This window comes from Variovorax sp. Soil_C_39, assembly GCF_057656815.1.
This window is the reverse complement of sequence record NZ_JBDGJQ010000004.1, coordinates 359,131-473,391: the sequence shown is the minus strand read 5'-3', so window position 1 is coordinate 473,391 and position 114,261 is coordinate 359,131. Positions and strand designations below refer to the sequence as shown.

At 69.4% G+C, this 114,261-nt stretch carries 94 protein-coding genes and 2 pseudogenes (2 of these 96 cut by a window edge); 38 read left to right on the top strand and 58 right to left on the bottom strand.

Annotation, left to right across the window (positions count from 1 at the left end; translation table 11 throughout):
- The 3 genes and pseudogenes from AC3A6J_RS13655 to rrtA all read left to right on the top strand — a co-directional run.
- Nucleotides 1-1,004 carry the 3' end of a nitric-oxide reductase large subunit gene (locus AC3A6J_RS13655; RefSeq protein ID WP_487860484.1) on the top strand. It extends 1,333 nt beyond the left edge of the window, so 1,004 of the gene's 2,337 nt are visible here — the last part of the coding sequence; its start codon lies beyond the left edge, outside the window; the stop codon is at nt 1,002-1,004.
- 37 nt (nt 1,005-1,041) lie between these two features.
- Nucleotides 1,042-1,143: pseudogene (locus tag AC3A6J_RS13650) on the top strand (YdeI/OmpD-associated family protein); the annotation flags it as partial.
- A 36-nt stretch (nt 1,144-1,179) separates the two neighbouring features.
- Nucleotides 1,180-1,791: a rhombosortase gene (gene rrtA / locus AC3A6J_RS13645; protein ID WP_487860483.1), complete on the top strand. Its 612-nt coding sequence runs from the start codon at nt 1,180-1,182 to the stop codon at nt 1,789-1,791.
- Nucleotides 1,792-1,821: 30 nt separating this feature from the next.
- Here the strand turns inward: rrtA and AC3A6J_RS13640 are convergent, their stop codons facing one another.
- Both AC3A6J_RS13640 and AC3A6J_RS13635 read right to left on the bottom strand, forming a co-directional pair.
- Nucleotides 1,822-4,602, bottom strand: coding sequence for an endo-1,4-beta-xylanase (locus AC3A6J_RS13640; RefSeq protein ID WP_487860482.1), 2,781 nt, complete (start codon nt 4,600-4,602; stop codon nt 1,822-1,824).
- Between the two features lie 59 nt (nt 4,603-4,661).
- Entirely contained in the window at nt 4,662-5,879 is a 1,218-nt protein-coding gene (locus AC3A6J_RS13635) for a fumarylacetoacetate hydrolase family protein (RefSeq protein WP_487860481.1), read from the bottom strand.
- Nucleotides 5,880-6,020: 141 nt separating this feature from the next.
- Between AC3A6J_RS13635 and AC3A6J_RS13630 the strand changes: the two genes are divergently transcribed.
- The gene (locus AC3A6J_RS13630) at nt 6,021-6,983 is read left to right on the top strand and encodes a LysR family transcriptional regulator (protein ID WP_487860480.1); all 963 of its coding nucleotides are present in this window, start codon (nt 6,021-6,023) and stop codon (nt 6,981-6,983) included.
- Between the two features lie 23 nt (nt 6,984-7,006).
- Here the strand turns inward: AC3A6J_RS13630 and AC3A6J_RS13625 are convergent, their stop codons facing one another.
- Nucleotides 7,007-7,708: a TetR/AcrR family transcriptional regulator gene (locus AC3A6J_RS13625; protein WP_487860479.1), complete on the bottom strand. Its 702-nt coding sequence runs from the start codon at nt 7,706-7,708 to the stop codon at nt 7,007-7,009.
- 136 nt (nt 7,709-7,844) lie between these two features.
- Here AC3A6J_RS13625 and AC3A6J_RS13620 point away from each other — a divergent pair, with 136 nt between their 5' ends.
- On the top strand, nt 7,845-9,908 hold the full coding sequence (locus AC3A6J_RS13620; protein WP_487860478.1) for a carboxylesterase/lipase family protein: 2,064 nt from the start codon (nt 7,845-7,847) through the stop codon (nt 9,906-9,908).
- 518 nt (nt 9,909-10,426) lie between these two features.
- On the opposite strand, the gene AC3A6J_RS13615 is transcribed toward AC3A6J_RS13620, so the two are convergent.
- The gene (locus AC3A6J_RS13615) at nt 10,427-11,170 is read right to left on the bottom strand and encodes an SDR family NAD(P)-dependent oxidoreductase (protein WP_487860477.1); all 744 of its coding nucleotides are present in this window, start codon (nt 11,168-11,170) and stop codon (nt 10,427-10,429) included.
- 182 nt (nt 11,171-11,352) lie between these two features.
- Here AC3A6J_RS13615 and AC3A6J_RS13610 point away from each other — a divergent pair, with 182 nt between their 5' ends.
- Complete coding sequence (locus tag AC3A6J_RS13610; protein ID WP_487860476.1) at nt 11,353-11,976, top strand: TetR/AcrR family transcriptional regulator; 624 nt, start codon at nt 11,353-11,355, stop codon at nt 11,974-11,976.
- Nucleotides 11,977-11,994: 18 nt separating this feature from the next.
- The gene (locus tag AC3A6J_RS13605) at nt 11,995-12,390 is read left to right on the top strand and encodes a VOC family protein (protein ID WP_487860475.1); all 396 of its coding nucleotides are present in this window, start codon (nt 11,995-11,997) and stop codon (nt 12,388-12,390) included.
- 190 nt (nt 12,391-12,580) lie between these two features.
- On the opposite strand, the gene AC3A6J_RS13600 is transcribed toward AC3A6J_RS13605, so the two are convergent.
- The gene (locus tag AC3A6J_RS13600; RefSeq protein ID WP_487860474.1) at nt 12,581-13,462 is read right to left on the bottom strand and encodes an AraC family transcriptional regulator; all 882 of its coding nucleotides are present in this window, start codon (nt 13,460-13,462) and stop codon (nt 12,581-12,583) included.
- A gap of 134 nt (nt 13,463-13,596) precedes the next feature.
- Between AC3A6J_RS13600 and AC3A6J_RS13595 the strand changes: the two genes are divergently transcribed.
- From AC3A6J_RS13595 to AC3A6J_RS13580, 4 genes are all read left to right on the top strand, one after another.
- The gene (locus AC3A6J_RS13595; RefSeq protein ID WP_487860473.1) at nt 13,597-14,340 is read left to right on the top strand and encodes an SDR family NAD(P)-dependent oxidoreductase; all 744 of its coding nucleotides are present in this window, start codon (nt 13,597-13,599) and stop codon (nt 14,338-14,340) included.
- A gap of 10 nt (nt 14,341-14,350) precedes the next feature.
- Entirely contained in the window at nt 14,351-14,752 is a 402-nt protein-coding gene (locus AC3A6J_RS13590; RefSeq protein ID WP_487860472.1) for a VOC family protein, read from the top strand.
- Nucleotides 14,753-14,755: 3 nt separating this feature from the next.
- Nucleotides 14,756-15,115, top strand: coding sequence for a YybH family protein (locus AC3A6J_RS13585; RefSeq protein ID WP_487860471.1), 360 nt, complete (start codon nt 14,756-14,758; stop codon nt 15,113-15,115).
- Between the two features lie 89 nt (nt 15,116-15,204).
- Complete coding sequence (locus tag AC3A6J_RS13580; RefSeq protein WP_487860470.1) at nt 15,205-15,864, top strand: saccharopine dehydrogenase family protein; 660 nt, start codon at nt 15,205-15,207, stop codon at nt 15,862-15,864.
- A gap of 354 nt (nt 15,865-16,218) precedes the next feature.
- Here AC3A6J_RS13580 and AC3A6J_RS13575 read toward each other — a convergent pair whose 3' ends face one another.
- Both AC3A6J_RS13575 and AC3A6J_RS13570 read right to left on the bottom strand, forming a co-directional pair.
- Nucleotides 16,219-16,926 carry an SDR family oxidoreductase gene (locus tag AC3A6J_RS13575; protein WP_487860469.1) on the bottom strand — a complete coding sequence of 236 codons (708 nt, stop codon included), beginning with the start codon at nt 16,924-16,926 and terminating at the stop codon, nt 16,219-16,221.
- Between the two features lie 26 nt (nt 16,927-16,952).
- On the bottom strand, nt 16,953-17,249 hold the full coding sequence (locus tag AC3A6J_RS13570) for a YciI family protein (RefSeq protein ID WP_487860468.1): 297 nt from the start codon (nt 17,247-17,249) through the stop codon (nt 16,953-16,955).
- A 228-nt stretch (nt 17,250-17,477) separates the two neighbouring features.
- Between AC3A6J_RS13570 and AC3A6J_RS13565 the strand changes: the two genes are divergently transcribed.
- Nucleotides 17,478-17,915, top strand: coding sequence for a winged helix-turn-helix transcriptional regulator (locus AC3A6J_RS13565; RefSeq protein WP_436316789.1), 438 nt, complete (start codon nt 17,478-17,480; stop codon nt 17,913-17,915).
- Entirely contained in the window at nt 17,869-18,432 is a 564-nt protein-coding gene (locus AC3A6J_RS13560) for a PaaI family thioesterase (RefSeq protein WP_487860467.1), read from the top strand. The genes AC3A6J_RS13565 and AC3A6J_RS13560 overlap by 47 nt, the downstream gene beginning before the upstream one ends.
- A 47-nt stretch (nt 18,433-18,479) precedes the next feature.
- On the opposite strand, the gene AC3A6J_RS13555 is transcribed toward AC3A6J_RS13560, so the two are convergent.
- The 6 genes from AC3A6J_RS13555 to AC3A6J_RS13530 all read right to left on the bottom strand — a co-directional run bounded on the left by AC3A6J_RS13555 (nt 18,480) and on the right by AC3A6J_RS13530 (nt 37,101).
- Nucleotides 18,480-18,884: a VOC family protein gene (locus AC3A6J_RS13555; protein WP_487860466.1), complete on the bottom strand. Its 405-nt coding sequence runs from the start codon at nt 18,882-18,884 to the stop codon at nt 18,480-18,482.
- A gap of 158 nt (nt 18,885-19,042) precedes the next feature.
- Nucleotides 19,043-32,821: a filamentous haemagglutinin family protein gene (locus AC3A6J_RS13550; RefSeq protein ID WP_487860465.1), complete on the bottom strand. Its 13,779-nt coding sequence runs from the start codon at nt 32,819-32,821 to the stop codon at nt 19,043-19,045.
- Between the two features lie 124 nt (nt 32,822-32,945).
- Complete coding sequence (locus AC3A6J_RS13545) at nt 32,946-33,935, bottom strand: FecR family protein (protein WP_487860464.1); 990 nt, start codon at nt 33,933-33,935, stop codon at nt 32,946-32,948.
- A 34-nt stretch (nt 33,936-33,969) separates the two neighbouring features.
- A complete protein-coding gene (locus AC3A6J_RS13540) occupies nt 33,970-34,530 on the bottom strand; it encodes an RNA polymerase sigma factor (RefSeq protein ID WP_487860463.1) in 561 nt (186 codons plus the stop codon).
- Between the two features lie 27 nt (nt 34,531-34,557).
- The gene (locus tag AC3A6J_RS13535) at nt 34,558-35,295 is read right to left on the bottom strand and encodes a TonB family protein (protein WP_487860462.1); all 738 of its coding nucleotides are present in this window, start codon (nt 35,293-35,295) and stop codon (nt 34,558-34,560) included.
- Nucleotides 35,296-35,415: 120 nt separating this feature from the next.
- Entirely contained in the window at nt 35,416-37,101 is a 1,686-nt protein-coding gene (locus AC3A6J_RS13530; protein ID WP_487860461.1) for an InlB B-repeat-containing protein, read from the bottom strand.
- A gap of 280 nt (nt 37,102-37,381) precedes the next feature.
- On the opposite strand from AC3A6J_RS13530, the gene AC3A6J_RS13525 reads away from it, so the two are divergent.
- Together AC3A6J_RS13525 and AC3A6J_RS13520 are read left to right on the top strand one after the other, a co-directional pair.
- Nucleotides 37,382-37,990, top strand: a complete 609-nt coding sequence (locus AC3A6J_RS13525; protein WP_487860460.1) for a response regulator transcription factor — start codon at nt 37,382-37,384, stop codon at nt 37,988-37,990.
- A complete protein-coding gene (locus AC3A6J_RS13520; RefSeq protein WP_487860459.1) occupies nt 37,987-39,846 on the top strand; it encodes an ATP-binding response regulator in 1,860 nt (619 codons plus the stop codon). The genes AC3A6J_RS13525 and AC3A6J_RS13520 overlap by 4 nt, the downstream gene beginning before the upstream one ends.
- 20 nt (nt 39,847-39,866) lie before the next feature.
- On the opposite strand, the gene AC3A6J_RS13515 is transcribed toward AC3A6J_RS13520, so the two are convergent.
- From AC3A6J_RS13515 to AC3A6J_RS13460, 12 genes and pseudogenes are all read right to left on the bottom strand, one after another.
- Nucleotides 39,867-40,850 carry a fumarylacetoacetate hydrolase family protein gene (locus AC3A6J_RS13515; protein WP_487860458.1) on the bottom strand — a complete coding sequence of 328 codons (984 nt, stop codon included), beginning with the start codon at nt 40,848-40,850 and terminating at the stop codon, nt 39,867-39,869.
- 40 nt (nt 40,851-40,890) lie between these two features.
- Entirely contained in the window at nt 40,891-41,553 is a 663-nt protein-coding gene (locus tag AC3A6J_RS13510) for a Crp/Fnr family transcriptional regulator (RefSeq protein WP_487860457.1), read from the bottom strand.
- Between the two features lie 9 nt (nt 41,554-41,562).
- Nucleotides 41,563-41,889 carry a ferredoxin FdxA gene (fdxA, locus tag AC3A6J_RS13505; RefSeq protein ID WP_487860456.1) on the bottom strand — a complete coding sequence of 109 codons (327 nt, stop codon included), beginning with the start codon at nt 41,887-41,889 and terminating at the stop codon, nt 41,563-41,565.
- On the bottom strand, nt 41,886-42,662 hold the full coding sequence (locus AC3A6J_RS13500) for a ferredoxin--NADP reductase (RefSeq protein WP_487860455.1): 777 nt from the start codon (nt 42,660-42,662) through the stop codon (nt 41,886-41,888). The genes fdxA and AC3A6J_RS13500 overlap by 4 nt, the downstream gene beginning before the upstream one ends.
- 7 nt (nt 42,663-42,669) lie before the next feature.
- Nucleotides 42,670-43,638, bottom strand: a complete 969-nt coding sequence (locus AC3A6J_RS13495; protein ID WP_487860454.1) for a tripartite tricarboxylate transporter substrate binding protein — start codon at nt 43,636-43,638, stop codon at nt 42,670-42,672.
- Nucleotides 43,635-45,008, bottom strand: a complete 1,374-nt coding sequence (locus tag AC3A6J_RS13490; RefSeq protein WP_487860453.1) for a (Fe-S)-binding protein — start codon at nt 45,006-45,008, stop codon at nt 43,635-43,637. Before AC3A6J_RS13490 ends, AC3A6J_RS13495 begins: the two co-directional genes overlap by 4 nt.
- Nucleotides 45,005-45,406 carry a RidA family protein gene (locus tag AC3A6J_RS13485; protein ID WP_487860452.1) on the bottom strand — a complete coding sequence of 134 codons (402 nt, stop codon included), beginning with the start codon at nt 45,404-45,406 and terminating at the stop codon, nt 45,005-45,007. Before AC3A6J_RS13485 ends, AC3A6J_RS13490 begins: the two co-directional genes overlap by 4 nt.
- Entirely contained in the window at nt 45,403-45,696 is a 294-nt protein-coding gene (locus AC3A6J_RS13480; protein WP_487860451.1) for a DUF1330 domain-containing protein, read from the bottom strand. Before AC3A6J_RS13480 ends, AC3A6J_RS13485 begins: the two co-directional genes overlap by 4 nt.
- 144 nt (nt 45,697-45,840) lie before the next feature.
- Nucleotides 45,841-45,960 (bottom strand): annotated as a pseudogene (locus AC3A6J_RS13475) (peptidoglycan-binding protein); the annotation flags it as partial.
- A gap of 82 nt (nt 45,961-46,042) precedes the next feature.
- A complete protein-coding gene (locus tag AC3A6J_RS13470; protein ID WP_487860450.1) occupies nt 46,043-47,035 on the bottom strand; it encodes a hypothetical protein in 993 nt (330 codons plus the stop codon).
- Between the two features lie 82 nt (nt 47,036-47,117).
- Nucleotides 47,118-48,875 carry an ATP-binding response regulator gene (locus AC3A6J_RS13465; protein WP_487860449.1) on the bottom strand — a complete coding sequence of 586 codons (1,758 nt, stop codon included), beginning with the start codon at nt 48,873-48,875 and terminating at the stop codon, nt 47,118-47,120.
- An 11-nt stretch (nt 48,876-48,886) separates the two neighbouring features.
- The gene (locus AC3A6J_RS13460; protein WP_487860448.1) at nt 48,887-49,597 is read right to left on the bottom strand and encodes a response regulator transcription factor; all 711 of its coding nucleotides are present in this window, start codon (nt 49,595-49,597) and stop codon (nt 48,887-48,889) included.
- Between the two features lie 171 nt (nt 49,598-49,768).
- Here AC3A6J_RS13460 and AC3A6J_RS13455 point away from each other — a divergent pair, with 171 nt between their 5' ends.
- Nucleotides 49,769-50,140 (top strand): hypothetical protein, encoded by a 372-nt coding sequence (locus AC3A6J_RS13455; RefSeq protein ID WP_487860447.1) that lies wholly within the window; start codon nt 49,769-49,771, stop codon nt 50,138-50,140.
- 25 nt (nt 50,141-50,165) lie between these two features.
- On the opposite strand, the gene AC3A6J_RS13450 is transcribed toward AC3A6J_RS13455, so the two are convergent.
- From AC3A6J_RS13450 to AC3A6J_RS13410, 9 genes are all read right to left on the bottom strand, one after another.
- A complete protein-coding gene (locus AC3A6J_RS13450) occupies nt 50,166-50,639 on the bottom strand; it encodes a YbaB/EbfC family DNA-binding protein (protein ID WP_487860446.1) in 474 nt (157 codons plus the stop codon).
- Nucleotides 50,640-50,758: 119 nt separating this feature from the next.
- Complete coding sequence (locus tag AC3A6J_RS13445) at nt 50,759-51,400, bottom strand: RNA polymerase sigma factor (protein WP_487860445.1); 642 nt, start codon at nt 51,398-51,400, stop codon at nt 50,759-50,761.
- Nucleotides 51,401-51,411: 11 nt separating this feature from the next.
- Nucleotides 51,412-62,850 carry a filamentous haemagglutinin family protein gene (locus AC3A6J_RS13440; RefSeq protein WP_487860444.1) on the bottom strand — a complete coding sequence of 3,813 codons (11,439 nt, stop codon included), beginning with the start codon at nt 62,848-62,850 and terminating at the stop codon, nt 51,412-51,414.
- Between the two features lie 89 nt (nt 62,851-62,939).
- On the bottom strand, nt 62,940-63,935 hold the full coding sequence (locus AC3A6J_RS13435; RefSeq protein WP_487860443.1) for a FecR family protein: 996 nt from the start codon (nt 63,933-63,935) through the stop codon (nt 62,940-62,942).
- 110 nt (nt 63,936-64,045) lie between these two features.
- A complete protein-coding gene (locus AC3A6J_RS13430) occupies nt 64,046-64,564 on the bottom strand; it encodes an RNA polymerase sigma factor (RefSeq protein WP_487860442.1) in 519 nt (172 codons plus the stop codon).
- Between the two features lie 4 nt (nt 64,565-64,568).
- Nucleotides 64,569-65,303: a secretin and TonB N-terminal domain-containing protein gene (locus AC3A6J_RS13425; protein ID WP_487860441.1), complete on the bottom strand. Its 735-nt coding sequence runs from the start codon at nt 65,301-65,303 to the stop codon at nt 64,569-64,571.
- A 239-nt stretch (nt 65,304-65,542) separates the two neighbouring features.
- On the bottom strand, nt 65,543-66,004 hold the full coding sequence (locus tag AC3A6J_RS13420; RefSeq protein ID WP_487860440.1) for a hypothetical protein: 462 nt from the start codon (nt 66,002-66,004) through the stop codon (nt 65,543-65,545).
- Nucleotides 66,005-66,081: 77 nt separating this feature from the next.
- On the bottom strand, nt 66,082-67,569 hold the full coding sequence (locus AC3A6J_RS13415) for a Fic family protein (protein ID WP_487860439.1): 1,488 nt from the start codon (nt 67,567-67,569) through the stop codon (nt 66,082-66,084).
- Nucleotides 67,570-67,776: 207 nt separating this feature from the next.
- Complete coding sequence (locus tag AC3A6J_RS13410; RefSeq protein WP_487860438.1) at nt 67,777-68,577, bottom strand: IclR family transcriptional regulator; 801 nt, start codon at nt 68,575-68,577, stop codon at nt 67,777-67,779.
- Nucleotides 68,578-68,668: 91 nt separating this feature from the next.
- On the opposite strand from AC3A6J_RS13410, the gene AC3A6J_RS13405 reads away from it, so the two are divergent.
- The 8 genes from AC3A6J_RS13405 (at nt 68,669) to AC3A6J_RS13370 (ending at nt 75,419) form a co-directional block, all read left to right on the top strand.
- Nucleotides 68,669-69,655 carry a tripartite tricarboxylate transporter substrate binding protein gene (locus AC3A6J_RS13405; RefSeq protein ID WP_487860437.1) on the top strand — a complete coding sequence of 329 codons (987 nt, stop codon included), beginning with the start codon at nt 68,669-68,671 and terminating at the stop codon, nt 69,653-69,655.
- Between the two features lie 32 nt (nt 69,656-69,687).
- Nucleotides 69,688-70,566, top strand: a complete 879-nt coding sequence (locus AC3A6J_RS13400; RefSeq protein ID WP_487860436.1) for a TauD/TfdA dioxygenase family protein — start codon at nt 69,688-69,690, stop codon at nt 70,564-70,566.
- 194 nt (nt 70,567-70,760) lie between these two features.
- Nucleotides 70,761-71,825, top strand: coding sequence for a LacI family DNA-binding transcriptional regulator (locus AC3A6J_RS13395; RefSeq protein WP_487860435.1), 1,065 nt, complete (start codon nt 70,761-70,763; stop codon nt 71,823-71,825).
- Nucleotides 71,822-72,610, top strand: a complete 789-nt coding sequence (locus AC3A6J_RS13390; protein WP_487860434.1) for an SDR family NAD(P)-dependent oxidoreductase — start codon at nt 71,822-71,824, stop codon at nt 72,608-72,610. The genes AC3A6J_RS13395 and AC3A6J_RS13390 overlap by 4 nt, the downstream gene beginning before the upstream one ends.
- Before the next feature lie 33 nt (nt 72,611-72,643).
- On the top strand, nt 72,644-73,618 hold the full coding sequence (locus tag AC3A6J_RS13385; RefSeq protein ID WP_487860433.1) for a Bug family tripartite tricarboxylate transporter substrate binding protein: 975 nt from the start codon (nt 72,644-72,646) through the stop codon (nt 73,616-73,618).
- Nucleotides 73,611-74,381 (top strand): SDR family NAD(P)-dependent oxidoreductase, encoded by a 771-nt coding sequence (locus tag AC3A6J_RS13380; RefSeq protein ID WP_487860432.1) that lies wholly within the window; start codon nt 73,611-73,613, stop codon nt 74,379-74,381. Before AC3A6J_RS13385 ends, AC3A6J_RS13380 begins: the two co-directional genes overlap by 8 nt.
- A 33-nt stretch (nt 74,382-74,414) precedes the next feature.
- On the top strand, nt 74,415-74,966 hold the full coding sequence (locus AC3A6J_RS13375) for a VOC family protein (protein WP_487860431.1): 552 nt from the start codon (nt 74,415-74,417) through the stop codon (nt 74,964-74,966).
- Nucleotides 74,967-74,978: 12 nt separating this feature from the next.
- Nucleotides 74,979-75,419, top strand: coding sequence for an ester cyclase (locus tag AC3A6J_RS13370; RefSeq protein WP_487860430.1), 441 nt, complete (start codon nt 74,979-74,981; stop codon nt 75,417-75,419).
- A gap of 15 nt (nt 75,420-75,434) precedes the next feature.
- Here the strand turns inward: AC3A6J_RS13370 and AC3A6J_RS13365 are convergent, their stop codons facing one another.
- From AC3A6J_RS13365 to AC3A6J_RS13295, 15 genes are all read right to left on the bottom strand, one after another.
- Nucleotides 75,435-75,854, bottom strand: a complete 420-nt coding sequence (locus AC3A6J_RS13365) for a BLUF domain-containing protein (protein WP_487860429.1) — start codon at nt 75,852-75,854, stop codon at nt 75,435-75,437.
- 17 nt (nt 75,855-75,871) lie between these two features.
- Nucleotides 75,872-76,834 (bottom strand): hypothetical protein, encoded by a 963-nt coding sequence (locus AC3A6J_RS13360; RefSeq protein WP_487860428.1) that lies wholly within the window; start codon nt 76,832-76,834, stop codon nt 75,872-75,874.
- Nucleotides 76,831-78,168: a glycosyltransferase family 2 protein gene (locus AC3A6J_RS13355; RefSeq protein ID WP_487860427.1), complete on the bottom strand. Its 1,338-nt coding sequence runs from the start codon at nt 78,166-78,168 to the stop codon at nt 76,831-76,833. The genes AC3A6J_RS13360 and AC3A6J_RS13355 overlap by 4 nt, the downstream gene beginning before the upstream one ends.
- A gap of 103 nt (nt 78,169-78,271) precedes the next feature.
- A complete protein-coding gene (locus tag AC3A6J_RS13350) occupies nt 78,272-78,526 on the bottom strand; it encodes a hypothetical protein (protein ID WP_487860426.1) in 255 nt (84 codons plus the stop codon).
- A 47-nt stretch (nt 78,527-78,573) separates the two neighbouring features.
- On the bottom strand, nt 78,574-78,840 hold the full coding sequence (locus tag AC3A6J_RS13345) for a glyoxalase superfamily protein (protein ID WP_487860425.1): 267 nt from the start codon (nt 78,838-78,840) through the stop codon (nt 78,574-78,576).
- 42 nt (nt 78,841-78,882) lie between these two features.
- Nucleotides 78,883-79,692, bottom strand: a complete 810-nt coding sequence (gene blaOXA / locus AC3A6J_RS13340) for a class D beta-lactamase (protein WP_487860608.1) — start codon at nt 79,690-79,692, stop codon at nt 78,883-78,885.
- A gap of 297 nt (nt 79,693-79,989) precedes the next feature.
- Nucleotides 79,990-80,688 (bottom strand): EthD domain-containing protein, encoded by a 699-nt coding sequence (locus AC3A6J_RS13335; RefSeq protein WP_487860424.1) that lies wholly within the window; start codon nt 80,686-80,688, stop codon nt 79,990-79,992.
- A complete protein-coding gene (locus tag AC3A6J_RS13330) occupies nt 80,685-81,878 on the bottom strand; it encodes an NADH:flavin oxidoreductase/NADH oxidase (protein ID WP_487860423.1) in 1,194 nt (397 codons plus the stop codon). Before AC3A6J_RS13330 ends, AC3A6J_RS13335 begins: the two co-directional genes overlap by 4 nt.
- A complete protein-coding gene (locus AC3A6J_RS13325) occupies nt 81,875-82,840 on the bottom strand; it encodes an MBL fold metallo-hydrolase (RefSeq protein ID WP_487860422.1) in 966 nt (321 codons plus the stop codon). Before AC3A6J_RS13325 ends, AC3A6J_RS13330 begins: the two co-directional genes overlap by 4 nt.
- 36 nt (nt 82,841-82,876) lie before the next feature.
- Nucleotides 82,877-83,587 (bottom strand): ABC transporter ATP-binding protein, encoded by a 711-nt coding sequence (locus tag AC3A6J_RS13320; RefSeq protein ID WP_487860421.1) that lies wholly within the window; start codon nt 83,585-83,587, stop codon nt 82,877-82,879.
- A gap of 10 nt (nt 83,588-83,597) precedes the next feature.
- Nucleotides 83,598-85,391, bottom strand: a complete 1,794-nt coding sequence (locus AC3A6J_RS13315) for a branched-chain amino acid ABC transporter ATP-binding protein/permease (protein ID WP_487860420.1) — start codon at nt 85,389-85,391, stop codon at nt 83,598-83,600.
- Complete coding sequence (locus AC3A6J_RS13310) at nt 85,388-86,311, bottom strand: branched-chain amino acid ABC transporter permease (protein ID WP_487860419.1); 924 nt, start codon at nt 86,309-86,311, stop codon at nt 85,388-85,390. The genes AC3A6J_RS13315 and AC3A6J_RS13310 overlap by 4 nt, the downstream gene beginning before the upstream one ends.
- A gap of 60 nt (nt 86,312-86,371) precedes the next feature.
- Nucleotides 86,372-87,568: an ABC transporter substrate-binding protein gene (locus AC3A6J_RS13305; protein WP_487860418.1), complete on the bottom strand. Its 1,197-nt coding sequence runs from the start codon at nt 87,566-87,568 to the stop codon at nt 86,372-86,374.
- Nucleotides 87,569-87,596: 28 nt separating this feature from the next.
- Nucleotides 87,597-88,373: an SDR family NAD(P)-dependent oxidoreductase gene (locus AC3A6J_RS13300; RefSeq protein WP_487860417.1), complete on the bottom strand. Its 777-nt coding sequence runs from the start codon at nt 88,371-88,373 to the stop codon at nt 87,597-87,599.
- Nucleotides 88,370-90,097, bottom strand: a complete 1,728-nt coding sequence (locus AC3A6J_RS13295) for an FAD-dependent oxidoreductase (protein WP_487860416.1) — start codon at nt 90,095-90,097, stop codon at nt 88,370-88,372. Before AC3A6J_RS13295 ends, AC3A6J_RS13300 begins: the two co-directional genes overlap by 4 nt.
- A 135-nt stretch (nt 90,098-90,232) precedes the next feature.
- On the opposite strand from AC3A6J_RS13295, the gene AC3A6J_RS13290 reads away from it, so the two are divergent.
- A complete protein-coding gene (locus tag AC3A6J_RS13290; RefSeq protein WP_487860415.1) occupies nt 90,233-91,066 on the top strand; it encodes an IclR family transcriptional regulator in 834 nt (277 codons plus the stop codon).
- Between the two features lie 20 nt (nt 91,067-91,086).
- Here AC3A6J_RS13290 and AC3A6J_RS13285 read toward each other — a convergent pair whose 3' ends face one another.
- From AC3A6J_RS13285 to AC3A6J_RS13265, 5 genes are all read right to left on the bottom strand, one after another.
- A complete protein-coding gene (locus AC3A6J_RS13285) occupies nt 91,087-91,407 on the bottom strand; it encodes a DUF3325 family protein (RefSeq protein WP_487860414.1) in 321 nt (106 codons plus the stop codon).
- The gene (locus AC3A6J_RS13280) at nt 91,400-93,097 is read right to left on the bottom strand and encodes a PepSY-associated TM helix domain-containing protein (RefSeq protein WP_487860413.1); all 1,698 of its coding nucleotides are present in this window, start codon (nt 93,095-93,097) and stop codon (nt 91,400-91,402) included. The genes AC3A6J_RS13285 and AC3A6J_RS13280 overlap by 8 nt, the downstream gene beginning before the upstream one ends.
- 35 nt (nt 93,098-93,132) lie before the next feature.
- Complete coding sequence (locus tag AC3A6J_RS13275; protein ID WP_487860412.1) at nt 93,133-93,414, bottom strand: iron uptake protein; 282 nt, start codon at nt 93,412-93,414, stop codon at nt 93,133-93,135.
- 494 nt (nt 93,415-93,908) lie between these two features.
- On the bottom strand, nt 93,909-94,646 hold the full coding sequence (locus AC3A6J_RS13270) for a competence protein CoiA (RefSeq protein WP_487860411.1): 738 nt from the start codon (nt 94,644-94,646) through the stop codon (nt 93,909-93,911).
- 106 nt (nt 94,647-94,752) lie between these two features.
- A complete protein-coding gene (locus AC3A6J_RS13265; RefSeq protein ID WP_487860410.1) occupies nt 94,753-95,037 on the bottom strand; it encodes a YlcI/YnfO family protein in 285 nt (94 codons plus the stop codon).
- 156 nt (nt 95,038-95,193) lie between these two features.
- Here AC3A6J_RS13265 and AC3A6J_RS13260 point away from each other — a divergent pair, with 156 nt between their 5' ends.
- The 5 genes from AC3A6J_RS13260 to AC3A6J_RS13240 all read left to right on the top strand — a co-directional run bounded on the left by AC3A6J_RS13260 (nt 95,194) and on the right by AC3A6J_RS13240 (nt 101,182).
- Nucleotides 95,194-96,420 (top strand): SMP-30/gluconolactonase/LRE family protein, encoded by a 1,227-nt coding sequence (locus AC3A6J_RS13260; RefSeq protein WP_487860409.1) that lies wholly within the window; start codon nt 95,194-95,196, stop codon nt 96,418-96,420.
- Between the two features lie 89 nt (nt 96,421-96,509).
- Nucleotides 96,510-98,207: an FxLYD domain-containing protein gene (locus tag AC3A6J_RS13255; protein ID WP_487860408.1), complete on the top strand. Its 1,698-nt coding sequence runs from the start codon at nt 96,510-96,512 to the stop codon at nt 98,205-98,207.
- A gap of 49 nt (nt 98,208-98,256) precedes the next feature.
- Entirely contained in the window at nt 98,257-98,931 is a 675-nt protein-coding gene (locus AC3A6J_RS13250) for a response regulator (RefSeq protein ID WP_487860407.1), read from the top strand.
- The gene (locus tag AC3A6J_RS13245) at nt 98,918-100,327 is read left to right on the top strand and encodes a sensor histidine kinase (protein ID WP_487860406.1); all 1,410 of its coding nucleotides are present in this window, start codon (nt 98,918-98,920) and stop codon (nt 100,325-100,327) included. Before AC3A6J_RS13250 ends, AC3A6J_RS13245 begins: the two co-directional genes overlap by 14 nt.
- Before the next feature lie 120 nt (nt 100,328-100,447).
- Nucleotides 100,448-101,182 carry a TerC family protein gene (locus AC3A6J_RS13240; protein ID WP_487860607.1) on the top strand — a complete coding sequence of 245 codons (735 nt, stop codon included), beginning with the start codon at nt 100,448-100,450 and terminating at the stop codon, nt 101,180-101,182.
- A 6-nt stretch (nt 101,183-101,188) separates the two neighbouring features.
- On the opposite strand, the gene AC3A6J_RS13235 is transcribed toward AC3A6J_RS13240, so the two are convergent.
- Nucleotides 101,189-102,373, bottom strand: a complete 1,185-nt coding sequence (locus AC3A6J_RS13235; RefSeq protein ID WP_487860405.1) for an FAD-dependent monooxygenase — start codon at nt 102,371-102,373, stop codon at nt 101,189-101,191.
- Nucleotides 102,374-102,463: 90 nt separating this feature from the next.
- On the opposite strand from AC3A6J_RS13235, the gene AC3A6J_RS13230 reads away from it, so the two are divergent.
- The 5 genes from AC3A6J_RS13230 to AC3A6J_RS13210 all read left to right on the top strand — a co-directional run bounded on the left by AC3A6J_RS13230 (nt 102,464) and on the right by AC3A6J_RS13210 (nt 107,416).
- A complete protein-coding gene (locus AC3A6J_RS13230; protein ID WP_487860404.1) occupies nt 102,464-103,033 on the top strand; it encodes a TetR/AcrR family transcriptional regulator in 570 nt (189 codons plus the stop codon).
- A gap of 56 nt (nt 103,034-103,089) precedes the next feature.
- A complete protein-coding gene (locus AC3A6J_RS13225) occupies nt 103,090-103,857 on the top strand; it encodes an alpha/beta fold hydrolase (RefSeq protein WP_487860403.1) in 768 nt (255 codons plus the stop codon).
- Nucleotides 103,858-103,920: 63 nt separating this feature from the next.
- A complete protein-coding gene (locus tag AC3A6J_RS13220; protein ID WP_487860402.1) occupies nt 103,921-105,135 on the top strand; it encodes an ABC transporter substrate-binding protein in 1,215 nt (404 codons plus the stop codon).
- On the top strand, nt 105,114-106,778 hold the full coding sequence (locus AC3A6J_RS13215; RefSeq protein ID WP_487860401.1) for an ABC transporter permease: 1,665 nt from the start codon (nt 105,114-105,116) through the stop codon (nt 106,776-106,778). The genes AC3A6J_RS13220 and AC3A6J_RS13215 overlap by 22 nt, the downstream gene beginning before the upstream one ends.
- Nucleotides 106,775-107,416 (top strand): ATP-binding cassette domain-containing protein, encoded by a 642-nt coding sequence (locus AC3A6J_RS13210; RefSeq protein ID WP_487860400.1) that lies wholly within the window; start codon nt 106,775-106,777, stop codon nt 107,414-107,416. Before AC3A6J_RS13215 ends, AC3A6J_RS13210 begins: the two co-directional genes overlap by 4 nt.
- On the opposite strand, the gene AC3A6J_RS13205 is transcribed toward AC3A6J_RS13210, so the two are convergent.
- The 3 genes from AC3A6J_RS13205 to AC3A6J_RS13195 are packed head-to-tail and all read right to left on the bottom strand — an operon-like array spanning nt 107,388 to nt 110,762.
- The gene (locus AC3A6J_RS13205) at nt 107,388-108,380 is read right to left on the bottom strand and encodes a nucleoside hydrolase (protein ID WP_487860399.1); all 993 of its coding nucleotides are present in this window, start codon (nt 108,378-108,380) and stop codon (nt 107,388-107,390) included. The two genes, AC3A6J_RS13210 and AC3A6J_RS13205, sit on opposite strands and share 29 nt — an antisense overlap.
- Nucleotides 108,370-109,710: a TIGR04283 family arsenosugar biosynthesis glycosyltransferase gene (locus AC3A6J_RS13200; RefSeq protein ID WP_487860398.1), complete on the bottom strand. Its 1,341-nt coding sequence runs from the start codon at nt 109,708-109,710 to the stop codon at nt 108,370-108,372. The genes AC3A6J_RS13205 and AC3A6J_RS13200 overlap by 11 nt, the downstream gene beginning before the upstream one ends.
- Nucleotides 109,707-110,762, bottom strand: coding sequence for a hypothetical protein (locus tag AC3A6J_RS13195; protein WP_487860397.1), 1,056 nt, complete (start codon nt 110,760-110,762; stop codon nt 109,707-109,709). The genes AC3A6J_RS13200 and AC3A6J_RS13195 overlap by 4 nt, the downstream gene beginning before the upstream one ends.
- Nucleotides 110,763-110,888: 126 nt before the next feature.
- Here AC3A6J_RS13195 and AC3A6J_RS13190 point away from each other — a divergent pair, with 126 nt between their 5' ends.
- The 3 genes in view from AC3A6J_RS13190 to AC3A6J_RS13180 are tightly spaced (at most 17 nt apart) and all read left to right on the top strand, a layout consistent with a single transcriptional unit that may run on beyond the window.
- Nucleotides 110,889-113,054, top strand: coding sequence for a dihydrolipoyl dehydrogenase family protein (locus AC3A6J_RS13190; RefSeq protein WP_487860396.1), 2,166 nt, complete (start codon nt 110,889-110,891; stop codon nt 113,052-113,054).
- Between the two features lie 17 nt (nt 113,055-113,071).
- The gene (locus tag AC3A6J_RS13185) at nt 113,072-113,839 is read left to right on the top strand and encodes a DUF3047 domain-containing protein (protein WP_487860395.1); all 768 of its coding nucleotides are present in this window, start codon (nt 113,072-113,074) and stop codon (nt 113,837-113,839) included.
- Nucleotides 113,836-114,261, top strand: the beginning of a protein-coding gene (locus AC3A6J_RS13180; RefSeq protein ID WP_487860394.1) for an FAD-dependent oxidoreductase. It continues 684 nt past the right edge of the window; the window shows 426 of its 1,110 coding nt (coding positions 1-426); its start codon is at nt 113,836-113,838; its stop codon lies off the right edge, out of view. The genes AC3A6J_RS13185 and AC3A6J_RS13180 overlap by 4 nt, the downstream gene beginning before the upstream one ends.

Here is a 114,261-nt window from a genome sequence, read left to right as displayed (position 1 = left end):
TTGGACGGGCCTTGTGGCCGATCTTGAAAGGACCGTCCAGTCACTCCAAATCGATCGTGGGGCTGCTGTTCCTTTCGACGGTCGCCATCGGCCTCTTCTACGCATCGGCACTGATGTGGGGCGAGCACACCCACCTCTCCGAGGTGGAGTATTGGCGCTGGTGGTTGGTGCATTTGTGGGTCGAAGGATTCTTCGAAGTGTTTGCCACCGCGGTCATGGCGTTGATCTTCACTCGCCTGGGGCTGATCAGGACATCAAGCGCCAACATCGCGGTGCTGTTCGCGACGATCATCTTCATGTCGGGCGGTGTCCTGGGCACCCTCCACCACCTCTACTTCATCGGCACGCCGATTTCGGTGGTCGCACTGGGCGCCAGCTTCAGCGCACTCGAAGTCGTGCCGCTGGCCTATCTGGGCTTCGAGGCGTACCACACCTGGAAGATGGGGCAGGCAACGCCCTGGATGGCTCGCTACCGCTGGCCCGTGATGTTTTTCATCGCGGTGTCATTCTGGAACCTGGTGGGTGCGGGGCTGTTCGGCTTCCTGATCAACCCGCCTCTGTCCCTCTACTACATGCAGGGCCTCAACCTCACCCCGTTGCATGCCCACACTGCACTGTTCGGCGTCTACGGCATGCTGGGCATCGCACTGATCCTGTTCTGCCTGCGTGGCCTGCGCGGACACATGGTCTGGAACACCGGGATGTTGAAGCTTTCGTTCTGGTCGCTCAATCTCGGGCTGGCCCTGATGGGCGTGCTGACCCTGCTGCCGCTGGGCACGCTGCAGTTGCTGGCGGCGATTGAGCACGGTTATTGGTATGCGCGTTCAGCAGCGTTCATGCAGAAGCCGATCGTGGAAGCGCTGGTCTGGATGCGCACGCCAGGCGACATCCTCTTCAGTGTGGGTGCATTCGCTCTGGCCTGGTTCGTGCTGAGGCTATGGATCGCACCCCGACGAGAGCCTGGGCTGGCTGGTGAGGTGGAAGCGCCCGGCAGCCCATCTTGAATGGGCCCGGCGCTGCGGCAAGGATGGTGGCCACCAAGCCGTGAAGCCCGAGACGCGCGCCCGACGCATCGCCCAGTTGGTGGAGAAGCTCGCACGCGGCGAGACCATCCACATCTTCGAGCCCGCTGCCAAGGCGTGACGATCACCCGCAAGCTAACGGCACAATTCCGCCACCGTGCAACCTCTTCCACAGCGGTCCTTCGCCAATTGGCTCGTTCCCGTCGCGCTCGCCTGCCTCATGCTGGCCTTGCAGGCGGGCGGTGAGCCGGTGTACGAAGCGCTGCGCTACGAACGCGCGGCCGTGCTCGGCGGGCAGTACTGGCGCCTGCTTTCGGCGCATGCGGTGCATCTCGGCTGGGCGCACTGCCTGATGAACACTGGCGGGCTGGCGCTGTGCGCCGCGTTCGCGGCAGGCACTTGCAGCGGGCGTTCCTGGGCGGCCGCGATCGTGGTGCTGGCCTTGGGCGTGGGGATCCTGCTGATGGCTGCATCGCCCGAGGCCACGAACTACGCCGGCCTCTCCGGCGTGCTCTATGGGCTGTTCGTCTGGGTGCTGGCGCCGCGTGCCTGGCGCGGCGATCGCGTGGCCTGGATCGTCATGGTGGCCGTCATCGCACGCATCGGCTGGCAGATGTTCCATCCGCCTTCGGACGCGCAGCGTGCGCTGATGGGCGGCGAGGTGATGGTCGAGGCGCACCTGTACGGCGCGCTGTGCGCAGGCGCGCTCTGCCTCTGGCAGGGTGCGTGGCCGCACTTGCGGCGGGCAAAGGCCGGCGCCGAGGACTGACCTCGGCGCCCGCTTCACAGCTTCACAGCTTCAGGGCCGGCGGCGGCGGACGAGCGCAAGCGCCGCGAGGCCAGCCAGCGCGAGCGCGAGGTCGCCCGCGTCGAACGATCCGCCGCGCCTGGTGAATGGGAATGCGATCGCCATCCCCGGCGACGCAGGGGGCTGTGTCGTCGGCGGCGGCTCATTGTTCGGCGCCTGAGGCTCGATGTCGTAGGCATAGAGCTTGACGCTCGTTCCCTCCGCGGGACCCTCCGCCTGCATGGCGACGAACCCGCCAACCGATGCCTGCCGCTGGCTGATGGCGTTCCCGGCGTCCCTGTTCGGCGTCTCGCCATCGCCAACTTCCTTCAGGACATGGTGTTGTTTGACACCGTCCTTGTCGGAATACTGGAACATCTTCATCTCGCCGGTCTTCTGGTCGATGGGCGTGTTGAACCAGACCGCCTGATCGAGCGATCTCTCGGCGATCTGCGAGCCCTCCTGGCCGTTCGTCTGGCGCGTGATCAGCGAGTGCTGGTTCCCCACGACGGTGCCATTCGCGCCATTGCCTCTGAACATCACATGCGGGTAGACATTGGTGCCATGGATGAAGCTCTGCATCGTGTGCCCTTCCTCCGCGGCGTACGGCCCTGCTGCAGGGCTCTTTGCCTCTTCGAAGACGAACTTGAGGTTGTCCTGAGCCAGAGCGGGCTCGCTCGCGGGTGCATTCGAATTGGGCAAGGGCACAAGGATGTCGCCACGGACGATGACAGGCGTGCGCGACAGCGATTCAGGCGAGGCCGTGGTCGCGGGCTTGCTTCGATTGGTCAAAGCAGCGGCTTGTGTCTGTCCGTTGAGATCCGACGCCCCGGACACGACCATGTACGTCCTCCCGGGTTCGATTCTCGTGGCGAGCCGCCAGGCTTTTTCCGTCGCTGCATGCTTTTGCAACCGCAGTCCGACCGGATTGTTGATCGGGTCTCGTGAGGACAGGACGAGCGTGTTGTGGCCATGTTTCGGCACCGCCTTCATTTCCGTGACGCCGGTCGCTCTCGCCATGCCGTCGCTCCCGTAGGAGGTCTTGTACTGCTTGAACGGGGTCACACCGTCACTGAAGCGAACCTCCGCATACGAGAGGGGTGCCTCCAGTGCGTTGGCGGCATCCATCCAGCCGACGGTCATCTTGCCGAAGGACAGCACGAACGTCGCCGTGTTCTCCACGTGGGCAGCCGCCGGTGCGGGCCCCCTCGCGGTCACCGTCACGTGGCAGGGCTTGCCGGGAATCACAGCGCAGTCGGGCGGGTTGAACTTCATGCTCTCGACGGCAAACCCCGAGGGCAGGGAGACGTTGGCAGCGGTGAAGACGACGTTCTTCGTGTCGACCGGCACGTTGATGTCGAGCATCGCCTGAGCGTTCTTGCCGCCCCAGGTCCGGGCTTTGAAGGATTCGCCGCCATAGCTGAAAGTGGCGGTCACGCCGTTCGGCGGCAAGCCCGCATCGATGAGGTACTGCTCCGGGTTCGTCGTGGCCCAGTACGCCTCCTTGGGTTTGCCGACGCTGGACCACGGGTACCCGTTGGTGTGATAGCCCGGGTCCGTCATCCCCCACCAGGTAACCCGGTGCACGCCTCCCTTGTACTCAGGGTGACGACCTCCCGGGCCGGCGGCGTATTCCTTGAGCAGGCTGAAAAGTTTCGCGTACTGGATGCCCTGCTCCATGAACAGGGCCTCCATTTCGGGGCCATTCTGGATCCGCTGTCCTTTGTCCAGGCCCAGGTTCGGCGCGAGATCCAGCTCGGTCAGATCGACATTCGCGCCGGTTTCGAGATAGGTCTTGATGGTCCGCTCGAAAGCGTCCAGGTTGAGCCTCATGTCCCAATGCCCCTGCGTGCCGATGACGTCGATCAGCGGCCTGGGCTTGCCCTTGGCGTCCAGGAGGATCCGCCCCTTGCCGGCAGCCGATTCGGCCGCGTACCGTTCATTGAATTCCTTGACCATCGCAGCGATCGCCGTGGCCTTCGAGGCGCGCTCGTTGTCGTTGAAGTCGTTGTAGTTCAGGATGGCCGTCGTGTTCTGGCGCGCGTAATAGAAAGCGTCATACATGTATTCCCAGCTCTTCCCACCCTTGGCATAGGCTTGCGCCCATCGGGCCGGCCGCTCCTCGGGGCTGTAGCCCGTTCGCAGGGCGTTCCTCCAGTCGGCGGGGTTGTCGGGGTTGTCTTTGAACGCTTCGTTGACGACGTCCCATGAGTAGGCCTTGAAGGGTTCCCGATCGAAATGGCCGGCCGCGGTCCGCACGTAATGCTCCAGACCAGTCTTCGCCGTTGCGTAGTCCCACGGCGTTTCCCATCCACCATTCGAAGTCAGGACGTTGGGCGCGGGCCATTGGGCCGACTGGTTGTGCCAGAGCAGCACGTGCCCGGTGACCTTGACGCCGCGCGCATTGGCCGCGCTGATGTCGGCGTTGATGCCCGAGGTCAGATTGGTAAGGAAATTGGGGGTGAGATTGCTCATCCCTCCATTCCAGAAATCGGGCTTCATCGCGTTGCTGGGCGTCACCGCGTTGAAGTGTTTCAGGGTCATGGCGGCGACCGAGTTTTCACCCGGCACCACCTCGGCGCCGAAGTTGCGCGCGTCGAGATTGGTGCTGCCGATCAGGAAGTAGTTCTTGTACACGTCCTTCAGCGCCGGCCAGGCCGCAGGATCCGAAGGCCGATCAGCCGCCAGGGCAGCGCTCGCGATCACGAGTCCGGTTGGCAGCGAAATCAAAAGCCGCATGAAGCCAGGTCTGCTGCGCCCCCTCGCAGATCCACGTTCGATGGTCAGATGCATGCTTGTCTCCTTGGGTTGAAAGGACTCACTCCGGGCGGGTTCCAGGCGGTGGCCGGCCGTCACAGCCGTCCCCCCTGCAGCAGACCGCGCTCGGCCAGGTTGCCGATGAAGGCACGCAGGCCGAAGCGCCAGGGCGGCGCGGCCTCGCAATGCGTCACCCGATTCAGGAGGCAGCCCAGCCAGGGGCTGTGGATGCTGACCATGTCGCCCAGCTTGTGGGTGAACCCGCCGCCAGGCTCGTCCCGGTCTTCGGTGGGCGCGAACAGCGTGCCCAGGAACAGCATGAAGCCGTCGGGATACTGGTGGCAGGCCAGTGTCTGCGCCACCAGGTCGACCGGGTCGCGGCTGATGCTGGCCATGGTGTTGATGCCCCGCAGCGTGTAGCCGTCGTCGCCGGCCACCTGCAGGTGCACGGTCTCGTGGCGCAGCTGATCGAGGCCGAAGTGGCCATCGAACAGGCGGATGAAGGGGCCGATGGCGCAGGACGCGTTGTTGTCCTTGGCCTTGCCGAGCAGCAGCGCACTGCGGCCTTCGATGTCGCGCAGGTTGACGTCGTTGCCCAGCGCGGCGCCGACGATGTCACCACGGCTGTTGACGGCCAGCACCACCTCGGGCTCGGGGTTGTTCCAGGTCGATTCGGCGCGGATGCCGATGTCCTGGCCATGCCCCACCGATGCCAGCACGGGCGCCTTGGTGAAGACCTCGGCATCGAGGCCGATGCCGACCTCCAGGTATTGCGACCACAGCTTCTGCTGCTGCAGCAGGTTCTTCAACGCCAGTGCCTGGGCCGAGCCGGGGCGGATGTCGGACAGGCTGGTGCCGATCGACGCCGTGATCTGGCTGCGTAGCGCGAGCGCACGACTGGCGTCGCCGCCGGCCTGCTCCTCGATCACGCGTTCGATCATGCTGCCGGCAAAAGTCACGCCCGCGGCCTTGACAACCTGCAGGTCGCAGGGCGCCAGCAGCCAGGGAACGGCGGGGTCCTGGCCTTCCGCCTTGCTGTTGTCGAGCAGCGCATCGACGCTGCACAGGAACTCGCCGGCCACTGAACGCACAGCTTGCGCCGGATGGTCCGTCTCCAGCAGCGTACTCATGGTGGCGAAGTGCTTGCTCAGATCGAACACGCCCTCCGGGCGCAGCACCACCACGGCCGGGCCCGCGGGCGTGCCGGCACGCCAGACACGGCCGACGAGCGTTCCGGCCAGGCCGTCCTGCGGCAGCACCTGGTGCAGGCCATCGGTGCGCACCGGCGCCAGGTCCAGTGATCTGATTTTCATGATGTCTCCGGAATGGATACGCGGCGTGCGCCGACCTTGCCGCGACTCGCCGGCTCTCTGCGGGGCCGTGCTTGATCGACCCGAAGGCTAGGTCACGGCCCCCTGACGGTCCACTGACTTTTTCGGTAGCATCCATTCCAAATGGTTATGAGTTCAGGCAAGACTTCGGACAAACCCCTGCTGCTGGCGCAAGTCTCGAGACTGCGTTTCCGGCATCTGCAGTTTCTCGACATCCTGGGAAAGACGCGCAATCTGCGCCTGACTGCCGAGCAGATGTACATCACGCAGCCGGCGGCCACCAAGGTGTTGATGGACATCGAGGAGATGCTGGAAGCGCGCCTGTTCGATCGCCTGCCGCGCGGCATGCAACCCAATGAGCTGGGACTCTTCACCTTGCGCTATGCGCACTCGGCACTCGACAGCCACCGCAAGTTCGTGGACGAGTTCAGCAATCTGAAGCTCGGCGGGCACGGCCATTTGTCGATCGGCGCCATCTCGGGAGCGGCGGCGCATCTGCTGATCGCCGCAGTGGCCGAGCTGCAGCGCCTGCGGCCGCTGCTGGTGGTGAAGGTGCAGGAACAAAGCAGCGATCAGCTGATCGTGTGGCTGTCCGAGCGCAAGATCGACGTGATGATCGGCCGTTTCACCGATGAATCCCAGCGCGACCAGTTCCACTACGAAAACCTGACCGGTGAAAGGTTGCAGGTCACCGCAGGCGTGCACCATCCGCTGCGCGGACCGAGCACCACCGGACTGAGGGAGCTCTCGAACTGGCCCTGGATTCTCTATCCGACATCCACGGCGCTGCGCAAGGTGTCGGATGACATCTTCCACAGCCGAGGCCTGTCGCTCACCTCGGGCATCGTCGAGACGTCGTCATTTCTGATCGCACTGGAGCTGATGCAGAGCACGACCATGCTGTCGCTGCAGCCCGCCGCGCTGGTAGAAAAGTACGTGCGGCGCGGCCTGCTGACGCGCATTGCGGTCGAGCTCCCCAACCGCATACCCGACTTCGGCCTGATCACGCTGCAAGGCGAGCCCCCCAGCACGGCCGTGCAGGCGTTCATGGACGTGATCCGCAACATGGCGGACCAAGAGGCCTGACCAGTCGGTCGAAGCGAACCGCGCTATGCCGCGTTCGCAGGCACCGGAGACGGATGCCGGATGCCGGCCTCCAGGTAGTCCATGAACAGGGCGCGTTCCTGCGCTTCGTTGCCGCGGCGGCCGATGCTCAGCGGCCCGAACGGTGAGCGCTTCGCGTAGCTGCGGTACGAGATGCCGTAGTACAGCGAGTTCATGGTGAGCAGCAGGCGGAACTTCAGATGCTCCGTCTCGAGGTCGGGCATCAGCATGCCCAGGCGCTCGAGCGTGAGCGTGAGCAGGTCGCGGTGCAGGTCGGCCGAGATGCGCTGCCCCTCTTCGCCGAAGTCCCAACCCAGTCGGCCGATGAAACACACGGCGTCGCGCCCCAGTCCGGGCTCGGCCAGCATGTCGATCATCGGACCGAAGGCTGCCTCCAGCACCTCGCGCACGCCGTGGCCGCGCGCACTGTCCGCACTCAATGCGTTCAGGCGCTCCAGGCACCGCGGTTCGAGGATGCGCTTGAGCATCTGCGCCACTTCGCGCACCACGCTCTCGCGATTGCCGAAGTGATAGTGCAGCGCCGACAGGTTGCTGGCGCCCGCGGCGGCCACGATGCGCCGCAACGACACGGCATTCATGCCTTCGCGAGCGAACAGGCGCATGGCTTCCAGCAGCAGACGCTCCCGCGTGCCGGTGCATGCGACATCGCGGCGGGTGTCCTGGGCGGGCGTCGGAGGCTTGGGCATGGCGTCGCGATTGTGACGCGCACGGCGGGTCATCCCTAATTCAAGTGAATTAATTCAGTGGAATTATGGCTGCTGTGAAAAGCGCGCGCCATGCGCTGGCCGTGCCCGCAGACATCCCGATTTGAAGGAGACGAACATGACGAGAGACAGGAAGACCCTCGATGCGCGCGCATCGAAGCGATGGTGGCTGCCGGCCCTCGTGGGCAGCGCGCTCGTGCTGGGCTGCGGCGGCGGCAACGGCGGAGGCGGTGGCGGCTTCGCCTTCGTGCCGCCGCCCGCGCCCGACACGCAGCCGCGGCTGTCGGGCACCTTCGCCGGCGGGCCGGTGGTCGGGCTGAACTACAGCGGCTCCGTGTCTGGCGCGCGCACCACCGATGACGAGGGGCGCTTCCAGTACGCATCGGGCGAAACGGTCAGCTTCTCGATCGGTGCACTCGCGCTGGGCTCGGCCGCCGGCGCCGAATCGCTGTCGCCGCTGAGCCTCAGCGAAGGCGCCGCGTCGCCCGCCGATCCGCAGGTGAGCAACAAGCTGGTGCTGCTGCAGACCCTGGACGCCGATGGCGACCTGAACAACGGCATCCAGATCACGGACCCGATTCGCGACACGGTCTCCAGACACGCGGCGGCCATCGACTTCGCGCAGCCCTCGGCCGCCTTCCGCACCAGCCTGGCGACCGTGCTGGCTGAGCTGGAGCAGGCCAACGCCTTCTCCGATCTGGACCCGCGCCCCCGCACGGCGCGCACGGCAACCGCGGCGCAGGAGCAATTTGCGCGCGCGACCAGCGTGCGCCATGTGGTGAGCACCACGGGCGGCTCGCTGCGCGGCTTCGAGGCCACGCCGACCACCTGGCAGTACCTGGGCATCCCGTATGCGCAGCCGCCCGTGGGTGATCTGCGCTGGCGTGCGCCGCAGGCCGCCCTGCCCTGGCGCGGCGTGCGCGACGCCACCGCGTGGTCCAACCAGGCCGCGCAGAACCCGACGATGGAGCCGCTCGGCGAAGGCGGCATGAGCGAAGACTCGCTCTACCTGAACGTGACGGCACCCAAGAACGCGTCGAAGCTGCCCGTGATGGTCTGGTTCCATGGCGGCTCCTTCGCCATCCTCACCAGCAACTCCAAGCAGTACAACAACGCGGCCAGCCTGCCGGCCAAGGACGTGGTGCTCGTCACGGTCAACCACCGGCTCGGGCCGTTCGGGTATCTGGCCCATCCGCTGCTCAGTGCCGAGAGCGGCCACGGCGGCTCGGGCAACTACGGGCAGATGGACCTCGTGGCGGCGCTGCAATGGGTGAAGTCCAACATCGCAGCCTTCGGGGGCGACGCGGACAACGTGACGATCTTCGGCCAGTCTGGCGGGGGCGGGAAGGTCTATTCGCTGATGAATTCGCCGGATGCGAAGGGCCTGTTCCACAAGGCCATCGTGCAAAGCGGTGCCAGCGAAATCGCCACCGAGGGAACGCCGCAGTCTTCCCTGGCTACAGGCCAAGCGATCGGCAAGGCGGTGTTCGCGCGCGTGGGCGCCACCACCCTGGCGCAGGCGCGTGCCCTGCCGTGGACCGCGTTCACCCAGGCCGACCTGGACGCCGGCATCCCGCGCGAGACCTACCGGCCCAATGTGGACTACCGCTACCTCGTCAAGACCTATGGCCAGAACATGACGGACGGCATGCCCAGCGACGTGCCGCTGATGGTGGGCGCGACCTCGGGTGACTACCCCTCGCTGCGCGCCGCGCTGCCGGTCTTCATGACGCAGCGCACGCCCACCTACCGCTCGCCGCAGTACGTCTACAAGTTCAGCCGCGTGCCCGCCGGCTGGACGCGGCTCGGCCTGTTGAGCGGACACAGCGGCGAGTTGCCCTACCTGTTCGACTACCCGCGCGGCATTGCGACCAACTACAGCCTGGGCCTGACGCTCACGCCCGACGGCAAGAAGCCGCCGATCGGCGACCTCAACGGCAACGGCGTGAGCGGCAGCGCCGGCGACGAGGCCGACGTATTGGCCGCGATGGAATGGGGACCGGCCGACACCGCGATCTCGGAACAGACGATGACTTTCTGGACCAACTTCGCCAAGCATGGGCGTCCCGGCACGGCCACGCTGGACTGGCCTGCCTACACCGTGACGGGGGATGCATTCATGGAGATCGGCCCGGAAGCAACCTCTTCGGTACGAACCGGGCTGGCGACAGCGTTCCCGTGAGCCTGACGGCCGCTGCCTGAGGTTTCGGGCAGGGCGGCCCTCGCATTGCCTTGGCGTGCAGCCGGCGCACCGACCTTGTTTCAAGGTCGGTGTTTGCCACGCGCGGTCCAGGCCGCCATGCCGAGCGCCCCTGCCGCCTCTCTTCCAATGCCGCCTCGTTTCACCGTGCCACCGGCGCGTCGCGGCTGCGGCACTTCGTCATTGCGCTGGGCCGTCTGCTGGACGATGGCCGGACGAGCCAGAGCTGCGCGATGGCCATGCGCCGCTGGTCGCGCATGACGACTGGCATCTCTTTTCACTTGGTTCGATGTGTCCAACGCCTCGTCTCGGACGCAGGATTCGACTCCTGTGATGATGTGGCGCACCTTTTAGACGGAGCCTGAACCGCCGAAGGCAGAATGCGGCAGTTTGCCGACAGCGAAGACTGCAATCGGGCCAGGAGCGGTCGTTCGCCTCAACCTCTCACCTGATTCAGGCTGAAAGGCGAAACGCAATCGGCTTTCGGATATCCGTGCTTGCTACGTCTGCGAGGCTCCGCCATCTGCGAACAGTTCCACCCCATTGATGTAGCTTGACGCGTTGCTTGCAAGAAACGCTACGGCCGAAGCGATCTCATCAGGCTCCCCGATGCGGCCCAGCGGGCTCTTGGCAGTGAGAAAGGCCATTCCTTCGTCAGCCTGATCTCCGAATGCTTCGCGCAGGGATTCAGTGTTGGTCGGCCCAGGGCTCAAGATGTTGATGCGGATGCCCGTTCCCTTGAGTTCCGTCACCCAACTGCGAACCATGTTGCGCACAGCCGCTTTGGTGCCGCCATAGATGCTCATGGTCGGGCCTGGGTCCATGGATGCGGTAGAACCAATGATCACCACGCTGGAGCCGGGCAGGAACAGCCCCAAAGCTCCCTGGATCGTCAGAACCACGCCCTTGACGTTGGTTGAGAACTGCTGGTCGATTTGAGCCTCGGTAATCTGGCCGAGCGGTGCATGCACGCCTCCGCCAGCGCTTGCCACGAGAACATCAATTCGGCCATAGCGGCGCCGAACATTCGCATATAGCGCCTCATTGCTTGCCGCTTGGCTGACATCGGCAACGATCCCAACGGCGTCGCCGCCCAGTGAGGCTACGGCTTCGTCAAGTACTGCCTGCCGCCGACCCGTTATTACCACGCTGGCGCCATCGTTCGCCAGGCGTTTGGCTATGGCCAGCCCGATCCCGCTTCCACCACCGGTCACGACGGCTATTTTTCCGATTAGATTTTTCATTGCGCACCTTGTGTTGTAGTGACCGCTACAATAAGTTATAGTGATCGCTAAAGCAAGAGGGTGGACGTTCGGCGGCACGCTTCAACCCACCCCTTGCCGGTCCGACGTAAAGCCCTGGCACTTGCAACGCTCTTGCCTCGGTCATGCGTCTCTCGAGGAACGTCGAAGGAGCCTGTAGAACAATGAAGCAAAGAGATCCAGGAACGTCCAAGGCCACTGCCAAGCGCCCATCGGGCCAACCACCCCGGCACGCCTTTGACCGTAAGGCAGGCGTCGTCGTCGCCAAGGACCTTTTCCACGAACGGGGATACGACGCGATAGGTATCGCTGAGCTCACACGCGCCCTTGATATCAATCCACCGAGTCTCTACGCTGCCTACGGCAGCAAGGCCGGCCTGTTCGAGCAGTGCCTAGCTGTTTACGTGGAGGAAGCCAACCTGCCCGCAGACAAGATCCTGACCCCGACCAGACCACTGCCTGAAGCAATCAAGGATTTTCTGTTGCACGCTGCCGTGCTGTACACCAAGTCAAAGACCAAGCGCGGCTGTATGGCGACCGAAGGCATGCGCGCGAGCGACCCACATGCCCGCGCTTTGGCAAGCGCCTACGGGCAGGCAGCCGCCACCTTCATCGAGCGATACATCAGCCAAAGTGAGCCACAGCGTGCGCGGGAGCTCGCCGACTACGTCGTGACAACCTTGCAGGGCCTTTCAGCAGCGGCTCGCGCCGGGATGACTAGGGCCCGCGTAGTGTCTGTCGCAAAGCTCGCCGGCCGAGCCTTCGAGTCGTTCCTGCATACCGCCTGAGCAGAGCGCCGTACAACCATGACACTCTTGGACCACATTGAATTTGCCGTGAGCGATGCAGAGGCATCGCGGCGCTTCTACGAACTTGCGCTTGCGCCGTTGGGCATCACCCGAATCATCACCGTCGGGCCCCAGCGCACCCGCACAGGGGGCACACGCCACGGTTTCGGAAAGGATGACTACCCAACTCTCTGGATCCACGATAGCGAGCCCCCTGGAGCGGGCACGCACATCGCCTTCGCGGCGCGGAGCCGGGCTCTCGTTGATGCCTTCCATGAGGCCGCGCTGGAGGCCGGCGGGTCCGACAACGGGCCTCCAGGAATTCGGACGCGCTACCACGAGCACTACTATGCTGCCTACGTGCTAGACCCCGACGGCATCAACGTGGAGGTCGTCTGTCAGCAGCCTGAGTAAACAGGACCCACGGCAGAGCTGCGTTGTTTAGCCATGGACGACCGCTTTGAGCAAACTGAATGGCGGCATCGGGCGCACAAGCGACATCGAACTCAGAACCGTTGTCGGTTGCATTGCCGCGTATCTTCGACGGCGGCAAGAAAGTCTGCAATACACCGCGCCCCTTATGCTTCGACCTCTTGAGTAGTGGTCATCGCATGCTTGCGGCAATTCGCGCAGCGTCCTTCGAAGGAGGCAACCCGAAGGCACGCGCGTATTCCCGGCTGAACTGGGTTGGGCTTTCGTACCCCACCTCATGTGCAACGGAAGTGACGTTGGCGCCGGCGGAAATCAGCAACGTTCTGGCCTGCAGCAGGCGGGTCTGCTTCTGGTACTGCAGTGGACTGAGTGTCGTTGCCGCCTTGAAGTGACGGTGGAACGCCGAGACGCTCATGGCCGCATCCTCGGCGAGTTCCTCCATGCGCAAAGGGCGCGCAAACTCTTCGCGAATACGTTGGACCACGCGGTTGATTCGCGCCAAGGAAGTTTCCGGCGTCGCGATGTCGCGCAGCATCCAGCCCATGGGCCCCTGCAGCACTCGGTAGAGGATTTCGCGCTCATAGGCCGGGGCCAGCGCCGGGATGTCCGCGGGATGGCCCATCAACCGCAGCATCCGGACCCAGGCATCCAGCAACTCCGGAGTCACTGCTGCCACCGAGAAGGCTGATTCTTGGCCGGCGAAGTCGGCAGTTTCAGGCAAATCGGACAGCAAGCTGGTCAGTACAGCGGGCGCTAGCGTGAGACTCACAGCAAGGTACGGGGCACCCGAGTTGGCGCTGCGCACCACTCCCGCCGCCGGGAGGCCGATGGACATCACGAAGTAGGTGGCCGGGTCGTAGTGCAGCGTCTGCCCGCCCACGGTCATCGACTTGCTACCCTGCAAGATGACATTGACCATGGGGTCATAGACGGCAGCAAGCTCATGCTCCGGAATGGCCCCCTGCACCATCGCCACACGGGGAATGCCCGTTTCAGTCCGCTTGTTCTGTGCATGAGCCGCCAACCTTCGAAGCTCGTTCAACTGTTCTTCCATGGAGCGATTGGACTGCGGCCGGGCTCCCGGCACAAGGGATGAAGCAGGAATAGGCACGAACGAGGCAGAAACAGGTGGGCGGCGGCGCGAGCAAAAACCTATCGTGGAGGCACTGAAACCCACTGGAGCAATGCATGGAAACCATCGTCATCACCGGAGGCAGCCGAGGCATCGGCGCGAGCGCCGCTATCGAATGCGCTCGTCGTGGACTGGGCGTCATCCTGACCTACAAGCAGAACCCGGACGCGGCAGAGGGCGTCGTTCGTCGAATCGCCGAGGCTGGCGGCCGCGCCGTAGCACTTCCTCTCGACGTGGCCGCAATCGGGACCTTTGCCGCCTTCCGGCAGACCGTGAAAGAGGTGCTCACCTCGAAGTGGAGAGAAGCCCGCCTCGGCGGCCTGGTGAACAACGCCGGCTACGGCCTCTACAGCCCCATCGAGACCGTCACCGAGGCTCAGTTCGACGGCCTGATGGATGTGCACTTGAAAGGACCGTTCTTCCTGACGCAGGCCCTGCTGCCGTTGCTGAAGGACGGTGCCGCCATCGTCAACATGACCAGCGCAACAACCCGAGTCGTCACTGCAGGCGTCGCGCCGTACGCCGCCTTCAAGGGCGGCCTGGAAGTGCTGACCCGCTACATGGCCAAGGAGTTCGGCGAGCGCCGCATCCGGGTGAACGCCGTCTCGCCGGGGGCCATCCGCACCCAGCTCGGTGGCGGCCTGACCTCCGAGTTCGAGACGCTGCTGGCTTCGCAAACTGCGCTGGCGCGAGTCGGCGAGCCTGAAGAGGTCGCGCGTGTGATTGCCATGCTGCTGACCGAGGACGGCCGGTGGGTCAACGCCCAGAGCATCGAAGTCGCCGGTGGCTACACGATTTGAAGGGACCCACATGCTCGACCACCTTTTTCTCACGGTCACCGACGTTGACCGTTCCATCGCGTTCTACGAGCGGGTGCTGCCTGTTCTCGGAATCACCAACCGGCACGACTACGACGGAAAGGACGGCCCGCCGAGGCATCCAGACCTGAAAGGATTTGGCGCGCAGGGCCGGATGTTCTTTTGGCTTCGGCAGGGAGCGGCGGCGCCCGGCGCGGTGCACATCGGCTTGGTTGCCGATTCCGAAGAGATGGTCGAGCAGGCCCATGCCGCTGCTCTGGCGGCCGGCGGGGCCGAGATTCATCCGCCCGGAGCGCAGCTTCACTACGACCCGCGCTACTACGCGGCGCAGGTCCGGGACCTCGACGGCTACAGCCTCGAGTTCGTCTACAAGAGCTGGCAACACGGACGCTGAGCGATGCCGCAAAAGAAGGACAACCTGCATGCAATAGCCGAGGCGTTGATTGACGCAACCAACGCTTTCGACGTCGAGCGCGCGCTCGCCCTGTTCACGCAGAAGGCGGTCATCGACGACCCCTCCACCGGCCATAGTTTCGAGGGCCACAAGGCAATTCGCGACTACATCGAACGCTACTTCATCGGCTACCACACGGTGACGCGCTTCCTGTCCATCAAGCAAGTTGACAGGGACCAAGCACGGGTGCGGGTCGATTTCGCCGGTGATTTCGGCCACGAGATTGGCCTGCTTGAGCTGACGGTCATGGAGGGAGGGTTGATTTCCCACATCGACGCCGACCTCGAGAAAGCAGAGCCCTGAGCATCTCGCCCGTATCGAATTCGCTGCGCACGAAACGTCGCGGCGCCCTAACAACCGCGGGTCCATTCACCATCACGGCCAAGCCGCTGATGTCCGCCGCTATCCGTTGCTGTGTCCACTACCTCGACTTCTCCGCCGAACTCGACACGTATCGACAGGCGCTTGCGCTGGACGAGCAAGCCCGTGGCGCTGGCGCTATGCTTCTTCCCGGAAGCGGCGGCAGCGTCGCGATGCTCGGTAGCCTTGCCAGCCATGCCGCTGCACGTGCGATCGTCACGGAGACGTTGCGCCTCGAAGATGGCCGGCTGGTTGTTCGCGGCCCTGAGGAGCTGCGTGACTTCGACTTCGGCAAGGGCCTGAAGTCTTCGTTTCCTGTGACGTTGCCAGACCTCCTAACCATTCATCGCGCCACCGGGGTTTCCGACGTCGAAACCTTCGTTCATGTCGCTGCGGGTGCTTTTCCAGCGGGAGCCGTCGCAGAGCTTCCCGCCGGGCCGAGCGCTCGAGAACGGACGGCGAACCGTTACCAGGCGGCTGTCGAAGTCACCGACTCGGATGGGACGGTGGTGCGCTCAGTGCTTGATACGGTCAACGGCTATACCATCACGGCGATGGCGGCTGCGGAGGCAGCACGCCGCGTGCTTGCTGGCGAGGTCCAGCCCGGGTTCTCGACGCCCGCAGCGCTGTTCGGCCACGGCTTCGCCGAGACCATTGCCGACACTCGAATCACCGACCTTCCGCCGATGTAGGCGGTCACCAATTTCGTTACGGCGAACAAGCCGTGGGCCCTCGGAAAACGCGGCAGGGCATCGCGGAGCAGAAGCGCACGCTAAGAGCCGTCGTGGCGGCAAACGCGCGTTAGGCCGAGGTCGCTACAGATAACGGAGGTCGGACGCGCAAACTGGCTCAGCCATCGTGCTGCACAACACCGGCGTGCCGCTCCTGTGTTAACTACCAAACGGGTTCCGCGCCACTGGAGACTAACGACGTGGCGTGGCAGCGACGCGAGCGGCTGCTTTGGAGCGAGCCGTACAGCCGGTAGGGGCCCATAGCTCAAGCACCGGTCGAGGGAAAGCGGACTTCCTCTTTCGAGCCCGCGCCGCTCACCCGACCATTCCGAGGTACATCGGCGGCTGGGTGGTCAGCCCGGCGTGCACGCTGCGCGTCATGTCGTCGGCCAGCAGTTCCGACTGCCCGGCTTCGAGCGCCGCAAGGGCCTGGCGCACGACTTCGTCAGGCGAAGCCTTCGGCCCCGGTACGCCGCGCGCCATGTCGGTGTCCATAAAGGCCATATGCAGCGACAGCACCTGCGTGCCCTGTGCCCGCAGTTCCTGCCGCATCGCATTGCTCAGCGCCCAGGCGGCAGCCTTCGATGCGCTGTAGCTGCCGGTCGCGCCTGGCAGCGTGACCCAGCTCAGCGCCGAGATCACGTTGACGATGGCGCCATTGCCGCTCTCGCCCAGCGTACCCGCAAAGGCCTGCGCCATGCGCAGCGGCCCGACTGCGTTGGTATCGAACTGCCAGTGCAGCGTGTCGATCGCCTTCGGGTCCAGCACTGGGCCGGAGCCGCCAATGCCGGCGTTGTTGACCAGCAGGCTCACGTCGGTCAATTCGCGGGCGAGTGCAGCGATCTGGTCGGGCTGGGTCACGTCCAGCCGCACGGGCACCACACCCGGCACGGTGACACTGGCGGGGTCCCGAGCGGCGGCATAGACCTTGGCCGCGCCGGCGGCGAGCAGCCCGCGCGCGAACGCCGCGCCCAGCCCGCGATTGGCACCCGTGACGAGTGCGACAGAACCTTGGATCTTCATGATGTTCCTTCGAAATTGCGCGGCGTTCAGGCACGGGACTTCAGGTGAAGCATGGGGTGGTGTTCGTAATGGCCGACGCCATTCCTGACAATCGGATCGGCCGAGGTGAGCGCGGCAATCTCCTGGTCGTCGGCGATGCTGAACAGCGAGACGCCGTAGCCGCCGGCCGGGTCCATCACCGGGCCATGGGCGACGATGAGGCCTTGATCGAGCAACTCGTCCAGGTAGCGGCCATGCTGCTGCATCCACTCGCGTTCGTCGGCCGACATCGTGGGCAGGAAATCCGCGCGCGGCGGGATGAACTTGCAGAGGTAGTGCTTCATGGTGCTCAGCCGATGACGGTGAAGGCTTGCGCGTGCAGCCGTTGGGCGAGCATCAGGCCGAAGGCGGACGAGGCGCCGGTGATGAGGATGGTCTTGGTCATGTCGTGGGTTCTCCGGACAGGTCGACGGGTTGGAAGAGTCGTAGCCATCAGCACGGCCCATTGGTGTGTGGACCGTCTGAGGGCACATGTTAGTATCGATATAGTAGTAAGTAAATACTGAAATGATATGAACTCGGCGAATTCTTCCGCGAATCCTTGTCCCATCGCGCGTGCCCTGGATGTGCTCGGTGATGCGTGGTCGATGCTGATCCTGCGAGACGCAGCTGTCGGTCTGACCCGCTTCGACGAGTTCCGCAAGAGCCTGGGCATCGCCCCGACCATGCTGACCAAGCGCCTGGCGGCGCTGACCGAGGAGCAATTGCTCGAGAAGCGCCTGTACTCGGAGCGCCCGCCGCGCGAGGAGTACCTGCTGACCGAGGCCGGACGCGCCTACCTGCCGGTGCTCTTCATGATCGGCGCCTGGGGCCGCAAGTACCGTGGCAAAGGGAAACTGGCGCGCTACCTGGATGCCGAGACCGGCCTTGACATAGAGCCGGTGGCGATCGACGCGGTGACGGGTGCAGAGATCGGGACACGCCCGTTCCGCGTGCTGTCGCCGAAGTGAGCCGTGCTGCTGGCTCAGCCCCATTCCACTCCGTCAGCCGGATCGCCATGAGGTCTTCCAGGCGACGCCGCAGCTCAAGCACTACAACCCGCAGGGATCGGTGCAGGGGGGGCTGGTACGCGCCCCTGCTCGACTCGCACTCGGCTGCGCGGTGCAGACCAAGCTGCCAGCCGGACGAGGCTACACGACCAGCCAGATCAATCTAAACATCGTGCGCGCGGCCCACACGAAGACTGCCCCGCTGCGCCGCGTGGGCGCGGCTCTGCACGTCGGTCGGCAGTTCGGCACCTCCGAAGCCAGGATCGTCGGGCCCGACGGAAAGCTGTATGCGCATGCAACAACCACCTGTGCGATCTTCGAGTCACGGCAGGTGGGCCCTGAGCCAACGAAGTTTGTTCGCTTGTTCGGCCCAGTCCTTCCCTCGACGTGTCACTCGCTGAACGGCAGAACCTCAAGGGGGGCCATCGCGAAGCGCGATTGCATCCGCCCGACTGTCGGCTTACGAACGCGAAGCTGAAGGACCGGATCCGGCCGAACCTTGCCCCAACCAAGCTGGCGACAAGCTCATGCACCATCCCCCGTCGCCACATGGCACGCGACACACAGCTTGTTCCCGTCCGGGTCGCGAAAATACGCGCCGTAGTAGTTGTCGTGGTACTCGGGGCGAAGGCCCGGCGGGCCCTCGCAGGTTCCGCCGTGGTCCAGCCCCGCGCGGTATGCCGCTCGGACGATCTCCCTGGAGGCCGCGGCAAAGGCGGTCATCTGCCCGTTGCCAGGGTGGTGGGGCTGGCCGTCGAAGGGCTTGCAGATGGCGAACAAGGGGCGTGCCCCACCTGCGCTGTGCCAGCCCGCCCATGGCCGCTCGCGCTCGCAAAAGCGCAATTCAACGCCGAGGCTGTCCATCAACGCGCTGTAGAAGCGCAAGGCGCGCTCGAAATCTCCGACGCTCACAAAGACATGGGAGAACACGGTGGCTCCTCAGGCAGCAATTCGAAGAACAGCTTCGACCGTCCGGCGCTGGTCGCGTGCAGCCGGCAGTCGCATTCTGCCGCGGCGACCGACCGCGCTCCCCGGGACACCGCGACACCCGCCCCATCCCTTCAGTCCACCGCCCCTGACCCACTTCCTCAGCGCACGAGCCCGCCGCGCTCGCCCGGCGTCAGCGCCTGCTTCTGCGCGGCCGTGAGCGTGCCGGCGCCGAGCACCTGCACCACGCCCTCGGGGTCGTAGCTCGCGCGCGCATCGCGTGCGGGCGGCGTGTTGCTGCTGCTGCCACCGGCCTCCCCCGCGCCGCCCTCGCCGACTTGGCCGCCGAAGCCCAGCACGCGCACGGTGAACACCGACGGCAGCGCCTGGCGCTGCGCGGTGCGGTCGCGCTGCACCGCCTCCTGCGCGGCGGTGGCGGCCTGCGAGGCCGCGGCGCTGGCGTTGGAGAGTGCGCCCACGTTCACCGCGGCCACCACCGGAATGCCGGTGGACTCGCCCTGCACCTGGATGTTCTCGGCGTTCACCACGCGCAGCGCCGCCAGGTTCACGTTGCCCGAGACGCGGATGCCCGCCTCGCCGGCGTCGATGGTGCCCAGCGGCGCGATCAGGTCGATGTCGCCCGGCGGCACCTCGGGCACCGGGTTCAGCGTGGCGATGCCCGCGCCGGTGTTGGGCGTGTTCGGCGACAGCGTCACGCCGCCCAGGTCGTCGTACACGCGCCGCTGGGGCGTGTAGACCACGGTCGACTTGGAACCGCGGCCCGCGTTGATGTCACCGCCCGCCGACCACGCGAGGATGTTGCCGCCGAAGGTGGTGAAGACGCGGCTCTGGCCCAGCAGGATGCTGCCGTTCGAGAAGATCTCGATGTCGCCCGTGCCCTGCGTGAGCACGCCCGAGCCTTCGCCCGGCACGAAGCCGCCGTCCACGCCCACCAGCGTGCGCCCGCCGGGCACCATCACACGGATGTCGCCGCCGAAGTCGGTGTGGATGCCGGCGTCCTGCACCTCGTAGTGCGGCACGTCGTAGGAGGGGCGGCCGAGCGCGATCCATTCGGCCTCGGTGAGGTACTTCACGCCGGGCTTCGGCCGTGTGGTCGGGATCGCGGTCACCGTGTCCTCGAAGTAGCGCGCGCTGCTGAACATCGTCAGGTCGCCCTGGTAGTCGATGGCCTTGCCTTCGGCGTCGTGCGTGGGGAACAGCGTGGCGATGGCTTCGCGCCCGCGCAGGTAGCTGCCCTCGCGCGGGCCGCCCGCGGCGTTGTACTCGCGGCCGGCGGCCTTGAGCTCGGCGTAGTACACCGGGCGCAGGAAGGCGCGCTGCTGCTCAGCCGGCAGCGCGGCGAAGAAGCCGCGCGCGTCCATCGTCGCGGCGTCGAAGCGCAGTCCCAGGCCGTTGCGCTTGCCATCGCCGAAGCGCTCCTCGAGCCAGTTGACCAGGTGAAGCTGGCTGCGCTGGCCGTACTCGCGCTGCAGGTCGCGCGCCGGCGCGGCGTTGCCCGAAGCGCCTGCGCGTGCGCGGTCGATCTCGGCCTGCTTGCCGGCAAGGTAGGCCGCCGCACCGGCTTCGTCACCGCCGTAGCCGAACTCCGCCTGCAGCCATTGCGCGAGCGTGAGGCGCCCGCCGTACACCGCCACGGCCTTGCCGGGCTGGTCGGCCAGCGGCCGGCCCGTTTCGGCCAGGTTGGCTGCGTCGAGGTAGCGCGCGGCAAAGGCCGAGAAGTCGAGCCCCCTCGCGCCCACGCCCGCGGCCACCGCGATGCCCGCGCCGCTGCTGCGCTCGCCAGGCGCGCCGTTGACGACGGCACCGATGCTCTTGAGCTCGCCCTTGTCGGCCAGGTACACGTCGCGCCCGGCCGTCACTTCGAGCAGGCCGGGGCCGGCGACGTAGAAGCTGCTGTGGCGCACGTCGCGCCCGGCCGACACCACCGACACGTCGTCCGGGTTGTTGTGCACGATCAGGTTGCCACGCGCGCTGCCGAGTTCGACCGCGATCGGCTTCAGCGGTGCGCCGGCATCGGCGCGGTTGACCTGCGTGGTCCAGCCGAGCGCGCCGTCCGGCACCTCTTCGTACTCGCCCAGGCCGGTGCCCGCGTTGACGACGTCGCGCCCCGCGCGCAGGGCCACCGGGCCGCCGCCTTCGTACCAGGTCGGCTCCTCGCCGGCCGAGCCGCCGCTGGCGCCGCGGCCGCGGTAGACGATGGCGCCCGTGCGCACGCCGATCAGGTCGCCTTCGAGCGCGTAGAAGCGCGCCGGCTGCCGGCCGGGCACGCTGTAGCCCGACGCGCCCGACGGCGCGAGGCTGAAGAGCGGATAGGCCTGGTTGCCTTCGCCCGGCCGGAATGGCGCGAGGAAGACGCTCGGTGCCAGCGCATCGGGGCTCACGTTGCTGAGTTTGCGCATGCCGAACCAGACCTGCTCGAGGCTGCCGCTGAAGCCCGGATTGAACGGGGTCGGCAGCGCGGTAGGGTCGGCGCCCGACGCTGTGAAGCTGTAGCCGCCGGCATAGATCGAATCGCCCGCCATGAGCTCGAAGCCGCCCGTGCCCGTGCCGGTGAACTGCGGTCCCGCCGGCGGCGGTGCCAGCACCACGCCGGTGCCCGGCTGCACCGGCTTGTTGCTGCCGTCCATGGCGCCGGTGATCGCGTTGCCGTAGTAGAGGCTGCCGCTCGCCGCAACCGCGCGGAACATCGACGGCACGACGAAGCGGCCGTCGGTCGGCTGCGCGTCGCTGCGGGTACGGTAGCCGGCGATGGCGCTCGACGGCGCGAGGTTGCCGCCGGCACTGAACAGGTCGATGCCGCTGGCCGGCGTCCACAACGAGAACCAGCTGTAGCCGTCGCCCGGGCGCTGCTCGCCTTCGCCCACGAATGGCGTGCCGTTGTTGAATTGCGCCACGCGGCCGGCGTCGGCCACGCCGCCCAGCACCAGGTCGCCGCGCGCGTCGATCTGCACCGCGGCATCGCCGGGCACGAGCATCGGCCCGCCGCCGGCGATCGACGAGGTGGCGGTGTAGACCTGGTAGGCGCGCGACTCCTCGGGATCAGCGCGGTCGAAGCGCAGCTCGAGGCCGCCCACCGATCCGGCCTGCATGCGCAGCGCGCCACGCAGGTTGACGAACGTACTGTTGAGGTCGGGGCGCGCACCCCGCCAGGTCGTCTGGGGCGTGATGTCGGCGCCGTTCGGGAACGAACGCAGCTCGGCCACCGGATTGAGGCCGCCGCCGATGCGCACGTCGAGATCGCCGCCACCGGTGAGCGTGAGCTGTTGGCCATCGGCCGAGACGCGTCCGCTGCCGCCCACCACCAGGTTGAGGCCGGTGCTGCGCGCGACGAACATGCCGAGCAGGTCCATGCGCCGGCTCAGCATGCCCGCGTCGCCGCCGGCCTCGAGCACGAGGTTGCCGCCGCCGAGCGTGCCGATGCCGGTGAAGCCCGTCATGAACGGCACGGTGCCGAACAGGTCGTAGGCGGTGCTCGGGCCGGGCACGTAGCTGCCGAAGTTGATCCACCATGCGGTGGGCACGCCTTCGCTGCCGGCCACCGTGCTGCCGGTGCCCTGGCGCCAGAGCCAGTTGCCCACGTCGGCGCTCGCGCCCATCGGGCGGATGACGCCGATGGCGTCGGGGCGCGTCTGGCTGCCCGGCCGGCCGATCAGGTCGCCGCGCACGTCGCCCTGAGCGCGCACCAGTACATTGCCGCCGTGCTCCGGATACCAGGCGCGGTAGAGGCTTTGCGTGCCGCCGTCGACGAAGGGTTCGTACGCCGCGCCGTCGGCACCGAGCACGGTGCCGCCCACCGTGGCGCGCGGCAGGTTGTAGGCCGCGCCCACGCCGCGGGACTGCGTGCCGGCGGTGTACACGCCATACGGCGAGCTCATCGTGAAGTCGCCGCCCGCGAGCAGGTCGAGGTCGCCGGTGCCGGTGCGCAGCACGCTGAAGAGCTGCTGCGTGGCCGGCAGCGGCACGGTCTTCGGTTGCTCGCCTTCGGGCGCCCAGGTCACGAGGTTGCCCAGGCCCCAGTCGTTGATCGCGAGCACCGCCTCTTCGCCGCCCCATTCGTCGAGGTTGATGAGGGTGCCCGGCGCATAGCCGATCTGGTTGAGCGAGTCACCCATCCAATAGAACTGCCCCGGCACGCCCGGCGTCGGCAGCTGCAGCGTGAGGCCGCTGCCCATGCCGTAGTGCGTGTCGGCCAGCAGCAGCTGGCCGTTCGCTTGGCGCGCACGCAGCGCGCGCGTGTCGGCCGCGCCGGTGTCGGCACCGGCCACGAGCCGCATCGACCACGACTGCGAGCCTTCGGCCAGCATCGGCGCGATCGCCAGGTTGCGGCCCTGGTCGCCGGCGGCATCGGCCGGGCGCAGGTTGACGAAGTCGACGCCGTCCGGCAGCAGCACCAAGGTCTCGGCGGGCACCACGGCGCCCTTGGCGAGCTTCAGCGAGCCGGCCAGGATCACGCCGTTGGCCGGCGCGTCGGGCACGCCGTCGCCGTTGTAGTCGGGGCTCGGCGTGTCGTTGACGGCACCGATGGGGAACGGCAGCGGCACGCCGGCCGGCCAGGTCATGGCCGCGACGCGCGCGCCGCCGGGCAGGCGATTGCCGGCGTCGAGCTTCATGCCGCTTTGCAGCGTCACGGCCGTGGCCAGCACGGTGCCGGCCGCATGCAGCACGTTGCCCGCCGCATCGCGCACCGCGCCGCCGAGCACCGTGCCCGCGGGCAGCACGTAGTCTTCGGCCAGCGTGGCGGTCGTGGCCAGCACGGTGCCGGCGCGCAGGCTCATGGCCTGCATCGGCAAGGCGTAGTTGAGCGTGCGGCCCGGCTGGAAGAAGGTGCCCTCGGCCAGCTCGGCCATGCCGCCGCGCGGCACCACCAGGTCGCCGCCCCAGGGCACGCGGCCCTTGATGAGTACCCAGCCGCGGTCGCTCGGCGTCGGCTGCAGCACCGAGGTGTCGAAGCCGTCGGTGATGCTGCCGTACACGTTGAGGTTGCCGCCCGCGCGCAGCACCAGCGCGCCCGATTCGCCGGAGCCGTGCACGCCGGTCTGCGGCGTGTGCGGGTTCACGCTGGCATAGCGGTGGCCCGACAGGTCGATGTCGCCGTCGATGTGCAGATCGCCGTCGGGCGTGGCGCTCGCGATCGCGACGCCGGGGCGCAGGTGGAAGGCGTCGCCGTAGGCACGCAGGCCTGCTAGCCGTGCGTTCATGAGGCCGCCGTTGGCGAGCACGTTGGTCATGAAGGCCTGGCTGTCGGCATGCTTGGCGTCGAGGTAGGCCTGGTTCACCACCTGGTAGGGCCGGCCGTCGGCCGCGGCATCGGTGCCGGGCGCGGCGTCCTTGTAGGTCCAGAAACCGTTCACGGTGACGGCGCGTGCGCCGTCGATCTGCAGCGTGCCGCCCGCGTCGATCGCGATATCGTTGCCGCGCGCGCCGCCCAGTCGCTGGGCACTGAGTTCCACCGTGCCCAGCGACAGCGGCGCGCCGTCGGTGCCCGCGCGCACATCCATGCGCGCGCCGCTCGCGAGCACGAGCCGGCCGCTGCCGGCATCGATCTCGATCACGGCGCGGTTGGGCGCCTCGATCACCTGGCCGTAGCTGTCCAGGCGCAGCACGCGGCTGTGCGCGTCGAGCACCGCCGCGGCGCCGAGCGTGACCCCGTCGCGCGCGGCCAGGCGGATGCTGCCCGCCTGCGCACCGCTCGCGTCCACCGTGCCGTCGACGGCCAGCCGGCCACCGTCGACCGAGACGCTGATCTCGCGCGCCTTGAGTTCGTCGCCCAGCACCAGGTCGCCCTGCTTGAGCTGGAAGCTGCGGCTGCCGACGACACCGCCTTCGGTGAGGCGCCGGTTCAGGCCCGCGAAGTCGTCGATGTGCTGGCCGCGGATGTCGGCGCCGCCGGCCGCGTAGGGCACGCGCGTGCCGCCCGCGTCGTACACGCCGCTGCTCGCACCTGCGATGGCGCCGTCGAGCGCGACCGTGCCTGCGCCTTCGCTCAGTGCCAGCACCGTGAGCTTGCCCGCGCGGTTGTGCTCGGCCGACAGGTCGATGCGCGAGCCCGCCGCCTGGCGCACGTCGCCGCCGCGGCTCTCGAGGATCGCATCGCCACCCCAGCTGTACTTGGGCACGTCGAAGAAGTCGATGCGGCGGCCCGCCAGGTCGAGCTGCGCGCCGTCTTCGAGGCGCAGGTCGCCCCCGGCCGAGGCCGTGAGCTTGCCGCTCGGCAGCGCGATGCGGCTGTCGAGCGTGAGGCGGCCGCCGGCGTCGAGGCCGATCTCCGCGCCGAGCGCCTCGGCGAGCGCCTGCCCTGCGAGCGCGGGTGCCGCCATGCCGCCCGGCGCGGCGAGCACGATGTCGCCGCCCGCCTTGATCCTGTTCACCGAGCCGGCCTGGCCGGTGAGCAGCGGCGTCTCGATGCGCAGGTTGCCGCCGCTGAACGCGTATCCCTTCGAGGCATCGTCCCAGGCGCCTTGCGACTGGTACACCGAGAGCGAGCCCGTGTGGTTGGCCGTGACGCGCTCGCTGGCATTGAACACCACGTCCTTGAAGCCGAGCACCAGGCGGTCCACGCCGTGGAGGGTGTCGGGCCGGCTGTTGGGGCCGTAGCCGAACTCGATCTGGTTGGCGTCGATCTGCAACCGGCCGCTGCCTGTGCCCGCGCCGCCCGCGGCCACCAGGCCCGGTGGCGTGGCGGCGCCGTTCCACACCAGGATGCCGGTGTGGATGCGCGCCACCGCATCGGCACCGCCCGCGCCGTAGAGCGCCGGCGCGCCGAGCACCAGCCGCTCGAGCGACGAGCGGCCGGTGGCGGGGTCGATGGTCGAGAGCGTGATCGAATCGTGGAAGTTGACCGCGTCGCGCGCGGTGAGCACCAGGTTCTCGAGCGCGGGCGCGCCGTTCGCGGTGTCGCCGCGCAGCAGCCGGTCGAGGATGTCCTGGTTCAGCGTGAGGCCCGGCGGCAGTGCGTTGCGCGCGGCCGCAGCGGCCAGTGCGGCGTCGCTGCCAACGTTGATGCCGCCCACCGACAGCACGAGGTTGCGCGTGCCGTAGCGCGCCCCGTCGCGCAGTTCGAAGCTCTGGTCGGTGGAAGCGGCCAGCGTGCCCTCGGAATAGAGCTGTGTCGTGCCCTGGCACAGCGACCCGGTGGCGCAGACGCCGATGTCGATGCGCCCAGCGCCGGCGTCGGGCGAGGTGCTGAACTCCGGCGCCAGCAGGTCGAGCCAGCCATTGGACACCGCCAGCACGCTGACCGTGCCCGGCGCATAGACGAAGCCGTCGCGCGAATCCCAGGCCGCACGGCCGCGGCCCAGCGTGTTGATGCCCGCGCCCTGCTCGACGACGATGCCGCCGGTCTTGGTGTTGGTGACGAGGTAGACCTCGCCGGCACGCAGCACTGCACCCTCGCGCAGCACGATGCTGCTGGCGCCGGTGAGAAAGCGCGCGATGTTGGCGCGCTGCGAGCTGCCGGTGTGGTCGATGTAAGAGACGCTCGGCAGCGCGCCGATGCCCAGGCGCGGCGCACCGATCGCGTTGAGCGCGCCGGCATGCACCGAGACGCCCGCGAAGTCGGGCGTGGGTGCGGCGCCGTCGGCCAGCACTTCGTAGCTCTGCCCATAGCCGCCGACCAGCAGCGCACTGCCGCCGAAGCCGCCCGCGGCCGGGGCATAGTCGGCCTGGCCGGCGAAGCGCAGCGCGGGCACGTCGCCGATGGCCTCGATCGCGCCGGCGCGGCTGGGCGCGACCAGGTCGAAGCGCAGCATCTTCGCGTCGCGCTCCAGCACCGTGCGCGGCACGCCGTTGCGCTCGGCCATTGCGATGGCAAAGGCGGCGTAGCTGGTCTCGTTGTATTGCGAATAGCTGCGCAGCGTGTCGGCCGGCGTGAGGAACACCTGCGTGGGCAGCGCATCGCGCAGCGCGGTGTGCGCCGTGCCCATTTGCGCGGCGGCCGCGTAGGAGCCGTTGCGCATCGGCACCGTCACGCCCGCGGGCGGCAGGTTGGCCGCGAGGCCGTTGAGCTCGACGCGGAACGCGCCGGGCAGCAGGGCGAAGGTCGACGGCAGCAGCGTGTAGGTGCCGGCGGGCAGGCCCGGCACGCCCGCGCCGATGGTGATCTGGCGGCCCAGCGCCGGGTCGCCGGCGCCGTGCTCGTTGACCAGCGGCGCGTAGCCGGCCTGCGCGCCGGGCACGATGGCGTACACCGGGTTGGTGGCCAGGCCCGGCAGCGTGAAGCTGCCGCGCGCGCTGGTCTGCACCAGCGGATTCAGGCGCGCGTCGGTCGAGCCGCCGCGCCCCGCGAGGAACGCCGCGCCCGTGAGCTCGCCGCCGCCGCGCAGGTCGAGCACCGCGCCTTGCTGCACGTCCACCGCGTGCGCGGCCAGCGTGACCGACGGGTCGTTGCCCACGCCCTTCCACTCGACGTCCTTGCCGTCGTGCAGGTAGCTCAGCCCATCGAGCGTGCCGCCGTAAGGCATGGTGAGGCCGTTGGCGCTGACCGAGGTGACGCTGCCGGGCAGCAGGTTGACTGCACCCGAGAGCACCGGCACCCCGACCGCGCCGAGCACGATCTCGCCGAGCGGCGCGCGCACCACGCCGCCCTGGTTGATGGTGGCCGCGGCAAAGCTCAGCCGGCCGAACACCGAGTACGGCTGCGCCGGCAGCGCGGCCGTGGGATCGATGCGTTCGATGTCGAGGCTGCGCGCAGGATCGAACTCGCGCTCCAGCGTGCCGAACTCGTTGAAGGCACCGCGCTCGCCCACCACGAAGCTGCCGCTGTCGTTCATGGCGGGATAGATCTGCGAGGCCGCGAGCCGCAGGCTGCCGGGCGTATGGAACGCCGCAGCCTGCGACAGCCGCAGGTCGCCGCGCGTGCGCATCACGATCTGGTCGAAGGCCAGGCGCTCGACCGCGAGCGGATCGTCCGCGTTCTGCACGATGCTGCCGCGCGCGCCGACGTTGAACTGGCCGACGATGTCGATCAGCTGCGCATCGAGCGCCAGGCCCGAGCCTTCTGCCACCAGCGGCAGGCCGAGCGCGCCGGCACCGGCGCCGCTGTTGTGCGAGCCGCGCACCGGGTTCGGCATGATCTCGCCCTCTTCCTGGCCGCGCGTGCTGCCCGCGAGCCGGATCGAGGGCGCGGCCAGGCGCACCTGCGCATCGGCGGCGCTGCCTTCGGCCAGGCCGATGGCACTGGCCGCAAGGTGCAGGCTCTGGCCCAGGCGCAGGTCGACGCTGCCGTCGAAGCTCACGAGGCCGTTGGCCAGCAGCGAGAGATTGTCGAAGCCGCCCGCGGCAATGCGGTCCACGCCGATGCGTGCGCGGCCGAAGGCCAGCGCGGCCTCGCGCTCGCCGGGTGCGAGTTCGCCCGAGAGACCGCTGTCGCCCTGCACCTGCGCCAGCACCAGTTCGCGCGGCACGCGCACCGCGTCCTCGACGTTGATGCCCTTCAGGTCCTGCCGGCCGACCGGGCCGTAGTTCGGTGTTTCGAGGTTCAGCGCCAGCGTGCCGCCGGCCGCGCCCTCGCCGCCCGCCGCGGCGCGCATGTCGCCGTCGAGGAACAGCCCGCGGTACGAGCTCAGCGCGATCACGCCGCCGTCGGTGGCCACCTCGCGCACGCCGTAGCCCGGCACGTCGAGCCGTGCGGCCGCGCCCGAGGCATCGAGCCGCGCACCGGGCCGCAGCACCACGAAGGCGTCGGCCGCATCGACCTCGCGTGCGCCGTCGACATGGGCCGCGCCGATCTCGATGCGCCCGCCCTCGCCCACTTGGCCGTAGCTGCGCCCGCGCGCATCGATGGCCGCCGTCGCACGTCCCGCGGCGTCGAGCACCGCGTTGTCGCCGATCCAGATCGAGGTGGCATTGGCCGTGCCCGACGGCCGGTCTGCGTCGTTGCCGATGCCGAAGCCGCCCGGCAGCACGCCGATGCGGCCGCCCCAGGCATTCAGCGTGCCGTCGATGGTGATCTGCGCATTGCCCGTGAGCGTGAGCGAACGGCCCGGATCGACAGAGATCGTGGCGCCGCGGCCCACCACCAGCGGCGCCTGGCTGTAGACCGAACCCGCGCCGAGCGCCAGGTCGGCGCCCGCGCGCTGCGTGAGCACGCCGGCGAGCGGATCTTCCTGCCACAGCGGCGGCAGCCACGGCTGCAGCACGGCCGATGGATCGGCGCCGGTGGCCGTGGCCAGGGCCGCTGCCGGGTCGGCACGCAGCACGGGCATCGCCACGTCGACCCGCGCGCCAGCGGCCACCTGCACGCCCTGCTGCGCGCTGACCGCGTAGCGCGAGAAGCCGCTGCGGAACAGGCCGTCGTCGAGCACCAGCAGCGGCTTCACCGCCACGTCGGCCGGCAGCCGGTTGCCGGCCAGCAGCAGTGCGCCTTCGCCGAGCACCACGTCGCGCGCGAACGGCGTGCCCGCGGCGACCGTGGCGGTGTAGTCGGCCACCGGCATGCCGTTGGGGAACGCATCGGCTGGCACCACATAGCCCGGCGCCATCGTGCCGTTGATGTTGACCAGCTCGGTGCCCGCAGGCACGGTGCTGCCGCTCGGGTAGAAGGTGCCGCTCTTCGCGTAGACGTAGACATATTCCCAGGCCACGGTCGCGGCCGGCACCACCCAGGCGGCCGGCAGCGTGTAGCTGCGCGTGGCGGTGAACATCGGCGCCACCTTCAGGGCCTCGCCCGGCGCCACGGTGTTGGCGATGTAGCTGAAGTCCGTGGGCAGCGCGGTGCCGGCGGGAACGGTGAAGGCCTCGGCCAGCGTGAGGTGCACCGGCACCGCCTCGCCCGCCGTGAGCCGGCCCGCATGCGCGAGCACGCCGCCGCCGATGGCCACGCCGATGCCGGTGTCGATCGTCAGCGTGCCGCCGCCCTTGACGCCGTCGCCACGCAGCATGCCGTCCAGCAGCAGCACGCCCGCGCCGCGGCCGGTGCTGTCGTACTGGTTCGAGCGCAGCGTGATGTCGCCGCCGCGTCCGCCCTGCAGCGCACCGTTCGCCATCAGCGCGGCGCCCGACGAGGTGTCGATCACCGAGCCGGCATGCAGCCGCAGGTCGCCGGTGCTGGCGATCGAAACGCTGCCGCCGTTCACGTAGGGCAGGCCGCCGATGTCGGCCGGCTCGGTGCGCAGGTTGGTCCACAGGCCGCGCGTGTCGAGCTTGGTGCCGCCGGCCAGCGTGACGCCTGCCGTGTAGCCTTCGGGCGGCGCCGCGGCGATCGGCTGGTCGATCCAGTTGGTGGTGCTGCCGGTCTGCAGCCGGCCGACCATGTTGCCGAGCGCAATGCTGCCGCCGCGTGCCGTCAGGTCGGCATTCACGTCGACCTGCGTGGCATGCAGCGCAATGCTGCCGCCGGGCGCCACCGTCACGTCGGCGTCGACGCTTATGCCGCCTGTGGCATAGGCTTTGAAACCGCCGAGGCGCAGGTCGCTGAGCCAGCCCGCGTCGATGCCGATCTTGCCGTCGAGCTCGGCGGGCAGCGCGTCGTCGAGCTGCAGGTCCTGCGCGATGCGCTGCACCGCGCCGATGTCGATGCGCTCGGCCAGCGCCTGCGGGCTGTCGCGCAGCGCACCGGTGGCGGCATCGACCGCCGGCTGCAGCCGGCCGATGACGAGCTGGCCCGCGCGTGGCGCCGCGTTCTGCGACTGCCGGTAGCCGTCGAGCCCCGCGTCGGGCGCATTGCGCTGCCGCTCGCCCTGGAACGCCGTGGCCTCGATGTGGCCTTCGAGCACCGCCGAGCGCGTGCCGACGATCACGCGGCCCGCGTCGCGGCCCACGGTGTAGCCGTTCTCGAGCCGCTCGCGCGGCGCGATCAACGGGTTGTAGAAGAAATCGGTGGTGTTCTTGCCCCAGCGTTCATGCGGGCTCTCGAAGCCGCGGTACACGCCGTCGTAGAGCATGTCGCCCGGCGCACTCGACAGGTTGTAGAGCCGGCCGTCGCGGCCCTTGAGCCAGCTCTGCTTGAGCATGCCGGTCTGCACGTCGAGCGAGCCGCCCGAGACGTTGATGGCCGAGCCCGTGCGCGTCACCAGCTCGCCGCCGCCGAAGGCCACGGTGCCGCCCGAGGCGGCCCATTCGCCGATGCCGTGGCCGTCGGTGTTGAGGTAGCCGCTCACCTCGAGCAGCCCGCCGCCGGTGTACCAGCGGTCGGTCGCATGGCCCTGGGTGCCGGCCGGCACGCGCACCAGGTACCGGCGGTCGACCCAGAGGTTGGCGTTGTTGAGGTTCTTGCTGTCGCGGTTGCCGGGCGCGTCGCGCTGCTCGTTGCCCTGCACGTTGACCTCGACGTTGTTCGACGCCATGGCCACGCGCACGCCCACCGCACCCGCCACGTCGATGGCGGCGCGCTCGGCCAGCTGCACGCGGCGCACCGCGGTCACGTTGACCTGGCCCCCGGTGGCGAGCGTCATCGAGTCGGCCTCGAAGGCCACGTCGCCGCTCGAGGCGATCTGCACCAGCGACTGGTCGCGCCGGTTGTAGGCGCCGTCCGAAAGAATGGCCGACTCCTTCAGCAGCGTGTCGCGCTGCACGTCGAGCGCCGTCGCGTTGCTGTCGTCGAGCAGCACCGCGCTGACGCTGCCCGGCGCGAGCGTGACGCGCGCGTCGGCATCGCCGGCCGCGTTCAGGTGCAGCGTGCCGCGCGTGTTGACGCTGGTGCTCGACACCAGCACGCCGGCCTGCTCGACGCTGTGGCCGGTCAGCGTGATGTCGCCCGTGAGCGCCTGGATCAGCCCGCTGTTCGACACCCGCCCGGCCGCGCTGCCCTCGACGCGCGCCGGGGTCACCTCGTTGCCGCGCGTGCTCGATTGCAGGTTGCCGTCGGTGCCCAGCCCCTTGCGGATCACGAAGCTGTCGCCGGCCGCCAGCGTGGCCTGCCCGGCCGGCGTGACGATGGCGCCGCGGTTGTGCACCTCGCGGCCGGCCAGCAGCACGTAGCCGCCACCCTCGGTGACCGACTGCGGCTTGCGCGTCTCGATGCGCGCACCCGCCTCCACCACCACGTCGGCCGTGGCCGCGCCGTGGGACGAGTCAGTGGGAGTGACCACGAGGTCGTTGGCGAGCGTGGGCACATGGCCCGTGCCCAGCGCCTGGCTGTAGATGCCGCGCTGGAACTGCGCGTCGGTCATGCCCACGGCCGAGGCCAGCAGGTTGCGCGTGTTCACCTGGCTGCTGCCGCTGAACACGATGCCGTTGCGGTTGACCACCATCACCGTGCCGTCGGCCTGGATCTGCCCCTGGATCTGCGACGGCCGTGCCTGCGGATCGTTCACGCGGTTGAGCACGGCCCAGCTCGGCTGCTGCTCGAACCGGAGCGTGGTGTTGCGCCCGACGTTGAAGCTTTCCCAGTTCAGCACCGCGCGCTCGCCGGTCTGCGTGACGGTGACCTGCGTGCGCCCGCCCTCCTGCGTCTGCACCGGTGCATTCGCGTTGGCCCAGCCGGCCGTGAGGCTGTTCGTGTCGACGCGCAGTCCGCCTTCGGCCATGCCGTCGGGCACGCCGCCGCCGGCCGCGAGCGCCGCGCGGCGGGCGGCTTCCTGTGCGGCCTGCTGCGCCGCGATGGTGCGCGCCGTGAGGTTGAGGTTGCCGATGGAACGCTGCAGCTGCTCGTTGGCGCGCTGCTGCTGCGCCTGCGGGCTGGTGAGCATGGAGGCCGGCATGCCGTTGGGCAGGCGGCCGGTGGCGATGGCGGCGCTCTGCGCCATGTTCTTCTGCGCCATCCAGGCGCCGCTGAAGGCCTGCTGCGCCTGGGCATCGAAGGAAGCCGCCGCGCCCGCGGCCAGCATCAGCGCGATCGCGTGGACCATGGGAGTGAGCCGGGCCTTCGGAACGAAGGCAAAGGGCAAGGCGAGGGACGACGGATTCGTGCTCGGGCGCCGGGCCACCGTGCTGCGGGTGCTGCTGCTGCGTTGCATGCGGACTTCCAGGGGTTCGTGTTTCATTGCTGCTGTTCGATCGCTGCCACGAAGCGCACCCGGAAATCGGCCGGCCCGTGGTCTACCGATCTATGACAGCGGCACCCGGGCGCGACTGCACCATGTCACGAAATCTTCATGCGCGCGGCGCTCAGGCGTTCGCAGGCAGGCCCAGCAGCACGATGCCACCCGGCAGCTGCGTGAGCTCGGCGCCATACACGTCGCGCACGAGGAACGCCACGTCGTCGAGCCGGTCGATCGAGAAGCTCGCCTGCACCCGGCTGCGGCCCAGCGCCTCGCTCGTGAGCACGAGCCGGCCGCGCCGGTAGCGGTTGACTTCGGCCACCACCTCGGCGAGCGGCACTTCGTTGAACACCAGCTGCCGGCGCCGCCAGGCGCTGACGGGCGCGGTGTCCACCGACGCGGGCCTGCCCAGGCCGGCGGCGCCGTAGCGCAGCTGCCGCCCCTCAGCCAGCCGCACCTGCTGCGTGCCGCGCGCCACCTCGACCTGGCCCGCCAGGCAGGTGACGCAGACCTCGCCGTCGAGGTGGCGGATGTTGAAGCGCGCCCGCAGCGCCGACACCCTGCCCTGTGCGGCCGCCACGGTGATGCGCGCCGCGCCCGAGGCGCCGGCCAGCACCTCGGCCTCGCCGGCCAGCAGCTCGATGACATCGCCGCCCTCGCCCGTTCCGCTGCCGGCGCGCTGCACGTTGACGCGCGTCTGCGTGTTCAGCTGCAGCACCGTGCCGCCGCCCATGGCCACCTCGCGCTGCTCGCCGGTGCCGGTGCGGTAGTCGGCGCCCCATTCGGTGGCCGGCGCCCACAGCCCGAGCGGTGGCGAGACCGCAAGGTACGCGACCGACGCCGCGACCGCGCTCCCGAGCAGCGCCCGCCGTCCCGCGACGGGCATGCGCGCATCGGCCTTGCTGCGTTGTTGTTGCTGCTGTTCGTGCCGGCGCACGCGCAGCGCCGCCGGCGCCATGGCCTGCCAGACCTCGCGCGCCTGGACGAAGGCGTTGGCATGCGCGCGGCTCTGCGCGCACCAGCGGCGAAAGGCTTGTGCGTCCTCGTCCGTCACCTGGTGCGAGCCCAGCCGCACGACCCAGGCCTGCGCTTCGCGTTGAAGGGGCGTGGCGTTCATGGGGTCGGTCTCCGCGGATGATTCTTCGGGTCGTTCAGCTGCCATCACGCTTAGACTGTTTTCCCGCGCCGGGACCGAAGCGCTGGATGAAATCTCTTCCCAATCGCTCGCAGCAATGCGCCAGCCCGGCGCGCAATTCCTTCTCGACCGTGCGCGCCGACACACCATAGCGCGCCGCGATGTCCTTGTGCGGCATCTCGTCCACGCGCGCGGCCAGCACGATCGCGCGGCGACGCCGCGGCAGCTCGGCCAGCGCGCGCTCCAGCGCCTCGAGCTCGTTGCGTGCCTCGGCGCCGCGCGCGGGGTCGGCCATCTCGTCGACCATGTCGTGCAGCGCATCGACCTCGCCGACGCTCAGCAACCGTGAATTGCGCTTGCGCTGGTCTTCCGCCACGTTGAGCGCGATGCGGAACAGGTAGGCCGAGGGATAGCGCACCGCCGTGCGCACGTTGCTGGTCTCCACGCGCAGGTAGGCCTCTTGCAGCGCGTCATTGGCCAGGTCTTCGGAGCCGAGCCGGATCTGCAGGTGCTTTCTGAACTGCGCATAGCGCGAGAGGAACAGCGCGCGCAGCGCTGCCTTGATCGAATCGGGCATGGTCGCGGGGGCCTTGCTGCTTTTTCTTCAGCGCGCTCGCGCGGCGCGTTCGTAGGGACGACAGTCGCGCGCGGGGTCGGCGCGCGGCGTCAGCAGGATCGTCAGGGGTTGCGCCAGGCCCGGCGGCGGCGGTGCATCGAGCGCCATCGCGCGCAGGCTCGCGAGCACCGCCGCGTCGCGCGGCGCCAGCCCGCTGCCCTGCAGCACGCGCGCGTCGCTCACCGTGCCCGTCGCGTCGATCCACAGCTGAAGGCCGAGGCGGTAACGGCCGAAAGCGTCGGGCTGCGCGATGCAGAGCACGCGCGTGATCGAGGCCTGCAGCACCCCCGCATAGCCGGCCTGCGCGCGGGCGGCTTCGGTGGTTGACGCTGCACTCTCACTTTCAGGTGGCAGGCCTTGCGCGACTTCCCCCTCGTCGCGCGGCGCGATAGGCACGAGCGTGAACGCGTCGGCGCCCGAATAGCGCGCCACCAGGCCGGTGCCGGCCAGCATCTGCTGCAGCGCCTCGCGCGGCGTGAAGTCGCCATGCACCGCGGCAGCCTCGCGGCCGGCCGTGACGCTGCTCGCCACGAGTACCGAGTGGCCCGTGACGCGGCCGAAGACGGAGAGAGAAATTTCGAGCGGCTGGGCCGGCAGGTCGAACCGCATGACCATGCCACCGGCCGAGGCGGCCTGTGCGGCGGCGAGACCTGCACTCACCACCAGCGCCATGACGAGGCACCAGGACAGTGTCAGGGCACTGCCCGATGCGGAAGTACGTGTCATTTAGGGCGCGAGGCTATCTGGGGTGCGTGACTGGAATGTGACGTTTGGTTTGCATGGGGGCGCGCGTGGGGCGCGGCTGGCCGGCAGGCCAGGCGTTGAAGACGCGCAAGACCGCAAGGCTTATCGGCCGGAACCGTACTGCCGTACCAGAATGCGCGTCCCGCTCGCCGGCTCGAACTGCTGCCACGCCAGAACCGCATTCCCCAGCTCATTCATCGCCAGGTCGGGCGTGGCAGCCACTTCGTCGGTGCTTTCCTGAAGCACCGGCATGCCCCAGCCATCTGCCAGCGTGTATCGGGCCGCATGGAGGTCGCTGGTCCCAGCACCATTGGCCTGCGCCCACGCCACCAGCGCGTTGGTCGCGTCGTCCAGGCCCAGTGCAGGCAAGCTCGCCAGCGCCGGTGAAGCGGCCGCCCGCACGACATGGTCCGCGCCAAAAGCGCCCCCTGGTGCCGCCGTCACAGCCATGAGCGCGTTGTCCAGCCGTCCCCAGCTCACGACCGCCGAGCCGGCCGCGTTCATGCGCAGCACGGGCGTGCTCAACAACGCTTGCGTGGCGACGAACGGTGCACCCACCCGTGCGGTGCCGCTCTGCCACGCGCCTGCCGAGAAGCGCTTGAACCACACGGCGCTCTCCCACTGGTTGCTGCCGCCGGGCAGGTCGGCCTGGCCCCAGGCGAGCAGCGCGCTGCCGGTGGCGTCGATCGCCAGGTCGTGGGCGCCGATGGAGTGCGCGGTGCCGGTGTCCGGCACGAGTTCGATCGAGGTGGCCCAGGTGCCGTTCGCATTGGCGCGGTTGGTCCAGAGCGAGGCGCTGCCGCCGTTTGAGCGCTTCCACACCGCAACCGATTCGCCCGACCCCGCGACCACGACCGCCGGGTCGCCATCCACGCTGCCGACGACCTCGTTGGTCTCGATGAGTGCGGCGGTGCCCCAGCCACCGGCCCAGGTGTAGCGGTTGGCATAGATGCTGAAGCGCGTGGCCGGCCCGATCTGCGACCACACGGCGACGGCGTTGCCGCTGGCGTCGATGCCCACGCTGGCGTTGCCGACGATGCCGGTGCCGGTCTCCAGCAGAGCGGGGCTGCCCCAGCCGCCCGCAGGGTCGACCGGTAGCGCCCACAGGTCGTAGCCCGTCACGGAGCTCAGTTGGGTCCACAGCACGACGGCGCGGCCACTGGGCTTGTCGATGGCGATGCGGATGTCGCGCACGCTGCCGGCGTTGGCCTCGAGGCGCTGCGGCGCGGTCCAGCCGCTCCCGGGCAGGTAGCGGCTGCCCCACAGGCGATCTTCCTGGGGGCTGCCTTCGACCTGGCGCCACACGACCAGCGCACGCCCTTGGGCGTCGATCGCGGTTTTCGGCAGGCTGGCGCCGCCGGCCGACAGCGCCGACGCATCGCCCCAGCCGATCGCCGGCGGCGCGGCCACGAAGGCGGCCGTCACACCGAGCGCTGCGTCCATCCGCACGATGCAGGTGCTGGCGTTGCCGCTGCACGCGCCACCCCAATTGCCGAGTACCTGTCCCGCGGCCGGCGTGGCTGCAAGCACGACCTCGGTACCTGCGCTGAAATCCGCACTGCAGCGATCGGTGCAGTCGATGCCCGCGGGCTGCGATCCGACGCGGCCGTTGCCGGTGATGTCGACCTCCAGGCGATGGGCCACCGCCACCGGCGGGGGTGCGGGCGGGAGGATGCCGAAGGGCGGCAGCGCGCCGCCGCCCGATCCTCCGCCACCGCCACAGGCGGCCAACAGGGCCAGCGCTCCTCCCCACACCATCCACCGTCCGCAACTGCTCGTCTTCGTCATGTCCGTGTTCTCCTCAAAGGCCGGATCGTAGAGACGGCTCCGTGTGCGGCCCATAGCACCTTGGGGCACATGCCCGAAGGTGCTATGGGCCGGCGCAAGGTGTCCCGATAGGCTTCCGGCATGACCTCTGCCAGAGCAATGCACCCCCGTCCGCGCGCCGCCGGTCGCTGCCGCTGAGGCTTCGCGCAGGCCGGTGCTGCGCCGACCCGTCGGTGTGGACAACAATGGCGCCCTATGAGGAGAGCGTGCGGGCCGGGCCCGCACCCGAAATCACGGCACCATGAAACTCCTGCTTGTCGACGATCACCCGCTGTTCGGTGTCGGCTTTGCGCATGCGCTGACGCACGCCCGTCCCGACTTCGAGGTGCAGACCGCGCTCTCGCTGGGCGAGGGTGTGGAGCGTGCCTCGCAATGCGCCCCCGACATCGTGCTGATCGACTACCGCCTGGGCGGCGAGGACGGGCTCGAAGGCTTGCGCCTTTTCGGCGCTCGGCATCCCCTCGTGTCGCGCCTGATGATCTCGGGCGACGAGGAGCCGGCACTTGCCGCACGCGCACGCGCCGCGGGCGCAGCCGGCTTCATCGGCAAATCGCGGTCGGTGGCGCAGATCGCGGCGGCGCTGGACGAGGTGGCTGCCGGTGGCGAGTCTTTCGATGTGCTGCCCTCGCGCACCGGCCTGCCGGTCGCGAGCCTCACTCCGCGCCAGCTCGAAGTGCTGCTGCTGGTGGCGCAAGGCCGCCAGAACAAGCAGATCGCCGCCGAACTGGCGATCGCGGAGCGCACGGTCAAGCTCCACATCACGGCACTGCTCGACACGATGGATGCGCGCAATCGCACCCACCTTCTGGTCCAGGCGCGGCGCGCGGGGCTGCTGCTGGAGCCGCGATGAAACCTTCGGCTCCAGCGGCAGCCCCGCTGAAAGCGCCGAGCGTGCCCGGTGTGCGCGGCGTCATCGCCGCGCGCCTGCGCTTCTCGGATCTCCAGCTCCAGCAGGTCGAGCAGATGATCCGCACCACGCCCTGGGTGTGGATGCTGGCCGCGCTCGGCGGCTACCTTTGCTACCGCGAGTACGCGACAGGCGCGGACGGCGCGCGCGTGCAGGCGTGGTTCGCCGTCTACTGCTTTCTCGTGGCCGTGCGGGCCGGCATCTGGGTGGCCTGGGTGCTGCGGCCCGGCGTTCGATCCAACCTCGCGGCAATGGCGCTACCCATCATGGCCAGCAGCCAGAGCCTGGCCTTGTCATGGGGTGTCCTGTGCGTCCTGCTGCAAAAAGACGGACCGCCGCAGGCCGAGGCCATCCTTCACATCGCGATGGTCACCGTCTCGCTCGGCGGGGCAATCCGGCTCTCGACGATGGAACGGTCGGCCATCGTCTACGTGGGCCTCATCCTCGGCCCCCTGGTGCTGCGCGACATCTGGTTTGGCGGCAACTACCACCTGGCCATGGCGCTGATCGTGACGCTGATCGGCGTCTACACCCTGCTGAGTTCCAGGGAGCTGTCTCGCGCGCTGCACGAGATCCAGGCGCAGCGCCGGCGCAATGCGGAACTGGTGATTGCGCTGAGCGCCGAAAACGAGCGCAGCCGCTCGGCCCGCCAGACCGCCGAAGAAGCCGTTGCGGCGCGCATGCGCTTTTTCGCCTCGGCCAACCACGACCTTCGCCAGCCGCTCAACGCGATGGCACTGCTCGCGCAGACCCTGCACACCGTCAGCACGCAGCCCCAGGTGCAAGCGCTTTCGGAGCAGCTCGTGGCCTGTGCCGACGGCATGACCGAGGTGGTGGACGACCTGCTGGACATCACGCGGGCCGATGCCGAGTCGATCAGCCCGCAATGGGCGCTATTCGCCATCGACGACCTGCTGCGCAATTGCTGTCGGCCCCACCAGGCGGTGGCCGCAGCCAAGGGGCTGAAGTTCGAGATGGCCATCGACCCCGCCATGGTCCGCAGCGACCCCGCCCTGCTCACGCGCGTGATCACCAACCTGCTGGCAAACGCCATCCGCTACACGCGCAGCGGCACGGTGCGGATCATCGGGAGCCAACCTGGTGGCAACGGCCGGTTGCGCCTGGCCATCGAGGACACAGGGATCGGCATCGCGCCCGAGCACCTGCCGCACATCTTCGACGAGTTCTATCAAATCGATAACCCCGCGCGCGACCGCCGCCTGGGCTACGGCCTCGGCCTCGCGACCGTCAAGCGCTTGAGCGAACTGCTCGGCCTGGGCGTGACCGTGCGGTCCCTGCAGGGGCAAGGCAGCGTCTTCGAAGTGCAGGTGCCGATGGCCGACGTCGCCGAAGGCGGCCGGCCGGACGATGCCGAGCGGCTCGCCGCGTCATCGAGCACTGCGTTGGCGGCGCGCGTGCTGGTGGTCGATGACGACCAGAGTTCGCGGCAGGCGCTGCAAGGGCTGCTGGCTTCCTGGGGCACCGAGGTCCGCGCTGCGAGCGACATGGCGGGCGCGCTGGGCTTGCTGGAAACGGGCTTTCGTCCGAACGCACTGGTGGTGGATCTGCGGCTTGGCCTGCAGGCGAGTGGCATCGATGCCATCGAAGCCCTGCGCACAGCACTCGAGGACCCCGGGCTGCCCGCGGTGATCATCACTGGCGACGTCGCCAGCGTCAATTTGATGACGGCGCGCGCGGCAGATCTGCCCGTGATCATCAAGCCGGTGCGACCTCCCCAGTTGCGAGCTTTCCTCGGCTATGCCCAGACGCGCGACAGCGGCCAACTTCGGCAGCGTTGACCGTTCTCTGGCACCACCCCTTATCGGGGTGCTGCGACCCTTTGCTGAATCGCGCCGAAGACGGTATGGCCGCTTGCGTCGAAGGCTTCGATCCGCACGGTCTCGCCATCCCGCAGATAGGGAGTGACAGGCTCTCCTCCCTCCAGCACCTCGCGCATCCGCTGCTCCGCGATGCAGCCATATCCCGCGTCGGCTCGGCGGTTGGAGACGGTACCGGCGCCCAGCAATGTGCCGGCGCAGACGGTGCGCGTGCAACAAAGGTGCGCGGCGAGTTCAGCGAACGAAAAATGCATATCGTCGCCGCTGCGGAGACTCCCCACCTGTTCCTCGTTGCGCCAGACAGCCAGATTCAGGTGCAGGCGCTGCCCATCCCACGCGGTGCTGAATTCATCGAGCGTTACCGCCACGGGCGCGAACGCCGATGCCGGCTTGCTGCGAACGAAGCCGAAACCTTTTGCCAGTTCGGCGGGGATCAGCTCGCGCAACGAGACGTCGTTGACGAGGACCGCAAGTCGCGCCGCGCCGGATGCCTCTTCGGTCGTTGCGCCCGCGCGCAGGTCTCCCAGCACCAGCGCCAATTCGGCTTCGAAGTCGATGCCCCATGAAGCGCTGTCGAACGCCATGTCCTCGTTGGGTCCGAGAAAGCCGTCGCTGGCCCCCTGGTACATGAGGGGGTCGCTGTAGAGTTCGGGCGGCATGGCCGCACCCCGGGCCTTGCGTACCAATTCGACGTGATGCAGATAGGCTGAGCCGTCTGCCCATTGGTAGGCGCGCGGCAGCGGCGCCATGCACATGGATGCCTGGAACGGGAATGCCCCCGCCAGTCGTCCGGCTTCCAGCTGTGAGGCCCGCAGCTTCAGATCCTGTTCGACCGCCATCCAGCGGTCCAGTGCGCCTTGCAGCGTCTGTGCAATGTCTGCGACGAACACTGCCCTGTCCAGCCGTTTGGTTACCAGCACCAATTGCCCGTCGCGCGAGCCGTCGCGGTAGGTCGCGAATTTCATTCAGTTGCCTCCATGGGTTGTGCAAGCGCCTCGGGCGCGCTCAGCGCGTCAATCCGGCAGGGTCCAGGATCGCGATGCAACCTGGCTGGCGGTTCACAAGACCGCGGCGTTCGAAGTCCGCGAGCGTCAGGCTCACCCAGGTCCGACTCGCGCCGATCATCTTTCCGAGGTCATCGTGAGTGAGATCGTGCACGGCCTGCTTGCCCCCCGGCGTGCGGGTGGCCAAGGCCACGAGAATGCGCCCGAGCCGTTGCGAGGCTGAATCGAGCACCAGCGGCGCGCTGCGCTCGATGTTCTCCACCGCCAGCAGGGCCAGCAGGCGGGTGATGTTGTGCGAGAAGCGGGGAATCCGTTCCAGGCAGGCCGCAAAGTCGAAGGTGGACAGAATGGACACATCCACAGGCCCGGCCGCCTCCACCGACAGAATTCGGGGGCGCTGCAGCACGGCTGCGGCCAACCCGAGGATGCTGCCGCCCGTGAGCATGCTGAACGTGAACTCGTCCCCCTCGGGCGAGGTGATGAACAGGCGCACACGCCCGTTGCGTACCACCACCAGCGTATCGCTGGGTTCTCCCTGGCTGAAGATCAGTGAGCGAGGCGCATAGGAGCGCGCACGCATGAGGCCGTGCACGGCCTCCGCCTCTGCATGGCTCAGACCGTGCAGCGCCTGGTTCCACTTGGGGTCGATCCGCTGTTGTTCCATTGCCGCTCACTATGCCGCAGCCCCGTCGAAATACCGATCGAACTTGTCGGCTTCGTCCCGGAAGCGCTCGGCGTCCGGTGGCGCAGGCCTGGGGCTCGTGATCACCGGCCACTCGGCCGCGAGCCGCCGGTTCAGATCGCGCCAGCGTGGCGCGGCATCCATGTCGAACGCGATGGCCCCGGCAGGGCATTCGGGCTCACACACGCCGCAGTCGATGCAGACCGCCGGATCGATGACCAGCATGCTGCGCCCTTCACGGAACGCATCCACGGGGCAGATCGCGACGCAATCGGTGTACTTGCACCGGATGCAGGCCTCGGTGACGACGTAGCTCATTTGTCGACGAATGCCCGCTCGAAGACGTAGTCGCCCATCTCGCCGGTGCAGGGCGACGCTTCGAACCCACGGGCGTCCAGCTCGGCGCGGATTTCTGCCAAAGCAGACGGGTTTCCGCACACCATCACCCGATCGCGCTCGGGCGACAGCGGGGGCAGCCCCAAGTCCCGGCACAGTTGTCCGCTGCGAATCAGCGCCGGTATGCGGCCCGTCACCTTGAATGGCTCTCGGGTGCAGGTCGGGTAGTACACGAGGCCGCGTGAAACATGCTCGCCCAGGTACTCGTCGCCAGGCAGGCGCGACTGCAGCTCTTCTGCGTACGCCAGTTCGCTCACGTACCGCACGCCGTGCACCAGAACCACGCGCTCGAACCGCTCGTATATCTCGGGGTCGCGCACGAGGCTCATGAACGGGGCAAGACCCGTGCCGGTGGCCAGCAGGTAGACGTTGCGGCCCGGTCGCAGGTCGTCGATCACCAGCGTCCCCACCGCCTTGCTCCCCACCAGCACCTCGTCGCCCGCGTTCAGGTGCTGCAGCCGCGAAGTCAGCGCGCCATCGCGCACCTTGATGCTGAAGAACTCGAGTTCCTCCGCGTGGTTCGGACTCGCAATGCTGTAGGCGCGCATCAGCGGCCTTCCCGCTACCGGCAGCCCCACCATGACGAAATGGCCATTGCGAAATCGCAGTCCGGGTGCACGCGTGGTGGTGAAGCTGAACAGGGTGTCGTTCCAGTGGCGCACGGACGTGACGCGCTGAGTGGTGATTGCGGTCATGCGGAGCTCACTGAACCTTGATGTTGCTTTCCCGTACCACCCGGGACCAGCGGGAGACCTCCGAGCGGATGAACCGGTCGTATTCCTGAGGGCTGCTGCCCACCGGCTCCATCCCGAAATCCCGCACCCTCGCCGCGAAAGCCGGCTCTTTCACGACCGCCGCGATGTCCGCACCGAGCTTGTCGATCAGCGGCCGCGGCACCTTGCTCGAGGTGACCATGCCGAAAGCGGACACCACTTCGAAGCCCGGCACCGTCTCTGCAATCGCAGGGTACGCGGGGTCGCTGGCCATCCGCTCCTTCAGCGTGATGCCCAGCACCTTGAGCCTGCCCGCGCGGACGTACTCCTTCACAGGCGCCCAGACATCGAACATCAGGGGAACCCGCCCGCTGAGCACGTCGGCATGGGCGGCCGCGCTGCCGCCATACGGCACATGCAGCAGGTCGGTGCCGGCCATCGCGTTCAGCAATGCGCCGGACATGTGGTTCAGCGTACCGGCGCCTGGCGTGGCGTAGCTCAGGGAGTCGGGCCGGGTCCTGGAAAGCGCGATCAGCTCGCCCACGCTGTTGGCCGGCAGCGACGGATGGGCGACCAGAACGCATGCCGAGGTGGTGATCTGGCTCAGGCCGGCCAGGTCCCCCAGCGTGTCGTAGGGCAAGTCGCTTCGGATGGCCGGATTCACCACATGGGCCATGACCACCATGCCGATGGTGTGTCCGTCCGGGGGCGCCTTGGCGACCAGGTTGGTGCCGATGGTGGAGCCTCCGCCAGCGCGGTTTTCCACCACCACGGGCTGCTTCCACTTCTCGGACAAGCGTTCGCCCAGCATGCGGGCGAGAACGTCGGTCGGCCCGCCAGCGGTGAACGGCACCACGATGCGCACCGGTCGGGACGGGAACGTCTCCTGCGCGCGCAAGGGCAATACGGCACAGGCCGTGGCGGCCAGTGCGAGCATGAGTCGGATCGGGTTCTTCATGGGGTACCTTCGGTTGTGGCGGGATGGGGCGCATGGACGGCGCTTTTCGGGTCGCCCTGCGGCGCCTCGTGGGCCAGGCAGTCCAGTCCGCCCTTGAATTCGGAGACCGCAAAGATTTCCGCGCCGTGGCGCTCCAGCCATTCGCTGTCGACGGACAGCCCGTTCTTCTGCAGCAATGGCTGCGATGCCTCCACGATGGCTTTCCAGTCCTCCAGGTGTCGCAGCGCCTTCAACCGGTCCGGGTGCGGCGCCTGCCCCAATGCCTGGGCAAGAAGCTCGGTGAAGTTCACCACCTCGAAGGCCTCGGTGCGCTCCAGGCCGATGAAGGCCATGTGGCAGCCGTGATAAAGCGTGACCAGCGCGTCGGCCTTGTGGAACCTCACGCGGTCCACGAGGTGCTGGTGCTCCTCTGCCTGCAGCGTCGGCGTCTTGGAGCAGCCGGAACCGCCACAGGTGTAGGACGACTCCAGCACCGTCTCGACCACCTCCAGCCCCGGGATCGCGCGCAACAATGCCTCGACGTTGCGGCCGACCTCGGGCACGCCATGATGGGCATGCAGCACCACGCGTCGCGGTATCCGGTGCACGAAGAGCGCCTTCAGCCGGTCGGCGCGCGACACGAAGTAGGACGTCACGTGATCGAAGTCGTACGTGCGCGGCGCAAAGCCGTGCAGGGTTTCGTTCAGATGAAGGTCGCAGGTCGGACACCAGTTCAGAACCTTTTCCGGTTCGAATGCGCCGAAACGGCTGAGCGTGTGCGCCGTGACACGTCCCCCCACCTGCGCTTCGCCCTGCCATTTGGAGGCGATGACGCCGCAGCAGGACGAGGGACCGCCGGCCACTTCGTAGTCCACCTCCAGGGCGTCCAGGACCGCCATGGTGTTGAACAGCAGATTGGGCGTGCGCAGCGCGTTGCAGCCGGTGTAGAAGACCATCTGCGACTTGCGGGGACGCACCGGCTTGAACAGGCGTGCGTAGTCGGGGGGCAGCAGCTGCATGGCGATCATCAGCTTGATGGAGCGTGCCATGCGCCTGAACAGCTGCGGCGTCCGGCTTTCCCTTGCGGCGTCGTGCATGCTGGCCAGCATCAGCAGGCGGCGGGGATTGACGCCTTCAGGACATGCGGGAACACAGTCGCCGCATCCGTTGCAGCCGTGCAACCAGTCCGCCGAGGCCGCCTCCGGGGCCTGCCCTTCGCGCAACAGGTCCAGGACACCGCCGATCACCTGGCGCGGATCAGCGCCTGATGCGGCACCATGCGGCACCACCGGGCACACCTCGACGCACCGGGCGCAGCCCGTGCACGCCGACAGCAGGTCATCGGTCTCGCGGCGCAGGAACGCGCCCGCATCGACTTGCGCCTCGCTCATGGTGCCTGCTGCGGCAGATGCACCACCGCCTCTATCTCGACCAGCATGCGCGGGTCGATCAACCGCGACACCTCCAGCAGCGTGGCGGCCGGCCTGCCTGCGAAGTACGGTGCTCTGAGCTCGAGTGTCTCGTTGTGGAAGCGCTCGATGTCGGTCGTGTAGAGCGTGTACTTCACCACGTCTTCCCAGCGCGCGCCTGCCGCATCGAGGATGTCGCCGAGGTTGCGAAAGCACTGCGCGGTCTGTTCCCGGATGTCGCCCTCCCCCACGACCTGCCCGTCGGCATCGCGCGCCGTCACGCCCGCCGTATGCAAGGTCTGTCCCGAATGCACGACGCCCAGGGAGAACCGAACAGCGCTCTCCCAAGGTTTGCCCACCTGTACGACACGCCGGCTCATGTGCGAACGCCCCTCAGCAGCAGAACCACGCAGTCGGCGCCCGTTCGGCGGTCGCGCGCGATCGCTTGATAGGCCGGCGATCCCGCCCATGCGCGATAGGCCGGCTCATCGGGGAACGAAAGGACCACGACCTTGTCGCCCGTCCAGTCCCCCTCCTCCACCTTCGGACTTTCGTCGGCGGCGAGGACCTGGCCTGCGAACGCTCGAAAGACACTGCCGAAGGCTGATTGGTAGCGGTCGTAGGCCGGCCGATCCTTGAACTTCAGTTGCGCAACAACGTATACGGCCACGAGAACACCCTGTTTCGAGTTGAGGTGTCCCAAGTGTGTCGACGCGAGCCTTCAAGGCTGGTTAAGTTCTTAACAGCTCAGCGCCCTTGGCAGTAATGGTTGACTCCGCCATAGCGTCTCCGTGCTTCGGCTTCTTTGACTACCTTGGAGATGACCTGAAGATGGGCCCTGGCGCATCTCACCGGACTGCATCAGCGCCCGCTCGCGCGTCATCGCGTTCATGCAGGCGGCGCCGCGCTCGACCACCACGATGCAGTTCGCGCGAGCATCGCCAGGCCCGCCAGCACCGCTGGCGGTTCGCGTGAAGCGCTTCAGGTGCGCAGGATGTCGCGAAGCAATGCGCAGCTCAGAACCCGAAAGCGCTGCGCACGCCGCACAGCAGCCCGCTGCAGGCGGACGGCGTGACATAGAGCGTCTTGATCTCGCCGCTCGGCAGACCCAGGTCGCCGATCAGCACCGCGCCGTTCGCCCCCTGGGCGTTGGCCTGCGCGACCAGATCGTTCGCGTTCGCCGCGCTCGTCAATGCGGCGTAGCTGAAGGTGGCGGATTGCGTCGTGTCCTTTTCATAGAGGGCGCGCATGCCTTCGCTGCCGAAGATGTAGTCGCTCTTGAAGCGGAAGCCGCGCGCGCCCTGGGCTTCGAGCTGCGCCATGAATTCGGCATCGGTCGTGGCGCTGGGCAGCACTTCGACGTCGTACCTAGCGGTGCTCTGCGAGTCTTTCTGGAAGATGCGCACCGTTTCGCTGCCGACGATCAGCGAGCTGCCGAGGTGGTAGTAGCCCTCTGCGCCCTGCGCCTTGTCCTGCGCCAGCAGTCCGGCGATGGTGTTGCCAGCCGGTTCCGGCAGCACGCGGTAGCTGTAGGTCGAGCTGCTGCCGTTGTCCTTGCGGTAGATGGCGCCCCGCGTGTCGGGGCCGGCATAGCTGAAGCCGCGCGCGCCCTGCGCGTCGAGCTGCTGCTGCAGTTCGGCGGCCGTGCCCGCGTTGGGCGGAAGTTCGAAGCTGTAGGTGGTGGTGTGGCTCTTGGCAAACAACACGGAGAGGTCGTAGGTCGTCGTGCCGGTGGTGTAGACGATGCCGCTGACGTAGTTCCAGCCGTTGGCACCTTCGGCGCTCAGCTGCGAGAGGAAAGACGGGCTGGCCGGCAGGGCCTGGTAGCTGATGGTTTGCGTGGCAGGAGCGGGCGCCGGTGCTGGCGCGGGGGCCGGTGCGGGGGCTGGCGCCGGCGCAGGGGCTGGGGCCGGGACAGGCATCAGTCCGATGCCGTTGCCACCACCACCGCCGCCACCGCATGCGCTCAAAACGACGGCGGTCGCCGCGATCCACAGACTGCTTTTCATGGAGAACTTTCAGGAGAGAAATGCCCTTGCCGGGCGGGCCCGAAAGTTAAGCGGTGCGCGCTGGATTTGACAGTGCCGAAAGTCATGTTTCGGCGGTGAGCGCGCGCCGCAGCGCCGCGACGTTGACCGGTTTGAACAGCATCGGGACGCCCGCTTCGCGCGCATGCCGCATGGGCTCGGGCGCGGTCTCTCCGGTGATGAGCAACAGGGGCCGTTCGATGCCGAAGCGCCGGTGCAGGCGAAGGCCGACGTCGAGCCCATTGACGCCGTCGGGCAGCCGGTAGTCGCAGATCAGCAAGTCGACCTGCTGCGAAGGCAAATGGGCGCGGCTGAGTGCGTCCACGGCGGCCTGTTCGTCGCAGACCGCCATCACCTCGATGGACCACGCGCGCAGCAGCACGGTCATGGCTTCGCGGATGTCGGCCTCGTCGTCGATCAGCAGCACGCGCCGGGGCAGGCGACCGGCCGGACGCGCGGCCAGCGCGACACGGGCGCGGGCTTCGGCCAGCGGCAGCGAGATGCGGAATCGGCTGCCGCGCCCCGGCCGCGAATGCAGTTCGACCGGATGACCGAGCAGGCGCGACAGGCGCTGCACGATCGACAGGCCGATGCCCAGGCCGCGCGCACGGTCCCGGCCCGTGTTGCCGACCTGGTAGAACTCCTCGAAGATCCGGTCGCGCTGGTCGGGTGCGATGCCCGCGCCGGTGTCCAGCACGTCGATGCGCACCGTGCGGCCGAACGCGCGCGCCGTCACCGCGACGCCACCGCGCTGGGTGTACTTGATGGCGTTGTCGATCAGGTTCGACAGCATGCGCGCCAGCAGCTGCGGATCGCTGTGCACCCAGAGGCCGCTGGCGCGCAAGCGCAACTGCAGGTTCTTCTGCTCGGCCTGCGCCGAGAACACATGGTTGAGCGACAGCAGCAATGCATCGATCTGCACGGGCTGGAATGCGGGCGTGACCACGCCGGCGTCGAGGCGCGACACGTCGAGCATGGTGTCGAGCGACTTGCCCAGCGCGTTGACCGCGCGCATCAGGCGCTCGGCGTTGCGCCCCTCGGGCCGGTTCTGGAGCGCGCTCTCGAGGGCGGCGCCGAACAGAGCGACGGCGTGCAGCGGCTGGCGCAGGTCGTGGCTGGCGGTGGTGAGAAAGCGCGTCTTCTCGGCGCTCGCGCGCTCGGTGGCCGCGACCTGTTCGCTCAGGCGCGCGGCCAGGGCCTCGTTCTCGAAGCGCAGCAGCAGCGCGTCGGTCAGTTGCCGGTGCTCCCGCACACCGACGCGCAGCATCAGCGTGAGGTTGATCGTGGCGAAGGCGGCAAGGAACCAGTGCACCCCGCCGCCGTGCACGATCAGTGCGCCGATGAGCCCAACCAGCATCGGCAGCGTGTGGCCGTACATCGCGGCCGTGAGCGGTCGCAGCGACTGCACGGCGCGCGCGCAGTTGCCGAGCATCACCACCATCAGCACCGCGGTCACGGCGATGTTGCCCGCGGGCACGAAGAGCCAGGGTGCCACGGCGTCGGCCAGGCCCATGAGCGTGACCGCGACCGTGATGCGCCGCACCCATCGCGGGCTGTCGGCGGCCGGCGCCGCCGGCGTCCAGCGCGGTGCGAGCGCCAGGTAGCCGTACAGCGCGAGGTGCAGGCCGACGAAGGCGATCACCGCGGGATCGCGTAGCTGCAGGTACAGGAAGCCGCCGAGCACCAGGATGAACACGACCCTGGAAATCAGCGTGGCGTTGTAGATGTAGTAGACCGAAGCGACGTGCTCGCGCAGCACGCGCTGGTCGAGCGCGTCGTCGCCGGCGTTGCCCGCACTGTGGGCGGGGAGGGGCTTGCCCACGGGCAGCGGCCTCAGCGCAGCTGGCTGATCAGCTGCGCCCGCGAACGCACGCCGAACAGCAGCAGCAAGGTCGAGACATGGTTCTTCACCGTGCCTTCGCTCAGATGGGCGAGCTGCGCGATCTCGCGGTTGGCCTTGCCTTCGAGCAGCCATTGCAGCACCTCGAGCTGCCGCGGCGAGAGTTGCTCCAGGGCCTCGGTCCGTTCGGCCGGCGGCGTGGGCGACACCGGCCCCGCTGCCGCCGCCAGCCCGATGGCGGCGCTCTGCACGTCGAGCAGGCCGCAGGCGCGGATGAAGCTCACGACCTCGTTGAGGTCGGCCGATTTGGGCAGGAAGGCGACCGCGCCATGGTCCAGCGCGCCGCGCGACTGCGTCGTGTCGACGGTACCGGAGAGCACGACGATGCGAGCCGAGGGAAAGCGCGTGCGAAACGCGATGAGGCCCTCGAGGCCTTGCGTGTCGGGCAAGGCGAGGTCGAGCAGCACGAGCCCGATCGCGTCCTCCGCAGCCGCATAGAGGGACAGCGCGTTGGCCAGGGTGTCGGCCTCGAAGACCTCGGTGGCCGACGCCGGATCGGCGGCCTGCGACTGCACCAGCGCACGCACGCCCAGGCGAACCAGATCGTGGTCGTCGACGACCAGGATCGCGCGCGGTCGTGCCAGCGGTGGAAAGGTGTCGGCGTGCGGGGCCGCAAGGGAAGACAGGGTCGTTTCGGGTCGCATTGCTAAACATGTTAACGAAGCACCCGGCACGCGGAAGTGCCGGAAGTCATCTCTGGTGCGCGGACCTTCGCGGGCGTGTTCGCCGGACGCTACGAACAAGGGGCGCGCGGCCGTCTTTCTCCTGACTTTCACCCAGCGCACACTGCAGGGTTCCGTCCAATGGAGGCGCCCATGCGCATGGAATTCCTGCAGGGCTTTTTCCCGGCCCTCGCGCTGTGCGGCCTCTGCGCCGGCGCAGCAGCACAGGCACCCGCCAGCAACACCGACCCCGACAGCTGCGTCGAGGTCGTGGTCAACGGCGAGCGCACGCCCTCCTACGCCTGCCTCACGCAGAAGCTGAGTCCTGCAGCGCCGCAGCGCGGCACCGGCGATGCACCTCCCGGGATGGGCTCCGAAGCGATCGTGCAGCGCCCATCCAACCAGCTCGGGCTGTTCAACCGCGCAGCGACAGGCCACCGCATGGGCAACACCTTCGGCACGTCGGTCCATCCGCAGCGCCCGCCGCCGGTGGTGCCCTCGTCGCCCCTGATGAACGGCCGCTGAGCACGGCCGGGCCCTCGCCCGCCCCTCAGGTGTGCGACACGAGACGCAGCGTGAGCTGCAACACCATGGGCTGGCGCATGTCGCGCGGCGGCGGTTCGGCCAAGGGCTTCGCCGTGAGCACCGCGCGCAGGTCGGTGTCGGCCTGCGCGTCGCCGAGCGGGTCGAAGGCCACGCGGTCGATGCGGCCGGTCGGCCCGACCCAGACGCGCACCACGAACGGTGCGGGCGGCACGGCCCGGCCTTCGTCGCGCATGCGCGACTGCATCGCGGTGTGCAGGCGCACCACCGTGTCGTCGTCCGGGTCGCTGAGCGACGACTGCAGTTGGCTGCTTGCACGCGTGGCGTAGCTCACCCAGTGTTGCGGCACCTGCTGCGGCTGCTGCTGCGGCTCGGTCTGTGCGGCCACGGCGGCGCTGGCGAGCCCCAGGCCGAGCCAGCCCAGCGCGCGGCGCAGGCGGCCCCGTGGGGGCGCAGGTGTCGAAGCAACAGCAGCAGTCATCGCGGTCTTTCAGGAAGGAAGCCCAACGCGACGCGCGCCGCACCTGCGGCGCACGCGGTTGCGCGGACTCTCAAGGAGACGGTCCGCGCCGCACCGGACTGCGGTTTGTCACCAAAACTTCATGAAAATCCGCGCCCCGGACGCAGCGCGCGCCTTGCCGCGCTGACGCCTGCGAGCGCCTGTTGACCGGCGTTGCCCGCGCAGTAGTCGAGCGCCTGGCGCAGCGCGGTGTCCACGCCACGCAGCGACAGCGCGTACCGGCTGGCGACCTCGTCGCGGGTCATCTCGTCGATGCGCAGCGCGACCAGCACCGAGCGATGGCGGCGCGGCAGGCGGTCGATGGCGCGCTGCACGGCCGCGAGGTCGGAACGGGCCTCGGCGATGCGCTCGGGGCCGGGCGTGTCGTCGGCCAGGTGCTCGATCTCGCCGTCGGCGTCCGCGCTGGTGTACTGCCACGAGCGGTTGCTGCGCATGCGGTCCATGGCCGCGTTGCAGGCCATGCGGTAGACGTAGGCGCTGGGGTTCTGCACCGGCGATCGCACCTCCAGGTGGCCCAGCCGCAGCCAGGCATCGTGCAGGCATTCGCTGGCCATGTCGGCACAGCCCAGGTGGTGGGCCAGCCTGCGTCGCAGCGCGTCGTAGTTGGCCGCAAGAAACTCCCGCAGCGCAAGGCGGCGCTGCGCCTCGTCGAGCGGCTCGTTGGCCGCTTCGTCGGCCGCGGGCGATGGTTGCTGCTGTTCGCAAAGGGCAGTCGATGCCATGCGTGAGCCTCTCAGCGGTCCTGCCGCAGGCGGCGAAGGTCGTCGCTGCTCAGTTCGGCCCAGTGCGCGGGGTCGATGTTCGGGCCCATGCCCACCACCTGCACCGGGCTGCGCGCGTCGTAGTTGCTGGCCGATGCACCCGCTGGCAGCCCGCGCGCAGGCGGCGAGGCGTCGGCGCCGCCGGGCGCCGGCTCGTTGCCGAAGCCGAGCACGCGCACCGTGAAGACCGAGGGCAGCGCCTGCCGCGCGGCCGCGCGTTCGCGCTGCACCACGTCCTGCGCCGCGGCCGTGGCTTGCGCTGCCGCCGCGCTCGCATTGGTGAGCGCGCCGATGTTCACCGCCGCGATCACCGGCAGGCCCTTGGTCTCGCCCTTGACCTGGATGTTGTCTGCGTTGAGCACCTGCAGCGCCGCGATGTTGAGGTTGCCCGCCACGCGCAGGCCCGCATCGCCCGCGTTCACCGTGCCGCCCGGCGCGACCAGGTCCACGTCGCCGTCGCCCACGGTGCCGATGCCGCTGCCGCTCATGTCCGATTTCTCGCGGACCACGGTCGTGCCGTCGAGGTCGGTCACCACTTCGGGTGCCGAGGGCACGCGCAGCGTCTTCGAGCCGCGGCCCGCATCGATGTCGCCGATGGTGGACCAGATGATCTGGTCGCTGCCCTCCTGCGTCACCTCGGGCACGAACGACAGGATGCGCGACTGGTTCACGGTGACGTCGTCCCGCGCGAAGATGTCGATGTGCCCCGAAGCCAGCGTAACCAGGCCGTAGCCGGCCGGCACCGTGGCGCCGAGCGCGGCCACCTGCAGGCCGCCGCCGGGCGTGAGCACGTTGATGTCGCCGCCGGCCTGCGTGCGCAGCATCAGGGTGTTCGCCGCCACGTCGCCCTTCCAGCTGTCGCCCGGGAACAGCGTCTTGATGGCCGCATGGCCGCGGTTGTAGCCGCCGTTGCGCGGCAGGCCGCCAGTGCCCGGCTCGTTCTGGTCGCGCCCCGCTTCGCGCAGTTCGAGCAGGTAGACCTGCCGCAGAAACTGCTGCTGCGCGAGCTGCGGCAATTGCTGGAAGCGCGCCCACGCGTCCAGCGGCGCGAGCGTCTCGCCGGTCATGGTCTTCATGTACGACACGAGGCCGCGCCGCACGGTCTTCTCCTGGCCGCCCGCGCGCACTTCGAGCTGGTCGACCAGGTGCAGCGGCAGCACCGTGCCGTCTTCGGTGCGGGTCTTCAGGTAGTCGGGCATCGAGGCGACGGCCGCCGGGTCGAGGTAGGCGCGGGCCATCGCGTCGTAGCCGACCGCACTGTTCAGCCCGGCCATCGCGGTGATCGCGGCGCCCTGCTCGGGCAGGCCGTTGACCTGCGTGTCGGGCATCGCGCGGTTGTTCGCGTCGTAGCGCTGGTTGCCCAGCGTCTGGACCTGCAGGTTGTCGGCGTACAGGTCGCGGCCGGCGGCCAGCACCAGCGTGCCGGGGCCCTGCATCTCGATGTTGCCGGTCAGGCCCTGGCCGATCTGGCTGTCGGTGTTGAGCGCCGCCACGCGCTCCACCGCGAGGATGTCGTTGCCCGCCTCCAGCAGCGTGACGTCGGAGGCGCGCAGGTTGCGCCCCGCCACGCGAACGCCGCGGATGTCGGTGCCCGCGCGCACCCAGGTCTGCTCGTTGGCCCTCAGGTCCAGCCCGATGATCGAGCCCTGCGAGGCATAGATGCGGCTGGGCTCGAAGTCGTTGGCGAGCGGCAGCACGTCGGGGTTGCCGACTTCGCGCAGGTACGGGTCCCGGATGTAGGAGGCGCCCGGCCAGTTGATCATGTTCTCGAGCAGGCGGTCCAGGTCGACCTGGTTGAACGGCGAGTTCGAGCCCCCCGGCAGAAAGCCGGACGGCATCATCGCGGGCGTGGCGTAGGCCATGGCGAGCTGGCCGCGGTCGAAGCGGATGTCGTTCTTCGCCACCAGCGTGACGTCGTTCGTGGTGCCCGGCAGCACGTGCAGCGGCCCTTCGATGCTGAGGCCGCCGTTCAGCGCGGCCGCCGAGAGCCGCGCCGGATACCGGTTGCCGCCGAAGCCGACGAGCGTGTCGGTGTCGAAAGGGTTGAGCGACAGGTCGCGGAAGATGAAGGTCGCGCGGTTCACGAAGGTGATGTCGCCGCCGGTCGACACCAGCTTGAGCGCGCTGCGGTCGGTGTAGCCGCTCATGTAGGCGCCGTAGTTCAGCAGCTGGCCATCGTTGCGCAGGCCTTCGCCGTAGGTCACCAGCAGCGGGTCGATCACCGACTGCAGGCGCAGGTCGCCCGCGGTGCGCAGGCTCAGCGTGGCGTCGCCGAGCGCGAGCACCGGCGCCACCGTGTAGTCGGTGGTGGTGGTGCCGCCGTTGCTGTCGTCGCGGGTCAGCACCACGGTGCGGCCGACCGCCGTCTCGCCGGCGCGGATGTCGCCCGCGCCGCGCGCCACGTAGTACTGGCCGCCGCGGATCGCGCCGCCGGCAGTCACCGTCATGGCACCGCCGTTGCGTACTTCCATCGCCATCGCTTCGCTCGCGGAGCGGCCGCCGCGCATGCGCATGTGGGTCGGCAGCGCGACCAGCAGGTTGCGCAGGTCGCCGCCCGCATCGACGCTGACGTTGCCGCCGCCCAGCGCGCCCACGCCCTGCTGGAACTGCCCATGGTTGACCCACCAGCTCGATTGCTCCGGCGCATGCTGGATCAGGCCGTAGCTGCCGTCGGGCAGCACGCCGTACTCGTTGTTGGTGTACACGCCGAAGTAGCGCTCTTCGTTGAGGTTGCCCTGGCGGTTGAGCCATTCGGTGAAATGCTGGTCCGACGGCGCAGCCTCGATGCTGCCCTGCGCGCCTATGGCGAGGTTGCCGCCCTCGACGCCGTAGCGCGCGTTCGGGTTGGCGGTGGTGAAGTCGCTCCACGCGGTGGTGTCGCGGCGTCCGGCGGTGTAGACCACCGATTCCTTGTGCGCCAGCACGAGGTCGCGGCCCGCGCGCACGTCGAGGTCGCCGGTGCCGGTGCGGACCTGCTTGCCCGCGCCGTTGTCGGGCGCCGGCTCACCCTCGGACGGCACCGCCGTGTTGGCCGTGCCAACCACGATCGATCCCTTGCCCTCGGCCTGCGCCGCCAGCGGCTTGAGCGCCAGCGCGTCGGCCGAGCCGAGCTCGCCGCCCGCCACCAGCCGCAGGTTCCACGACGCGCCGGCCTGCAGCAGGCCGCTGCGGTCCGCGGCATCGAAGCCGTCGCTCAGGTGGCCGTGGATGGCCAGGTTGCCGCCCGCGCGCAGGGTCAGCGTGCCTTCGCGCGCAGCGGCGACGTCGCCGAAGAGGTTCCAGTCGCCGTTCAGCGCCAGGTCGCCGGCGCTACGGATCTCGATGCCCGGCATCACGGCGAGGCCGGTGCCCAGGCGCGCGGCTACCGCGGCCGATGCGGCACGGAAGCGGCCGGCATCCGCGATCGCGTCGGCCTTGACCGAGTCGACCGTGGCGCCGTCGTAGTCCTCCACGTCGTAGACGCTCACGCCTTCGAGCACCGCCGAGCGTGCGCCGGCCACGGTGGCACGCAGCGCGGCGACGGCGAGGTCGTCGTGCGCAGCGTTCTGCTGCGCCCGCAAGCGCACCTTGCCGCCTTCGTTGCCGGCCACGTCGATCAGGCCGCCCTGCAGGTCGAGCTGCCCGCCCGCCGCTTCGAGCGTGACGCGGCCGTTGCCCAGGCTGCCGGTGGCGCCGGCCAGAAGCCGTGCGCCGGCCTGCATCGCCACGCCGTTGCCGCCGGTGATGCGGATGGCGCCGCCATAGGCCGAGCGCGCATCCACCGTGCCGGCAATGTCGATGCTGCCGCGGTCGGCCGTCAGGCCGAAGTCCTCGACCGTGGTCAACCCGCCCAGCACCACGTCGCCCTGGCGGATGCGGAACTGGCGCGACCGGTTGAAGCCCGCGTCGTTCAGCCGCTGGCTGAAGCCGGCGAAGTCGGGCAGCGCCTCGATGTCGAGCGCGAAGCTACCGGCCCGGCCCCCATTGGCACCGGCCTGCGCCGCTATCCGTCCGTCGAGCACGACCGTTCCGCCGCCCGACGCGGCGAGGCTCAGGGTGCCGGCGTCGCCGCCGCCCGGGTGCGCCGCCAGGTTCAGTTGCCCGCCCGCGTCGAGCCGCACGTCGCCGCCCACCGCCGACAGGTTGATGCGGCCCGCGTCGGCGTATTCGCTCACGTCGAAGAACTGCTTCGCGAAGCCGCCCACGTCGATCAGCGCGCCGTCGGCCACGACCAGGCTGCCACCGGTCGCGGTCATGTCGATGTTGCCGCCCAGCGCCACGGCCCGGCCGCCGAAGACGATGCTGCGGCCGGTGAGGCCGAGGCGCAGGCCCAGGCTGTCCTGCAGGTCGATCGATGCAGACGCGCTCCCCGGGGATGCGAGCACCTGCAGCGCGCCGCCGGTGGCAATGGTCTGCACCGCGCCGCCGCGGCCGGTGAGCAGCGGCGTGTTCAGCGTGAGCGGTGCGGCGCCGGTGTCGATGCCGCCCACGCTCTCGCCGACGATGCCTTCGCGGCCCGTGAGCGTCACGCTGCCGAAGCCCGAGAAGCTCTTCTGTCCGGCGCCCAGCACCAGCGTGGCCGCGTCCAATGTGAAGCCGCCTGCACCGGTGCCGCCCCCGGCCGTGGCACCGCCACCGCTGTTGGCGAGCGCGATGCCCTCGCCCCGGATCACCACGTCGCCCGCGCCGCGGCCGACGAATGCGGCGCCGTCGAGCGTCAGCGCCTTCAGGCCGGCCGCGCCCAGGTCGAGTGAGCCGTAGAAGTCGAAGTCCGAGTAGCTGCGCAGCGTCAGCCGCGTCGAGCGCGACAGCTGCGCGAGCGCGCCGCTGTCGAGCACCATGCCCTCGGTGCCGCCGCCGAAGCCGATGCGGCCCGCCGCCACCGACAAGTCGGCGCCTGCGATCTGCGCCGAGGCGGCCAGTTCGGTGGTGCGCGTGGCGTCGATCAGCAAGGCGTTACCGCCGTCGACCACGGCGCCCGCGCCGATGGTGACCAGCCCACCGCGCGCGGTGTCCACGCCCTCGCGGATGACCTTGACCGCGTCGCCGGTCGCCACGCGCACCAGCGCGCCCCAGTCACGGGCCGGCGTCGTGAGCACATCGTCGACGGCGTCCCTGGCGTCGATCACGCCGTCGTTGTTGTCGTCCGGCTGCCCGTCGGGGTCGGTGTAGACCGCCGCGACCTGGGGCTTGACGACCAGGCTGCCGGTGCCGCCGGTGCCGCGGCCTCGTGCGCTGACGCGGCTGCCTGCATCGATGGCCACCTGCTCGCTGGCCGCCAGGATGACTTCGGGGCCGAACAGTTCGGAGCCCTCGTCGTTGCGCACCACGATGTCGGTCGCGGTCACGTCCAGTTCGAGGCCGAGCGCATTGCCCTGGCGCTTGCCGCCCACCAGCAGGCTGCCGGCGCCGAAGTTCGACAGGCTCGCCGAATCGATGACAAGGTAGCCGTCGGCCTGCAGGCCGGTGCCGTCCTGCCCGCGGCCGACGATGGCGATCTTCTTGCCCGCGATGTCCACCAGCCCGCCGCGCCCGCCCGCCTCGGGGGCCGAGCGCAGCGTGCCGTCGAGCACGAGCCGACGGCCCGCGTCGAAAACGACCGCGCCGCCGTCGCGCGGCAGCCGCGGCGTGACCACGTCCTGGCCCGTCAGGCGGTATTGCGTGAGCTTGAAGGCCTCGGACGAGAAGAAGTCGTTGGCCGTGGCCTCGTTGTATTCGGTGTAGCGGCGCAGCGTGCCGCCGGGCATCACGCGCCAGGCCGTGGCCTGCGCGTCTTGGTTGCCGCCGTAGGCGTTGCCGGCGCGGCCTTGCATGACCAGGCTGCCGTCCGGCGCGCGGGTGGCGGGCGCGGGCGCGCCGCCCCATGCCTTGCCCGTGGCCTGCACCGCGAAGGCGCCGGGCAGCAGCGCGAAGCGCGCGGGCAGCAGGTTGTACCAGCCCGCTGCAAGGCCCGGCCCGCCGGCCAGCCAGACGCGCTGGCCGGCCGGTGCGCCACCGGCCGGCGCCGCGCCCGCCTGTCCGGGCAGGATCGCGTACATGCCGGGCACGTTCAGCACGTCGTGCGAGCCGCCGGGGCCGGGCACGAACTCCGAGGCATGCAGCTCGCCGCCGCCGGCGATGTCGACCACCGCGCCCGGCGCCAGCGCCACGTCGGGCGACTTCAGCGTGATGCGCTTTTCGGGCGGCGCCACCAGCGAGCCGCTCGAAGGATTGGCCGGGTCCACGGGCTTCGACGGGTCTTGCCAGTGCTCGTTGTTGGACAGCGTGCCGTAGGGCACGGCCAGGCCGGCACCCGACACCGAGGTGAGGCTGCCCGCACCCAGCGCGAGGCGCTCGCCCGCCGCCAGCTCGATCTGGCCGAACGGTGCGCGCAGCACGCCGTTCTGCGCGATCACCGGCGCTTCGAGGCGCAGGCTGCCGCCGGCCGAGAGCGGCGCGCCGCCCACATCGCCGAGGCGCTCCACGGTGATCGAATCGCCGGCACGGATGATGCCCGTCATGGCGGTCGCCGGGTACACCTGACCGGCGTTGAGCTGCAGCTGGCCGTCCACGTCCAGGTTGACCTGGAGCCGCGTCTCCTCGCCAAACTGCGCGGGCAGCGCGCCGCCCAGGCGGATCTCGCCGGCCTCGAGCACCGTGCGGCCGAAGCCGGTGATGCGGACGGCACCCGACTGGAATCCGCTCGGGTCGTCGGGCGAGGCGATGTCGATCAGCGCGCCGGCGACGCTCAGCTGGCCCGTCGCGCCGGGCGCTTGCGGTGCGGGCACGGCCGCGGTATCGGGCGTGGTCGCCAGCAGGATGTGCGGCGCGCGCAGCGACGACGACGAGGCCGCATGCCCGACGATCGGCCCTTGCAGCGAGATCGAGCGGCCCAGCGCGAGGTGCGCGTTGTCGAGGCGGATGGCGCCCTGCGCGGCAGTCACCAGCGCGAGGTCGGCAAAGCCACCGTCCCTGAACGCCTGCGGACGCAGCGTGAGCGCAAAGTGCTGGCCCGGCTGCTGGAGCGCGTCGCGCAGCAGCTCGCCCCCGAACAGCGTGTCGCGAAAGTTGTCCAGCGTCTGGGCCGAGAGGCCGAACGCCGCCGGGTCGAGCGGGCCGGGCACGCCGGGCGCTTCCAGGCTGTCGGACAGCACCAGTTCCTTCTTGTCCGCCAGGTGCGCGAGCAGCGCGGACGGCAGCACCATCGGGCCGGCGATGTCGTAGCCCCAGCTGCGCAGGCCGGGCGCCCAGTCGAAGTCCAGGCCCTGCTTCCAGTCGCCGCAGTTGCCGTCGACGAAGAAGCCGTAGCAGTCCGGGTCCGGCAGCGAGCGCTCCAGCTGCTCCAGCGGCGAGCCGTTCGGGCCCGAGGCCGCCATCATGTTCACGCGGATGCGGCCGCCGACGCCGCCGGGGCCGCCCGCCGCGCCGCGCATCGTGCTTTCGACCAGGCCCTTGCCGGTGATCTGGATCAGGCCGCCGTTGCTGTCGAGCGTGATCGACGGCACGCTGCGCGGCAGCCGCGTGCCGCTGGTGCCGGTGTCGGGCACGCCGTCGATGGTGCCGGTCGCGCCCGAGACGTCGATCAGCGCGTCCTTCTCGAGCGTGAGCTCGCCCGCCCGGATCTCCACCGTGCCGCCGTCGCGCACCTCGCCCACGCGGCGGCCGGTGCTGTCGGCGTGGATCAGCGCCGCGCCGCGCGCCAGCAGTTCTCCGCCGGCCTCGAGCGTGAGCTCCGCGCCCGACAGCACGATGCGCCCTGCCGGTGCGTCGAGCCGGCCGGCGACGGTCAGCGCGCCCAGCTCGCCACCGGCCTCCAGCGCCAGGGCGCCGCCGGTGTCGGTGCGCACCGTTGCGCCGCGCGCCACCCGGATCGGGCCGTTCTCGGTGCCGAGCGACAGCGATGCGGGCGTGCGCGCCGCACGCTCTTCGGGCCGCAGCACGCCCAGCGGCGCCACGTCGGCCAGCATCCGGCCGCTCGGCAGGTCGCGCCAGGCGAAGCCGCTCAGGTCGATGTTCGTGGCCTGCTGCGAGACCGTGACGCCTTCGGGCACCTCGATGCCGTGGCCTTCGCCGCGCGCGGCGATGGTGACCCGTCCGAAGCCGCGCTCGCCGAAGAGCGTGGGCGGCAGCAGGGTGACGGCGGCTGCCGCATCGTCACCGGTGGATGGGTCGGTCGGTGCGCTGTTCAATGCACCGCCGATCTGCACCGCCGAGGCGGTCTCGATCGACAGGCTGCCCGCCGCGCCGGCCGCATGGGCGCGCAGGTTCAGCGCACCCAGGTCGAGCTCGGGCGTCACGCCGGTCAGCGCGATCGAACCCGCATCGCCGACGCGCAGCGAGGGCAGGCCCTTCTTGCCGAGGTCGGCGCGCCCGCCGCCCGAGACGTCGAGCACGGCGTCGCGGTGGGCCGAGATCTCTCCGACGTTCAGCACGATCGCGCCGCCGTCCACCGCCCAGGCGCCGCGCGGTGCGCCGTCCCGCCAGGCGTTGATCCATTGGCCGCTGGCATCGATCCGGCCGTGCTCGCCCACTTCGAGCGTGCCGTTGACCGAGGTGAGCGAGATCCGCCCGCCGGCGGCGCGGATCGGCCCATGGATGCGGATGTCGTTCGTCGAGCCCTCGGTGCCGGCCACGAAGAGCGATGCGCCCGGCGACAGGTCGAGCGCGGCACCCTCGGCGAGCTCGAAGTCGCCGTTGATGTTGTTGAGCACGATGGTGCCCATGCCCGAGTCGCTGAGCATGCGGTCCGACAGGAAGGTCAGCTTGGGCGACTTCGGTTCGTCGGGCACGAGCGGCAGGTAGAAGTCTTCGCCGAGCGCGGCCTTCGCGTCGAAGCCGGGCCCGAGGCGCTTCGGGTCGTGCGTGACGATGATGGTGCCCGGCGACCACGGCCGGCCATCGGGCGTGTTCTCGCCCAGCTCGAGCCGGCCGCCCTGGTTGGCGGCCGGTTGCTGCGCCTGGCGGTCGCCCACCACCACGCCGCCGAGCATGTCGCCCTCGAGCACCATCGCGTCGCCCGCGAGGATATTCACGCTGCCGGCCTTGCGCCCTTCGGTGTAGCCGGCCTCCTTGTGGTTGGCGCCGATGAGCGGCGTGCGCCAGGTGTTCTTCACGCCCCAGCGCGCATGCGCGTTCGTGAACTCGCCCGCGATGCCGGTGTAGTCGGTCTCGGGCATGGCCCGGTCCATCGTGTGCACGCGGCCGTCGGCGCCCATGAGCTTGGTCGCGGTGTTCATGCCGTCGGTGTAGCGCACCGATCCGCCCGACACGTCGAGCATCGATCCCGCGCGCGTGATCACCGAGCCGCCGGCGCGCAGCTCGATGCTGCCCGCGTCGGCCGACAGCTCGCGCAGGTCTGTCTTGCCCACGCCGACCCAGCCCGTCACGTCGGCCAGCGGCGTGCCGGTCCAGGCGCCGGGAATGTAGGTCGTGCCGTCGGGGCCGAGCACCCATTGCACGCCCGCCATCGGGCCGTCGCGGAACACGCCGCCCATGCGGCGGTCGACGATCACCTTCTTGCCGCGCAGCCACGAATCGAGCAGCAGCGGCGAATCACGCAGTTCGTTGATGCGCAGCTCGGCCTCGATGAAGTTGCGCGACATGTCCACACGCATGTCCTGCAGGCCGGCCACGCTCAGGAAGGCGTCGCTGTCCAGGTAGATGCGGCTCGCGTCGCCGCGGCTGCCCGGCTTGAGATACGGGAGCAGCGTGAAGATCGGATTGGCCGCCGAGTCGGCCCTGATCGTTCCCGCCGGCACCAGCACGCCGGCGTTGGCCTGCACGTCGATCAGCTGCCCGAAGAGGCTCACGCGGCCGGGCTGGTAGCGCGTGGCGAGCGCGGAGTCCTCGATCTCGCTGGTGTCGGAGGCGTCGGGCAAGACCTGCGCGATGCTGCCTTCGCCGAGGGTCAGCGTGCCGGCCGACCAGTTGATCAGGTCGTTCACGCCGTCCGCGTACATGTGGGAGCCCTGCCCCCAGGCGCGCAGCAGGATCGAGCCGTTGCGGTTGTTCAGCGCGCTGGTCGAGGCCAGCACGCCCGACTGCCGCACGTCCTGCGCCTGCAGCGTGATGTTGCCGCGGTCGGCCTGCACCGTGCCGCTGTTGACCACCTCGTAGCCGACCGACTTGGCGCGTGCGGCCATCTCGGGCAGCACCACGTCGCGCAGGCCGAAGACGAAGTGCGCGTCGGAATAGACCTGCGCCAGCCCCAGTGCGCCCAGGATCTGCCCGCCGCCGAAAGCCCAGCCGGGCACCGCCGAGGCGGCCACATCGAGGCCGCGCGGCGCGTTCAGGTCCTGCGCGGAAGCGGTCTTCAAGAAGACGTTCTCGCCGGCCGCGAGGATGACCTGACCGTCGGGCGCGGCGATGTGCCCCGCATTGCGCACCTTGGGCGCAAACAGCATGACCTTGCCGCCCGCGGCCGCCGCAAGGCGCGCGCCGGCTTCGACCGTGACCGCGCCCGGCGCGGCGCCGGGATCGAAGCGGTCGACGCCGCCCATGCGGTCGGGCGTGCCGCCGCTGCCGGGCTTGAAGCCCGAGTCGCCATAGATCTCGGGCCGCATGGATGTGAATTCGCCGAACTGCGGAATCGCGAAGTCGTTGCCCTGGTTGGCAAGCACCTGCGGGTTGTTGATGCCCAGGTTGAACTGCTTGTCCGACAGCGCCAGGCTGGAGGCGACCAGCGTGCGCGTGTTCACCTGGCTGCCGCCGCCGAACACGATGCCGTTGCGGTTGACCAGGTACACCGCGCCGTCGGCCTGGATCTGCCCCGCGATCCGGCTCGGCTTGCCGCTCGGGTCGTTGATGCGGTTCAGCGCGATCCATGCGTTGGTGCCGTCGGGCTTGGCGCCGCCCTTCTGGTCGAAGCGCACGGTGGTGTTCTGGCCGACGTTGAAGCGCTCCCAGTTCAGGATCGCCTTCTCTTCGGTCTGCTCGATGCCCACCACGGTGCGGCCGCCGGCCACCGTCTGCACCGGTGCGCGGGCATTGAGCCAGCCGGCGGTGAGGCTGTTGGTGTCGACCTTCAGGCCGCCCTCGGCGAGGCCGTCGGGAATGTCCGAGCCGGCGTTCGTTGCGGCGTCGCGCGCGACGGCCTGCGCGGCCTGCTGCGCGGCAATGGAACGCGCGGCCAGGTTCAGGTTGCCGATGGAGCGCTGCAGCTGCTCGTCGGCTTTGCGCTGTGCCTGCGGGTCGGTCAGCATCGATGCCGGCATGCCGTTGGGCAGGCGGCCCGTGGCCGTTGCGGTGCTTTGCGCCGCATTCTTGCCGGCGAACCACGCGCCGCTGAATGCCCGCTGCGCCTGGGCATCGGCGAGCGCACCGTTGGCGACCACCACGATGGCAATCGCACGCGCCACCGGCGCCATGCGAAAGCGCCCACCGCGCGGGATGTCCGGCGCAGGCGCCGCGTGGATCGGTGTCGTTGCTGCGCCCTGGGGTCCGCGTGTGGTCATGGGTCGTTTCCGCCGGAAAGTTGAGTCGATGCACATCGACGAACGGGCACCCCATCTCCCGCAACTTATTTCTCCCGCAACTTATTTTTTCAACTCAGGACGACCACCCCGCCCGGTAGCGCGCGCGCCTGCAGATCGAAGGCGTGCTGTAGCTGCGCCAGCGCGAGGTCGAGCGACGCAATGTAGAAGCTGCCCGTGACGGGCCGGTCGCGCGCGGCCGCGTTCACCAGCACCACGCGGCCCGGGCGATAGCGGTTGATCTCGTCGAGCACGTCGGACAGGCGCGTCTCGGTGAACACCAGCGCGCCCTTGCGCCAGGCGGCGAGGCTTGCCGCGCCGACGAGCGCCACGCCGCTCACCGACCGGTTGTCATACACCGTCTGCTGGCGCGCGCCGAGCTCGCGCGTGCCGGCCGGGTGCTCCACGCGAACCGCGCCCTCGATGCAGGTCACGCAGACCTTGTCGTGCAGGTAGCGGACCTCGAAGCGCCCCGCCGCGGCCAGGCTGCGCCCGGCGCCCGCGACGACGCCGAAGGCCGGCCCGCCATGCCGGCCGGACGGCAGGTCGAAAGCCGCCTCGCCCGCGAGCAGCTCGACCCCGGTGGTCCGGCCGTCGGCCGTCTCGCGCCGGATGCGGGTCTGGGTGTTGAGCGTGACCTGCACCCGCTCGCTCAGGTCCACCACCAGTTGCTCGCCGGTGGCGGTGCGGTAGTCGGCGCCCCACTCGCCCGGTGCGGGCCACAGCCCCGCGGGCGGGCGGAACACGGCCACGCCTGCCACGCCGGCCATGGCCGCCGCACCGGCTGCGGCGCCGAGGAAGGCACGGCGGGGCAGCGCCGGCCGGGGCCGGTGGCGAGCATGGAAGGCCGCCGCTTCGGCATTGGCGCGCAGCAGCTCGGCGGAGGCCGGGCCGAGCGCGGCCCATTGCGCCTTCGCCTCCCGCACGGCCGCGGCATGCAGGTGGCTGCGCGCCAACCAGCGCTTGAAGCGCTCGGCGTCCTGCGGCTTGACCGCGCCCGAATGGAACAGGCGCAGCCATTCCCAGGCCTGGCGACGGGTTTCGTCGTCGCGCAGGGACGGGGTCATGGCGTCATGCGTCACGGCCGCGGCCTTTCAAGGGGCCACGGTCCGTGCTGCGGCGCGGGGCGATGCGGTGCTTCACCCCATACGACGAACGGGGCGGCCGGACCCCGCAACTATTTTTCGTCATGGGCGATCCTCGCGCTCAGGTGGTCGTGCGCATGCTTGAGCTCGTATTCGACGGTACGCAGCGAAACACCGAGCCGCCTCGCCACCTCGGGCTGGGTGAGCCCCTCCATGTGCACCAGCACGACGACCTCGCGCCGCCGCGCGGGCATGCGGTCGAGCAGCCTGACGACCGCGTCGAGCTGCGAGCGCGCCTCGGCGATGCGGTCCGGGCCGGGCGCCGTGTCGGCGAGCTCCAGCAGTGCATCGATCTCGTCGAACGGCAGGTTGCGGCTCTGGCGGCGCTGGATGTCGAGCGCGATGTTGTACGCCATCCGCACGAGGTAGCCGCCCGGGCGCTGGATCGGCCCGTCCGCCGTGCCGCCCTGGTCGTTCACGCGCAGCCAGGTGTCGTGCAGCGCGTCTTCGGCCAGGTCGGCATTGCGCAACGCCCGCCCCAGCTGACGCTTGAGGGCGTTGTAGTGGCGGGACAAGTAGTCCATCAGCAGGGGGCGCGCGTCTTCGGCCATGGCATCAATCGGCAGGGTCGGCCGCAGGGTCGCGGCAGCCGGGGTCGCCGCCGGGCTCGGCCGGGCGCACCAGCAGCGTCAGTGGCTGCGGCATGCCGGGCGGCGGCGCCTCGGCCAGGCGCACCGCCGCGAGCGCGCGCAGCATGGCCGAATCCCGCGCCGCGTCGCCGCTGGAGCCGAGCAGCCGGGGCCGCTGCAGCCGGCCCGTGGCATCGACCTCAAAGCGCAGCAGCGATCGGTAGGCGCCCGGCCGGGTGCGCGGGTCGTCGCACAGGGCCTGCCAGACCCGCGCCTGCACCAGGCCCGGATAGCCCGCGAGGTTCCCGAGGCTGGCGGCGCGCGGTGGTGGTGCGGCGGCCGGTTCCGCCGGCTTCAGCGCGAGCGTGGGGCCCGAGCCTGTGCGCACCTGCTCTGCGACCAGGCCCGTGCCTTCGAGCAGCAGGCGCAGCGCGGCATCGGGTGCGTAGCGGCCACGCACCGCAGAAGAGGTGCGCCCCGCCAGGATCTCGCTGCGAAAGAGCGCGGGCTGCCGCGTCAGCGCCGCGTAGCGCTTGAGCGCATCGGCCAGCGGCAGGGCCGGCAGGTCGAAGGCGATCGCAGCAGCATCGTCCGGCACCCGTTCGGCCGCGGGCGGCAGCAGCGGCGGGTCTGCTACGGGCGGCTCAGCCGCGCAGGCCGACGCGGCCGCGCGGCACAGCACCAGCCCGCAGAGCGGCAGGAGAAGGAATCGGGTCGGCAAGGAGCGCGCGCCATTCGGGAAACTTGCATGCTGTCACCGGCATGTGACGGGCGCGTTGCAAACATTCCCATTAGCGCGGCTGTCGGTTTTCACCGGGCTTGGAATTTTTCCGCTGAAAATGGAACTCCGATTCTGCGGAGGAGCGAAGGCCTGCCCGAAGAGCACCGGCTCGGCGCTGCGGCGTGCCGGCCGGGCACGGCAGAATGCGACCAACACGCCGGAACCGGCGGTGCCAGTCGTTAGGGGCGCCCCTCAAAAGCGTCGATCATGGAATACAGATGGTGCAGTTCAGATTGCCTGTCAGGCTGACCTTCAAGTAGATCGATTTCATGCCGAACTCGATGGAACTCTGGTTCCGTGCGGATTTTTCCGCGATCAAGCACCTTGGCAAGTCGTCGTTCCTCGTTCGCCATGAACTCAGGGTATGCGTGCTCGGTCGCCGCGAACCAAGCTTTTGCGACAGCTGGCCGCCATTCTTCCGGAAAGTCCGGAAGCGAATCCAGCATCTCTCGCCAACCTTGTTCCAATCCCGCAGCCACCTGCGAGGGGGTCGGTTTGGGAGTTCCTTCGCGAACTGTGGCGACGAAGCCGCACACTCCGGCACATACTTGGTAAATCGCCTCTGATGTCTTGCCCGGAATCTCCTTTAATGCCAGGCCGAACAGCTCATAAGTGGCACAAAGCTTGTCTACTTTTGACATGGTGCGAACGCCCCTTTTTTGGCTGCAACCAGCCCTAACCGGCAACCTCGACAATCATGAGCCCAGATCGACCAAGCTCACTGCGTTGGCTCTCGGACGGTGAGAACTTCTCGGGCCTTGCCCTCGATCGCATCGAAGATCTCAGGCGCGACCTCATCGGCGTAGCGCTTTCGCTTGTTATTCGAGATCGCACCGCCGTTGTTCAGCGCAATCGACACCAGCGTCGCCAGCGTCGAACCACGCAGCTCGTACTGGTCATTGATTTGTTTGCGCACCGCGTCGAAATGAACGATGAAGTTCGTCTCACTGCGCAGCTCCACCTCCAGTGCTTCGCGCGCCATGCTCAAGCCGAATTCCACACAGCGAGTGGCATCCCAGAATCGAAAGATCGTGTCGTCACACTTGAAGGTGAATTCGAAGTCTCCCTCGCCGGCCGCCCTGGCGTTGACCAGCGCGCGCGCCGGACGGGAGAAGTCCTGCAGGACGCTCAGATACTGTGGCTCGTGGCGCTTCATGGCCACAGAAACCGGAAGGAGCATGCCGTCGGGCAATTGGCCGGACTGGCATAGGACCTTGTGAAAGAGAAAGCGGGAGAGACGTCCGTTCCCATCCATGAATGGGTGCAAGAAGACAAAACCGAAAGAGGCAATGCTGGCGGCCATTAGCGGATCCAGACGCTTCGCGGTGTCGTTGGCGAAACGTGACCAGGCATCCATCAGTTCCGGCAGATCATCAGGCCGCGGAGGCACAAAGGTCACGCCCAGCGCACCGCGGCCACCATCGCTCAGCCAATTCTGCTCCGTCCGGTATTGAACTGCCTTGTTGTAAGGGTTGGAGACGATCGAGGTCTGCAACTCCACCAGATACTGCTCGTCGAGGGCACGCGGCTCGTGCGCCTGGCGCAGCAGGCCGATGAATGTGCGCGCCTTGTCTTCCGACGGCGCCTCGTTCTCGATCGCGTAGCTGTCTTGGGTCTCATGCAGATACGCCCAAGTCAACGTGCGATCGAGTAATTCGCGGTTGAGCGAGGAAACGAATTCGCGAGTGGCCGCCAGCACATCAAAGTCCAACAACTCCTTGATCGCCGGCGTGCGCTCCACTGTGACGCAGTAATCCCAGGTCCCGAGACCGTTGAAGTTGACTCGCCATCGAGAGTCGCGGTCGGTCCCGCCTGTGTAGTAACGACGTGGGTCGAACAAGTCAACATAGCCCGCGGTGATGACCGGCTGGGCCACCACCTGGTTGCCGGTGAAGTGTTCCCACGCGCTGCAGAGCATTCGCACGTACTGTCCATTCGGAGTCGCGGCAAGCGCCGCGGCCAGATCGGCGCCGGCGAGGTGCTTGGATGCGCCTGCAAGCACCTGCAGGTTCACTCCCTCATGCTTGAGGGCAAAGAGCAAGTGCGCCACCAGGTCGCCGTCGGCCGGCGTCAGGGCGCCCGGCACGCCAAGGGCTTCAGCCGATGACATGATGCGCGTGACCGGTTTGACCAAAGCGGGTCGGCGCACTTCGAAGATGGGCAGGTCCAGGCTTGACCGCACGTATTCGTAGCCCACGTAGGCCATTTTTTCCTAAGTGTTACAAGTTTTTTTGCATTCTAAGGCCTGAATCCCAGATTTTAGCCATTCTCCGGCGCTCGGCCCAGGGCCTCGTCGGCTGGCGATCTGGCGATCTGGCGATCTGGCGAACCATCCTGAGTGGGACGACGGTTCAAAGCCGAGAGATTCATCGGCCCGAAAGTGTTGAATCCAAAGGCGATTGGGGTCCAACCCTCACTGAGAATCCGCAGCGGCGCCCGAGCCGATCTCCTCGCGGATGCGCGCCACGGTCTCGAGCAGCCGCGGCGCCACCTTGGCGATCATCATGTCGCGCGGCAGCAGGTAGGCCGGCCCGCCGCAACTGAAGGCGAAGCGCTCGCCCTGCGGCCCGCGCACCGCGAAGCCGAGCGCATGGATGTGCGGGTTCCATTCGCCGAACGAGCTGCAGTAGCCGAGGCGCGCGTGCTCGTCGAGCCCCGCGGCGAGGCGCGGCGCAAGCGCGGCCCAGCCCTCGCCGCTGGCCAGGCGGATGCGCTCGAGCATGGCATCGCGCTCGGGCGGATCGAGGCTCGCGAGATAGGCCCGCCCCGAGGCCGAGGTGGCGATCGTCATGCGCGAGCCGATCTCGATGCGCGAGGTAATCAAGGCGGTGCGCGGCCGCAGCGAATCGATGATGAGGATGTCGAGGTCGTCGCGCACGCCCATGTGCACGCTGGCGCCCGCGAACTCCGACAGCGCGACCAGGTGCGGGCGCACCGCCGCGCGCAGGTCGAAGTGGCGCAAGTAGCGGTTGCTCAGGTCGAGCAGCGCGGGCCCCAGCGCGAAGCGATCGGTGTCCGCGGCTTGGCGCAGGTAGGCGGCCGAGACCAGCGTCGCCGTGAGCCGCGAGACGGTGGCCTTCGGAATGCCTGTCGCATCGGCCAGTTCGCGGTTGCTCAGCGGGCCCGCCGCGTCGCCCACCACACGCAGCAGCGCGAGCCCGCGCGCCAGCGCCGCCACCTCGGCGCCGCCGCCCGATTCCAGTCGTTCATTCATTTTTCAAAACACCGTTTCATTTTTTTATTGACCTTGCACCACAACTCGATCATATTTCGGAACGTTGTTCCATTAAAAAGAGAGACAAGCCATGCACACGATGCACCAGCCGACGCGGCGACACCTGATGCTTTCCGCCGGCCTCACGGTCACGGCGCTCGCCGTTCCGCTGCGCGCCGCGGCCCGCGACTTCCCGGCCGGCCCGGTCAAGATCATCATCCCGTTCGCGCCCGGCGGGCCGACCGACACGGTGGGCCGGCTTATCGGCCAGAAGCTGCAGGAGATCTGGGGCCAGCCGGTGATCATCGACTACAAGCCCGGGGCGGGCACCGCGATCGGGGCCGATTTCGTCGCCAAGTCGGCGCCCGACGGGCTGACGATCGGCATGGTGAATTCGTCGTTCGCGGTCAATCCGTCGCTGCGCCGGAACCTGCCCTACGACACGGTCAAGGACCTGGCCGGCATCACGCAGATCGCCAACCTCGAACTCGCGATCGTCGCGCGGCCCGACACCCCGTTCAACAACGTGCGCGAACTGGTCGCCTACGCGAAGAAGAACCCCGGCAAGCTCACCTACGGCACGCCCGGCGCGGGCAGCACCACGCACCTGGGCGCCGAACTGCTCAAGCGCGAGGCCGGCTTCGACATGCTGCATGCGCCGTTCAAGGGCAGTGCACCGGCCCACACCGAGCTGATGGGCGGGCGCATCGACCTGGTGTTCGATCCGCTGCTCTCGGTGCTGCCTTACGTGAAGGCCGGCCGCATGAAGATGATCGCCACGCTCGGCGAGCAGCGCGTGCCGGGCTTCGACTACCCGACCGTCGCGGAAACGCTGCCGGGCTTCCACGTCAACGCGCTGCTCGGCTTCGTGGCGCCGCGCGCCACGCCCGCGGCGGCCGTGCAGAAGATGCAGCAGGACATCGCCCGCGTGCTCAACGCGCCCGACATGCGCAAGCGCATCGAAGAACAAGGGATGACGGTGGTCGCCTCGACCTCGGCGCAGTTCGATGCCTTCGTGCAGTCCGAGATGAAGCGCTGGGCCAAGACCATCGCCGATGCCGGCATCCAGGCCGAATAGTCCCCTCCTCCGAAGAACGTCATCCGAACTCCATGACACTGCAACTCAAGCCCCTTCACCCGGTCTTCGCCGCCGAGGCCAGCGGCATCGACATCGCCCGCCCGCTCGGCCAGTCGGAGATCGACGACATCCGCGCCGCCATGGACGAATACGCCGTGCTGGTTTGGCGCGACTGCCCGCTCTCGGGCCAACAGCAGCTCGACTTCGCGAAGGCCTTCGGCCCGCTCGACCTCGGGCTCAAGAAGGTGTTCCGCCGGCCCGAGCGACTCGAGGACGAGCGGCTGATCGACATCTCCAACGTCGACGCCGAAGGCAACGTGGCGCGCCGCGATTCGCCGAAGAACCTGTCGAACTTTGCCAACCAGCTGTGGCACAGCGACAGCTCGTTCCAGAACCCGCGCGCCGCCTACTCGATGCTGCATGCGCTGGTGCTGCCGAGCTGGGGCGGCACCACGGAATTTGCCGACCTGCGCGCGGCCTACGACACGCTGCCCGAGCGCACCCAGCGCGAGATCGCGGATCTGCGCGCCGAGCACTACGCGCTGCACACGCGGCTGCTGCTCGGCGACGATGCCTACACCGACGCGCAGAAGAAGGCGATCCCGCCGGCCGTCTGGCCGCTGGTGGAAACGCACCCGGGCTCTGGCCGCAAGCTGCTCTTCGTGGGCGTGCATGCGCGCGAGATCGTCGGCTGGCCCATCGCGGAAGGCCGCATCTACCTGCTCGACCTGCTCGAGCATGCGACCCAGCGCGAGCGCGTCTACAGCCACGAATGGCGCGTCGGCGACCTGGTGATGTGGGACAACCGCAGCACGTTGCACCGCGGTCGGCGCTACGACATCGCCGAGCGGCGCGAACTGCGCCGCACGACGACAGAAGACGTGCCGTCGACGGTGCCTGCGGCCGCCTGAAGGCCGGCCGGCCACCGTGCGGCGGGCGGTGGAACCGTTTCTAGCTGATCGACATAACTCGGACAAGCCAGTCAGGGTTATTGCGCATAGAAACGTTTCCACAACATGCCGCACACTGCGGCCATGTTCGCTGCCGCACTCTTTTCTTTTTCTCTTCTCCTTTCCGCATCGTCGGCGCAGCAGGCGGTGCGCGCATGAAGGCCAAGGTCACCATCCGCGAGGTCGCGCGGGCCGCGGGCGTGGCGATCGGCACCGCCTCGCGCGCGCTCAACCGCACCGGGCGCGTGAGCGAGCAGGCGATCGCGGCGGTCACCAAGGCGGCGCGCGATCTCGGCTACACCCCCGACGCGGTGGCGCAGAGCATGCGCACGCGCTCCACCGGCGTGGTCGGGCTCATCGTGTCCGACCTCGCCAATCCGCTCTACGCACGGATCATCACGGCCGTCGAGTCGCGCCTGTTGACGGCGGGCTACACGCTGCTGGTGGCGAGCACGCACAACGACGGAGAGCGCGAGAAGGTGCTGATCGATCTGTTCCGGCGCCGCCGCGTCGACGGGTTGATCCTCGGCCCCTGCCATGCCGAGACGCCGGCCTACCTCGACCTGCTCGCGGCCGACGGCCCGGTGGTGGCGCTCGACCGCGACTTCCAGGGCGAGAACGCGGGCGTGCACGTCGACCACTACCACGGCGCGCTGCAGGCCACGCGCTACCTGCTGAACCTGGGCCACACGCGCATCGCGCTGCTGACGCCGGGCAGCGTGCTGCGCCCCGGGCGAGAGCGCATCGCGGGCTACCGCGACGCCTTTGCCGAACGCGGCCTGCAGCCCGACCCGAAGCTGATCCGGGCCGAGAAGTCGGCGATGGACTTCGCCTTCAGCGAGGCGCTCGCGCTGCTCGGCGCGCCTGCTTCGCCCACCGCCTTTTTGTGCCTGGGCACGCGCATCCTCTCGGGCGTGCTGCAGGCGCTGCGCCATGCGGGCCGCGTGGTGCCCGACGACGTGAGCGTGGTCAGCATCGGCGACACCGACCTGTCGCAGCTGTTCAGCCCGGCCATCACCTCGCTCACCTGGGACCTCGAGGCGGTCGGCACGGCCGTGGCCGAGCTGCTGCTGCGCCGCCTCGACAGCACGGCGCCGCTCGAGCAGGAGCGCATCCTGCTGACCACGCAGATGGTGCTGCGCGAATCGTGCGGGCCCGCTGCGAAGCCCGCGGCTCGCGCCAAGACCTCGGCTACCGCACGGAAAGCCGGCGCGGCATGACGACCGAGCAGCGCCTGCACGGCAAGGTGGCGATCGTGGTCGGCGCCGGCTCGATCGGCGAGGGCATCAGCAACGGTGCGGCCGCGGCCCTCACCTTCGCGCGCGAAGGCGCCAAGGTGGTCTGCGCCGACCGGTCGCTCGAGGCCGCGGCGGCCACGGTGCGACTGGTGCGCGACGGCGGCGGCATCGCGGAGCCTTTCGAGGCCGACGTGCGCAGCAGCGCGCAGATCGCGGCCATGGTGCGCCACTGCATCGAGCGCTTCGGCCGCATCGACGTGCTGCACCACAACGTGGGCGTGGAGGAATTCGGCGAATTGCTCGAAGTGACCGAGGACTCCTGGGACCGCGTGCATGCGATCAACCTCAAGGGCCCGATGCTCACGGCGCGCGAGGTGGTGCCGCACATGATCCGCCAGGGCGGCGGCTCGATCATCAACATCTCGTCGATCGCAAGCCGCAAGTGGAGCCCGATGCAGTTCCTGTCGTACAGCACCTCGAAGGCGGCGCTCAACCACATGACGCGCGTGGTGGCGCGGCAGTACGCGCAGCACCAGGTGCGCTGCAACGTGATCGTGCCGGGGCTGATCGACACGCCGCATGCCGCGGCCTTGTTCGAGGGCGACGAAGCGGCGCGCGCCGGCCGCGAGATGCGCAATGCGCGCTGCCCCATGGGCCGCCAGGGCTCGGCCTGGGACGTGGCGAATGCGGCGCTCTACCTCGCCTGCGACGAATCGAGCTACGTCACCGGCCTCGAGCTGGTGGTCGACGGCGGGCTGTCGCTCTAGGTCCCATCACATCTACAACAAGGAGACATCACCATGCGCAAGATCTGGATTGCAGCGGCGCTCGCGGGCCTGGCGCTCGCGGCGCGGGCCGAGACGCCCTCGGACTATCCCTCACGGCCGATCCGCTTCGTGCTGATCTCGGCCGCGGGCAGCGGCGGCGACACGCTCGGGCGGCTGCTCGCCGACAAGATGGCGCCGCTGGTCAAGGGCGTGTTCGTGATGGACAACAAGCCCGGCGCGAGCGGCGCGATCGCGACCGACTTCGTCGCCAAGGCGCCGCCCGACGGCTACACGATCGGCATCGGCGGCGCGACCACGCATGTGCTGCTGCCCGCGAGCAATCCCAAGCTCTCGTACGACTCGGTGAAGGACTTCGCGCCGATCGGCCAGGTCGGCACCGCGTCGATCCTGCTGATCGCGACCAACGACTTCCCGGCCAACAACGCCAAGGAACTGGTCGCGCTCGCGAAGAAGGCGCCCGGCAGCGTGCAGTACGCGAGCTGGGGCATCGCGTCGACCGGCCATTTCTGCGGCGAGCTGTTCAACCTGCGCACACAGGCGCAGATGAGCCACATCCCCTACAAGTCGGTGGTGCAGATCCAGACCGACATGCTCGGCGGCCACGTCAAGCTGGCCTACGTCGACATGGCCTCGGGCACGCCGATGGTGAAGTCGGGCAAGGTGAAGGCGATCACCGCCTGCACCTCGCGCTCGCCGAGCCTGCCCGAGGTGTCGAGCTACGACGACGAGGGCATCGACTTCGCGGGCAAGCGCATGGGCGCGCTGCGCTGGGCGCTGTACGCACCCGCGGGCACGCCGAAGCCGATCGTCGCCAAGCTCTCGGCGGCGCTCAAGCAGGTGGTCGAGATGCCCGACGTGAAGGCGCGGCTGCTCGACCTCGGCATCACCGCGGCCTACGTGGGCGGCGACGAGTTGCGCAGCATGACGGCAGCCGACATCGAAGGCTGGAAGCAGATCGCCAAGGCGGCGAACATCAGCAATGAATGAGGGCGCGGCGCTCCGGCTGCTGGACGGGCGCGTGGCGCTGGTCACGGGCGCATCACGCGCGCGCGGCATCGGGCTCGCGACCGCGCGGCTCTTCGCGCAGCACGGCGCCCGCGTGGCGCTGCTCGACCTCGACGAGGGCGAGGCCGGGGCGGCCGCGCAATCGATCGGCGCGGCGCACATCGGCATCGGCTGCGATGTGCGCGATGCCGAGGCCTGCGCGGCGGCGGTGGCGCGCGTGCTGCAGTGGGCGGGCCGCATCGACGTGCTCGTGAACAACGCCGCGGTCACGCAGAAGCGCGCGGTGCTCGACGTGACGGCCGACGATTTCGACACGGTCGTGTCGATCGCGCTGCGCGGCACGCTGCAGATGTCGCAGTGCGTGATTCCGGCGATGCGCGCGCAGCGCAGCGGCTCGATCGTCTGCATCTCGTCGATGTCGGCGCAACAGGGCGGCGGCGTGTTCGGCGGCAGCCACTACTGCGCCGCCAAGGCGGGCGTGCTGGGCCTGATGCGCGCCATGGCGCGCGAACTCGGCCCCGACGGCGTGCGCGCGAACGCGGTGACGCCCGGGCTGGTGATGACCGACTTCTCGCGCGGCGCGACCTCCGACGAGCGCAAGCACGAGTTGGGCAAGGGCTTTCCGCTCGGGCGCGTCGGCACGCCCGAGGACATCGCGGGTGCGTGCCTCTACCTGGCCTCGGACCTGTCGTCGTTCATGACCGGGGCCACGCTCGACGTCAACGGCGGCGCCTACATGCGCTGACCGGCGCGCACGCTTTCAAGGATCGACTTCATCATGAGCAAACTTTTCGGCAGCGTGCGCCAGGTCGGCTACGTCGTCAGCGACATCGAGCAAGCGATGGCCCATTGGTCGCGCACGCTGGGCGTGGGCCCCTGGTTCTACAAGGAAGACGTCGGCACGACCGAGTTCAACTACTACGGCAAGCCGTCGCGGCTGCCGAAGCTCTCGATCGCGTTGGCCAATTCCGGCGACCTGCAGATCGAACTGATCCAGCAGCGCGACGATGCGCCCTCGCTCTACCTCGACTCGCTGCGGCGCGGCGGCGAAGGCGCGCAGCATCTCGCCTGGTGGACCGACGACGGCTTCGACGATGCCGTGCGGCAGCTGCTGTCGATGGGCTACGTCGAGGGCCACAGCGGGCGCATGGGCGCACGCGGGCGCTTTGCGTACTTCGTGCATCCGGCGCTGCCGAGCGGCATGTTCGAGATCTCGGAGATGGCGGGCGGCAAGGGCGACTACTTTCGCGAGATCCGGCACGCGGCCGATAGCTGGGACGGCCGCACCGAGCCGATCCGCCGCATTGGCGCACCCATTTCCAATCCTTGAGGAGAACACCACGTGGAGACCCCAGCCATGCTGCAGGCGGCAAGAATCAAGACGGTGCGCGACCACATGGCGCTCGAATGCACCCAGGAGTGGGATGCGGTGATCGCCACCTTCGCGCACCCACGCTACGAGATGCACGGCAGCGGCGCGGTGTTCGACGGCGAGGCAGAAGTGCGCGGCTATTTCGAGAGCTCGCGCACGCCCTTCCCCGACCTCGCCAATGAGATCATCGCGATCGCGGCGGACCACGACACGGTGCTGGTCGAGTTCTGGCTCAGCGGCACGCACCTGGGGCCTCTGCAGGCCGAGGGCAAGGTGTACGAGGCCACGGGCCGCCGCTTTCGCATCCGCATGGCCGCGAGCTTCGAGTTCGCGCCGGGCTCCGACAAGATCGTGTGCGAGAGGCCCTACTCGGCCGCCGATGCGAAGCTGCGCGCGCTCGGGCTCGAATGAGCCGCGTGCGCCCGCCTACAGCGCCACCCAGTTCGGCGTGGCGGTGAGTGCGCGGAAGAACGGCGCAACGGCGGCCGGCGCGATGTCGTAGGGCGATTGCGAGGGATCGAGGCCGTGCCGCCGGGCAACGGCCCGCATGCGCTCGTCCCAGCGCAGCAGCGCCATGGACCATTCGGGAAACGCACGCACTGCAATGAAGGTGCGGTCGAGCACGACCGGCGCCTGGTGGCGCAGGTCGACCTGGATCCTTGCGTACAGCGCTTCGAGCGCCGCATCGTCGCCCTCGAGGTACTGCAGGTACACGCCGTCGAGCAGGCCGAGCGCACCGGTGATGCCCGCCTTGGGGTTGTCGGTGCGCGAAACCTCGAGGATGTCGGCCAGGTCGGCGGCACGGAAGGCGATGGCCTTGCTGGCATAGATGAGGCGGGCGAGCATATAAGGTCGGCGGCAGATCAGAAGAGGATCACCCATTCGCCGCGCAGGTACCTGTACTGGTAGCTGGGGCCCGAGAAGCTGGTGCTGCGGCTGTAGCCGGCACTGAAGCGGAACACCTGCGAGCCCCGCACCGGGCTTTGCAGGTTGATGTCCAGAAGCCGCGTCGGCTGGCTCACGTCGTGGTTGATCTTCTCGTTGCCGAGGCCCGCGGTAACGGCGGCCGTCCAGCCCTGGAAACGGTAGCGCCAGCCCACCGCGAGCATCGCCTCGCTGTAGCTCTTGGGGTTGAAGTAGGCGCGATCGACGTCCTCGTGCGTGCTGCGGTAGGTGCGATAGCGCGCCTGCAGCGTCAGGCCCAGGTCGAGCGAGGGCTGGTAGATCACGCGGAAGCGGCCGAGGTCGCGCCGGTTGCCGTCCGAGAAGTACTGCTGCCCGAGCAGCCCCACCAGCGTGACATGACTGCCGATGCCCTGGTCGACGGCCACGCCGACGATCGAGAAGTCGACGCCGCGGTCGAGCGCGCGGGGCGTCTCGACCCAGTCGCGGTTCACGATGAATTCGACCGCGGTGCTCTTCGTGGGCGAAATGCGGTAGCTGCCGTCGAGCGTGAGCAGCGTGTGCCCGCCCTGGCGGAACAGACCGGCCTCGATCACGCCGCCGTCGGCGGTGCGGGTCTCGACCGAGCGCGCGAGGAACGAGACCTTCTGCCCGTTCCTGCGCCAGTTGTCCTGCCGGTACTGGTATTCGCCGAGCCGGAAGCCCAGGTAGCGGTCGGCATGCGCGAAGGCCGGGAAGAATTCGGCCGACACGCGGCGCGACTGGAAGTTGTCGCTGTCGTGGGTCAGGTACACCTCGCTGCCATAGGCCATGCCCGAGCGCTCACCGGCGGGCTTCGGCGCCTCCTCGGCCCAGCTGGGCGCGGCCAGTGCCATGCAGAAACCCGACAAGGCGCCGGCCACGACGCGTGCGACGCCGGTCATTTCGTTCCCCACGATTTGGGCTTTCTCAAGAGTTCGTCCAGGTAGCCCAGGGCGCTCGCGGGTTGCAGCAAAAAGCTGTAGAGCAGCACGTAGATGAAGAACCCCCCGAAATTCCGCCGCACCACGAGGCCCGTGCTCCTGAACATCCGGCGCTCGATCGAGAACATCAGGAAGCTCAGTGCGAAGGCGGCGGGCAGCAGCGCCAGCGTCATCGGCCCGACGATCCAGTAGTAGCCGAACAGCGCGAACACCACGCCGGGGATGAAGCCGATGGTGAATGCCACGTCGAGCCATGGGAAGAACACGTTCCAGTAGATGAAGAAGGTCGAGAGCCGCGGCTGCAGCAGGATGCCGGGATGCTGCACGAAGGCTTCGGCCATGCCGCGCGCCCAGCGCTGGCGCTGCTTGACGAGCTGCCCGACGGTGGTGGGCACGTTGGTGAACAGGCAGGCGTCCTCGCAGTGGCCGATGCGGTAGCCGGCCTTGAGCAGCGCCCAGGTGAGCACGATGTCCTCGCCCACGCACTCGGGCCAGCCACCCACCTCGGCCAGCGCGGCGCGGTCGTAGATCGAGAAGGCGCCCTGCGCCACCAGCGTGCCCTGGAACAGCGACTGCACGCGCTTGATCGAGGCGATGCCGTGGAAGTAGTCCCATTCCTGGCAGCGCGTGAGCCAGTTGAGCCGCGAGTTGCGCACCAGGATCTTGCCCGCCACCGCGCGGGTGTTGGGCGGGTCGGCGCGGTAGCGCTCGACGATGTTGACCAGCGCGCCGCGGTAGAGGAACGAGTCGGCATCGACCGTGATGACGAGGTCGTGGCGCACTTCCTTGAAGCCGATGTTCAGGGCGCGTGCCTTGCCGCCGTTCTGTTGCAGGTCGACGAAGGTGAGCCACGGAAAGCGCGCCTCGGCGGCGCGCACCACCTGCGCGGTGCCGTCCTTCGAACCGTCATTGATGACGATGACCTGCAACTCGCCGGGGTAGCCCTGCCGGTCGATGCTGACGAGCGTTTCCTCGATCGAGGCTTCCTCGTTGTAGGCCGCCACCAGGATCGAGATCGGCGGATAGGCCGTGAGCGGCCGGCGCACGGGCCGGCGGTCGAGCATCAGGCTGATCGCGAGGAACGCATTCATGAAGCCCGGGATCACGGCGATGCCGTAGACCAGGAACACCGCGACCACGATGCCGACGTACTGCCGCAGGTCGGCCAGCCAGTGGGCCGCCGCCCAGATGGAGAAAGCCGCCCAGGCGCTGGCGCCTGCCAGTGCGATGAAGAATTTGGCGACGACGGGCAGGTAGAGCCTCGATCGTGGCCTGCCGTGATGCGCGTCGGTCATGGTGTCCTCGTGAGCCGAGAATGTAACGCGACGACCGAGATTTAAGGCATTTGTTTACACTTCCGTGCCTAACTCCGTGGTATGCGTGCCACGTTGCCCCGCCTCATCGATCAGGGCCTCTTGCACCAATCAGATCGCGCACGGCAATGGCCAGCACGAAAAGCGCTAAGCCGGCGGCGGTCAGGGTTGCCGCCGTGTAGAAGCCGATCAGGCCCCAATAAAGGACAGGCTGCTCGACGGCAAGGATCTCAGGTCCTTTGCGGTTGTTGAGCACCCCGGTGCGCACGCTTTCCACCACTTCGGTGGCTCCAATAAGGCAACCCCAGCCGATCAAGGCCGCGACGGCGAGGGCTGCCATCGACTGTAGCCATGACCGTCGGTGGCTCGGGGCATTCGGACGGCCCGTCACGTTCGCAATGCGTTGCCAAAGATCAGCCGATTCCCGTAGGAATGCCGCACCGTCACCTCATGTGTTCCCCACCCCGTGTCCTTGATGCCAGGACGCGCATGGCCGTACTGCTTGGCTGTCAGCCCGGCATGCAAGCTAGCGATCCCGAATGCGCAGGACACACCGCTGCAGCCGCCCCTGTGGTGTTCAGCCAAGTGCTGCACACGGCCGGCGTGCGACACGAGGTACGGTGGCAGCGCAGGCCCAAAGCGATGTTGCTCCATCGGCGTTGTTTCCTTTTGGTTGTCCCGCTCCAAAGCCTAGCATCAGCGGCTGGGATTGATCACCGTAGACAGTTGTTGCAGTAGTTGTTCGCGAGCACGAATGCCGGCGTTTGGGGATCGCGCTCTTTTGTCCTGAATCAGGTGCGCGAACACCAGGGACTGCGCACCATTCGTGGCCCAGCCCACGTACCAGCCATACGCTTGATCCGCCCGGTATCGGTTGTCTCTTCCCGGTGAGCCGGTGCCAGTTTTCCCGTGAACGCTCCAGCCATCCCAGTGCCGGCTCTCCAGGGTGATACGCGCGGTCATCTCCAATGCGTGAGCGCTTATTGGAAGCTGGCCGTTGACGAGCTTTCGCAGGAACGCGACCTGCTCAGCGGGTGAGATCTGCAGCGACGACATCACCCAAACGCCGTTGCTTCCCGGATTCAGAACCGAAACTGCCGTTACGTCGGCATTGCCATAGCCGAAGGATTTCACGTATCTCTCGAAACGGGCCTGCCCCAACTCCTTCACCACCTGCTGCGAGTACCAAAACACGGAATTTTCAATCCATGTGGTCGGGTTGATGTCCCGCCTCCAGGCGTCTCCAGCCCAGTCCGGGTATCCAGTACGGTACGGCCACGACGGCTTTTCCGCCTCCACCAGGATCCCAGAGTCAAATCCCATCGCGCTGATCGCGAGCTTGAACGTCGACGCAGGCGTTACACGCGTGTCGCAGCCTGCGCCGCTCCTGACGACTGGGTTGCCGGTCACCGCGTCCACAATCAGGGTACACATTGGGCTGGCGGATGACGTGAATGCTGCGAGCAGCACAAGCGGGGTGAGAACGGTTACTACAGCTGTGCGCATCTTCGAACCCAAAACATCAGGAGCGGGAGTTTCGTTCAACGGGCAGCTTCGAGCGCTGAACACTCGAGGGCCTCAGCGTCTGCTTTCGGCGCCTAGCTACTTCTGCTTTGGGCGAGGGCCCACAGGTCGATGCAAAGGCGCGACGCACGCGTGGATCCAATGGCTTGAAATCAAAACTTGCGAAAGTTCAACGGCGCGCTACGCGAAAGTCGATGGGGCCAGCGGCGCAATTGGAGGATGGTTTCCGGGGGTCAGACACCAAGGTTCGTTGGCGTTCCGCCGTATTTGCCAGCTTTGTCACGGAAGGATTGCGCGCTCAGTGACGAGGAACGCGGTGATCTCGCCGAGGAAGGTCCTCGCATGCGCCATCGTGTCGCGGCCCGCCGGCGAGGCGAAGGCGGCCTGCAGCGTGGCCGCGTCCTCGAACCACAGCTCGACGATGCCGTCGATCGGCAGGTCGTCGCGGCTGCAGGGTTGCCCCTTCGTGCGCTCGCGTCCCACGACCGTGTTCTGCCGGTAGCCGCTCACGCCGGGCATGCCGCGCACCAGCTCCCCGTGGCGCTGCCATTCGCGGCTGAAGTCCTCTGCGTCGAGACCCGGCAGCCGCTCGAGGATCGACATGCGCTTGAGCAACCGCGCGCGCACGGCCGGCGCGGGCGGCGCAATCACCACCGCCGTCTCCGCGCCCACGATGTGCAGGTCGCCGAGAAAGTGCTGCTCGTCGGCCACGAGCCGGGCCGCGGTCTCGCCTTCGGCGAACGGGCGCGCGGCGTCGCTCCCATCGTCGAGCCACAGTTGCGAGAAGCCGTCGAAATCCCACGGCCCGCGCGGAAAGTCGATGCCGCGCTGGAGCCGCTCGACGACCGTGTTCTGCCAATAGGCGCGCAGGCCCGGCACGCGCGCGGCCAGCGGGCCGTGGCGGTCGCGCCAGTGGGCATCGAAGTCTTCCTGCGTCCAGTCCGCCTTCTTGCGGATCAGCCCCATTCGCACGTTCATGGGTTCGGCCTTTCGTTCGTTGGAGATGCCGCATCGGCGGCGGCGGCTGCGGCGCGGGCGCGCGCAAGGCCGGGCGCGCGCTTCGCGAGCCAGACGCCATGGCGCTCGGGCCAGCGCCGGAATTCGGGGTCGTGCCCGAGCGCCGCGGCCGCGTGGTGCGCCCAGTACGGATCGAACAGCGCCTCGCGCCCGAGCGCGACGAGGTCGGCCTGGCCCTGCTGCAGCACCGCCTCGGCCTGATGCGCGTCGACGATCATGCCGACCGCCTGGGTCTTCACGCCCGCATCGCGCCGGATGCGCGCCGAGAACGGCACCTGGAACCCGAGGCCGCGCGGCACCGGCAGCGCGCGCGTTTCCTCGGTGAGGCCACCCGACGAGCAGTCGATCACGTCGACGCCGAGCGCTGCCAGTTCGCGCGCGAGCACCACCGAATCGTCGAGCGACCAGCCGCCCTCGCTGCCATCGACCGCCGAGAGCCGGCAGAACAGCGGCTTGTGCGCCGGCCATGCCGCGCGCACGCGCCGCGCGGTCTCGAGCGCGAGCTTCATGCGGCCCGCGAGGCTGCCGCCCCACTCGTCGGTGCGGTGGTTCGAATTTGGCGAGAGGAAGCTCGCGACGAGGTAGCCATGCCCGAAATGCAGCTCGACCACGTCGAATCCGGCCTGCTCGGCGCGCACGGCCGCGTCGACGAAACGGGCGATGGCTTCCTCGATGGCGCGCGCGTCCATCGCCACGGGCGCCGACCAGCCTGGCCCGGCCGGCAGCGCGCTGGGCCCGAGCCGCTGCCAGGGTTCGGCGTCGCCTTGCAACTGCGCCTCGCCGAGCGCGGCACCGCCCTCCCAGAGTGGCTGGCTGCCGGCCTTGCGCCCGGCATGCGCGAGCTGCACCCCGATCGCGCCGCCATTCGCATGGACGAAATCGACCACCGCCTTGAGCGGCGCGATGTGGCCGTCGTTCCAGAGCCCGAGGTCGGCGGTGCCGATGCGGCCGCGCGGATCGACCGCCGTGCTTTCGGTCAGGATCAGCCCGGCGCCGCCGAGCGCGAACTTGCCGAGGTGCACCAGGTGCCAGGCCGTGGCCCGCCCGGCCTCGGCCGCGTGCTGGCACATGGGCGAGATGACGACGCGGTTGCGGAGCGCCAGCCCGCGCAGCTGCAGCGGCTGGAACAGCAGCGGTGCGGCCGGCGTCACTGGCCCTCCAGCGCCTTCCACATCTCGATGTCGCGCTCGGCGGTCCAGATGCGCGGGTCGGCGTACTGCGTGGCTTCGTCGTAGCAGCGCGTGACGTCGAAGGGCATGCAGTGGTCGAAGATGACCCAGCGGCCGTACTTGGGCTTGAGCGCGGCATAGGTGTCCTTGTAGACGGCGTTCAGGTCCTTGCCGGCCGCGACGCCCTGCTGCACGCTCGCATACACGTCGGCGATGAAGCTGCGCGTCTCCTGCAGGCCCTTGGCCACGTCGCCGGGCGTGGTGAGCGCCGCGCCGCGGCCCGGCACCAGTGCCGCGGGCTTCAGCGCGGCGAGGTTGTCGAGCGTCTGTGGCCAGTCCTTGAAGTACGCGTCGCCCGCATAGGGCGTGGCGCCGAACTCCACCAGGTCGCCCGACAGCAGCGCGCGCTCCTGGGGCAACCAGACGACCGTGTCGCCCTTGGTGTGGCCGCGGCCCAGTTGCAGCAGCTGCACTTCGAGTTGGCCGAGCCACAGCGTCATCTTGCCGGTGAAGGTCATGGTCGGCCAGGTCATGCCGGGCGGCACCGTCTCGACGTTGCTGAACAGGCGCGGGAAACGGCCGATCTCGCTGGCCTTGTCCTGCTCGCCGCGCTCGACGATGAGGTCGTAGGTGTCCTGGCTCGCGATGACCTGCTGCGCGCCATAGGCGCTCGCGCCGAGCACGCGCACCGCGTGGTAGTGCGTGAGCACCACGTATCGGATGGGCTTGTCGGTCACTTCGCGGATGCGCCGGATCACGTCGGCCGCCATCGCGGGCGTGGCCTGCGTGTCGGCCACCAGCACGCAGTCGTCGCCGATCACGATGCCGGTGTTGGGGTCGCCCTCGGCCGTGTAGGCCCAGGCGTGTTCGGAGATCTGGCTGAAGGTGACCTTCTTCTCCTCCATGTCGGCCTGGCTGGCGAACTTCTTGGTTTCGGTGGTCATGAATGGGGCTCCTGTGGGTGTCTGGTGGGATGCGGGTCAGTGCGCGCCGAGGTAGGCCGCCTTGACCTTGGGGTCGTTGAGCAGCGTGCAGCCCGAGCCTTCGAGCGTGATGCGCCCGGTCTCGAGCACGTAGGCCCGGTCGGCCACGCCGAGCGCCTGCCGGGCCATCTGCTCGACGAGCAGGATGGTCAGGCCGGACTCGCGCAGCTGGCGGATCGCCGCGAAGATGTCCTTGATGATCAGCGGCGCGAGCCCGAGCGAAGGCTCGTCGAGCAGCAGCAGCCGCGGCTCGCTCATGAGCGCGCGCGCGATCGCCAGCATCTGCTGTTCGCCGCCCGAGAGCGTGCCCGACAGCTGGTGCTGCCGCTCGCGCAGCCGCGGGAAGCGGTCGAACTCGCGCTCGATCGCGGCCTCGACCGCGGCCGGATCGCGCCGGCGCGTATAGGCGCCGAGCAGCAGGTTCTCGCGCACGGTCTGGTCGGCGAAGACGCCGCGGCCCTCGGGCGACATCGCCACGCCGAGGCCCACGCGCCGGTGCGCCGGCACGCGCGTGCAGTCCTGGCCGTCGATGAGGATGCGGCCACCCGCCACGGGCTCCAGCCCGACGATGCTCTTGAGCAGCGTGCTCTTGCCCGCGCCGTTGGCGCCGATGATCGTGACCACCTCGCCGGCGCGCACTTCGAGGCTCACGCCCTTGACGGCTTCGATCGCGCCGTACGAGACCTTGACGGATTCGAGTTTCAACATCGCCGTTTCCTCAGGCCACGACCGCCGGGGCCGGCTCGGTCTCGTCGTCCACGCCGAGGTAGGCCTCGACGACGCGCGGGTTGCATTGCACTTCGGCCGGCTTGCCCTCGGCGATCTTGATGCCGTAGTCGAGCACGATCACATGGTCCGAGACCGACATCACGAGGTCCATGTGGTGCTCGACCATCAGGATGCTCACGCCGCAGCGGCCGATGCGCAGCAGCAGCTGGCCGAGTTCGGCGGTCTCCTGCGGATTGAGGCCGGCCGCGGGCTCGTCGAGCAGCAGCAGCTGCGGCTCGGTCGCCAGCGCGCGCGCGAGTTCGACGCGCCGCTGCAGGCCGTACGGCAGGCTGCCGGCCGGCTGGTGCGCGAGCGGCGCGAGGTCGACCAGTTCGAGCAGCTGCAGCGCGCGTTCGCGCGTCGCGGTTTCCTGCCTTCTCGCGCCCGGCAGGGCGACGAGCGACGAGAGAAAACCGTTCGCCATGCGGCTGTGGCGGCCGAGCATCACGTTGTCGAGCACCGAAAGGTCGGAGAACAGGCGCAGGTTCTGGAACGTGCGCCCCATGCCCATGCTGCAGATCGCATGCGCGGGGCGCCCGGCGATCTCCTCGCCGAGGAATCGGATCGAGCCCGCAGTGGGCACGACCACGCCCGTCAGCATGTTGATCATGGTGCTCTTGCCCGCGCCGTTGGGGCCGATCAGCGCATGGATGTGGCCGCGCTGGAGCCGGAACGACACGTCCTGCGCCGGCCTCACGCCGCCATAGGCCTTGGTCACACCCTCCACCACCAGCAGGTCGCCGTGCGCATCGGGCCCGATGCGCGTGGCTGCATGCGCCGGGCGATTCGATGCCGCGGCGGCCCTGCCCTTCGGGCGCCACCGGAACCACGGCGCCAGCACGCCGGTCACACCGCCGGGCATCACGTAGAGCGCGAACAGCAGCAAGAAGCCATAGAGGAAATGCTGCGCCGAGGGCCAGCGCGAGAGCATCGCATCGACGGCCGTGAGGATGACCGTGCCCACCAGCGGCCCGTACATCGAGCCCGCGCCGCCGAACAGCACCAGCAGCAGGATGAAGATCGACAGGTGGAAGGTGATGAAGTCGGAATTGATGTATTGGTTCTGCTGCGCCACCAGCGCGCCTGCGATGCCGCAGGTGACGGCCGCGACCACGAAGGCCATGACCTTGGCGCGGTAGACACGCACGCCCACCGACGACGACGCGATCTCGTCGGCTTGGAGCGAGAGCAGTGCGCGCCCGAAGCGGCCCTGCAGCAGGTTGCGCAGCAGCAGGTGCGCGAGCGCGCACAGCACCACCGCGAACCACACCCACTGCAGCGTCGTGAGCGGCTGGCCGTTCCAGGTGATCGGCCGGATGCCGTAGATGCCCTGCGCGCCGCCGAACACCTCGGTCCATTCGCCGACGAGCTTCTCGACCACGATGCCGAAGGCCAGCGTCACCATCGCGAGGTACGGGCCCTTGACGCGCAGCGAGGGCAGCGCGATCAGCACGCCGCAGACGCCCGAGATCACCGCCGCCGCGACGAGCGCGAGCCACGGGCTCATCTCGGTGCGCGTGGTCAGCAGCGCGACCGCATAGGCGCCGGCCGCGAAGAGCCCCGCCTGACCGAGCGACTTCTGGCCCGCATAGCCGACCAGCACGTTCATGCCCGCCGCGCACAGGTAGTAGACGCACATCATGAAGACGATGCGCAGGTAATAGTCGTTGCCGAACAGCGAGGTGGCGCCGATCACGCCGGCCACCACCAGCGCCACGCCGGCAAGATGCTGGGCCTGCTTCATACCTTTTCCACCATCGGCTTGCCGAACAGGCCCGTGGGCCGGAACGCGAGCACCAGGATGACGAGCGCGAACACCGCCACCTCGCGCCACTGCGCCTGCCAGAGGTTGACCAGCGACTCGATCACGCCGAGCGCGAAGCCCCCGATCACGCAGCCGCGCGGATTGCTCAGCCCGCCGATCATCGCGCCCGAGAAACCCTTGAGCCCGACGGTGAGCCCCATGAAGAGCGAGGCCTGCGCGATCGGCGCGAGCAGGAAGCCCGACAGTCCCGCGAGCGCTGAACTGACGACGAAGGCGCCGATCATCACCGCGTTGGTGTTGATGCCCATCAGGCTCGCGACGTTGCCATTGGCCGCGACCGCGCGCATGGCCTTGCCGATCATCGTGCGGTTCATGACGCGGTCGAAGACGATCATGATCACCACCGCGACGGCGAGCGTGAGCAGCTCCTGCGGCCGCACGCCGATGCCCAGGAACCGGATCACGCCGTCGCCCACCGGCCCCGGCACCACCACCGGCTTGGGCCCCCAGATCGCGAGCCCGATGCTCTGCAGGATCACGCCGAAGCCCAGCGTGCTCATGACCCACGCCATGCCGGGGCGGCCCGCGAACGGCCGCACGCCCACCAGGTACAGCAGCCAGCCGAGCAGCCCCATGACCACCAGCGCCGCCACCAGCGCGAGCAGCTGCGCGCCGGCGCCGGGCAGCGCCGAGCCGAAGGTGGTGGAGCCGATCGGCAGCCCCAGCACCAGGAACAGCGCGCTCATGCCGACGAAGGCGCCCGCGGACACGAACTCCCCGTGCGAGAAGTTCAGCGTCTTGGTGGTGGTGAAGGTGATGCTGAAACCCAGCGCCACCAGCGCGTAGGCACCGCCCACGGACAGGCCGCTGAGGATGGCCTGCAAGAGTGCCTCTGCCATGTTGCCTCCGAGATGGTTGGCGCGGCCCGCCCGGCGGGCGCGCTGCGGTTGCTGCTGTGCTTACTGCTTGAAGTCGGCCGCCGAGAGCGCGCCGATGATCGGGTCGGTATAGGACAGCAGCTTGCCGTCCTTCCAGCGGATCCACACCAGGTCCTTGGCGGTGAGCGCCTCGTGGTTGGTCTTGCTGAAGGGCTTGTCGTAGGTCTTGAGCACGCCCTGCACCGGCGCCTTCAGGTCTTCGAGCGCGAGGCGCACCGCCGAGCCCTCGATGCTGTTGGCCTGCTTCGCGGCCGCGGCGTACAGCATGACCGAGTCGTAGCCGTGCAGCGCGAACGAGAACGAGCCGGGCGCCTTGAGCTTCGAACCGATGCGCTCGAACAGCTTCTGCTGCGCCGGGGTGCGCGTCTCGCTGACGGTGCGCATGAAGATCGGCTTCTCGGCCAGCGCCTTGCCCGCCGCGTCGTAGAAGGTGATGTTGTCCGCCGCCCACGAGGTCAGCACCAGCGGGAAGTAGTTGATCTTCTCCATGCTGCGCACCAGCTGCGCGATCGGCGTGCCCTGCGCCCAGACCACCACCGTGTCGACGTTGGCCGACTTCATCTTGCCGAGCTGCGAGGTCATGTCGGTGTCGCCGACGCCGAAGCGCTCGGTCGCGGCCACCTTGATGCCCTGGAGCTTGGCGATCTCCTCCATGTCCTTCAGGCCGCCCTGGCCGTAGCCCGTGGTCTCGGCCATGAGGCCGACCACCTTCGACTGCGCGGTGTTCTTCTTCACGTAGGCCATCAGCGCCGCGACCTGCTCGCGGTCGACCATCGAGACGCGGAACATGTAGTTGTCGGCGCCGGCACTCATGGGCTTGGTGATGTCCGTGCCCGAACCCACGTTGCCGATGACCGGGATCTTCTTCTGGTTGGCGATGTGCTTCCAGGCCATGGCGTTGCCCGAGTTGGTCGGGCCGAAAACGGCCGCGACCTTCTCGTTGTCGACCAGTTCGCTCATGTTCTGGATCGACTTGGGCGGCGCCGAGGTGTCGTCACGCGTGACCAGCGCGAGCTTCCGGCCGAGCACGCCGCCCGCGGCATTGATGTCGGCGATCGCCGCCTCCATGCCGAGCACCGCGGCCTGGCCGCTCTGCGCCGAGGGCGAAGCGGACAGGTCGCCGTTGTAGCCCAGCTTGATGTCTTGCGCGCTGGCCGCCGCGGCGGCAACGAGCCCGGCGGCGAGCACCGCACGCTGGAAGAACTTGGGAATGCGCATGGCTGTGTCTCCTTGTGGTTTTTGGGGATCAGGAAGCGAGGAAGCCGCCGTCCACGGGCAGCGTCACGCCGGTCACGTAGCTGGCCATTTCCGACGCGAGGAACACGACCGGGCCGACGAGCTCTTCGGGCTGGCCCACGCGCGCCATCGGCGTGCGCTGCATGAACCGGTCGAGCCGCTCGGGCGCCTCGCGCGTGTAGGAGGTCATCGGCGTGTCGATCACGCCGGGCGCGATCGCGTTGACGCGGATGCCGTCCTTCGCGAGCTCGACCGCGAGCGCCTGCGTCATGAGCTTGACCGCGCCCTTGGAGGGCGAATAGCCCACCGCGTTGGGAATGCCGGCACTCGATGCGATCGATGCCACGTTGATGACAACGCCCTTGCTGCGGCGCAGCGCTTCGAGCCACGCCTGCAGCGGATGGAAGCTGCCCATCACGTTCACGTCGAGCGTGCGCGCGAGGTTGGCGGCCGCCTCGGGGCTGTCGAGCCCCTCGCGGATGATGATGCCGGCGTTGTTGACGAGCACGTCGATCGTGCCCACCTCGGCGGCCACCGTGCGCGCGAGCGCGCGGCAGGCCTCGGGCGAGGTCACGTCGAGCTGGTACGCGAAGGCCCTGGCGCCCGCGGCCTCGATCTCGGCCGCGACGGCGCGTGCGTTGTCTTCGTTCAGGTCCGTCACCACCACGCGCGCGCCGGCCGCGGCGAGCCCCATCGCGATGGCCCGGCCGTTGCCCTGCCCTGCGCCGGTGACGAGTGCGGTGCGGCCGCCGAGCACGCGCGGTGCGATCTGTTCGGTGATGTTCATGGGTGCGAAATCCTTGCGGGCTGCGGCAGCTGGCCCGCGAGCGTCTGGCCGACGATGTAGCCGAAGGTGAGCGCGGGGCCCAGCGTGATGCCGGCGCCCGGGTAGTTGCCGCCCATGATGCTGGCGGCGTCGTTGCCGACCGCATAGAGCCCGGTGACCGGCGCGCCGGCCTGCGTGAGCACCTGGCAGGCGGCATTGGTCGCGAGCCCCGCGAAGGTGCCGATCTCGCCGACCACGATCTTGATCGCGTAGTAGGGCCCCTGCTGGATCGGCGCCATGCAGGGATTAGGCGCGACCAGCGAATCGCCCTGGAAGCGGTTGTAGGCCGTGCTGCCCTTGGCGAACTTGGTGTCGGTGCCCTGGGCCGCATCGCGGTTGAAGCATTCGACCTCTTCCTGCAGCGCGGCGTGCGGTACGCCGATGGCGCGCGCGAGTTCCGCCAGGCTTTGGCCGCGCTTCAGGTAGCCGCTGCGCAGGTGCCGGCCGATCGGCAGCGGGAACGGCGCCACGCAGCCCATGCCGTACTGGCGCAGGTGCTTGTGGTCGCAAACGAGCCAGCAGCTCACCTCGGCCGCGCCCGCGCAGGCCTTCACGAGGTGCTGCACGAAGTCGTGGTACGAGAGCGCTTCGTTGGTGAAGCGGCGGCCGTTCTGCGTCACCGCGATCACGCCGGGCTTGGCGCGGTCGATGAAGTGCGGCATGACGCCTTCGGAGCCGTCCTTGCGCCGCGTGACCGACGTGGGGCACCAAGCCGCCGCGTTCGGGATCGTGGCGTCGACCCAGCCGCCGACCGATTCGCCGAGGCGCAGCCCGTCGCCGGTGTTGAGCGCGGGCGACGGCGTGTAGTGCTCGCGGCCGGTGGGCGCATGGGGGAACAGCGCCTTGCGGCGTTCGACGTCATAAGGAAAGCCGCCGCAAGCCAGCACCACGCCGCGGCGCGCGCGCACCTCGACCGGCCGGCCCTCGCGCAGCACGGTAGCGCCGACCACCGTGTCGCCTTCGACGATCAGCCGCTCGACCGGCGCATCGAGCCACACCGGAATGCCCAGGTCCATGCCGGCCTTCGCGAGCCGGCCCGCGAGTGCGTTGCCATTGGTCAGCGTCATACCGCGGCCATGCCGCAGCACGTCGAGCAGGTGGCCGCCGAAGCGCTTGGCCACATACCAGAACGACTCGAGCGACTTGAACGCGCGCAGGAAGTGCCAGAGCTCCTTGCCCGAGCCCAGCATCATCCCGAACACCGTCAGCTCGGGCACCGGCGGCGCGAGCTGCTTCACACGGGCGCCGAGCTCGCGCGCATCGAAGGGGCGCGTGACCATCGACCGGCCCGCCTGCTGGCCGCCCGGCGCTTCGGCGTGGTAGTCGGGAAAGACCGGCGGCATGTCGAACTGCACGCAGGTCTTGTCGGTGAAGAAATCGATCGCCTCGGGCCCGTGTGCGAGGAAGGCGTCGACCCGCGCCGCATCGAAATGCGTGGTCGCTTCGTGCTGCAGGTAGGCGCGCGCGGCGCGCGGCGCCTCGTGGATGCCCTGCTCCCTTGCGAGCCGCGTGCCCGGAATCCACAGCCAGCCGCCCGAGCGCGCGGTGGTGCCGCCGTAGACCGGCGCCTTGTCGACCACCAGCACCTTGAGCCCGTGGTGCGCCGCCGTGACCGCGGCCGACATGCCCGACGCACCGGTGCCGACCACCAGCACGTCGTACGTCGCTGCTTGCTGCTCACTCATTGACCGTCTCTCCTTGCCATGCGGATCGCACCCGGCGATCCATTATCGTTAGTATGGTGCTAACGCATCTTGTTCTATCTAATGATTTACCCTGAACTAACTGGCTAGATAGAATCGAAAAATTAGGAGACACACATGGGCCCATCCGCCGACAGCAGCGACAGCGAGAGCAACGACGCGAGCGCCGAGAAGGAGCGGCGCGGCATCCAGTCGATCGAGGCCGGCGGCCAACTGCTGCTGGCGCTCGGCGCGCACGGCCGTCCGATGCCGCTTCGGGAACTGGCCAAGGCCGCCGACATGGCGCCCGGCAAGGCCCATCCGTATCTGGTGAGCTTTTCGAAGCTCGGACTGGTGACGCAGGAGTCGTCGACCGGTTATTACTGGCTCGGCCCGACCGCGATGCAGCTCGGACTCGTGACGCTGCGCATGCTCAACCCGGTGCGCGAGGCCACGCCATTTGCCGAGAACCTGGCCCGCGAGACCGGCCACAGCGTGGCGCTGTCGGTGTGGGGCAACCAGGGGCCGACGATCGTGTTTCTGTTCGACGCGATCTATCCGCTGCACACCAACATCCGCACCGGCACCGTGATGTCGCTCGCGGGCACGGCCACCGGACGGCTGTTCGCGGCCTACCTGCCGGCCAAGCTGATCGAGGAATCGCTGCTCGAGGACGAGCGCCGCCTCGGGCCCGACATCGCCGCGCCCGTGGGCGCCGACAACCTGCAGGACATGCTCGCCGAAGTGCGCAAGCACCGCGTCTCGCGCACCGTGAACAACCCCACCCCGGGCGTCTGCTCGTTCGCGGCGCCGGTGTTCGACTATTCGGGGAACATCGTGCTCGGCATCACGCTGATGGGGCGCTCACGCTCGTTCGACACCGACTGGAACGGCACGCAGGCGCAGGCGGTGAAGGCCTGCGGGGTCGAGGTGTCGAAGCGGCTGGGGCACCAGCCGTTGCGGGTGGGGTAGCCGGGCGCGTCAGGCGCGGCTCAACGCCGCACCCAGGCCACCATAGGCGCCAGCACCGCGGGACGCCAGGCCAGCGCAAGGGCCACCGTCACGGCTGCGCCGGTCAGCGTCATGATCCACACCAGCACCGCCATCGTCGGATGGTCCGCGCGCAGGCAGAGCACGAACGCCGTGGCGATCGCGACCACGGCCGCGAGGCGCATGGTTGCCGCAGTTCCCGCGCGCAGCCTCGCGGTGCTGCCGCGCACCTGCTCCCAATGCGCCTCCATCGCCAGCGCCAGCCAGGCCATGCCCGCGAAATTGGCGAGCACGGCCGCGAGCAGCAGCAAGGCCTCAGCCATGGCGGTCGGCCTCCGCCATCGGCACCGGCCTGAGCGAGCCGCCGCCGCCCGTGGGTGCCACCACGCCCTGCCGCTCGCGCCGGCGCAGCCGCAGCGCGGCCAGAACCGCGAGGCCCGCGCTCACCAGCAGCGCCAGGTCGAACCCGGCCACGGGCCAGTAGCCCTGCGCCAGGGTCTTGCCCAAGTGGTCGCCGGTGGTGATCCAGTTCAGCGCCACGGCCGCGAGCGCCAGCACGGCGATGGCCCAGCACTGCTCGCGCCAGGCCGGCGCGAGCCGGGCCTCGGCCACGGGCGCGCTGCGCCAGGCGGCATGCGCGAAGGCCAGCATCCAGCTGCCCCAGAAGGCCCACTTCTCCCAGTCGCCGCGGTGCGCGAGGTCGGTGGGGAGCACGCGGTTGGCCACCAGCATCACCAGGGCCGCGACCACCATGCCCGTGACCGTGGTCACCGCCAGCGCATCGACACAGCGCACCGCGCGGCTGCCCTGCTTCGCATGCTGCGCCTTGCGCTTCTCGACGAAGAAGAAGAAACCGGTGGCGATGCACGCGCAGCCCAGCAGGCCGCCCAGCACGTAGAACCAGCGCAGCAGCCAGTGCTCGAAGTGCTGCAGGTGCAGCCCGGTCAGGAAGTTGTTGATGCTGGCCACCGGCGTAGGCGGCGGTTCCTCGAGGATGACCTTGCCCGTGGGCGCCTCGAAGTGCACCGCCTGCCCCACCAGCGCGACGCGGTCGCTGCCGGCGCGGTAGATGCTGACGTAGCCGTTGGCGTCGCCGACGTGGCTGATGTGCAGGAAGCCGACCTCGCCGGGCATGTCGCGCGCAGCCCAGCGCCGCTTGGCCTCGACCACCATCGCATCGACCGAGGCCATGGGCGCGGCCACGCCCGCGGGCTTGAAGGCCAGGCCCTTGGCCTTGGCGTCGGCCATTGCATGCGCCTGCGCCTCGGGCTTGAGCATGGTCTCGGACACCGGCAGGTAGATGCCCGCAAAGATCGTCAGGCCCGACAGCGCGAAGATGAAATGGAACGGAAGCGCGACCACGCCGGTCAGGTTGTGCAGGTCGAGCATGCTGCGCCGCACATGCTTGCCGGGCCGGAAGGTGAAGAACTCGCGGAAGAACTTGCGGTGCATGACCACGCCGCTGACCAGCGCCGCGAGCATCACCAGCGCCGCCAGCCCGACGATCCAGTAGCCCACCGATTTCCACTCGATGTGCAGGCTGTAGTGCAGCGGATAGAAGAACTGGCTGCCGATCTTCAGCTGGTCGTGCGGCAGCACGGCGCCGTTGCGCGGATCGATCGTGACGTGCCCGTGCACGTGGTCGTCGGGGTCGTCCGGGTTGTTGCTGACCGCGTACTCGGCGAACATCTGCAGCACCGGGTCGCGGTGCGTGGTGTAGGCGCTCCAGTTCATCAGCGGCATGTCCTTCGGCAGCGGGCCGCCCACGCGTGCGCGCGCCGCTTCGAGCTCGTCGTCGTCGGGGCCGATGGTCTTGAAGATCGGTTCGAGCATGCGGTCGAACGAGGGCATCACCTGCGGCTCGAAGCGCGTTTCGGGAATCGCCCAGCGGTCGATCTCGCGGTCGAAGACCGAGAGCGAGCCGAAGAAGAACGCGATCATCAGCACGTAGCCGAGCACCAGGCCGAACCAGGTGTGCAGCCAGGCCATCGACAGGCGGAAGGACTGGAACATGACTTCTTCTCTTTCTTTCTTTCTCTTGCTCGCTCTCAGCGGGAGGCGCCGAGCAGCAGCCAGGCCGCGCCGGTCATCAGCGCGCCCCCGCCCGCCAGCACGCCCCACACGCGCGCCAGGCTGGCCGCGGCAAAGGCCCAGCAGAAGCAGGCCAGGAACACCAGGAACGCCAGCAGGTTGCACATCAGTCGGGCATCTTCATAGCCCACGCCGGTCGCGAGGAGCAAGGCGATGCCCAAAGTGACGAAGCCCCAGACGAATGCGTAGCCGCCGAGCAGGCTGGCGGCCACGCGCGATGCAATGTGCAAGGGCGTCATCTTGAAAATCGGAATGCGCTGAAAGGGGTGGTCGAAGAGAATGCGAGCGAGTCGCATTCATATTGTAGGGCGCCGAGGTGGCTTGGCGGTGGATGTCCCTGCGGAGCGGAGGATGTCGCGGGCGACTTTGGCGCGGCGAGGTCCTGCTGAATCGCTAAAAATAGCCCACCGATTGAGGAGTTCACCCATGCAGATCAGTGCCACGGAAGTCGGGAAGCGGTTCGGCCACTACCTCCTCCAAGCCGAGCGCGAGCCCGTGCACGTCATGAAGAACGATCGCACGGTCGCGGTCATCGTTTCGGCTGCGCTTCGCCGAACTCGAGGCTTTGGCGCTGAAGAAATCGCGGTCCCTGCACAAGGGAGAATTCGACAAGACATACAAGGACTGGATCGCTGCACAAAACGATCTCGTCGAACGCATCGGCGTGTTCGGGGAAGAGTTCAGGACTTGGTGAGCAGCCTGTGAACCCGGCGAGCGCGGCGCGCGATGCGCCCTACGCCCACCAGTTCGGCTGCCGGTCGACGAAGAGCGTGCAGTCCGGGATCGCCAGCTTGCCGCCGGCCCATGCCGGCCGGACGCGCCGCTGAAAGTCGGCCGACAGCCGCACCGGCCTGCCCGCCATCGGCGTGATCCAGAGCTTGGAGCGCCGGTCATAGCCGCCGGCCGTGAGTTCGCGCCCCGCCCTGCGCCATGTCTGCTGCGGCACGTGCAGCGCGAACGGCGCAAAGCGAATGGGCCGCAGAAGCTGCCCTTGCTGCCAGTAGTAAACCCGCCCGAAGTACGCCGCGTGACACCAACGCTCCCAGGCCGCAGGGCTGTACCGGTCGAAGTCCAGCCGGCCTTCGGGCAGCGCCCAGACCACGGCGATGCCGAGGCGATGGTAGGCGGCGGTGCGCGCCTCGATGTCCGCGATGCCCAGCACGCTGCGCTGCACCTCGATGGCCACGGGAACGCCGGAGATGAGCGCGAAGATGTCGGCGATCGCACCGCGCAGCCGCTTCTCCAGCTCGACGCCGCTGACGTTGGCCTCCCCGCGTAGCGCGTCGTGGATGGCGAGCTTCACGAGCAGATGGTCTTCGGTCTCGCCCGCCGCGGCCCGGCAGGATGTCGGCGCCTTGTGCGCGAAATGGTGGATGCGGACGGGGCCCTTGCGCAGCGTCATCTCCGCAGCGCAGGCCGCGCAGAGAAAGGGCGCGTCAGGCCGCTCGGCGTCGCGCGCCGCCAGCTTCATTCCGTCGGATTGGCGAAGGGCTGTGAGCACACGCGGCTTCGGATGTTCGGAGACGTGCGTCGCTAGGGCTGCGTCTCTGGGCGCCCCGTGGCGCAAGCGCTGAAGCTCACTTTTTCGAGCTCCGCAACGCTGCGTCTCGCGCGATGTTCAGGCTTTGCTGCAAGCCCTGCAGAACTGCTTCCGCACTAACGTAGTCACCACCCGGCCGAGAATGATCGCGAGCTCGCAGGCCCCGTGCGATGAAGGCCTGCCGACCGCGACGCCGTTGAACCTCCGCACGGACCGCAGCCTCGACGAATTCAGGCAAGGTCTCGCCTGTAGACAGCACCGACTCGACCTCGGCCAGGAATGCGGATTCGACGCTCAGAGATGGAAGCGTTGCGCTCTTCATTCAAAAAATGTATCGCAGATTCAGTGCATCGCACCATCCGCCTCGACCCCATGCGCGCCGCCCACGCTGGTGACGCCCGCCGACAGCGGGTAGCATCCACCGCTCTTCGATCCCTCGGCTCGCAGCATCTTTCACCGACACGGCATGGAGTGGGACATGAATACGGAAGCGTTCGATTCGAAACCGGAACGGCCATCGCGGCGGCGGCAGCTATTGAGCGGGCTTGCTGCAGGCATCACGGCCGCGGCCGCGTTGCCGCGGTGGGTGCAGGCCCAGGCCGCACCGGCGGCGCCGCCGAGCACCATCACGCAGCCGCCGCGCGACTTCGGCCCGAACGGTGCGCCGACCACCTACTTCACCGACCCCGACGTGCTCACGGTCGACCCGGCGTTCGACGCGCTGCGCCAGCCGAACGCACCGATCCAGCGGCTGTGGACCGGTGCGCTGTGGTCCGAAGGGCCGGCCTGGAACGGGGTGGGCCGCTTCCTGGTGTGGAGCGACATTCCCAACAACCGCCAGCTGCGCTGGAGCGAGGACGACGGGCATGTGAGCGTGTTCCGCTCGCCGTCGAACAACAGCAATGGCAACAGCTTCGACTTCCAGGGCCGGCAACTCTCGTGCGAGCACCTCACGCGCCGGCTGGTGCGCTATGAGCTCGACGGCTCGGCCACGGTGCTGGCCTCGCACTTCAACGGCAAGCGGCTCAATTCGCCGAACGACGTGGTGGCGCATCCCGACGGCAGCTACTGGTTCACCGACCCGCCCTACGGCGCGCAGCTCTATGAAGGCGCGGTCGATGCGCCGGGCGGGCCCGCAAACCGTTCGGGCCGGCTCAACCCGCGGCTGGGCCAGCCGCCCGAGATCGGCGCGTACAAGCGCGAGCTGCCGACCGCCGTCTACCGCCTCGACAAGAACGGCACGCTCGCGCAGGTGGCCGGCGAGGACATCGTGCCCGACCCGAACGGCCTGTGCTTCTCGCCCGACTTCAAGAAGCTCTACATCGTGAGCACCGGCCAGGGGCCGGGCGACACCATCGCGGGCGGCAAGGGAGACATGTACGTGTTCGACGTCGGCGCGGAAAACCGCCTGGGCGGCGGGCAGCGGTTCAGCGACTTCATGGTCGACGACGTGAAATGCGCCCCCGACGGCGTGCGCGCCGACGTCGACGGCAACCTCTGGTGCTCTAGCAATGCCGGGCGCAACCTCGGCTACAGCGGCGTGACGGTGTGGAACCCGCAAGGCCGGCTCATCGGGCGCATCCGCCTGCCCGAGGTCTGCGGCAACCTGTGCTTCGGCGGCCCCAAGCGCAACCGCCTCTTCATGGCCGCGAGCCAGTCGCTCTACGCGGTCTATACGGCGACGCAGGGCGCAGCGCCGTCCTGAGCCAGCGCGCGCCTTCTCCTTCGTCTCGTTAAGATGCGCGCGGCTGCGCACCCTCGCGCCGCGCGCTCTCTCGAACGAGGAAAATCCCTGTGACCATCAACCTGCAAACGCTCAAGTGCGGCGAATGCGGCAGCGGCGTGCTCCAGCGCTCCGGGCTCAACCAGTACACCTGCGCCCACTGCGGCTCGGTGTCGATCGTGGAAGACGACGTCTCCGACCGCCTGGAGCGCGTGCTCGAACAGGTCAAGGACGAAGCCGGCCGCCGGCTCGCAGCCGAGCAGTCGGCGCGCCAGCGGCATGCGGGCAAGTCCATCGGCATCGCCGCGGCGGCGGTCGTGGGACTCGCGGCCGTGTTGATCACCGGCATGGTGTTCGTCGGAAGTGGCCGGGAGTCATCGCCTGCGCCCGCCGCACGGCCGGTGACGGCCGCGGCACCGCGCGCCATCCCCGTCGACGGACTCAAGCTCGACACCCCGCGCCAGGTGCTGGCGGGCACCAACAGCAACTCGGCCAAGCCGCGGCTGCTGGTGGTGGCGCGCAACGACACCGGCATGCCGCTCGAGCGGCCGGGCATCAAGGCGGTGTTCTACGACGGCGAAAGCCGCATCGGCGAGCGCAGCGAGACGCTGCCCATCGGCATGCTCGCGCCCGGCGAGAGCGCGCCCGTGCTGATCGACATGCCGGCAGGCGACCGCAACGTCACGCGCCAGGAGGTGCAGGTGGTGGGGCCGCTGTCGGCGCCCTATCGCAGCGTCGAGGGGCCGGCGCTCAGGTTCACACGCGTGCGGCTGGTGCAGCAGGACGACAACCTGCGCCTGGTCGGGCGCATCGTCAACGACCGCACCGACCGCGCCATGCTGGCCGGTGCCGAGGCGCTGGTCACGGTGTACGACGATGCCGGCGCGGTGATCGGCTTCGGCCGCGGCTACGCGCAGGCGAGCGAGATCGCACCGGGCGAACGCAGCGCGATGGACGTGCGCGTGACGCGCATCGGCAACCCCGAGACGCCCGTCGCGGCCTGGGACTACCGCATCGACTACCACCTGGCCGACAACGCGCAGCAAGGCCGCACACGCGTGCTGAGCGCGGCGCGCGTGGTCCGCACTGCCGCGGCGCCCGAGAGCTTCCACCCCGCGCTGCGGCTCGGCAGCGAGGACCTGCTGGCCGACGAATCCGAGCGCTTCGATGCGGCGCAGATCGAACTGCTGCCGCTCGTGGCCGCGCGCGACACCACGCAGCGGCCGGTCTACTTCACCGAGGTCGTCAACCGCAGCACCGATGCGATCGCGATGTCGCCCGGTGCTGTGGTGTCGCGCTACGACGGCAGCCGGCTCGACGGCACCACGGCCGTCGGCGGGCCGGCCTACCTTTATCCCGGCGAGCGCTTTCCGGTGCTGCTGGAGCCGCACCGCAACGGGCGCATCACATCGACGCGCGCCGAATGGAAGCCGATGCGCCGCGCCGCGCTGCCCGGCCCACGCGTGCCGCTGGAGGTGCGCGTGACCGACACGCGCGCCGACACGAGCAGCGTGCTGGTCAACTTCAGCCGGCGCTATACCTACAAGTACGTCGAGGTCAGCGGCACGGTGGCCAACCCGACGCAGTCCATCGTGCGCAAGGTGCGGCTCTGGGTCAGCCTGCGCGATGCCGGCGGCAAGCTCGCCGGCTTCACGCTGCTCGAGAACCTGCCGGCCATCGCGCCCGGCGAGAGCGTGCCGTTCCAGGCCAAGGTCGACCAGTTCGGACGCGACTTCGCGCAAGTGGAGACGCTGTTCCAGAGCGAGTAGGCGCGTAGCATCTGCGCCAAGCACACAAAGCAGGAAGACAAGACACGCCATGCGCATATTGCTCGTCGAGGACGACCGGGTGCTGGCCGACGCGCTCTCGCGCGCGCTGGTGCAGTCCGCCCACGCGGTCGACGTCGTCTCCACCGGCGAGGAGGCCGACCATGCGCTCGCCGCCGGCAGCTACGACCTCGCGATCCTCGACATCGGACTGCCCGGCCTGAGCGGGCTCGACGTGCTGAAGCGCCTGCGCGCGCGCAAGTCGACCCTGCCGGTGCTGATGCTCACTGCCTTCGACACGCTGGCCGACCGCGTGCACGGGCTCGACCTCGGCGCCGACGACTACCTCGCCAAGCCCTTCGACCTGCCCGAACTCGAGGCCCGCGTGCGCGCGCTGCTGCGCCGCAGTACGGGCTCCACGCCCTTTCTCGAACACGGCCTGCTGCGCTTCGACACCGTGGGCCGGCGCGTGTTCCACGACAAGCGGCCGGTCGAACTGTCGCCGCGCGAGCTTGCGCTGCTCGAGCTGCTGCTGATGCGCGCGGGCCGCGTGGTGAGCAAGGAGCACATGGTCAACCATCTCTACGGCTGGGGCGACGAGGTCGGCGACAACGCGATCGAGGTCAACGTCTACCGGCTGCGCAAGAAGCTCGAGCCGCTCGGCTGCGAGATCCGCACGGTGCGCGGCATGGGCTACCTGATCGACAGCAGCGATGAACCGGTCTGAGCCCCGCCTGCAGCGCAAGCTGTTGGCCTGGCTGCTCGGGCCGCTCGCGCTGCTGCTGGTGCTCGACACGGGCGCGGCCTACTGGAATTCGCTGCGCTTCGCCAACATTGCCTACGACCGCGCGCTGCACGAGGTCGGCCGCGAGATCGCGATGCATGTGCAGCGCGAAGGCGACCGCCCCCGGCTCGTCCTGTCGCAGGCCGCGGCCGACATCCTGCTCGTGGACCCGGACGACCGGATCTTCTTTCGCGTCGTCGACGAAGCCGGCAACCACCTGGGCGGCGATGCGCAGCTCCCCGCGCCGCGCGCGCCGAAGGCGGCCGGGCCCGACTTCTACGGTGCCACCGTGCACGGCGAGCCGGTGCGCATGATGGACGCCTGGATGCCCACCGGACCCGAGGCGCGCCCGCCGCGCGTGCGCGTGCAGGTGGCCGAAACGCTGCACAAGCGCTCGCGCCTGACCTGGGAAATGGTCGCCAACGTGGTGCTGCCGCAGCTGGCCCTGATCGTCATGGCCACCGCGGCGGTCTGGTTCGGCGTCTCGCGCGGGCTCGCGCCGCTGCAGCGGCTGCGGCGCGCGGTGTCGGACCGCTCGCACCTGGACCTGAGCCCGATCGACACCCACGACGTGCCGGGCGAGGTGCGCCCGCTGGTCGACGACGTGAACGAACTGATGGCCCGGCTCGGGCGCACCTTCGATTTCCAGAGCCGCTTCGTGGCCGACGCCGCCCACCAGCTCAAAACACCGGTCAGTGGCCTCAAGGCGCAGATCGAACTGGCGCTGCGCGAGAACGACCCCGAGCGCGTGCGCCATTCGCTCACGCAGCTCTACATCAGCGCCGACCGGCTCTCGCGGCTGGTGCGCCAGCTGCTTTCGCTCGCGCGCAACGAGCCGGGCGCGCTCGACGCGATGCAGCTGCAGCCGCTCGACCTGAATGCCCTTGCGCTCGAGGTGAGCATGGAATGGGTGCCGCAGGCGCTCAAGCGCAACATCGACCTCGGCTTCGAGGGCGCCGACCATGCGCTGACGATCGATGCCGACCGCGACCGCCTGCGCGAGCTGGTGAACAACCTGATCGACAACGCAATCCGCTACAGCCAGCCCGGCGGCCACGTGACCGTGCAGACCAGCCAGGTCGGCGACGACCAATGCCGCCTGGCCATCAACGACGACGGCCCGCGCATTCCGGTCGAGGAACGCGCCCGCATCTTCGAGCGCTTTCACCGCCTGCTGGGCACGCAGGAGGACGGCAGCGGCCTCGGCCTGGCGATCGTGAGCGAGATCGCCACGCTGCACGGCGCGCGCATCACGCTCGAGGAAGACGCCGACGGCGTGGGCAACACCTTCAGCGTGTTCTTCCCGCTGCGCAACCCGCGCGCACTGTCAGCTGGCTGACAGCTTGCCGTTAGCCTGCTGTCAGCCGGGCGGCAGAAAGGCGACAGCCCAGGCGCCTACGCTCGTGGATGACGGAACCGCGTGTGGTTCCGAACCCATTTCCACCGAGGAGCCGCCGTGCTGTCGTTTTTGTCGAGCCCCGATTTCTGGATCGCCCTGTCGCAGATCATTCTGATCAACATCGTGCTGAGTGGCGACAACGCGGTCGTCATCGCGATGGCTTCCCGCTCGCTGCCGCCCGCGCAGCAGAAGAAGGCGATCCTGTTCGGCAGCGTCGGCGCCATCGTGCTGCGGGTGGTGCTGACCTTCTTCGCGGTCTATCTACTCACCCTGCCCTACCTCAAGCTGGTGGGCGCGGCGCTCCTGCTGTACATCGGCGTCGGCCTGCTGCAGCAGGAGGACGACGGGCATGACCTCGCAGGCCATTCGGGCCTGGCCGGGGCCATCAAGACCATCGTGCTCGCCGACCTCGTGATGAGCCTGGACAACGTCGTCGGCGTGGCCGCCGCGGCCAAGGGCAACGTGCCGCTGCTGGTCTTCGGCCTCGTGATCAGCATCCCGCTCATCATCTTCGGAAGCACGCTGATCCTGAAGCTGATGGACCGCTTTCCGATCATCATCATGCTCGGCGCCGCGCTGCTGGGCTGGGTGGCCGGCGAGATGGCGATCGGAGACCCGGCCATCGCCGGATGGGTGGCCGACCGCCACAGCCTGCACCGCGTGGTGCCCGCGCTCGGCGCCATGTTCGTGGTGGCCATCGGCAAGTGGCTGAGCATGCGGCGCACGCAGCGCCGTGCGCAGAGCGAGGCCGAAGCCGAGGCACGGCAGCAAGCCGAGAAGCAACCCGCGGTCTGAACACGATCACGGCCGGCGGTAGACCAGCCCCGACAGCCGCATGGCAAGACTGCGGCGAACGAACGGCAGCCGCGACACCGCCGACAGCAGCAGGTTGCGCGGCATGCGCCAGGCCGGCCGCACCGTCGCCAGCCGCGTGAGCCGGTCGGCCAGCGCCACCACCTGCTGCGCGATGGGGCGGCGCTCGCGCCCGTAGCGGTCGAGCGCCGACGCATCGCCGGCCAGCGCATCCACCAGCGCCGCGGCCAGTCGCACGGCGTCGAGAATGCCTGCATTCATGCCCTGGCCCCCGGCGGGGCTGTGGACATGCGCCGCATCGCCGGCGAGCACGATCCGGCCCACGCGGTAGTGCTCGGCAATGCGGTGGTGGACGCGAAAGCGCGAGCCCCACACCACCTCCTGCACCACCGCACGCACGCGCTGCGGGCCGCGCGCGTCGAGCAACGCCTGCACGCAGGCCGCGTCCGGCTGCTCGGGCGCGTCGGCCACCGTCGCCACGATGCGGTGCATGCCGCCCGGCAGCGGCGCGACCACCACCATGCCGGCCGGAGAGAAATAGAGGATCACCTCGTCGGCCGACAGGTTGCCGCCGAGGCGGACGTCGGCCAGCAGGAACGACTCGCCATAGCTGCCGCCGTCGAACGCGATGCCGGCACGCTCGCGCACCGTGCTGTGCATGCCGTCGGCACCCACCGCGTAGCGGACGCGCAGCCGGCTGCCGTCGTCCAGCGTGGCGCTGACGCCCGATGCCTCCTGCGCCAGGTCGACGAGCTGCCGCGGGCGCAACACCCCCCCACCGAGCGCCATGAAGCGCGCCAGCAGCACCTGCTCGGTCTCGGCCTGCGAAATCATCAACGCATACGGATACCGGGTCGGCAGCCCGTCGAAGGCGATGGGCACCAGCACGCGGTCGCGATCGCGCACAGTGAACCGGGGCGCCTTCAGGCCTTGTGCGACGAGCGTGGCGGCGACGCCGAGCGGCTCCAGCACCTCCAATGTCCGGGCATGCACGACGGCGGCGCGCGAGGTGTTGGCGCCCTCGGCAAGGCGATCGACCACCAGCGCCCGCACCCCGCGCGCGGCCAGTGCCAGCCCCAGCGTGAGGCCGGTGGGACCGGCGCCGACGATCAGGACGTCGGCGTCGAAGGCGGTGTCGGCGGAAGCGGTGTCGGCGGAAGCGGTGTCTGGCATGGCGGTTCCTTTCGGCATTCAGTCAACGGTTGTTGACATGGTAGGCCACCCCCACGGAATTTGTCAACACACGTTGACATATACTTCGGCATGGCCGACACCCCTGCCTCACCTCGCCGTTCCGACGCCACGCGCGCCGCCATCCTTGCGGCGGCCCGCGAGCATTTCGCGGCCCATGGCTACCAGGGCGCGACCATTCGCGCGATCGCGACCGCGGCGGGCTTCGATCCCGCCCTGGTGATGCGCTACTACGGCAACAAGGAGGGGCTGTTCGCAGCGGCCGCAGAATTCGACCTGCGCCTGCCCGACCTCAGCGCGTTGGCCCGCGAACAGGTCGGCGCGGCCCTGGTGACGCATTTCCTCGACCGTTGGGACGGCGACGAAACGCTGATGGCCCTGCTGCGAGCGGCCGTCACCAACGAGGCCGCCGCCGAGCGCATGCAGTCGATCTTTTCGACCCAGCTCGTGCCGCTGATCACCCGGCTGCGCGGCGAGCCGCGTTCGGCGGCGGCGGCACGCGCGGGTTTGATCGCGACGCAGATCCTGGGCCTGGCCCTGTGCCGCTACGTGCTCCGGCTGCCGCCGGTCGTGGGGTTGAAGCGCGCAGAGCTGGTGCGGCGTGTCGGGGCGACGGTTCAGGCGTACCTGTTCGATGCCTGACGGTCGCTGCGGCCTCGACTATTCTTCCCCATCGAACCCGCATGGAGACCGTCGAGATGCACACCCAACAAGGCGGCCAAGGCCCCGACCTCCTCGTGCTGCTGCATGGCATGGGCGCGACCGGCGCGGTCTGGTCGCCCTTCGTGGCCGAGGCCGGCGCGCACTGGCATGGCCGCTGGCTCGCGGTCGATCTGCCGGGCCACGGCCACTCCGCGCGGCAGGCGTCGTATGCCATCGGCCAGCTGGCCGCGAGCGTGGCGCGCGCGGTGCTGCCGCATGCCGACCCCGCCGGCCGCCTGGTCGTGCTGGGCCATTCGCTGGGCGGCGTGGTCGGCCTGGCGCTGGCCACGGGCTGGTTCGGCGTGCTGCCGCACCGGGTCTTCGGTGCCGGCATCAAGGCGGCGTGGAGCGACGAGGAACTCCAGCGCATGGCGACGCTCGCCGCGCAACCCGCCAAGCGGTTCGCCACCGAAGGCGAAGCGTGGGAGCGCTACCTCAAGGTCTCGGGCCTGGCCGGCCTCGCAGCCGCCGGATCGCCCGTGGCCGCGCGCGGCATCGTGCACGAGGCCGACGGCTGGCGCCTCGCGATGGACCCTGGCGCCAATGCGGTCGGCAAGCCGCCGCTGGCCGAGCTGGCCGGGCTCGCGCGCTGTCCGGTGCAGCTCGGCCGCGGCGGCAGCGATGCGCTGGTCACGCTTGCGCAGACCCGCACGCTCGACCCGGCGGCGCGCGACATCGGCCCGCACGGGCACAACGTGATGGTCGAAGCGCCGGGCCTTTTGTGGGACTGGATGGCCGCGTCGGGCGAGCCCGGCCTGCGCTGATGTAACCCGGAGGGCCTGCGCTTCGAATCAACGGAATTCACCGCCACTTTTCCAGAAGAAGCCATGCACGCCATCCCCCCACGCCGCCGCCTTTTCCTGCAAGCCGGCGCCGCTGTCGCCGCCACCGGCATGGGCCTGCCTGCCCTGGCACGGTCGCCCGCCGCCTGGACGCAGATCGAGCGCAAGGCACGCGGCCAGACCGTGTACTTCAACGCCTGGGGCGGCAGCGAGCGCACCAACGCCTACCTGGCGTGGGCCGCGGGCGAGCTGTCGCGCAGCCACGGCGTGGCGCTCCAGCATGTGAAGATCACCGACACCGCCGAGGCGGTGAAGCGCGTGCGCGGCGAGAAGGCCGCGGGCAGGCTCGCCGGCGGCAGCGTCGACATGGTGTGGATCAATGGCGAGAACTTCCTGACGATGAAGAACGAAGGCCTGCTGTTCGGCCCCTTCGCCGAACAACTGCCCAACTACCGCTGGGTCGACACGGTCGGCAAGCCCACCACGCGCACCGATTTCTCCGAGCCCGTGGATGGCCTGGAGGCGCCCTGGGGCATGGCGCAGCTCACCTTCTTTGCCGATCGCAACAGGCTGCCGGAACCGCCGCGCGACCTGGCCGCACTTCTCGAACTGGCGCGCCTGCACCCGGGGCGCATCACCTACCCGCGGCCGCCGAATTTTGTCGGCACGACCTTCCTCAAGCAGGCGCTGCTCGAGCTCGGCACCGACCGCACCGTCTTCTACCGCCCCTTTGCGGCCGATGCGTTCGACGCGGCCACACGGCCGCTCTGGGCCTGGCTCGACGCGCTGCGTCCGCTGCTGTGGCGCGCAGGCCGGCAATACCCGCAGAACGCCGCGGCGCAGCGCCAGATGATGGCCGACGGCGAACTGCTGCTCGCACTGACCTTCAACCCGAACGAGGCGGCCAACGAGATCGCCGCGGGCCGGCTGTCGGCCAGCGTGCACAGCTGGCAGAACGCGGGCGGCGCCATCGGCAACACGCACTTCCTCGCGGTGCCATTCAATGCCAATGCGGCCGAAGGCGCGCAGGTGGCGATCAACTTCATGCTGTCGGCGCGAGCGCAGGCACGCAAGGCGGACATCGGCGTGTGGGGCGATGGCACCGTGCTCGCGCTCGACCGCCTGCCGCGGGCCGAGCGCGCCCTCTTCGCGGCCGGTGCGCACCCAGGGCAGGTCGCGATGCCCGCGCCAGTGATCCTGGAGCCGCACGGCAGCTGGGTCGATCCGCTGGAGCGCGAGTGGCAGCGGCGCTACGGCTAGCCGCGCTTCCACCGGCACAGTGGCTTGCGCTCGCCCTGGGCGCGGCCGTGGCCGTGCCGCTGCTGTGGTCCGCCGTGGCCGCGGTGGCCGCCGGCACGAATGCCGCGGCCTGGCGCGCGCTCGGCGCCGAGCCGCAGTGGCTGCACGCCCTGGCGCTGTCGCTGTTCACGGGCCTGGCAGCCACCGGCATTTCGCTCGCGCTCGCTGCGTCGCTGCTGTCGCGCGCCTTTGCCAGCCGCGCCTGGGGCGCCGCGATGCGCATGCTGCCGCCGATGCTCGCGGTGCCGCACGTCGCCTTCGCGGTCGGCCTCGCGTTCCTGGTCGCGCCGAGCGGCTGGATCCTGCGCGCGCTCTCGCCCTGGGCCACGGGCTTCGAATGGCCGCCGGCCTGGGAGACCACGCAGGACCGGTGGGGCATCGGCCTCGTCGCCGCGCTGGTCGGCAAGGAGGTGCCCTTCCTGCTCTGGACCGCGGCCACCCAGCTGCAGCGCGCGGACGTCGGCGCACGGTGGCAGCGCGAACTCGCCATCGCCTGCACGATGGGCTACGGCCGTCGCACCGCATGGTGGCGCGTGGTGTGGCCGCAGCTGTGGCCGCGGCTGCATGCGCCGCTGATCGCGGTGCTCGCGTACAGCCTCACGGTCGTCGACATGGCGATCGTCATCGGTCCCGCCGCCACGCCCACCGCGGCCGTGCTCGCGTGGCAGTGGTTGCTCGACGCGGACACGGCAGTGAACGCGCGCGGCGCCGCGCTCGCTTGGCTGCTGGCGGCGGTGGTGGCCGTCGCGGCCGGTGTGCTTTGGGCCCTGCGCCATCGGCTGCACTGGCGCGCCCGCTGGACGCGCGGCACGCGCGGCCGGGCCGACCCCGCACCGGCCACTGACTTCGCGCCGCTGCTCGCGCTTGGCGCCGTCTACGCGCTGGTGCTGGCCTCCACCGGCGTGGCGAGCCTCTCGGGCGCCTGGCCGTTTCCTCTTTTCTGGCCGCAGAACTGGAGCTTCGATGGCTGGCGCTCGGTGGCCGCGAGCGCCGACACCGTGGTGCTGACCGCGGTGCTGGCCCTGGCGAGCGGCGCCACCGCCCTCGTCTGGGCCGTGGCATGGCTGGAAACCGCGCCCCCCGCATGGCTGCCGATGCTGCGCCGGCTGAGCTACCTGCCGCTGCTGCTGCCGTCGGTGCTGTGGGTGGTCGGGTTGCACCGGCTGGCGCTGGCGTGGGGGCTCGATACGCACTGGGCCGGGCTGTGGCTCGCCCACACGCTGGCGGCGGTGCCCTACGTGCTCATCACGCTGAGCCCCGCCTACCTCGCGTTCGACCCGCGCCAGCGGCAGGTGGCCGCGAGCCTCGGGCGCGGCACCCTCGCCTTCCTGCTGCGCGTGAAATGGCCGCTGCTGCGCGCGAGCCTGGGCGGCGCGCTGGCGATCGGCTTTGCGGTGAGCGTCGCGCAGTACCTGCCGACCCTGTTCATCGGCGCGGGGCGCTACGCCACCGTGACGACGGAGGCCGTCGCGCTTTCGGCCGGCGGCCAGCGCTCGGTGCTGGCCGCGTATGCCTGGCTGCAGTGGCTGCTGCCGGCGCTGGCCTTCGCGGTCGCCGCCTGGGCCGGACGGCCGCGGCGCTTCGGCGGCGGAGCGAAGCCATGACGGCGCAGCTCTCGGTCCATGTGGCGCGGCTCAGCGTGGCCGGCCAGGCGCTGGTGCACGACCTTTCGCTGGCCGTGCCCGGCGGCACGGTTCACACGCTCATGGGCGCGAGCGGCAGCGGAAAGTCCAGCCTGCTGGCCGCGATCTGCGGCACGGCGCCGCCCGCGGTGCGCTTCGAAGGCAGTGTCACGCTCGACGGTCAGCGCGTGGACGGCTGGAGCACGCGCCGCCGACGCATCGGCATTTTGTTCCAGGACGACCTGCTGTTCGCCCACATGACCGTGCGCGAGAACCTGCTGTTCGCGGCGCCCGCCGGCGCACGGGCGACACGCGAGCGCGCGGTGCAAGAGGCGCTGCGCGATCTCGAACTGCCCGGCTTCGCCGACGCAGACCCGGCGACGCTGTCGGGCGGCCAGCGCGCGCGCGTGGCGCTGATGCGGGCCTTGCTCGCCGAACCGAAGGCGCTGCTGCTCGACGAGCCCTTCGCGCGGCTCGATGCGGCCCTGCGCGACCGCATGCGCGCCTACGTCTTCGAGACGGTGCGCGCGCGCGGCATTCCCGCGCTGCTCGTCACGCACGATGCGGCCGACGTGGCCGATGCGTCGGCGGTCACGCGGCTGGCCGAGCCAGCTTCCTGAACAGGTCGTTGAAGATCGCATCGCGGTCGACCGCATGGGCCTCGCGCATCGGCGGCCGGTGTGCGGCGGCCTGCCAGCGGCGGTCGTCCGCGAGGCGTGGCGTCGGCACCAGCGTGCTCGGCACCCAGCGCGGATCGATCAGCCAGGCGACGCAGATGAGGTCCCAGATCACCCAGCTGTAGGCGCCGGCGGTGTCCACCGGCAGGATGGTCCACAGCGGGTTGTGCGTGAACAGGTGGTGCAGGTAGTCGCCGATGGCGCCCTGCCCGCGCACGTGGCGATCGACCTCGGCGAGCGACAGCCGCAGCTGCGCGCCCACGTGAAATCCGGGCAGGTACACGAGCGGCACGCCGCTGTCGAGCAGCACGCGGCTCGCATGCAGGTCCTGCTCGAGGTTGAAGGAGTCGTTCACATGGGGCGCGCACGACGGATAGCCGCTGGTCCAGACCACCACGATCCGGCGCGCGATGTCGGGCGCGAGCAGCAGCGCGCTCGCCACGTTGGTCGGACAGCCGAGCACCAGCACGTAGAGCGGCGGCGCATCGTCGGCACTGCTGCGCGCGAGCGCGATCAGGTGCTCGGCCGCGGGGCTTTGAAGCGGCACTGCGGCGCCCGGCAGGTAGCCTTCGCTGCCTGCATGCACCGGCGGGTGCGGCCCGCCGCCGAGCTTGTCGAGCACCCGCAGGATCTCGCCGTGGCTGCGCCACATGCCTTCGGCCGGCGGATTGAAAGGCGGCGCATCGGCCGGCGCCTGCGCGAGCTGCGCGCGCCGGTGCGCAAACGAGAACGGCGCCGCATGCAGCGCCTCGATGCAGAGCGCCTCGGGCGAGAGCAGCGCCCAGGCCAGCGCGAACTGGTCGTCGATCTCGTTGGCGGCGTCGGTGTCGATCACCACGCGCACCGGACCCTTCGGTTCGGCGAGCCTGGCGTGCAGCCAATCGGTCGGGGGAAATTCAGGCGTCATGCGAAGGCTCCATGCCGGCGGTTCGGCCGATGAGTTTCTGGTAACGCTGCCAGTCGGCGGGTTCGTCCACATCCCACACGGGGGGCAGCTCGCGCCAGCGCGCGCCGAGCGAGGCTAGGCGCTCGCGCGTCTGCTGCAGCACCTGCGGCGTGCTCCAGTCGATGCCGGCGAACACCTCGGGCAGCGGCCGCCGCATGCCCAGCAGCGCGTAGCCGCCGTCTTCGGCCGGCATTAGCACGGCGTCGTGCAGGGCCAGCACACGCGCCGCCTCGTGCAGGTGGCCCGGCGACAGCAGCGGGCAATCGGTGCCCATGATCAGGAGCGGCGGTGCATCGCCGCCCTGCGCGAAATGATGCGTCACGGCCGCCCGCAGCCGCGCGCCGAGGTCACCCGTCGGCTGCGCCAGCAATTTCGTGCCATGCACGCGTGCCAGCGCGCGGAAGAACCGGTGCGAGGCATCGGGCGCGCACCAGAGCGTGACCGGCCCGAGCCCCGCCTGCCGCGCCGCGCCGAGCGAGAGCCGCGTGAAAAGGCGCTGCGCCCGCGCCGCGCCCTGCGCACCGATGCCGGGTGCGAGGCGCGTCTTCGCCAAGCCCGGCACGGGCGCCTTCGCAAGGATGGCGATGGCCGCCTGCGGAGGTGTCTCGCTTGGTTCGTAGCCGTAGCGGCGTGCCAGTTGCGACGGGTCGGCGCCGAGAAAGTAGCGCGCTCGCAGCTGCCACATGAGCAAGATGGTCCTGAAGATGCCGTGGCGCTCCCAGCGCCGGGCCGAGGTGAAGACCGGAGGCCGCAGGCAGGCCGGCCGCCCGATGCGCCGCAGGCCCGCGCTCAGTGCGATGTCTTCCATCAACGCGATCTGCGCGAAGCCGCCGAGCTGCTCGAAGCGCTGCCGCCGCACGAACATGGCCTGGTCGCCGGTGGCGATGCCGGTCAGCCGCGAGCGCAGGTTCATCGCGCCCGCCACGATGCGCAGCAACCAGCTTCGCCCATCGATGCGCACATCGAAGCGGCCCCAGTCGGCACCGCCGGCCATGGCCGCGGCAATCGCCTCGTCGGCGCGCGGCGGCAGCGCCGTGTCGGCGTGCAGGAACAGCAGCACCTGCGCAATCGCGCCTTCGGCGCCGGCATTCATCTGCGCGGCGCGCCCGCGTGGCGCCAGCAGCACGCGGTCGGCATGCCGGCAGGCGATGGCCCAGGTCTCGTCGGTGCTGCCGCCGTCGACCACCACCACCTGCGCGCCGCGCTCGCGCAGCGGCCGCAGGGCCGCGAGGCGGTCGGCGAGCGACGCGCCCTCGTTGAGCACGGGCACCACGATGCACAGAAAACTCATGCCAGTACCTGCTGCAGCGCGACGAGCTCGTCCCGCACGTGGCGGATGGCGGGCAGCGACAGGTAGTGGTCGACGCGGCCGCGCACATGCGCGATGAGCTGCGCGTCGCTGTGCGCCGAAGACCAGTCCTCGCCGCCATGGTCCGCGAGCGGCGCCTCGCCCGACAGCATGCGCCACTTGCAGCACCAGGTGATCGACCACAGCCACATGGCGCGCCGCAGCGCGACGTGCCATGGCTGGGCAGCATCGGCGACCGCCGGCCCGGCCGCGCGGGCCCACGCGCGGTAGAAGCCGGCCACCTCATCGACCTGCAGCACCGCATGCGAGGCCACGTCCCAGGTGGTGGAGGTGTAGAGCGTGGCGTGCGCCAGGTCGAGGCCCGGGCTGCTGTAGCGGCACTTCTCGAGGTCGACCAGCACCGCATCGCCGCGCGCGCGCAGCACGAAGTTGCCGGGATGCGCATCGAAGGCGATGAGGTGCACGCCCGGCCGGCCGGGCTCGCCCGCGAGCCGGCCGAGCGCATGCAGTTCGTCCTCGAGCGCGCGGCGCACCTCGGGCGCGAGCCTGGCGCGCGGCAGGTGCACGGCCTGCGCATCGATCTCGCGCACGAGCGCGTGAAGGGGGTCGCGCGGCGATGCGAGCGGCGCGCGCCCGGAAGCGGCCGGCACCGGCAGCCGGTGGACCGCCGCGAGCGCCGCGGCGATGGCCGGCAGGTCCGCTGGCAGGGCCGCGGCGCGGCCCTCGATCTCTTCCACCAGCAGCGCGCCGCGCGGCAGCTGCGAAGAGACCGGCAGCGTGCCGAGCAGCCGCGGCGTGTGGCCGCTGGCCCCGGCCCGGTCGAAGCAGGCCGCCTCGTGAAGCAAGTTGGCCTCAGGGCCGAGCGCCACCTGGCTTTGCTTGGGAATGCGCGCGAGCGCGCCGGTGCCGGCAAGGCGCACGTGCAGGTGCGCAAGCCCCTTGTCGGGCAGCGGCTGCAGCGCGGTGTCGGGCCATCCGCCGGCCCGCAGCGCGGTGCGCAGTCCGGCTTCGACTTCGGGGCAGACTCCTTGCATGGCGCTTCCTGACGGGTTCGGTGGTGATGCTGTTGGTTCGTTGCCGCAAGATGCGAAGTTACACGCTGGCCGCGCAGCGCCCGCGCATTCCTGTAACTTATCGCGGCCCTGGCGCGAACAAGACCCATGAGCAGAAGAAATGCGGCCATTGCCGCCGCGATCGTCCTGGCCATCATCGCCTTCTTCGCGCTGGGCCTGGACCGCGTGCTGAGCCTCGACTTCTTGAAAGAGGCGCACCGCGAGCTGGCCGAGGTCTACGCCGAGCACCCCGTCAAGGTCGCCGCCACGTATTTCGTCGTCTACGTCGCGGTCACCGCGCTGTCGCTGCCCGGTGCGACCGTGCTGACGCTCGCCGGCGGCGCCCTGTTCGGGCTCTTCACCGGGACGCTGCTCGTATCGTTCGCGTCGAGCCTGGGCGCACTGCTCGCGTTCTTCGCCTCGCGCACCCTGCTGCGCGAAACGGTGCGCAAGCGCTTCGGGCGCCGCCTCGAAGAAATCGACGCCGGCGTGGCGCGCGACGGCGCGCTCTACCTCGCCACGCTGCGGCTGGTGCCGGTGGTGCCGTTCTTCGTCATCAACCTGGCGATGGGGCTCACGGGCATCCGGGCGCGCACCTACTACGCGGTGAGCCAGGCGGCCATGCTGCCGGCGACCGTCGTCTACGTGAACGCCGGCACCCAGCTCGCGACGCTCGACTCCTTGCGGGGCATCCTGACGCCGTCGATCCTCGGCTCGCTGGTCCTGCTCGGGCTCTTTCCGTGGCTGGCGCGCCGGGGCGTGGCCGCGCTGCAGGCACGCAAGGCGCACGCGCGCCGGCGCGGCATGCGGCCGCGGCGCTTCGACCGCAACCTGGTGGTGATCGGCGGCGGTGCCGCAGGACTGGTCTCGGCCTACATCGGCGCGGCACTCAAGGCATCGGTCACGCTGGTGGAGCGCCACAAGATGGGCGGCGACTGCCTGAACTACGGCTGCATCCCGAGCAAGGCGCTGATCCGCTCGGCCACGCTGGCCCACCAGATGCGCCATGCCGACCGCTACGGCCTCGCGCCCAGCGCGCCGCCCTTCGCGTTCCGCGAAATGATGCAGCGGGTGCGCGCCGTGATCCGCGCGGTCGAGCCGCACGACAGCGCCGAGCGCTACCGCGGCCTCGGTGTCGACGTGGTCGAGGGCCACGCGAAGATCGTCGACCCGTGGACCGTCGAGGTGGCGCTGAACGACGGCGGCACGCGCCGCATCACCACGCGCAGCATCGTGATCGCGGCGGGCGCCGAGCCGGTCGTGCCCGCGCTGGACGGCCTCGAAGAAGCCGGCTACGTCACGAGCGACACGCTGTGGGCGGCGCTCGAGGCGATGGACCGCCCGCCCGCGCGGCTGGTCGTGCTCGGCGGCGGGCCGATCGGCTGCGAGCTGGCGCAGGCCTTCGCGCGGCTCGGCTCGCAGGTGACGCAGGTCGAACTCTCTGCGCGGCTGCTCGCCCGCGAGGACGACGAGGTGTCTGCGCTGGTGCAGCAGTCGCTCACCGCCGACGGCGTGCGCGTGCTGGCCGGCCACGAGGCGTTGCGTTGCGAGACCCGGGGCGGCGACAGGTTCCTCGTCGCGCGCGCCGAGGGCGGCGAGGCGATCGAGATCCCGTACGACATGCTGGTCTGCGCGGTCGGCCGCCGCGCCCGCCTCGCGGGCTACGGCCTGGAGGACCTCGGCATTCCCACCGAACGCACCGTGGAGACCGACGCCTGCCTTCGGACGCGCTACCCCCACATCCTCGCGGCCGGGGACGTGGCCGGCCCCTGGCAGTTCACCCACACCGCCGCGCACCAGGCCTGGTACGCCACGGTGAACGCGCTGTTCGGTGGCCTGCACCGGTTCAAGGTCGACCACCGCGTGATTCCGGCCGCCACCTTCGTGGACCCCGAGGTCGCGCGCGTTGGGCTGAACGAGCGCGAGGCGAAGGACAAAGGCGTGGACTTCGAGGTGGTGCGTTATGACCTGGACGATCTCGACCGCGCGATAGCCGACGGCGACGCCCGGGGCTTCGTCAAGGTGCTGACGGTGCCCGGCAAGGACCGCATCCTCGGTGCCACGATCGTCGGCCCGCATGCGGCCGAGCTGCTGGCCGAATTCGTGCTGGCGATGAAGCACGGGCTCGGCCTCGGCAAGATCCTGGGCACGATCCACACCTACCCGACCTGGTCCGAAGGCAACAAGTACGCCGCGGGCGAATGGCGGCGCGCGCACCAGCCCGCGCGGCTGCTGCGGTGGGTGGCGCGCTACCACGCATGGCGGCGCGGATGAAAGAGGTCTCGATGCAGATGACGACAACGATCAAAGCAAGCAGCGGCATCGCGCGGCGCGGGTTGCTGCTCTCGGGCGCGCTCGCCGCCGCGGGCGTTGCGCTGCCCACGCGCGCTGGCACGCCCATCGCAATCCCGCCCTTCTCCACCGCCCCCGTGGGCAGCGCCGTCGCGCCGGCCTGGGCCCACCAGCGCCTGCCGAAGGTGCCCGAAACCAACCGCTTCGAGATCGTGCAGGACGGCAGCCGCCGCGTGCTGCACGTGCATTCCGCCGCCGCCGCATCGATCTGGATCGCCAGGCTCTCAGGCGACACGCCCGAGCGGCCCCTGCTCGAATGGCAGTGGAAGGTCTCGCGCGCGCTCGCGGGCTCCGACCTCGGCAGCAAGGACGGCGACGACTATGCGGCCCGCGTCTATGTGCTGTTCGACCTGCCGTCGGAGCGGCTCTCGCTGGGCGACCGCCTGCGCTTGGCGGCGGCCCGGGCGCTGTCGGATGCCGAACTGCCCGCGGCGGCGCTGTGCTACGTCTGGGGACGCGCGCAGCCGGCGGGCGCGGCGGGCTGGAACCCCTACACCGACCGCCTGCGGATATTCGTGGTGGACAGCGGCGACGCCTTCGCGCAGCAGTGGCGCAGCGTGCGGCGCGACCTGCGCGCCGACTGGGACGCCGCGTTCGGCGGCGCGATGCCGCCCATCGCCGCGGTTGCCGTGGGCGCCGACACCGACAACACCGCGGACAGCGTGCAGGCCTGGTTCACCGACCTCGTGCTGGCGCCCGCGCCATGAAGCGGCTGGTGCTGGTCGGCGGCGGACATGCGCACCTGGGCCTGCTGCGCGCGCTGGCCGCCCGGCCGATCCCCGGCTGGCAAGTGCAGCTCGTCTCGCCGGAGCCGCAGCAGATCTACTCGGGCATGCTGCCGGGCTGGATCGCGGGCCACTACCAACTGCCAGAGATCCTACTGCCGGTGGCCGCGCTCGCGGCCAGAGCCGGCGTGGCGTTCCACGAGGCGCGCGGCGTCGCGCTCGATCTCGTGGGCCAGGCCCTGCACTGCGACGACGGCCAGCGCATCGCCTTCGACGCGGTCTCGCTCGACGTCGGCTCCGTGGGCGCCATCGAGGCCGCACTCGAGGCCGCAGATGCCTGCGTGCCGGTGCGCCCGCTGTCGCGCCTGGCCGCGTCGTGGCTGGCGGCGCAGGCACAGATCGGC

Bases quoted from the DNA above. Each gene is read 5' to 3' on its own strand.
- AC3A6J_RS13640 (WP_487860482.1), bottom strand. From the start codon at position 4,602: ATGCATCTGACCATCGAACGTGGATCTGCGAGGGGGCGCAGCAGACCT.
- AC3A6J_RS13635 (WP_487860481.1), bottom strand. From the start codon at position 5,879: ATGAAAATCAGATCACTGGACCTGGCGCCGGTGCGCACCGATGGCCTG.
- AC3A6J_RS13630 (WP_487860480.1), top strand. From the start codon at position 6,021: ATGGTTATGAGTTCAGGCAAGACTTCGGACAAACCCCTGCTGCTGGCG.
- AC3A6J_RS13625 (WP_487860479.1), bottom strand. From the start codon at position 7,708: ATGCCCAAGCCTCCGACGCCCGCCCAGGACACCCGCCGCGATGTCGCA.
- AC3A6J_RS13620 (WP_487860478.1), top strand. From the start codon at position 7,845: ATGACGAGAGACAGGAAGACCCTCGATGCGCGCGCATCGAAGCGATGG.
- AC3A6J_RS13615 (WP_487860477.1), bottom strand. From the start codon at position 11,170: ATGAAAAATCTAATCGGAAAAATAGCCGTCGTGACCGGTGGTGGAAGC.
- AC3A6J_RS13610 (WP_487860476.1), top strand. From the start codon at position 11,353: ATGAAGCAAAGAGATCCAGGAACGTCCAAGGCCACTGCCAAGCGCCCA.
- AC3A6J_RS13605 (WP_487860475.1), top strand. From the start codon at position 11,995: ATGACACTCTTGGACCACATTGAATTTGCCGTGAGCGATGCAGAGGCA.
- AC3A6J_RS13600 (WP_487860474.1), bottom strand. From the start codon at position 13,462: ATGGAAGAACAGTTGAACGAGCTTCGAAGGTTGGCGGCTCATGCACAG.
- AC3A6J_RS13595 (WP_487860473.1), top strand. From the start codon at position 13,597: ATGGAAACCATCGTCATCACCGGAGGCAGCCGAGGCATCGGCGCGAGC.
- AC3A6J_RS13590 (WP_487860472.1), top strand. From the start codon at position 14,351: ATGCTCGACCACCTTTTTCTCACGGTCACCGACGTTGACCGTTCCATC.
- AC3A6J_RS13585 (WP_487860471.1), top strand. From the start codon at position 14,756: ATGCCGCAAAAGAAGGACAACCTGCATGCAATAGCCGAGGCGTTGATT.
- AC3A6J_RS13580 (WP_487860470.1), top strand. From the start codon at position 15,205: ATGTCCGCCGCTATCCGTTGCTGTGTCCACTACCTCGACTTCTCCGCC.
- AC3A6J_RS13575 (WP_487860469.1), bottom strand. From the start codon at position 16,926: ATGAAGATCCAAGGTTCTGTCGCACTCGTCACGGGTGCCAATCGCGGG.
- AC3A6J_RS13570 (WP_487860468.1), bottom strand. From the start codon at position 17,249: ATGAAGCACTACCTCTGCAAGTTCATCCCGCCGCGCGCGGATTTCCTG.
- AC3A6J_RS13565 (WP_436316789.1), top strand. From the start codon at position 17,478: ATGAACTCGGCGAATTCTTCCGCGAATCCTTGTCCCATCGCGCGTGCC.
- AC3A6J_RS13550 (WP_487860465.1), bottom strand. From the start codon at position 32,821: ATGAAACACGAACCCCTGGAAGTCCGCATGCAACGCAGCAGCAGCACC.
- AC3A6J_RS13545 (WP_487860464.1), bottom strand. From the start codon at position 33,935: ATGAACGCCACGCCCCTTCAACGCGAAGCGCAGGCCTGGGTCGTGCGG.
- AC3A6J_RS13540 (WP_487860463.1), bottom strand. From the start codon at position 34,530: ATGCCCGATTCGATCAAGGCAGCGCTGCGCGCGCTGTTCCTCTCGCGC.
- AC3A6J_RS13535 (WP_487860462.1), bottom strand. From the start codon at position 35,295: ATGACACGTACTTCCGCATCGGGCAGTGCCCTGACACTGTCCTGGTGC.
- AC3A6J_RS13530 (WP_487860461.1), bottom strand. From the start codon at position 37,101: ATGACGAAGACGAGCAGTTGCGGACGGTGGATGGTGTGGGGAGGAGCG.
- AC3A6J_RS13525 (WP_487860460.1), top strand. From the start codon at position 37,382: ATGAAACTCCTGCTTGTCGACGATCACCCGCTGTTCGGTGTCGGCTTT.
- AC3A6J_RS13520 (WP_487860459.1), top strand. From the start codon at position 37,987: ATGAAACCTTCGGCTCCAGCGGCAGCCCCGCTGAAAGCGCCGAGCGTG.
- AC3A6J_RS13515 (WP_487860458.1), bottom strand. From the start codon at position 40,850: ATGAAATTCGCGACCTACCGCGACGGCTCGCGCGACGGGCAATTGGTG.
- AC3A6J_RS13510 (WP_487860457.1), bottom strand. From the start codon at position 41,553: ATGGAACAACAGCGGATCGACCCCAAGTGGAACCAGGCGCTGCACGGT.
- fdxA (WP_487860456.1), bottom strand. From the start codon at position 41,889: ATGAGCTACGTCGTCACCGAGGCCTGCATCCGGTGCAAGTACACCGAT.
- AC3A6J_RS13500 (WP_487860455.1), bottom strand. From the start codon at position 42,662: ATGACCGCAATCACCACTCAGCGCGTCACGTCCGTGCGCCACTGGAAC.
- AC3A6J_RS13495 (WP_487860454.1), bottom strand. From the start codon at position 43,638: ATGAAGAACCCGATCCGACTCATGCTCGCACTGGCCGCCACGGCCTGT.
- AC3A6J_RS13490 (WP_487860453.1), bottom strand. From the start codon at position 45,008: ATGAGCGAGGCGCAAGTCGATGCGGGCGCGTTCCTGCGCCGCGAGACC.
- AC3A6J_RS13485 (WP_487860452.1), bottom strand. From the start codon at position 45,406: ATGAGCCGGCGTGTCGTACAGGTGGGCAAACCTTGGGAGAGCGCTGTT.
- AC3A6J_RS13470 (WP_487860450.1), bottom strand. From the start codon at position 47,035: ATGAAAAGCAGTCTGTGGATCGCGGCGACCGCCGTCGTTTTGAGCGCA.
- AC3A6J_RS13460 (WP_487860448.1), bottom strand. From the start codon at position 49,597: ATGCGACCCGAAACGACCCTGTCTTCCCTTGCGGCCCCGCACGCCGAC.
- AC3A6J_RS13455 (WP_487860447.1), top strand. From the start codon at position 49,769: ATGCGCATGGAATTCCTGCAGGGCTTTTTCCCGGCCCTCGCGCTGTGC.
- AC3A6J_RS13450 (WP_487860446.1), bottom strand. From the start codon at position 50,639: ATGACTGCTGCTGTTGCTTCGACACCTGCGCCCCCACGGGGCCGCCTG.
- AC3A6J_RS13445 (WP_487860445.1), bottom strand. From the start codon at position 51,400: ATGGCATCGACTGCCCTTTGCGAACAGCAGCAACCATCGCCCGCGGCC.
- AC3A6J_RS13440 (WP_487860444.1), bottom strand. From the start codon at position 62,850: ATGACCACACGCGGACCCCAGGGCGCAGCAACGACACCGATCCACGCG.
- AC3A6J_RS13435 (WP_487860443.1), bottom strand. From the start codon at position 63,935: ATGACCCCGTCCCTGCGCGACGACGAAACCCGTCGCCAGGCCTGGGAA.
- AC3A6J_RS13430 (WP_487860442.1), bottom strand. From the start codon at position 64,564: ATGGCCGAAGACGCGCGCCCCCTGCTGATGGACTACTTGTCCCGCCAC.
- AC3A6J_RS13420 (WP_487860440.1), bottom strand. From the start codon at position 66,004: ATGTCAAAAGTAGACAAGCTTTGTGCCACTTATGAGCTGTTCGGCCTG.
- AC3A6J_RS13415 (WP_487860439.1), bottom strand. From the start codon at position 67,569: ATGGCCTACGTGGGCTACGAATACGTGCGGTCAAGCCTGGACCTGCCC.
- AC3A6J_RS13410 (WP_487860438.1), bottom strand. From the start codon at position 68,577: ATGAATGAACGACTGGAATCGGGCGGCGGCGCCGAGGTGGCGGCGCTG.
- AC3A6J_RS13405 (WP_487860437.1), top strand. From the start codon at position 68,669: ATGCACACGATGCACCAGCCGACGCGGCGACACCTGATGCTTTCCGCC.
- AC3A6J_RS13400 (WP_487860436.1), top strand. From the start codon at position 69,688: ATGACACTGCAACTCAAGCCCCTTCACCCGGTCTTCGCCGCCGAGGCC.
- AC3A6J_RS13395 (WP_487860435.1), top strand. From the start codon at position 70,761: ATGAAGGCCAAGGTCACCATCCGCGAGGTCGCGCGGGCCGCGGGCGTG.
- AC3A6J_RS13390 (WP_487860434.1), top strand. From the start codon at position 71,822: ATGACGACCGAGCAGCGCCTGCACGGCAAGGTGGCGATCGTGGTCGGC.
- AC3A6J_RS13385 (WP_487860433.1), top strand. From the start codon at position 72,644: ATGCGCAAGATCTGGATTGCAGCGGCGCTCGCGGGCCTGGCGCTCGCG.
- AC3A6J_RS13380 (WP_487860432.1), top strand. From the start codon at position 73,611: ATGAATGAGGGCGCGGCGCTCCGGCTGCTGGACGGGCGCGTGGCGCTG.
- AC3A6J_RS13375 (WP_487860431.1), top strand. From the start codon at position 74,415: ATGAGCAAACTTTTCGGCAGCGTGCGCCAGGTCGGCTACGTCGTCAGC.
- AC3A6J_RS13365 (WP_487860429.1), bottom strand. From the start codon at position 75,854: ATGCTCGCCCGCCTCATCTATGCCAGCAAGGCCATCGCCTTCCGTGCC.
- AC3A6J_RS13360 (WP_487860428.1), bottom strand. From the start codon at position 76,834: ATGACCGGCGTCGCACGCGTCGTGGCCGGCGCCTTGTCGGGTTTCTGC.
- AC3A6J_RS13355 (WP_487860427.1), bottom strand. From the start codon at position 78,168: ATGACCGACGCGCATCACGGCAGGCCACGATCGAGGCTCTACCTGCCC.
- AC3A6J_RS13350 (WP_487860426.1), bottom strand. From the start codon at position 78,526: ATGGCAGCCCTCGCCGTCGCGGCCTTGATCGGCTGGGGTTGCCTTATT.
- AC3A6J_RS13345 (WP_487860425.1), bottom strand. From the start codon at position 78,840: ATGGAGCAACATCGCTTTGGGCCTGCGCTGCCACCGTACCTCGTGTCG.
- blaOXA (WP_487860608.1), bottom strand. From the start codon at position 79,692: ATGCGCACAGCTGTAGTAACCGTTCTCACCCCGCTTGTGCTGCTCGCA.
- AC3A6J_RS13335 (WP_487860424.1), bottom strand. From the start codon at position 80,688: ATGAACGTGCGAATGGGGCTGATCCGCAAGAAGGCGGACTGGACGCAG.
- AC3A6J_RS13325 (WP_487860422.1), bottom strand. From the start codon at position 82,840: ATGACCACCGAAACCAAGAAGTTCGCCAGCCAGGCCGACATGGAGGAG.
- AC3A6J_RS13320 (WP_487860421.1), bottom strand. From the start codon at position 83,587: ATGTTGAAACTCGAATCCGTCAAGGTCTCGTACGGCGCGATCGAAGCC.
- AC3A6J_RS13315 (WP_487860420.1), bottom strand. From the start codon at position 85,391: ATGAAGCAGGCCCAGCATCTTGCCGGCGTGGCGCTGGTGGTGGCCGGC.
- AC3A6J_RS13310 (WP_487860419.1), bottom strand. From the start codon at position 86,311: ATGGCAGAGGCACTCTTGCAGGCCATCCTCAGCGGCCTGTCCGTGGGC.
- AC3A6J_RS13305 (WP_487860418.1), bottom strand. From the start codon at position 87,568: ATGCGCATTCCCAAGTTCTTCCAGCGTGCGGTGCTCGCCGCCGGGCTC.
- AC3A6J_RS13300 (WP_487860417.1), bottom strand. From the start codon at position 88,373: ATGAACATCACCGAACAGATCGCACCGCGCGTGCTCGGCGGCCGCACC.
- AC3A6J_RS13295 (WP_487860416.1), bottom strand. From the start codon at position 90,097: ATGAGTGAGCAGCAAGCAGCGACGTACGACGTGCTGGTGGTCGGCACC.
- AC3A6J_RS13290 (WP_487860415.1), top strand. From the start codon at position 90,233: ATGGGCCCATCCGCCGACAGCAGCGACAGCGAGAGCAACGACGCGAGC.
- AC3A6J_RS13285 (WP_487860414.1), bottom strand. From the start codon at position 91,407: ATGGCTGAGGCCTTGCTGCTGCTCGCGGCCGTGCTCGCCAATTTCGCG.
- AC3A6J_RS13280 (WP_487860413.1), bottom strand. From the start codon at position 93,097: ATGTTCCAGTCCTTCCGCCTGTCGATGGCCTGGCTGCACACCTGGTTC.
- AC3A6J_RS13275 (WP_487860412.1), bottom strand. From the start codon at position 93,414: ATGACGCCCTTGCACATTGCATCGCGCGTGGCCGCCAGCCTGCTCGGC.
- AC3A6J_RS13270 (WP_487860411.1), bottom strand. From the start codon at position 94,646: ATGAAGCTGGCGGCGCGCGACGCCGAGCGGCCTGACGCGCCCTTTCTC.
- AC3A6J_RS13265 (WP_487860410.1), bottom strand. From the start codon at position 95,037: ATGAAGAGCGCAACGCTTCCATCTCTGAGCGTCGAATCCGCATTCCTG.
- AC3A6J_RS13260 (WP_487860409.1), top strand. From the start codon at position 95,194: ATGAATACGGAAGCGTTCGATTCGAAACCGGAACGGCCATCGCGGCGG.
- AC3A6J_RS13250 (WP_487860407.1), top strand. From the start codon at position 98,257: ATGCGCATATTGCTCGTCGAGGACGACCGGGTGCTGGCCGACGCGCTC.
- AC3A6J_RS13245 (WP_487860406.1), top strand. From the start codon at position 98,918: ATGAACCGGTCTGAGCCCCGCCTGCAGCGCAAGCTGTTGGCCTGGCTG.
- AC3A6J_RS13235 (WP_487860405.1), bottom strand. From the start codon at position 102,373: ATGCCAGACACCGCTTCCGCCGACACCGCTTCCGCCGACACCGCCTTC.
- AC3A6J_RS13230 (WP_487860404.1), top strand. From the start codon at position 102,464: ATGGCCGACACCCCTGCCTCACCTCGCCGTTCCGACGCCACGCGCGCC.
- AC3A6J_RS13225 (WP_487860403.1), top strand. From the start codon at position 103,090: ATGCACACCCAACAAGGCGGCCAAGGCCCCGACCTCCTCGTGCTGCTG.
- AC3A6J_RS13220 (WP_487860402.1), top strand. From the start codon at position 103,921: ATGCACGCCATCCCCCCACGCCGCCGCCTTTTCCTGCAAGCCGGCGCC.
- AC3A6J_RS13210 (WP_487860400.1), top strand. From the start codon at position 106,775: ATGACGGCGCAGCTCTCGGTCCATGTGGCGCGGCTCAGCGTGGCCGGC.
- AC3A6J_RS13205 (WP_487860399.1), bottom strand. From the start codon at position 108,380: ATGACGCCTGAATTTCCCCCGACCGATTGGCTGCACGCCAGGCTCGCC.
- AC3A6J_RS13200 (WP_487860398.1), bottom strand. From the start codon at position 109,710: ATGAGTTTTCTGTGCATCGTGGTGCCCGTGCTCAACGAGGGCGCGTCG.
- AC3A6J_RS13195 (WP_487860397.1), bottom strand. From the start codon at position 110,762: ATGCAAGGAGTCTGCCCCGAAGTCGAAGCCGGACTGCGCACCGCGCTG.
- AC3A6J_RS13190 (WP_487860396.1), top strand. From the start codon at position 110,889: ATGAGCAGAAGAAATGCGGCCATTGCCGCCGCGATCGTCCTGGCCATC.
- AC3A6J_RS13185 (WP_487860395.1), top strand. From the start codon at position 113,072: ATGACGACAACGATCAAAGCAAGCAGCGGCATCGCGCGGCGCGGGTTG.